This is a genomic window from Lysinibacillus sp. NPDC097195, from assembly GCF_044762075.1.
Classification (GTDB): domain Bacteria; phylum Bacillota; class Bacilli; order Bacillales_A; family Planococcaceae; genus Lysinibacillus.
The window spans coordinates 115,344-230,686 of sequence record NZ_JBIWDP010000001.1 but is presented as its reverse complement, the minus strand read 5'-3'; the positions used below and the strand labels follow the sequence as shown (position 1 = coordinate 230,686).

General features: G+C 37.2%; 129 protein-coding genes and 1 riboswitch (2 of these 130 cut by a window edge). Of the genes, 22 read left to right on the top strand and 107 right to left on the bottom strand.

The features are described 5' to 3' along the window. Positions 1-998: the 5' end (the start) of a putative bifunctional diguanylate cyclase/phosphodiesterase gene (locus ACIQXI_RS01165; RefSeq protein ID WP_402920668.1), read on the bottom strand. It extends 1,153 nt beyond the left edge of the window; the window shows 998 of its 2,151 coding nt (coding positions 1-998); the start codon lies at positions 996-998; its stop codon lies beyond the left edge, outside the window. 211 nt (positions 999-1,209) lie between these two features. Continuing rightward, on the bottom strand, positions 1,210-1,734 hold the full coding sequence (locus tag ACIQXI_RS01160) for an RNA polymerase sigma factor (RefSeq protein WP_402920665.1): 525 nt from the start codon (positions 1,732-1,734) through the stop codon (positions 1,210-1,212). Between the two features lie 236 nt (positions 1,735-1,970). On the opposite strand from ACIQXI_RS01160, the gene sspI reads away from it, so the two are divergent. Both sspI and ACIQXI_RS01150 read left to right on the top strand, forming a co-directional pair. Further along, a complete protein-coding gene (sspI, locus tag ACIQXI_RS01155) occupies positions 1,971-2,180 on the top strand; it encodes a small acid-soluble spore protein SspI (RefSeq protein WP_402920662.1) in 210 nt (69 codons plus the stop codon). 79 nt (positions 2,181-2,259) lie between these two features. Continuing rightward, the gene (locus ACIQXI_RS01150; protein WP_402920658.1) at positions 2,260-3,639 is read left to right on the top strand and encodes an FAD-binding oxidoreductase; all 1,380 of its coding nucleotides are present in this window, start codon (positions 2,260-2,262) and stop codon (positions 3,637-3,639) included. Positions 3,640-3,911: 272 nt separating this feature from the next. On the opposite strand, the gene argF is transcribed toward ACIQXI_RS01150, so the two are convergent. The 5 genes from argF to ACIQXI_RS01125 all read right to left on the bottom strand — a co-directional run bounded on the left by argF (position 3,912) and on the right by ACIQXI_RS01125 (position 7,696). After that, positions 3,912-4,877 (bottom strand): ornithine carbamoyltransferase, encoded by a 966-nt coding sequence (gene argF / locus ACIQXI_RS01145; protein ID WP_402920647.1) that lies wholly within the window; start codon positions 4,875-4,877, stop codon positions 3,912-3,914. Positions 4,878-5,099: 222 nt separating this feature from the next. Next, the gene (locus ACIQXI_RS01140; RefSeq protein ID WP_402920645.1) at positions 5,100-5,321 is read right to left on the bottom strand and encodes a helix-turn-helix domain-containing protein; all 222 of its coding nucleotides are present in this window, start codon (positions 5,319-5,321) and stop codon (positions 5,100-5,102) included. 10 nt (positions 5,322-5,331) lie between these two features. Next, complete coding sequence (locus ACIQXI_RS01135; RefSeq protein ID WP_402920642.1) at positions 5,332-5,814, bottom strand: DUF2975 domain-containing protein; 483 nt, start codon at positions 5,812-5,814, stop codon at positions 5,332-5,334. A 199-nt stretch (positions 5,815-6,013) separates the two neighbouring features. Next, positions 6,014-7,102, bottom strand: a complete 1,089-nt coding sequence (locus tag ACIQXI_RS01130; RefSeq protein ID WP_402920639.1) for a M42 family metallopeptidase — start codon at positions 7,100-7,102, stop codon at positions 6,014-6,016. Positions 7,103-7,210: 108 nt separating this feature from the next. Then, positions 7,211-7,696, bottom strand: coding sequence for a dUTP diphosphatase (locus ACIQXI_RS01125; protein WP_402920636.1), 486 nt, complete (start codon positions 7,694-7,696; stop codon positions 7,211-7,213). A 104-nt stretch (positions 7,697-7,800) separates the two neighbouring features. Between ACIQXI_RS01125 and ACIQXI_RS01120 the strand changes: the two genes are divergently transcribed. After that, a complete protein-coding gene (locus tag ACIQXI_RS01120; protein ID WP_402920633.1) occupies positions 7,801-8,196 on the top strand; it encodes a sigma-w pathway protein ysdB in 396 nt (131 codons plus the stop codon). A gap of 183 nt (positions 8,197-8,379) precedes the next feature. On the opposite strand, the gene ACIQXI_RS01115 is transcribed toward ACIQXI_RS01120, so the two are convergent. From ACIQXI_RS01115 to citZ, 23 genes are all read right to left on the bottom strand, one after another. Beyond that, positions 8,380-8,655, bottom strand: coding sequence for a DUF1294 domain-containing protein (locus ACIQXI_RS01115; protein WP_402920630.1), 276 nt, complete (start codon positions 8,653-8,655; stop codon positions 8,380-8,382). Positions 8,656-8,783: 128 nt separating this feature from the next. Beyond that, a complete protein-coding gene (gene rplT / locus ACIQXI_RS01110; protein WP_024363826.1) occupies positions 8,784-9,143 on the bottom strand; it encodes a 50S ribosomal protein L20 in 360 nt (119 codons plus the stop codon). Positions 9,144-9,201: 58 nt separating this feature from the next. Continuing rightward, positions 9,202-9,402, bottom strand: a complete 201-nt coding sequence (gene rpmI, locus ACIQXI_RS01105) for a 50S ribosomal protein L35 (RefSeq protein WP_024363825.1) — start codon at positions 9,400-9,402, stop codon at positions 9,202-9,204. Positions 9,403-9,434: 32 nt separating this feature from the next. After that, complete coding sequence (infC, locus tag ACIQXI_RS01100; RefSeq protein WP_024363824.1) at positions 9,435-9,938, bottom strand: translation initiation factor IF-3; 504 nt, start codon at positions 9,936-9,938, stop codon at positions 9,435-9,437. 403 nt (positions 9,939-10,341) lie between these two features. Further along, positions 10,342-12,276, bottom strand: coding sequence for a threonine--tRNA ligase (thrS, locus tag ACIQXI_RS01095; RefSeq protein ID WP_402920627.1), 1,935 nt, complete (start codon positions 12,274-12,276; stop codon positions 10,342-10,344). A gap of 373 nt (positions 12,277-12,649) precedes the next feature. Further along, positions 12,650-13,588 carry a primosomal protein DnaI gene (gene dnaI, locus ACIQXI_RS01090; protein ID WP_402925603.1) on the bottom strand — a complete coding sequence of 313 codons (939 nt, stop codon included), beginning with the start codon at positions 13,586-13,588 and terminating at the stop codon, positions 12,650-12,652. Between the two features lie 15 nt (positions 13,589-13,603). Then, complete coding sequence (locus ACIQXI_RS01085; RefSeq protein ID WP_402920624.1) at positions 13,604-14,971, bottom strand: replication initiation and membrane attachment family protein; 1,368 nt, start codon at positions 14,969-14,971, stop codon at positions 13,604-13,606. Between the two features lie 22 nt (positions 14,972-14,993). Then, positions 14,994-15,464: a transcriptional regulator NrdR gene (gene nrdR, locus ACIQXI_RS01080; protein ID WP_402920621.1), complete on the bottom strand. Its 471-nt coding sequence runs from the start codon at positions 15,462-15,464 to the stop codon at positions 14,994-14,996. Positions 15,465-15,663: 199 nt separating this feature from the next. Then, positions 15,664-16,686, bottom strand: coding sequence for a glyceraldehyde-3-phosphate dehydrogenase (locus ACIQXI_RS01075; protein WP_402920618.1), 1,023 nt, complete (start codon positions 16,684-16,686; stop codon positions 15,664-15,666). Between the two features lie 365 nt (positions 16,687-17,051). Next, complete coding sequence (coaE, locus tag ACIQXI_RS01070; RefSeq protein WP_402920615.1) at positions 17,052-17,645, bottom strand: dephospho-CoA kinase; 594 nt, start codon at positions 17,643-17,645, stop codon at positions 17,052-17,054. 14 nt (positions 17,646-17,659) lie between these two features. After that, positions 17,660-18,532 carry a bifunctional DNA-formamidopyrimidine glycosylase/DNA-(apurinic or apyrimidinic site) lyase gene (mutM, locus tag ACIQXI_RS01065; RefSeq protein WP_402920612.1) on the bottom strand — a complete coding sequence of 291 codons (873 nt, stop codon included), beginning with the start codon at positions 18,530-18,532 and terminating at the stop codon, positions 17,660-17,662. 11 nt (positions 18,533-18,543) lie between these two features. Then, complete coding sequence (polA, locus tag ACIQXI_RS01060) at positions 18,544-21,171, bottom strand: DNA polymerase I (protein ID WP_402920609.1); 2,628 nt, start codon at positions 21,169-21,171, stop codon at positions 18,544-18,546. 206 nt (positions 21,172-21,377) lie between these two features. Continuing rightward, positions 21,378-21,818, bottom strand: coding sequence for a DNA polymerase I (locus ACIQXI_RS01055; protein ID WP_402920606.1), 441 nt, complete (start codon positions 21,816-21,818; stop codon positions 21,378-21,380). Between the two features lie 298 nt (positions 21,819-22,116). After that, positions 22,117-23,133 (bottom strand): protease modulator HflC, encoded by a 1,017-nt coding sequence (gene hflC, locus ACIQXI_RS01050; RefSeq protein ID WP_402920603.1) that lies wholly within the window; start codon positions 23,131-23,133, stop codon positions 22,117-22,119. After that, complete coding sequence (hflK, locus tag ACIQXI_RS01045; protein WP_402920600.1) at positions 23,133-24,119, bottom strand: FtsH protease activity modulator HflK; 987 nt, start codon at positions 24,117-24,119, stop codon at positions 23,133-23,135. The genes hflC and hflK overlap by 1 nt, the downstream gene beginning before the upstream one ends. A gap of 306 nt (positions 24,120-24,425) precedes the next feature. Beyond that, positions 24,426-25,139, bottom strand: coding sequence for an LrgB family protein (locus ACIQXI_RS01040; protein WP_402920597.1), 714 nt, complete (start codon positions 25,137-25,139; stop codon positions 24,426-24,428). Then, on the bottom strand, positions 25,136-25,501 hold the full coding sequence (locus tag ACIQXI_RS01035; protein ID WP_402920594.1) for a CidA/LrgA family holin-like protein: 366 nt from the start codon (positions 25,499-25,501) through the stop codon (positions 25,136-25,138). The genes ACIQXI_RS01040 and ACIQXI_RS01035 overlap by 4 nt, the downstream gene beginning before the upstream one ends. Before the next feature lie 249 nt (positions 25,502-25,750). Then, on the bottom strand, positions 25,751-27,304 hold the full coding sequence (gene pnpS / locus ACIQXI_RS01030; protein ID WP_402920591.1) for a two-component system histidine kinase PnpS: 1,554 nt from the start codon (positions 27,302-27,304) through the stop codon (positions 25,751-25,753). Further along, positions 27,301-28,017, bottom strand: coding sequence for a response regulator transcription factor (locus tag ACIQXI_RS01025; RefSeq protein WP_402920588.1), 717 nt, complete (start codon positions 28,015-28,017; stop codon positions 27,301-27,303). Before ACIQXI_RS01025 ends, pnpS begins: the two co-directional genes overlap by 4 nt. A gap of 55 nt (positions 28,018-28,072) precedes the next feature. Next, positions 28,073-28,513 (bottom strand): MaoC/PaaZ C-terminal domain-containing protein, encoded by a 441-nt coding sequence (locus ACIQXI_RS01020; RefSeq protein WP_402920585.1) that lies wholly within the window; start codon positions 28,511-28,513, stop codon positions 28,073-28,075. A 191-nt stretch (positions 28,514-28,704) separates the two neighbouring features. After that, on the bottom strand, positions 28,705-29,643 hold the full coding sequence (gene mdh, locus ACIQXI_RS01015) for a malate dehydrogenase (RefSeq protein WP_402920582.1): 939 nt from the start codon (positions 29,641-29,643) through the stop codon (positions 28,705-28,707). Positions 29,644-29,821: 178 nt separating this feature from the next. Then, positions 29,822-31,084: an NADP-dependent isocitrate dehydrogenase gene (icd, locus tag ACIQXI_RS01010; RefSeq protein ID WP_402920579.1), complete on the bottom strand. Its 1,263-nt coding sequence runs from the start codon at positions 31,082-31,084 to the stop codon at positions 29,822-29,824. Between the two features lie 80 nt (positions 31,085-31,164). Continuing rightward, a complete protein-coding gene (gene citZ / locus ACIQXI_RS01005; protein WP_402920576.1) occupies positions 31,165-32,280 on the bottom strand; it encodes a citrate synthase in 1,116 nt (371 codons plus the stop codon). A gap of 250 nt (positions 32,281-32,530) precedes the next feature. Here citZ and ACIQXI_RS01000 point away from each other — a divergent pair, with 250 nt between their 5' ends. Next, the gene (locus tag ACIQXI_RS01000; RefSeq protein WP_402920573.1) at positions 32,531-33,496 is read left to right on the top strand and encodes an AI-2E family transporter; all 966 of its coding nucleotides are present in this window, start codon (positions 32,531-32,533) and stop codon (positions 33,494-33,496) included. Here ACIQXI_RS01000 and ACIQXI_RS00995 read toward each other — a convergent pair. The 8 genes from ACIQXI_RS00995 to ACIQXI_RS00960 all read right to left on the bottom strand — a co-directional run bounded on the left by ACIQXI_RS00995 (position 33,480) and on the right by ACIQXI_RS00960 (position 43,652). Then, the gene (locus ACIQXI_RS00995) at positions 33,480-33,869 is read right to left on the bottom strand and encodes an FxsA family protein (protein WP_402920571.1); all 390 of its coding nucleotides are present in this window, start codon (positions 33,867-33,869) and stop codon (positions 33,480-33,482) included. The genes ACIQXI_RS01000 and ACIQXI_RS00995 overlap by 17 nt on opposite strands. 155 nt (positions 33,870-34,024) lie before the next feature. Further along, on the bottom strand, positions 34,025-35,785 hold the full coding sequence (gene pyk / locus ACIQXI_RS00990; RefSeq protein WP_402920568.1) for a pyruvate kinase: 1,761 nt from the start codon (positions 35,783-35,785) through the stop codon (positions 34,025-34,027). Positions 35,786-35,812: 27 nt separating this feature from the next. Continuing rightward, entirely contained in the window at positions 35,813-36,772 is a 960-nt protein-coding gene (gene pfkA / locus ACIQXI_RS00985) for a 6-phosphofructokinase (RefSeq protein ID WP_402920565.1), read from the bottom strand. 229 nt (positions 36,773-37,001) lie between these two features. Further along, positions 37,002-37,958, bottom strand: a complete 957-nt coding sequence (locus ACIQXI_RS00980) for an acetyl-CoA carboxylase carboxyltransferase subunit alpha (RefSeq protein ID WP_402920562.1) — start codon at positions 37,956-37,958, stop codon at positions 37,002-37,004. Continuing rightward, on the bottom strand, positions 37,951-38,808 hold the full coding sequence (gene accD, locus ACIQXI_RS00975) for an acetyl-CoA carboxylase, carboxyltransferase subunit beta (protein WP_402920559.1): 858 nt from the start codon (positions 38,806-38,808) through the stop codon (positions 37,951-37,953). The genes ACIQXI_RS00980 and accD overlap by 8 nt, the downstream gene beginning before the upstream one ends. 21 nt (positions 38,809-38,829) lie before the next feature. Beyond that, positions 38,830-39,471 carry a FadR/GntR family transcriptional regulator gene (locus ACIQXI_RS00970; protein ID WP_402920557.1) on the bottom strand — a complete coding sequence of 214 codons (642 nt, stop codon included), beginning with the start codon at positions 39,469-39,471 and terminating at the stop codon, positions 38,830-38,832. Between the two features lie 131 nt (positions 39,472-39,602). Then, complete coding sequence (gene dnaE, locus ACIQXI_RS00965; RefSeq protein WP_402920554.1) at positions 39,603-42,686, bottom strand: DNA polymerase III subunit alpha; 3,084 nt, start codon at positions 42,684-42,686, stop codon at positions 39,603-39,605. 21 nt (positions 42,687-42,707) lie between these two features. Then, positions 42,708-43,652, bottom strand: coding sequence for a DHH family phosphoesterase (locus tag ACIQXI_RS00960; protein ID WP_402920551.1), 945 nt, complete (start codon positions 43,650-43,652; stop codon positions 42,708-42,710). 90 nt (positions 43,653-43,742) lie between these two features. Here ACIQXI_RS00960 and ACIQXI_RS00955 point away from each other — a divergent pair, with 90 nt between their 5' ends. Beyond that, a complete protein-coding gene (locus ACIQXI_RS00955; RefSeq protein ID WP_402920548.1) occupies positions 43,743-44,048 on the top strand; it encodes a YtpI family protein in 306 nt (101 codons plus the stop codon). 78 nt (positions 44,049-44,126) lie between these two features. On the opposite strand, the gene ACIQXI_RS00950 is transcribed toward ACIQXI_RS00955, so the two are convergent. Both ACIQXI_RS00950 and ACIQXI_RS00945 read right to left on the bottom strand, forming a co-directional pair. Continuing rightward, positions 44,127-45,434 carry a DRTGG domain-containing protein gene (locus ACIQXI_RS00950; RefSeq protein ID WP_402920545.1) on the bottom strand — a complete coding sequence of 436 codons (1,308 nt, stop codon included), beginning with the start codon at positions 45,432-45,434 and terminating at the stop codon, positions 44,127-44,129. Positions 45,435-45,585: 151 nt separating this feature from the next. Beyond that, positions 45,586-46,269: a metal-dependent hydrolase gene (locus ACIQXI_RS00945; RefSeq protein WP_402920542.1), complete on the bottom strand. Its 684-nt coding sequence runs from the start codon at positions 46,267-46,269 to the stop codon at positions 45,586-45,588. 258 nt (positions 46,270-46,527) lie between these two features. Here ACIQXI_RS00945 and ACIQXI_RS00940 point away from each other — a divergent pair, with 258 nt between their 5' ends. Beyond that, entirely contained in the window at positions 46,528-47,616 is a 1,089-nt protein-coding gene (locus ACIQXI_RS00940) for a M24 family metallopeptidase (RefSeq protein ID WP_402920539.1), read from the top strand. Positions 47,617-47,995: 379 nt separating this feature from the next. Here the strand turns inward: ACIQXI_RS00940 and ald are convergent, their stop codons facing one another. After that, complete coding sequence (gene ald / locus ACIQXI_RS00935; RefSeq protein ID WP_402920536.1) at positions 47,996-49,111, bottom strand: alanine dehydrogenase; 1,116 nt, start codon at positions 49,109-49,111, stop codon at positions 47,996-47,998. A 301-nt stretch (positions 49,112-49,412) separates the two neighbouring features. On the opposite strand from ald, the gene ACIQXI_RS00930 reads away from it, so the two are divergent. After that, positions 49,413-49,862: a universal stress protein gene (locus tag ACIQXI_RS00930; protein WP_024363791.1), complete on the top strand. Its 450-nt coding sequence runs from the start codon at positions 49,413-49,415 to the stop codon at positions 49,860-49,862. Between the two features lie 43 nt (positions 49,863-49,905). Here the strand turns inward: ACIQXI_RS00930 and ACIQXI_RS00925 are convergent, their stop codons facing one another. From ACIQXI_RS00925 to mbcS, 5 genes are all read right to left on the bottom strand, one after another. Further along, complete coding sequence (locus tag ACIQXI_RS00925; RefSeq protein WP_402920533.1) at positions 49,906-50,835, bottom strand: class I SAM-dependent methyltransferase; 930 nt, start codon at positions 50,833-50,835, stop codon at positions 49,906-49,908. Positions 50,836-50,923: 88 nt separating this feature from the next. Continuing rightward, on the bottom strand, positions 50,924-51,427 hold the full coding sequence (tpx, locus tag ACIQXI_RS00920) for a thiol peroxidase (RefSeq protein ID WP_402920530.1): 504 nt from the start codon (positions 51,425-51,427) through the stop codon (positions 50,924-50,926). A gap of 407 nt (positions 51,428-51,834) precedes the next feature. Continuing rightward, positions 51,835-52,446, bottom strand: coding sequence for an RDD family protein (locus ACIQXI_RS00915; protein ID WP_402920527.1), 612 nt, complete (start codon positions 52,444-52,446; stop codon positions 51,835-51,837). 12 nt (positions 52,447-52,458) lie between these two features. Next, positions 52,459-53,472, bottom strand: a complete 1,014-nt coding sequence (gene sppA / locus ACIQXI_RS00910) for a signal peptide peptidase SppA (protein WP_402920524.1) — start codon at positions 53,470-53,472, stop codon at positions 52,459-52,461. A 183-nt stretch (positions 53,473-53,655) separates the two neighbouring features. After that, a complete protein-coding gene (gene mbcS, locus ACIQXI_RS00905) occupies positions 53,656-55,242 on the bottom strand; it encodes an acyl-CoA synthetase MbcS (protein WP_402920521.1) in 1,587 nt (528 codons plus the stop codon). 193 nt (positions 55,243-55,435) lie between these two features. Continuing rightward, positions 55,436-55,534: riboswitch (TPP riboswitch) on the top strand. 86 nt (positions 55,535-55,620) lie between these two features. On the opposite strand from mbcS, the gene thiM reads away from it, so the two are divergent. The 3 genes from thiM to thiE are packed head-to-tail and all read left to right on the top strand — an operon-like array spanning position 55,621 to position 57,825. Continuing rightward, positions 55,621-56,376 (top strand): hydroxyethylthiazole kinase, encoded by a 756-nt coding sequence (thiM, locus tag ACIQXI_RS00900; protein WP_402920518.1) that lies wholly within the window; start codon positions 55,621-55,623, stop codon positions 56,374-56,376. Next, a complete protein-coding gene (gene thiD, locus ACIQXI_RS00895) occupies positions 56,376-57,200 on the top strand; it encodes a bifunctional hydroxymethylpyrimidine kinase/phosphomethylpyrimidine kinase (protein WP_402920515.1) in 825 nt (274 codons plus the stop codon). The genes thiM and thiD overlap by 1 nt, the downstream gene beginning before the upstream one ends. Further along, a complete protein-coding gene (gene thiE, locus ACIQXI_RS00890; RefSeq protein ID WP_402920512.1) occupies positions 57,190-57,825 on the top strand; it encodes a thiamine phosphate synthase in 636 nt (211 codons plus the stop codon). The genes thiD and thiE overlap by 11 nt, the downstream gene beginning before the upstream one ends. A gap of 79 nt (positions 57,826-57,904) precedes the next feature. On the opposite strand, the gene ACIQXI_RS00885 is transcribed toward thiE, so the two are convergent. The 4 genes from ACIQXI_RS00885 to ezrA form a co-directional block, all read right to left on the bottom strand. Then, positions 57,905-58,120, bottom strand: coding sequence for an alpha/beta-type small acid-soluble spore protein (locus ACIQXI_RS00885; protein WP_402920509.1), 216 nt, complete (start codon positions 58,118-58,120; stop codon positions 57,905-57,907). 215 nt (positions 58,121-58,335) lie between these two features. Then, positions 58,336-59,544 (bottom strand): tRNA uracil 4-sulfurtransferase ThiI, encoded by a 1,209-nt coding sequence (gene thiI / locus ACIQXI_RS00880; RefSeq protein ID WP_402920507.1) that lies wholly within the window; start codon positions 59,542-59,544, stop codon positions 58,336-58,338. Beyond that, the gene (locus tag ACIQXI_RS00875) at positions 59,541-60,701 is read right to left on the bottom strand and encodes a cysteine desulfurase family protein (RefSeq protein WP_402920504.1); all 1,161 of its coding nucleotides are present in this window, start codon (positions 60,699-60,701) and stop codon (positions 59,541-59,543) included. Before ACIQXI_RS00875 ends, thiI begins: the two co-directional genes overlap by 4 nt. 213 nt (positions 60,702-60,914) lie before the next feature. Further along, positions 60,915-62,618 (bottom strand): septation ring formation regulator EzrA, encoded by a 1,704-nt coding sequence (ezrA, locus tag ACIQXI_RS00870; protein ID WP_402920502.1) that lies wholly within the window; start codon positions 62,616-62,618, stop codon positions 60,915-60,917. Positions 62,619-62,817: 199 nt separating this feature from the next. Here ezrA and hisJ point away from each other — a divergent pair, with 199 nt between their 5' ends. Both hisJ and ACIQXI_RS00860 read left to right on the top strand, forming a co-directional pair. Further along, positions 62,818-63,615 carry a histidinol-phosphatase HisJ gene (hisJ, locus tag ACIQXI_RS00865; protein ID WP_402920500.1) on the top strand — a complete coding sequence of 266 codons (798 nt, stop codon included), beginning with the start codon at positions 62,818-62,820 and terminating at the stop codon, positions 63,613-63,615. 21 nt (positions 63,616-63,636) lie between these two features. Beyond that, a complete protein-coding gene (locus tag ACIQXI_RS00860) occupies positions 63,637-64,116 on the top strand; it encodes a GAF domain-containing protein (protein WP_402920497.1) in 480 nt (159 codons plus the stop codon). An 87-nt stretch (positions 64,117-64,203) separates the two neighbouring features. Here the strand turns inward: ACIQXI_RS00860 and ACIQXI_RS00855 are convergent, their stop codons facing one another. Next, a complete protein-coding gene (locus ACIQXI_RS00855; RefSeq protein WP_402920494.1) occupies positions 64,204-65,958 on the bottom strand; it encodes a sensor domain-containing diguanylate cyclase in 1,755 nt (584 codons plus the stop codon). Positions 65,959-66,539: 581 nt separating this feature from the next. Between ACIQXI_RS00855 and rpsD the strand changes: the two genes are divergently transcribed. Both rpsD and ACIQXI_RS00845 read left to right on the top strand, forming a co-directional pair. Next, positions 66,540-67,142 carry a 30S ribosomal protein S4 gene (gene rpsD, locus ACIQXI_RS00850; RefSeq protein WP_402920491.1) on the top strand — a complete coding sequence of 201 codons (603 nt, stop codon included), beginning with the start codon at positions 66,540-66,542 and terminating at the stop codon, positions 67,140-67,142. Positions 67,143-67,462: 320 nt separating this feature from the next. Next, positions 67,463-68,422, top strand: a complete 960-nt coding sequence (locus ACIQXI_RS00845; RefSeq protein WP_402920488.1) for an SHOCT domain-containing protein — start codon at positions 67,463-67,465, stop codon at positions 68,420-68,422. 42 nt (positions 68,423-68,464) lie between these two features. Here the strand turns inward: ACIQXI_RS00845 and ACIQXI_RS00840 are convergent, their stop codons facing one another. From ACIQXI_RS00840 to ACIQXI_RS00815, 6 genes are all read right to left on the bottom strand, one after another. Then, positions 68,465-68,791, bottom strand: a complete 327-nt coding sequence (locus tag ACIQXI_RS00840) for a hypothetical protein (protein ID WP_402920485.1) — start codon at positions 68,789-68,791, stop codon at positions 68,465-68,467. After that, positions 68,788-69,138, bottom strand: coding sequence for a YhjD family protein (locus tag ACIQXI_RS00835; protein ID WP_402920482.1), 351 nt, complete (start codon positions 69,136-69,138; stop codon positions 68,788-68,790). The genes ACIQXI_RS00840 and ACIQXI_RS00835 overlap by 4 nt, the downstream gene beginning before the upstream one ends. After that, entirely contained in the window at positions 69,131-69,469 is a 339-nt protein-coding gene (locus ACIQXI_RS00830; RefSeq protein ID WP_402920480.1) for a YolD-like family protein, read from the bottom strand. Before ACIQXI_RS00830 ends, ACIQXI_RS00835 begins: the two co-directional genes overlap by 8 nt. An 18-nt stretch (positions 69,470-69,487) precedes the next feature. Then, on the bottom strand, positions 69,488-69,808 hold the full coding sequence (locus ACIQXI_RS00825; protein WP_402920477.1) for a YolD-like family protein: 321 nt from the start codon (positions 69,806-69,808) through the stop codon (positions 69,488-69,490). Between the two features lie 124 nt (positions 69,809-69,932). Then, positions 69,933-71,786, bottom strand: coding sequence for a hypothetical protein (locus ACIQXI_RS00820; protein WP_402920474.1), 1,854 nt, complete (start codon positions 71,784-71,786; stop codon positions 69,933-69,935). Between the two features lie 45 nt (positions 71,787-71,831). Further along, complete coding sequence (locus tag ACIQXI_RS00815) at positions 71,832-72,275, bottom strand: Panacea domain-containing protein (RefSeq protein ID WP_402920471.1); 444 nt, start codon at positions 72,273-72,275, stop codon at positions 71,832-71,834. A gap of 339 nt (positions 72,276-72,614) precedes the next feature. Here ACIQXI_RS00815 and ACIQXI_RS00810 point away from each other — a divergent pair, with 339 nt between their 5' ends. Further along, positions 72,615-73,085 carry a hypothetical protein gene (locus tag ACIQXI_RS00810; protein WP_402920468.1) on the top strand — a complete coding sequence of 157 codons (471 nt, stop codon included), beginning with the start codon at positions 72,615-72,617 and terminating at the stop codon, positions 73,083-73,085. 49 nt (positions 73,086-73,134) lie between these two features. Here the strand turns inward: ACIQXI_RS00810 and ACIQXI_RS00805 are convergent, their stop codons facing one another. The 26 genes from ACIQXI_RS00805 to ACIQXI_RS00680 all read right to left on the bottom strand — a co-directional run bounded on the left by ACIQXI_RS00805 (position 73,135) and on the right by ACIQXI_RS00680 (position 96,235). After that, positions 73,135-73,872 carry an N-acetylmuramoyl-L-alanine amidase gene (locus tag ACIQXI_RS00805; RefSeq protein ID WP_402920465.1) on the bottom strand — a complete coding sequence of 246 codons (738 nt, stop codon included), beginning with the start codon at positions 73,870-73,872 and terminating at the stop codon, positions 73,135-73,137. Continuing rightward, positions 73,869-74,273 (bottom strand): phage holin family protein, encoded by a 405-nt coding sequence (locus ACIQXI_RS00800; RefSeq protein ID WP_402920462.1) that lies wholly within the window; start codon positions 74,271-74,273, stop codon positions 73,869-73,871. Before ACIQXI_RS00800 ends, ACIQXI_RS00805 begins: the two co-directional genes overlap by 4 nt. Positions 74,274-74,403: 130 nt before the next feature. Continuing rightward, complete coding sequence (locus ACIQXI_RS00795; protein WP_402920459.1) at positions 74,404-74,592, bottom strand: hypothetical protein; 189 nt, start codon at positions 74,590-74,592, stop codon at positions 74,404-74,406. Positions 74,593-74,608: 16 nt separating this feature from the next. Next, positions 74,609-76,414 carry a phage tail protein gene (locus ACIQXI_RS00790; RefSeq protein WP_402920457.1) on the bottom strand — a complete coding sequence of 602 codons (1,806 nt, stop codon included), beginning with the start codon at positions 76,412-76,414 and terminating at the stop codon, positions 74,609-74,611. 161 nt (positions 76,415-76,575) lie between these two features. Next, positions 76,576-77,106 (bottom strand): hypothetical protein, encoded by a 531-nt coding sequence (locus ACIQXI_RS00785; protein ID WP_402920454.1) that lies wholly within the window; start codon positions 77,104-77,106, stop codon positions 76,576-76,578. A gap of 110 nt (positions 77,107-77,216) precedes the next feature. Beyond that, on the bottom strand, positions 77,217-77,375 hold the full coding sequence (locus ACIQXI_RS00780) for a hypothetical protein (protein WP_402920451.1): 159 nt from the start codon (positions 77,373-77,375) through the stop codon (positions 77,217-77,219). Beyond that, a complete protein-coding gene (locus ACIQXI_RS00775; RefSeq protein WP_402920448.1) occupies positions 77,375-77,695 on the bottom strand; it encodes a hypothetical protein in 321 nt (106 codons plus the stop codon). Before ACIQXI_RS00775 ends, ACIQXI_RS00780 begins: the two co-directional genes overlap by 1 nt. Positions 77,696-77,710: 15 nt before the next feature. Beyond that, positions 77,711-79,606 carry a hypothetical protein gene (locus tag ACIQXI_RS00770; RefSeq protein WP_402920445.1) on the bottom strand — a complete coding sequence of 632 codons (1,896 nt, stop codon included), beginning with the start codon at positions 79,604-79,606 and terminating at the stop codon, positions 77,711-77,713. A 16-nt stretch (positions 79,607-79,622) separates the two neighbouring features. Next, positions 79,623-80,531, bottom strand: coding sequence for a phage tail domain-containing protein (locus ACIQXI_RS00765; RefSeq protein WP_402920442.1), 909 nt, complete (start codon positions 80,529-80,531; stop codon positions 79,623-79,625). Positions 80,532-80,537: 6 nt separating this feature from the next. Continuing rightward, positions 80,538-85,175 carry a phage tail protein gene (locus ACIQXI_RS00760; protein WP_402920439.1) on the bottom strand — a complete coding sequence of 1,546 codons (4,638 nt, stop codon included), beginning with the start codon at positions 85,173-85,175 and terminating at the stop codon, positions 80,538-80,540. A 5-nt stretch (positions 85,176-85,180) separates the two neighbouring features. Next, a complete protein-coding gene (locus tag ACIQXI_RS00755) occupies positions 85,181-85,474 on the bottom strand; it encodes a hypothetical protein (RefSeq protein WP_402920436.1) in 294 nt (97 codons plus the stop codon). Positions 85,475-85,524: 50 nt separating this feature from the next. Continuing rightward, complete coding sequence (locus ACIQXI_RS00750) at positions 85,525-85,995, bottom strand: tail assembly chaperone (RefSeq protein ID WP_402920433.1); 471 nt, start codon at positions 85,993-85,995, stop codon at positions 85,525-85,527. A 60-nt stretch (positions 85,996-86,055) separates the two neighbouring features. Then, positions 86,056-86,835: a phage major tail protein, TP901-1 family gene (locus tag ACIQXI_RS00745; RefSeq protein ID WP_402920430.1), complete on the bottom strand. Its 780-nt coding sequence runs from the start codon at positions 86,833-86,835 to the stop codon at positions 86,056-86,058. Between the two features lie 42 nt (positions 86,836-86,877). Continuing rightward, on the bottom strand, positions 86,878-87,321 hold the full coding sequence (locus ACIQXI_RS00740) for a DUF3168 domain-containing protein (RefSeq protein ID WP_402920427.1): 444 nt from the start codon (positions 87,319-87,321) through the stop codon (positions 86,878-86,880). Beyond that, positions 87,318-87,734: an HK97-gp10 family putative phage morphogenesis protein gene (locus tag ACIQXI_RS00735; RefSeq protein WP_402920424.1), complete on the bottom strand. Its 417-nt coding sequence runs from the start codon at positions 87,732-87,734 to the stop codon at positions 87,318-87,320. The genes ACIQXI_RS00740 and ACIQXI_RS00735 overlap by 4 nt, the downstream gene beginning before the upstream one ends. Beyond that, the gene (locus ACIQXI_RS00730) at positions 87,734-88,066 is read right to left on the bottom strand and encodes a phage head closure protein (RefSeq protein ID WP_402920421.1); all 333 of its coding nucleotides are present in this window, start codon (positions 88,064-88,066) and stop codon (positions 87,734-87,736) included. The genes ACIQXI_RS00735 and ACIQXI_RS00730 overlap by 1 nt, the downstream gene beginning before the upstream one ends. Next, positions 88,044-88,394, bottom strand: coding sequence for a head-tail connector protein (locus tag ACIQXI_RS00725; RefSeq protein WP_402920418.1), 351 nt, complete (start codon positions 88,392-88,394; stop codon positions 88,044-88,046). Before ACIQXI_RS00725 ends, ACIQXI_RS00730 begins: the two co-directional genes overlap by 23 nt. A gap of 9 nt (positions 88,395-88,403) precedes the next feature. Next, on the bottom strand, positions 88,404-88,619 hold the full coding sequence (locus tag ACIQXI_RS00720) for a hypothetical protein (RefSeq protein WP_402920415.1): 216 nt from the start codon (positions 88,617-88,619) through the stop codon (positions 88,404-88,406). Between the two features lie 47 nt (positions 88,620-88,666). Further along, positions 88,667-89,716, bottom strand: coding sequence for a major capsid protein (locus ACIQXI_RS00715; protein WP_402920412.1), 1,050 nt, complete (start codon positions 89,714-89,716; stop codon positions 88,667-88,669). Between the two features lie 20 nt (positions 89,717-89,736). Then, on the bottom strand, positions 89,737-90,096 hold the full coding sequence (locus tag ACIQXI_RS00710) for a hypothetical protein (protein WP_402920409.1): 360 nt from the start codon (positions 90,094-90,096) through the stop codon (positions 89,737-89,739). A gap of 15 nt (positions 90,097-90,111) precedes the next feature. Next, positions 90,112-90,735, bottom strand: a complete 624-nt coding sequence (locus ACIQXI_RS00705; RefSeq protein ID WP_402920406.1) for a DUF4355 domain-containing protein — start codon at positions 90,733-90,735, stop codon at positions 90,112-90,114. Positions 90,736-90,847: 112 nt separating this feature from the next. Beyond that, a complete protein-coding gene (locus tag ACIQXI_RS00700; protein WP_402920403.1) occupies positions 90,848-91,864 on the bottom strand; it encodes a phage head morphogenesis protein in 1,017 nt (338 codons plus the stop codon). Further along, positions 91,861-93,333 (bottom strand): phage portal protein, encoded by a 1,473-nt coding sequence (locus ACIQXI_RS00695; protein ID WP_402920400.1) that lies wholly within the window; start codon positions 93,331-93,333, stop codon positions 91,861-91,863. The genes ACIQXI_RS00700 and ACIQXI_RS00695 overlap by 4 nt, the downstream gene beginning before the upstream one ends. Before the next feature lie 6 nt (positions 93,334-93,339). Further along, positions 93,340-94,641 carry a PBSX family phage terminase large subunit gene (locus tag ACIQXI_RS00690; RefSeq protein WP_402920397.1) on the bottom strand — a complete coding sequence of 434 codons (1,302 nt, stop codon included), beginning with the start codon at positions 94,639-94,641 and terminating at the stop codon, positions 93,340-93,342. After that, on the bottom strand, positions 94,628-95,419 hold the full coding sequence (gene terS, locus ACIQXI_RS00685; protein ID WP_402920395.1) for a phage terminase small subunit: 792 nt from the start codon (positions 95,417-95,419) through the stop codon (positions 94,628-94,630). The genes ACIQXI_RS00690 and terS overlap by 14 nt, the downstream gene beginning before the upstream one ends. A gap of 96 nt (positions 95,420-95,515) precedes the next feature. Continuing rightward, positions 95,516-96,235, bottom strand: coding sequence for a membrane-associated sensor domain-containing protein (locus ACIQXI_RS00680; protein ID WP_402920393.1), 720 nt, complete (start codon positions 96,233-96,235; stop codon positions 95,516-95,518). An 854-nt stretch (positions 96,236-97,089) separates the two neighbouring features. Here ACIQXI_RS00680 and ACIQXI_RS00675 point away from each other — a divergent pair. Next, the gene (locus ACIQXI_RS00675; RefSeq protein WP_402920390.1) at positions 97,090-97,707 is read left to right on the top strand and encodes a hypothetical protein; all 618 of its coding nucleotides are present in this window, start codon (positions 97,090-97,092) and stop codon (positions 97,705-97,707) included. A 705-nt stretch (positions 97,708-98,412) separates the two neighbouring features. On the opposite strand, the gene ACIQXI_RS00670 is transcribed toward ACIQXI_RS00675, so the two are convergent. Beyond that, positions 98,413-98,826 carry a LuxR C-terminal-related transcriptional regulator gene (locus tag ACIQXI_RS00670; protein ID WP_402920387.1) on the bottom strand — a complete coding sequence of 138 codons (414 nt, stop codon included), beginning with the start codon at positions 98,824-98,826 and terminating at the stop codon, positions 98,413-98,415. A 633-nt stretch (positions 98,827-99,459) separates the two neighbouring features. Here ACIQXI_RS00670 and ACIQXI_RS00665 point away from each other — a divergent pair. Together ACIQXI_RS00665 and ACIQXI_RS00660 are read left to right on the top strand one after the other, a co-directional pair. Beyond that, the gene (locus ACIQXI_RS00665; protein ID WP_402920384.1) at positions 99,460-99,729 is read left to right on the top strand and encodes a translation initiation factor 2; all 270 of its coding nucleotides are present in this window, start codon (positions 99,460-99,462) and stop codon (positions 99,727-99,729) included. Between the two features lie 530 nt (positions 99,730-100,259). Then, positions 100,260-100,712, top strand: coding sequence for an HNH endonuclease (locus ACIQXI_RS00660; protein WP_402920381.1), 453 nt, complete (start codon positions 100,260-100,262; stop codon positions 100,710-100,712). Here ACIQXI_RS00660 and ACIQXI_RS00655 read toward each other — a convergent pair. From ACIQXI_RS00655 to ACIQXI_RS00545, 23 genes are all read right to left on the bottom strand, one after another. Next, entirely contained in the window at positions 100,702-101,130 is a 429-nt protein-coding gene (locus ACIQXI_RS00655) for a DUF1064 domain-containing protein (protein ID WP_402920378.1), read from the bottom strand. The genes ACIQXI_RS00660 and ACIQXI_RS00655 overlap by 11 nt on opposite strands. Before the next feature lie 9 nt (positions 101,131-101,139). Continuing rightward, complete coding sequence (locus tag ACIQXI_RS00650) at positions 101,140-101,892, bottom strand: DNA adenine methylase (RefSeq protein ID WP_402920375.1); 753 nt, start codon at positions 101,890-101,892, stop codon at positions 101,140-101,142. Positions 101,893-101,926: 34 nt separating this feature from the next. Further along, positions 101,927-102,238 carry a hypothetical protein gene (locus ACIQXI_RS00645; protein WP_402920372.1) on the bottom strand — a complete coding sequence of 104 codons (312 nt, stop codon included), beginning with the start codon at positions 102,236-102,238 and terminating at the stop codon, positions 101,927-101,929. A gap of 25 nt (positions 102,239-102,263) precedes the next feature. Next, positions 102,264-102,773, bottom strand: a complete 510-nt coding sequence (gene ssb / locus ACIQXI_RS00640; RefSeq protein ID WP_402920369.1) for a single-stranded DNA-binding protein — start codon at positions 102,771-102,773, stop codon at positions 102,264-102,266. Further along, a complete protein-coding gene (locus ACIQXI_RS00635; RefSeq protein WP_402920366.1) occupies positions 102,773-103,273 on the bottom strand; it encodes an NUMOD3 domain-containing DNA-binding protein in 501 nt (166 codons plus the stop codon). Before ACIQXI_RS00635 ends, ssb begins: the two co-directional genes overlap by 1 nt. A 33-nt stretch (positions 103,274-103,306) precedes the next feature. Further along, on the bottom strand, positions 103,307-103,582 hold the full coding sequence (locus ACIQXI_RS00630) for a hypothetical protein (protein WP_402920363.1): 276 nt from the start codon (positions 103,580-103,582) through the stop codon (positions 103,307-103,309). Then, positions 103,579-103,785, bottom strand: a complete 207-nt coding sequence (locus ACIQXI_RS00625) for a hypothetical protein (RefSeq protein WP_402920360.1) — start codon at positions 103,783-103,785, stop codon at positions 103,579-103,581. The genes ACIQXI_RS00630 and ACIQXI_RS00625 overlap by 4 nt, the downstream gene beginning before the upstream one ends. Further along, positions 103,782-104,342: a hypothetical protein gene (locus ACIQXI_RS00620; RefSeq protein ID WP_402920357.1), complete on the bottom strand. Its 561-nt coding sequence runs from the start codon at positions 104,340-104,342 to the stop codon at positions 103,782-103,784. The genes ACIQXI_RS00625 and ACIQXI_RS00620 overlap by 4 nt, the downstream gene beginning before the upstream one ends. Next, positions 104,339-104,488 carry a hypothetical protein gene (locus tag ACIQXI_RS00615; protein ID WP_402920354.1) on the bottom strand — a complete coding sequence of 50 codons (150 nt, stop codon included), beginning with the start codon at positions 104,486-104,488 and terminating at the stop codon, positions 104,339-104,341. Before ACIQXI_RS00615 ends, ACIQXI_RS00620 begins: the two co-directional genes overlap by 4 nt. Positions 104,489-104,525: 37 nt before the next feature. Next, positions 104,526-105,425: a DnaA ATPase domain-containing protein gene (locus ACIQXI_RS00610; protein ID WP_402920351.1), complete on the bottom strand. Its 900-nt coding sequence runs from the start codon at positions 105,423-105,425 to the stop codon at positions 104,526-104,528. Then, a complete protein-coding gene (locus tag ACIQXI_RS00605; RefSeq protein ID WP_402920348.1) occupies positions 105,331-106,131 on the bottom strand; it encodes a DnaD domain-containing protein in 801 nt (266 codons plus the stop codon). Before ACIQXI_RS00605 ends, ACIQXI_RS00610 begins: the two co-directional genes overlap by 95 nt. A 15-nt stretch (positions 106,132-106,146) precedes the next feature. Further along, positions 106,147-106,794, bottom strand: coding sequence for a hypothetical protein (locus ACIQXI_RS00600; RefSeq protein ID WP_402920345.1), 648 nt, complete (start codon positions 106,792-106,794; stop codon positions 106,147-106,149). A 231-nt stretch (positions 106,795-107,025) separates the two neighbouring features. Beyond that, positions 107,026-107,829 carry a recombination protein RecT gene (recT, locus tag ACIQXI_RS00595; protein WP_402920342.1) on the bottom strand — a complete coding sequence of 268 codons (804 nt, stop codon included), beginning with the start codon at positions 107,827-107,829 and terminating at the stop codon, positions 107,026-107,028. 1 nt (position 107,830) lies between these two features. Further along, a complete protein-coding gene (locus tag ACIQXI_RS00590) occupies positions 107,831-108,007 on the bottom strand; it encodes a hypothetical protein (protein ID WP_402920339.1) in 177 nt (58 codons plus the stop codon). Position 108,008: 1 nt separating this feature from the next. Beyond that, positions 108,009-108,938 (bottom strand): YqaJ viral recombinase family nuclease, encoded by a 930-nt coding sequence (locus ACIQXI_RS00585; protein ID WP_402920336.1) that lies wholly within the window; start codon positions 108,936-108,938, stop codon positions 108,009-108,011. Between the two features lie 68 nt (positions 108,939-109,006). Next, on the bottom strand, positions 109,007-109,231 hold the full coding sequence (locus tag ACIQXI_RS00580; RefSeq protein ID WP_402920333.1) for a YqaI family protein: 225 nt from the start codon (positions 109,229-109,231) through the stop codon (positions 109,007-109,009). A 307-nt stretch (positions 109,232-109,538) separates the two neighbouring features. Beyond that, positions 109,539-109,784 (bottom strand): hypothetical protein, encoded by a 246-nt coding sequence (locus tag ACIQXI_RS00575; RefSeq protein ID WP_402920330.1) that lies wholly within the window; start codon positions 109,782-109,784, stop codon positions 109,539-109,541. Continuing rightward, positions 109,781-110,299, bottom strand: a complete 519-nt coding sequence (locus ACIQXI_RS00570; protein ID WP_402920327.1) for a helix-turn-helix domain-containing protein — start codon at positions 110,297-110,299, stop codon at positions 109,781-109,783. Before ACIQXI_RS00570 ends, ACIQXI_RS00575 begins: the two co-directional genes overlap by 4 nt. A 210-nt stretch (positions 110,300-110,509) precedes the next feature. Next, positions 110,510-110,791, bottom strand: coding sequence for a hypothetical protein (locus ACIQXI_RS00565; RefSeq protein WP_402920324.1), 282 nt, complete (start codon positions 110,789-110,791; stop codon positions 110,510-110,512). 17 nt (positions 110,792-110,808) lie between these two features. Continuing rightward, positions 110,809-111,045: a hypothetical protein gene (locus ACIQXI_RS00560; protein WP_402920321.1), complete on the bottom strand. Its 237-nt coding sequence runs from the start codon at positions 111,043-111,045 to the stop codon at positions 110,809-110,811. Beyond that, positions 111,045-111,860 carry a Rha family transcriptional regulator gene (locus ACIQXI_RS00555; RefSeq protein ID WP_402920319.1) on the bottom strand — a complete coding sequence of 272 codons (816 nt, stop codon included), beginning with the start codon at positions 111,858-111,860 and terminating at the stop codon, positions 111,045-111,047. The genes ACIQXI_RS00560 and ACIQXI_RS00555 overlap by 1 nt, the downstream gene beginning before the upstream one ends. 188 nt (positions 111,861-112,048) lie before the next feature. Beyond that, the gene (locus tag ACIQXI_RS00550; protein ID WP_402920316.1) at positions 112,049-112,327 is read right to left on the bottom strand and encodes a helix-turn-helix transcriptional regulator; all 279 of its coding nucleotides are present in this window, start codon (positions 112,325-112,327) and stop codon (positions 112,049-112,051) included. A 22-nt stretch (positions 112,328-112,349) separates the two neighbouring features. Beyond that, positions 112,350-112,580, bottom strand: a complete 231-nt coding sequence (locus tag ACIQXI_RS00545) for a helix-turn-helix transcriptional regulator (protein ID WP_402920314.1) — start codon at positions 112,578-112,580, stop codon at positions 112,350-112,352. Positions 112,581-112,746: 166 nt separating this feature from the next. On the opposite strand from ACIQXI_RS00545, the gene ACIQXI_RS00540 reads away from it, so the two are divergent. The 4 genes from ACIQXI_RS00540 to ACIQXI_RS00525 form a co-directional block, all read left to right on the top strand. Further along, a complete protein-coding gene (locus ACIQXI_RS00540; protein ID WP_402920312.1) occupies positions 112,747-113,205 on the top strand; it encodes a helix-turn-helix domain-containing protein in 459 nt (152 codons plus the stop codon). A gap of 20 nt (positions 113,206-113,225) precedes the next feature. After that, entirely contained in the window at positions 113,226-113,666 is a 441-nt protein-coding gene (locus tag ACIQXI_RS00535) for an ImmA/IrrE family metallo-endopeptidase (RefSeq protein WP_402920309.1), read from the top strand. A 95-nt stretch (positions 113,667-113,761) separates the two neighbouring features. Continuing rightward, complete coding sequence (locus ACIQXI_RS00530) at positions 113,762-114,115, top strand: YjgN family protein (RefSeq protein WP_402920306.1); 354 nt, start codon at positions 113,762-113,764, stop codon at positions 114,113-114,115. 145 nt (positions 114,116-114,260) lie between these two features. Beyond that, on the top strand, positions 114,261-115,343 hold the 5' portion of the coding sequence (locus ACIQXI_RS00525) for a tyrosine-type recombinase/integrase (RefSeq protein WP_402920303.1). The gene runs 78 nt beyond the window's last position; 1,083 of the gene's 1,161 nt are visible here — the first part of the coding sequence; the start codon lies at positions 114,261-114,263; its stop codon lies off the right edge, out of view.

The window sequence follows — 115,343 nt, the reverse complement described above, 5'->3', positions numbered from 1 at the left end:
ATCATCTTATTGGAATTACTTATACCTAAGGAATCACTGATGGCGGCAAGACGGTCTATTTCAATCGAGATAATTGCCTGATTCTTCCCATCCTTACGCAATCCTTCCTTCAATGTTTTTAATAACAGTCGCTCGTTTGGGAGTTGTGTAATATCATCGTGATAAGCTTGAAATGTCAGTTCTTGTTGCGATTGTTCTAAATCTTGTTTAATTTTTAATAATTGTTGATAGGGCTTCTCCACAGATGTATAGTAGATAGCCTTTAAGAAAATATAATACGCAAAAAATTGGTGAAAAAGAGCCGTAAATACCCAGATGGCGTTGAGGTCCTTGCTAATGACCAATAATACATCACTCAAAATTAAATAAACGGAGCCGCTTATGAGCCATATAACCTGTTTTGGCGCTTTCTTATAATGCTTGCTCAAAAAATAGATTGATACCCCTTGTAAAGCCGCAGTCCCTAATTGCACAATGCTTAATATTGTTTGGTGATTATCTTCCAACAATAGCTGTGCTTTATGTAATAGAAAGAGCATAATGGCAACACAAACTAATGCGATGCTATAAGCAACCCTCCGATGGGCTAATGTTAACTTTTTTCTTGGCTTCATGATAATCAACAACACACCTACTACTAAAGCAACGCGCATAAGTATTTGTATCCCGCTACTCGTTAATGCTGTGTCAATATTTTGCGAGACTGTCATCACGATATGAGCAATCTCTAACAAAGCAATAAGAAAAAAAACACTGCCTATGTATAATGTTTGATTTAATAATAACTGCGAAAATATTAACCAAGAATGAATGGCTATTGTCATCGTAAAAACGACAATTAAAATTTTCATAATTAAACTTAAATACAAGAAACTTTCTTCTATATATAAAGTTATAAGCTGATTATTAAACACTAAAAGCGGAATAAAAAGTAACAATGGTATTGTCATATACCATAGTTCCTTTTTATCTATTAAATAATTGCGCGCGTTTTCCAATACCAACCCTCCATACTAGTCTATACTCAAATAATCTGATAGGTAAATATATCTAATTATTATTATTTACTACTTTAAAATTGTATATTTCTTTGACTTCTTACAAATCATAGCACTTTCATTGGACTTTGTATGCAATAAGTAAAGTATGCTAATATTCAATTTATTTTGATATTAGCATACTCTTACTATCTTTTAGTAGTAATTTTGTTTAAGGACTAAGCATTCTGCGCAGTTTACTTATGAGTCTAGTGCGTCTTTTTTTAACTGCAGCTATAGATAGTTGCAGTTCTTCAGCTATTTCTTCATACCTATATCCTTCAACGTACAAAAGTTGCAGCAGCCTTCTTTCTTCTTCTTTTAATAGATGCATTATTTTTTCATATAAAGGACATGTTTCTAGTTGATTCAACTGTTCTTCACGGTGTCGAATACTATTCAATGTATCATCTGCCATCACTGTCACATTGTCCTGAAATTGTCTTTCCTTCGTTAGTTCCTTCAAAATTTCTCCCTTCACCGTTGTATAAATATAGGCAGTAAATTGCCCTTTGGATGGATCTGCCTTACGGTAAGCTTGCCATACAGCGATGGCTGCAATATGGCGATAATACGCAAAGTCTTTGTAAATATGGCATTTAGACATTATTGAAGTAATCATCGGCTGTACTTGTTCTAATATTTCCTCAAATGGCTGTTCTGGCGAAAGAATTTGTTTATGTTTTTCTACTGACACTGTTACTTTCCTAACGACTTGTGCACAGTCCATTATTCCTAGGTATTATTAACTTAGCGCGCTTTGGTAATGATTGCGAATACCGCTTTGCCACAAATTCCTTCACAAATTGCATGAATAGCTGGCGATAAAAAAAAGAAAAGTCGTGGGAAATTATAAAAATCCTATGTTTTACTTATATTCTTATACATATTTCTAGTATCACTGGACAAATTATCACTAAGGAGGCGAAATAGATGAATTTTCAAATAAGAGATGCCATTACGGCAAATGTCCATGGTCAATCAGCAGCAGAATTTAAGGATATTGTCCAAGACGCTATTTCACGTGGAGAAGAGCATTTACTTCCAGGGCTCGGTGTATTTTTCGAAAAATGGTGGCAACAATCGACGGCAGCGGAACAAGATGCATTCGTGCAAAAGCTAGAAAAAGTTTTCGCACACTGAGTTTTTTAGGTACAGAACATTCCAATTCCTTAAAACGCATGATAAATTAGATTTATCAGAAAGTTTGGGAGGGATTGGAATGGCTGTTGCTGTAGAACTAATAGTAAATAAACTTAGAGAGGTTTTATCAGATGAACAAGTGTCGACAAACGACACTGTACGAGAACTACATGGCAAAGATGAATCTCATCATGCGATGAACTTACCAGATATCGTCGTATTCCCACGTTCTACTGGAGATGTCAGTGCAATTATGAAAATTGCACATGCAAATCATATACCTGTCGTACCATTTGGTGTTGGCTCTAGTTTAGAAGGAAATGCTATTCCGATTGCGCAAGGTATTTCTATTGATTTTTGTGAAATGAATGCCATTTTAGAAATTCGACCTGAAGATTTATTAGTAAAAGTACAACCAGGTGTAACACGTGCACAATTAAATAAAGAATTAAAAAAATATGGACTACAATTTACGGTCGATCCAGGAGCAGATGCAACACTTGGTGGCATGGCAGCAACGAACGCCAGTGGTACGACAGCTGTCCGTTATGGTGTGATGCGCGATCAAGTACGAGATTTAGAAGTGGTACTTGCGGACGGTACTGTAATTCATACTGGCAGTTTAGCAGCTAAATCTTCATCAGGTTATCATTTGAATGGTTTATTTGTAGGTTCAGAAGGTACATTAGGCTGTTTTACTGAGCTGACATTGCAAGTTTACGGCATTCCAGAATATGTTACTGCAGGCCGCGCTGTCTTTGATACAGTTGGCGATGCCGTCAGTGCAGTTGCGGCATTATTGCAGGCTGGTATTGTTATAGGTCGTGTAGAACTTGTCGATGAAGCATCGATTACCCAAGTAAATAGTTATAATGAAACGACTTATGAGGAAAAGCCGACATTGTTTTTAGAATTCCACGGTAATGACGCAGGTATGCACGCTGACATTGTATTTGCTACAGAAATTTTTGAAGATTTCGGCTGTATAACGCTCGAGTTTGAACAAGATAATGCCGCACGCAATAAGCTATGGCAAGCACGACATTCTTTAGCCTACGCATATATTCATGCGTACCCTGGTAAAAAATTAATGTCGACAGACGTCTGTGTACCGATTTCGAAACTGGCAGAAACGATTCTTTATGCACGTGATCAGCTTAATACTATCGGTCTAGTTGGTGGTATTGTAGGCCATGTCGGTGACGGCAATTTCCACGCCTTGTTAATGTTGGACCCTGCGGATGCACAGGAACAGGCACTAGCTGATCGCTTCAACGAGCAAATTGTGCAGTATGCATTGCTGCGCGGAGGAACATGTACGGGTGAACATGGCGTAGGTATTGGTAAAATGAAATATCAATCGCTGGAACACGGAACCTCTTTACTCGTTATGAAAAGTATTAAAGCTGCACTGGATCCGCTTAATATTATGAATCCAGGAAAGATTTTCACTTTGTAAATTATAAAAACACAGCCTTCCCCTTTTTACGGAAAGGCTGTGTTTTTTTATTTTGTAATGTGAGGCAATAAAAAAAAAGTAACCCAGCGTCTCCCAGGTTACTTTCACTATGTAGCGATGAGGTCATCCATCTTGACAACGTACATCGCGCGCAGCTAACATCCCTCTGTCTGTTTGCTACTATATTGCTATCCACAATTGACACCCTCTGTTGCCAATATGAACTTTATCTATAAGAATCTCGTAAAGAGCTTCATATATTCTATCTTTTGTTAAGCCATTATTGAAGCTAGCACGGCTTTTTGCGCATGAAGTCGATTTTCTGCTTGCTCAAAAATATAGGAGTTCGGACCATCGATAACAGATGTAGCCACTTCCTCTTCACGATGTGCTGGTAAGCAATGTAAGAACATATAATCAGGCTTAGCATGTGCAACAAGTTCGTCATTAATTTGATAACCAGCAAAATCTTGTAGACGTTGCGCCGCTTCCTCTTCTTGACCCATAGATGTCCAAACATCTGCATATACTACATCAGCCTCTTGTACTGCTGCTATAGGATCATGAGTAATAGTGATTGTACTACCATTTGATGCGGCAATTGCTTGTGCTTTAGCAATGACCTCTGCATCACATTCGTAGCCAACAGGTGTTGCGACTGCTACATTCATGCCTACATGTGCAGAAGCGACTACTAACGAGTGCGCTACATTGTTGCCATCTCCAACGTAAGCTATTTTCAAACCTTGTAATTCACCTTTATGTTCAAAGATTGTTTCTAAATCAGCTAATGCTTGGCAAGGATGATAAATATCCGTTAAGCCATTAATAACCGGAATTGTAGCATGCTCGGCTAGCTCTTTGACCATGGCATGCGAATTTGCACGAATCATAATACCATCTAAATAACCTGATAACACGTGTGCTGTATCATAAATGGATTCACCACGTCCAATTTGTAAATCACGCGCATGCATAAACATACCTTTACCGCCTAATTGTTCCATGCCTACTTCGAATGAAATACGAGTACGCGTTGAATGTTTTTCGAAAATCATGCCGAGTGTTTTACCTTCAAGCAATTTCGGACATTTGCCTTCTTTTGTAATTATTTTCAGTTGAGACGATAGCGCAACTAACTGCTGTACTTCTTCACTTGTATAGTCTAATAAGGTTAATAAGTCCTTTCCTTTTAAGCTAGACACTAACTTCAACTGTACTTCTTCTAGTAATTTCATAGCATTCGCTCCTTGCTTTCGTAACTGTTGAGTTTAGTATACACATGCATAAATATAAAATCAACTGAATTTTTATGTTTATTTTCAAAAGTTAGAATTCATATGTGGTTTGTGACAAAAATACGTACAATTGAATATTTATGCATTTTATTATAATTACAAGCATAATGCCACTATACAAAAAATGAGCCTACCCGAAGGCAAGCTCACCAAATACCGTAGTTAATCTTGGGTAAATTCATCCAGACGGTATTCTATAATATCTCCCGGCTGACATTCTAATGCCTTACAAATCGCCTCTAAAGTCGATAAACGAATCGCCTTTGCTTTTCCGTTTTTTAAGATTGAAAGATTAGCCATTGTTATGCCAACCTTTTCTGAAAGTTCCGTTACGCTCATTTTTCGTTTAGCTAACATCACATCGATGTTTATAATAATTGCCATATCCTCATCCTCACACGACTAAGTCATTTTCTGATTTAATATCTACCGCTTCTTGTAAAAGGCGTTGCAGAACCGCTGCAAATACAGCAATCACCATTGATGCAAATGGTACAAGCAATCCAACGAATATTACACCAGGTGCATCGTCCATCTCTGCAAAAAGGTAGAAGAGTGGTAAAGCAAGCACATGTAAACTACTAATTAAAATGGCACAGTATTTAATGTTCTTTAAAGATTTTACAGACAACGCCGAGAATGCTTTATTTTGATCAATGTAACGTAACAGTTGAAAAGCTTGATACAAAGCAAAGTAAAATGGAATGGAAGATGCGTAAAAAATAATGAACACGATATATTTTAAAGACGGAAACGATGGAACTAGCTCTACTGAAACCTTTCCTAATTCAGGCACAAGAAAAATACATAATGCTAAAACTGGGATGGCCATAAAAATGACCGCAATTTTTAAAAACAATGTTGTTGCTATTTTCATCAAAACACCTCATTGGTTTATTTTCAATTTGATTGTAAACGATAATTTATCGTTTTACAATAAATAAACATTGTTTTTCACTAAAACATTATTGTTTTTTACCTATAATTTCATCATTTTCCCTTTTTCACTCAAAATTTGCACTGTAAAAACAAAAAAGCCTTCTAACATGTCGTTAGAAGACTTTTGATTATAACGATTAATCAAATGTAATTTTGTTTACTGCATCACGGTCTAATTTTTTAATAACTTCAACCATTAGCTTCACAGCGTTATCATAGTCATCGCGGTGTAAAATACCTGCGTGTGAGTGGATATAGCGTGTGGCAATACCGATTGATAAGGCAGGTACACCATTTGCTGTTACGTGGATTGAGCCCGCGTCTGTACCGCCACCAGCCATTGCTTCAAATTGATATGGAATGTTATTTTCATCTGCCACATCTAAAACAAATTCACGTAAACCACGGTGTGATACCATCGATGCATCATAGACAACGATTTGTGGACCTGCACCCATTTTACTTGTTGATTCTTTCGGTGTTACTCCTGGCGTATCTCCTGCAACACCTACATCCACAGCAAAGCCGATATCCGGTTGAATTTTATGTGTCGCTGTTTTCGCACCACGAAGACCAACTTCCTCTTGTACGTTCCCTACAGAATATAGGATGTTTGGATGTTTTTCATCTTTCAATGCTTTCATGACATCAATTGCAATTGCACAACCAATACGGTTATCCCATGCTTTTGCTAATAAATATTTATCATTTTTCATTACATTGAATTCGAAATAAGGTGTTACCATATCACCTGGACGAACGCCCCAATCAAGTACTTCTTCTTTTGAAGCTGCACCTACATCGATAAACATATCTTTAATGTCTACAACCTTGTTACGTACATCCGCTGGTAAAATATGAGGTGGTTTTGAACCGATTACCCCAATAATTTCTTCACCTTTGCGTGTTGTAATTGTTACGCGTTGCGCTAGCATTACTTGGCTCCACCAGCCACCAACTGTTTGGAATTTAATAAATCCTTTATCATCGATTTGCGTCACCATAAAGCCGACTTCATCTAAGTGACCTGCCACGACGATTTTAGGGCCATTTTCATCGCCCACTTTTTTAGCAATTACGCTACCTAAATTGTCTGTTTCTACAGTATCAGCGTATGGTGCGATGTATTTTTTCATGACCTCACGTGGTGCACGTTCATTACCTGCAATACCATTCGCATCTGTTAAATCTTTAAACATTTGCAAAGTTGAATCTAGTTGTGTCATCCTTTTGCCTCCTACATCTTGTATCTTCTCTATTATACTTCGTTTACCGAAATATTCCTAGTGAATCGTCTGAATATTGGTGTTTTTTTTACTCTTTTGTCTAGTAAATTAATAGCCGCTGCGTTGGCGATTATAATTTTCTTCATTCTTTGCAATATATGCGGACACAACATCCTCAAATGAGAACCCTAGATTATAAGCAATTAACCCATAGCATTGCCATATTGCAGAATAACTATGCTCAGCTGGATTACTAATAAACGTTAAAATATAGTTTTGGGTCGTTAAAAATATTTCCGTTAAGTCACGTTTTTCCTCTATTACTGGCCATTTCTCTATCGATGTATACCCTTTTAAAATGCCTAACGATAATATAAAGTGAATGGAGTCAACATACTCTTCTAAAATCACTTCACGTGCTGATGGCCCCTTCGTACTCCAAAATTTAAAGCAACGCGTTTCATTGGCAAGCTCTGCTAGCTCCACCATCAATGCCAAGCCTTTCTCTTTAAAAACATCGCGTTCGATTTTTTGCGTTTTTTCAATAAACTGATCTAGTTCTTTTTGCATTGTAAATAATTGTTGTAAGTTCATTTTTTTCTCCTACATTTTTTAAAATTTTTTTGTTTAAAGTGAAACTAAATGTCTCCCCCAATCGTATAGGAAGGAATAACCTTTCTTCAAGGGGGAATTTTATCATGTTACCGTTACTTATTCGACTTGCTGTGATTGCGCTTATAATCTATGTATTCTATAAAGCGATTCGATATATAACCGATCCTAAACGAAAACTCGATGAGGCATACGAAAAAGGCCACTATTACTTTTACGATGACGTAAAAAATGTTCGAAAGAATTTCTTTATTTCTTTTAAGGGTGCACTTTTTGAGGGCGAAAAATACTTAGGTACAACCGAAGATGCATTTGAGGTCGTTACGATTTTCGTTGGCGCTCGCGATGCCGCTACGCTACAAGGATTTACAAGGAGTGACTTCGAGTATCTACAGCAAGAAATTTTATTTAACTATCCTAACGCTAAAATTAACTGGAAGCAACCGATTGAACAACTTATGCGCAACACATCCTCTACATGAGGATGTGTTTTTCTATTTAAGTGCCAGGCACCCACACAATTTACGATTTTTACGAGAACGCTCGCTTCCTGAGATTTATCGGCGTTTTTTGTGATTATATCGGCGATTTCAATGGATTTATCGGCGAAATTTGAAGGGTTATCGGCGATTTTTCTGGTTCTATCGGCGATTGCCCTTTTGCTATCATTTAAAAGAGCTGCCCCATAATTGCACAAGTATAAAAATTTGAATAGCAGCAAGCAATGGGAAACCAAATGCAAAACTATTATGACGTGTTTTATGACGGAATAAATACATACCTAATACGCCTCCAACAGCACCACCCGCTATCGCTAAAGTAAATAATGTCCGCTCGGCAATGCGCCATTCGTGCTTTTTGGCACGTGATTTATCCATGCCCATCATGACGAGCAGTACGACGGACACAATGGCCATGTAGGCAAGTAATGCTTGGACCATTAAAACAACCTCCTATGTAAAAAGACTGATGACACTATCCCATCAGTCTTAACTATACACTATTTTATTAGCCCCTGTCGCTTCGCTTTCGGGGCAGAAATAAAAAAGAGCGACTATGTCGCTCTTTTTTATTTTGCTACTGCTTTTTTAGCAGCTTCTGCTAATTGTGTGAATGCTGCAGCATCTGTTACAGCTAAGTCAGCTAACATTTTACGGTTAACTTCGATACCAGCAACTTTTAAACCGTGCATTAAACGGCTGTATGAAAGACCGTTCATACGAGCAGCTGCGTTGATACGAGTGATCCATAATTTACGGAAATCACGTTTTTTCTGACGACGGTCACGGTATGCATATTGACCTGATTTCATTACTGCTTGGTTAGCAACTTTATATAATGTATGTTTTGAACCATAGTAACCTTTAGCTAATTTCAATACTTTTTTACGACGTTTGCGCGTCACTGTTCCGCCTTTTACGCGTGGCATATGAATTACCTCCTGCTTTTCATTAAAAAATGAATATTAGTTTATTTTGTGTAGTCAATCATTTCATGTAAACAAGTAATGATTTGATGCGTTTGAAGTCACCAGATGATACAACTTTACCTTTACGTAGGTGACGTTTTTGTTTCGTAGATTTGTTTGCGAATAAGTGGCTTCCGTAAGCACGGTCATATTTTAATTTACCTGAACCCGTTTTTTTGAAACGTTTCGCAGCTCCACGGTGAGTTTTCATTTTTGGCATGTCGAATTCCTCCTAAACTGTTTCGTCTAATACTATTTCTCGTTCTTTGGTTGAAGAACTAAGAACATGCTTCGGCCTTCCATCTTCGGTTTTTGTTCAACCGTAGATACTTCAGCACAAGCTTCAGCAAAACGATCTAACACACGTTGACCAATATCTTTGTGTGTAATCGCACGACCTTTGAAACGTAAGCTACATTTAACTTTATCGCCTTTTTCAAGGAATTTAATCGCATTACGTAGCTTCGTTTGGAAATCATGTTCATCGATTGTTGGGCTCAAGCGAACCTCTTTCATTACGATGACTTTTTGATTTTTACGAATTTCGCGGTCTTTCTTTTGCTGTTCAAACTTAAATTTACCATAGTCCATGATACGAGCGACTGGCGGCTTGGCTTGAGGGGCCACAAGGACAAGATCCAAGTTCACACGAGTGGCGATTTCTAACGCTTCGTTACGTGTCTTTACACCAAGCTGGTCACCATTGTGATCGATTAATCGAAGTTCACGTGCGCGAATGCCTTCGTTTACATACATGTCTTTGCTAATAGTAATCCACCTCCAAGTAGTTGTCGCGAATACATGGTTTGGGCAAAGCCTTGCCCGGTTGAACGGTACATCCTCTTGTCATGTCCATAAAAAAAGGACGGACATTTTGAAGATGTCCGCCCGCTATATGTGCATGCGTAAGTACGCAAAACAATTCAACGTGTCATACCTGTTCACAGCCTAAGCGTTGTATCAGGTGAGAAGCGGGCAGCCTCTACTTCAACCACAAACTTTGTATTCATTAACCTTCACTATATTAGCATGTACAATTTAGATTGTCAAATATATTTTTTGCAATCTCCTAATTAGTATGTGCAATACATTTACATTTTATACGTCATTATAGTACAAATAATTAAAGATAATCAAGTACTATTATGCAATTGTTCAATTAGAAACGTGCAACTTCTGCTTTAATATTTGCTAGGAAGTCTTCAAAAGAAATAGTTTCGGAATCTTTTGAGCCGTAGCGACGTACGTTTACTCCGTTCGCCTCAACCTCTTTATCCCCAATAACAAGCATATACGGAATCTTTTTCATTTGTGCTTCACGGATTTTATAACCCAGTTTTTCTTCACGGTCATCCATTTCAACACGTAAACCTGCAGCAGTCAGCTGTTCTTCGATTTGTTTTGCATAGTCGAAGTGCGCTTCGTTCGATACCGGAATAACTTCTACTTGTACTGGTGCTAACCAAGTCGGGAATGCACCTTTGTATTCTTCAATTAAGAACGCAACAAAACGTTCCATTGTTGATACAACACCACGGTGAATAACGACTGGACGATGTGGTTTACCATCTTCACCTACATATGTTAAGTCAAAGCGTTCTGGTAATAAGAAGTCTAACTGTACAGTTGATAAAGTTTCTTCTTTACCAATTGCTGTTTTTACTTGTACGTCAAGTTTAGGACCGTAGAACGCAGCCTCACCCTCAGCTTCGAAGTAGTCTAAACCAAGTTCATCCATTGCTTCTTTTAACATACTTTGTGCTTTTTCCCACATAGCATCATCATCGAAGTACTTTTCAGTATCTGCTGGGTCACGGTAAGATAGACGGAATGAGTAATCTTTTAAATCAAAGTCTTTATATACTTCTAAAATTAATTGTACAACTTTTTGGAACTCTACTTTAATTTGGTCTGGTCGAACGAAGATGTGTGCATCGTTTAACGTCATCCCACGTACACGTTGTAATCCTGAAACTGCACCTGACATTTCATAACGGTGCATTGTACCAAGCTCAGCAATACGTAATGGTAAGCTACGGTATGAGTGCATGCTATTTTTGTAAACCATCATATGGTGTGGACAGTTCATTGGACGCATAATTAAAGTTTCATTGTCCATCTCCATTGGTGGGAAAATAGAATCTTGGTAATGATCCCAGTGACCAGAAGTTTGGTAAAGCTCTTTTGAACCAAGAACTGGTGTGTATACATGTTTATAACCAAGAGATAATTCTTTATCCACAATATAACGTTCAATGACACGACGGATTGTAGCACCATTTGGTAACCATAGTGGTAAACCTTGACCTACTTTTTGAGAAGTAGTGAATAATTCTAATTCTTTACCAATTTTACGATGGTCACGTTCTTTTGCCTCTTCTAACATTTGAAGGTGGTGCTTTAAATCTTCTTTTTTGAAGAAAGCCGTACCGTAAATACGTTGAAGCATTTTGTTATCAGAGTTTCCTCTCCAATAAGCACCTGCTAATGATAATAATTTAAACTCGCGTAGTTTACCTGTTGATGGTACGTGAATACCTCGGCATAGGTCGAAGAATTCACCTTGGTAGTAAATTGACACTTGCTCATCCGCTGGAATCGCTTCAAGTAATTCTAATTTGTATTCATCGCCGACTTCTTCATAAATAGCTTGTGCTTCTGCACGGCTTACGTTTTTACGCTCTACCTCTAAGTTTTCAGCAATAATTTTTTTCATTTCTTTTTCGATTGTTGGAAGGTCTTCAGCAGTAATAGGTGTTGGTGCATCAATATCATAGTAGAACCCACCCTCAATAACAGGACCAATGCCAAGCTTCACTTCTGGGAATAAACGTTTAATCGCTTGTGCTGTCAAATGGGCAGTTGAGTGACGAAGAATTTCTAATGCTTCCGCATCATCTTGCGTAATAATCGCAATTGTTGCATCTTCTTCAATTGGTGTTTTTAAATCTACCAATTCTCCATTGACTTTCCCTGCATATGCTTTTTTACGAAGCCCTGGGCTAATAGATAATGCTACATCATCAGTAGATGTTCCTTTTGCAAATTCCTTTACAGCGCCATCTGGGAACGTTAATTTAATCATGTCTGACATTTTTTTGCACTCCTTATGTGGTTGTTTGTGTGATGCATGATGGGCATGCCGTTGAGCTAAATAGCCGCGAAAAACAAAAAAGCCCCGTCCCTAACAAAAGGGACGAAGCGTATGCTCGTGGTTCCACCCTTCTTCCTCCCGACAAAATCGTCAGACGAAGCTCAAGGCTAGCTAACGGGCTAGGGACCGGCGAAAGATTTTCCCTTTCGCTGCTCAGTAGGTAGTAAAAATTGTGCCCAAACTAGGAAGTTTACAGCCGATGACTTCCCTCTCTATAAGCCGTTACACAAATTTCATGTCCTCATCATTGCATTAAGATATATAGTATATGTGACAGTATACGCTCGATTGTCGTAAAATGCAACTATCAATATTATAAACGTCGATTTTTGCCACGCATTTCAATTGGCTCTGTTAAAGCCTTTACACGTTCCATAATTCGTCCAGCTTTTACAACTTCAATATCCCCTTTTTGAGACTGTGCTAAATGGTGTTCTAATTCATCATAATTAAAATTAGAAGTAATGAATGTTGGTAATTGCTCTGCCATACGATAATGGAAGATTGTCCCTAAAATTTCATCTCGCGTCCATGCTGACATCGTTTCTGCTCCTAAATCATCGAGCATCAATACAGGTGCTTTTTTCACATAATCTATTTTTTCATTTAATGTGTTATCACCGATGGCATTTTTCATTTCGCGCAAAAATTCTGGTACGAAAACTACTACTGAACGTATTTTCTTAGAAGCTAATTCATTCGCAAGCGCACCAAGTACAAAGGATTTCCCTACACCGAACTTGCCATACAAATAAAAACCTTTTGATGGAAGCTGACCTGTTTCCTCCGTTTTCTTAACAAATTGTGCTGCACGTTGCGCGATAAGCACACGTGATTCATCATCAATCATCAAGTCTTGGATAGTTGCTTGCAGCACGTCTTTCGGCATATGCATACTGGCAATCATATTCGCAACATCACGACGATCGTCTTCACGTACTTTTTGTTCACAGCGCACGTAATCAATTTCAACTGTATTACGCACTACGCGTAATGTTGGAATAAAACCTTTTAAATAATTGGTACAATGAGCTGTATGATCGCAGCCACAACAAACTGTTGATTGACTAATAAATTCATGGAGCTTTGGTAAATTGCGCTCCACTGCATCATAGCTTAACTCCTCTGCATTTTCTGCTAAAAACGCTTGTACTCTAGGGTGTTCTAAAATTTCTCTACGCATCGCTTCATATCGCTCTTGAAATGATGGTACTTTTATCGTTCTGTTTAATGGCTTGTTAATTGGTTCGATTGCCATTCACCTACCTTACTTATCGCTTTTCCCTAGCATGGCTAATATTTTTTGACGCTCTTTTTCAAAATCCATCGTGCTAGAAGCAGACGCACTTTCCTCTGGTTGCTCATTGCGTTTGTAAAACCACTCAGGCACCTTTTCCTTATGCTGATTGTTGTTCCGCCCTTTTACAAACTGCGTATTTTTAGTTGGCGTCTGCGGTTTATTTTTCCATGTTGTATATTTATCATGTTCTTGGCGTGCAAGTTCCATTGCTTCCTTCGCCGTTTTAATATTTTTACGTACCCAATGGTCAGCAATTGTTTCTACATATTTCTTCGGAAGCTTCATATCCGTTGACAGCATGACGTACTCAAGCAAAGCATTGACCACGCCTACCGGCATTCCATGCTGAACAATTAAACTCTCAGCTAATTGGACAGATGTTTGCAATGGTTCCTTCCCATTATTAATATCTCGAAGCACTTGTACAGGAGGCGTTGACTCTAAATAATGTTGCAACTCCTGATCTTTCGTTTTTTGAACAGCGTCTTCCTCGGCAGGCGTCGTATATACTTTCGCTAGCTTTGGTGGCTCTTTTGATACTGTAAGTTTATAAAAATCAGCTGCCGCTTTGCGCAAGCGTTCTAATGAAATGCCTAAATCATCATCAAGCGCTAAAATAACGACCTTTTGCATATCTAACGCTGTTAAATGATATAAAAATGCTAACTTTGCAATAGTTTCACGTACTTCAAGCGTCAGTAAGCTTGCTGGTACTAACTGGTCAGATAAGCCTGCCTGTAGCAGGTCAAAGTCGAACTGCTCAAAATAAAACGGATAGACCTTTTGCGCATTTTCTTTGCTTTCAATTCCTCCTTGCAAATCGGTAGGAATTTTCGTACTAACCGGTTTAAAGACATCCATAAAGGCACGTGATACTTCCTTAAATTCTGTACCCTTTACAGGCTGAATAAAACGTTGACGCAACTTGCGGTATGCCTGTTCTCCGATTTTACTAAACAAAAACATGGACAATAGTGGATCTTTCATAAAGCTATCTGCATCAAGAGGGCGCATGAGCTCGTATACAAAGCTTCGCTGATCTGCCTCTTCTTTTTTCCAAGTTCGCAATAAACCGATTGCTTCAAGCGCTATACGCGCTTCAAACACTTTACCTATCGGCAGTCCAAGCACATTCATTAAATAATAATGGTTCATTTGTTGACTTGGCGTTTGTTCTGCCTCAGCCCATAACGTTAAATAGAGACTGATTGGTTCAGCACCGGTTAAAGGTTGATAAAATAACGTTACTAACTGACGTTCCATTGTGGAAAGCGCATGAGGTAGACGAATGTCAAAAGTATCAGCCGGCTGCAATTCTTTATACAAATGAATCAACGTCCGTCACCCTCTCTGTTTCCTATGATTTTTTTTCTGTTTGACGTTGAATAATTTCTTTGATTTCCTCAATAAAAACATTGATATCTTTAAACTGGCGATAAACAGAAGCAAAACGAACATAGGCCACTTCATCGATTTTTGCCAAACGGTCCATCACCATTTCCCCAACATCTTCTGAGCGCACTTCAGCATTTCCAATACGGCGAAGGTCTTTTTCAATGGACATTACAAGCCCCTCTAATACATCTAGGGCGACAGGGCGTTTCTCACAAGCACGAATAAGACCGCGCAAAACCTTCTCGCGGCTAAACTCCTCACGCGAGCCTTCCTTTTTCACAACGACTAACGGTGTCTCTTCAATTTTTTCAAACGTTGTAAAACGAAAGCCACATGACTCACATTCACGACGTCTACGAATTTCTTTATTATCATCTACTGGCCTCGAATCCACTACACGTGTTCCGTTAAATTGGCAAGAAGGACATCTCATATTTTTACTCTCCTGATTCCACAACAATTTGATATTTATATTATAACAAATTTCCTACAAGTAAGAAAAGCTCATTCACCTTAGTGCCTGGCACTCAAACAATTCTGAATATTTTGATTACATAGTTTTGTCTATTTTAAATAGAAAAGCACATTGAAACCATTACCGTTTCAATGTGCTTAAAAGTAGTAAAACTTTATTATGCTTTAACTGTTTCTAAAGCATTGGCAACTTTTTTCACTAAGTCTACTACACGTGCAGAATAGCCCCACTCGTTATCGTACCAAGCAAGAACTTTTACTTTACGATTGCCCATTACCATAGTTGATAGACCATCAACTGTTGATGAGAAAGTTGTTGTGTTGTAGTCAACAGATACTAGTGGCTCGATTGAGAAGTTTAAGATGCCTTTCATCGGTCCTTCAGTCGCTGCCTTAACAAAAGCAGCATTCACAGAATCAACTGTCACATCTGTATTTAAATCTACAACAAGATCTACTAATGAGACGTTTGGTGTAGGAACACGAAGTGCCATACCGTGAATTTTACCTTCCAATTCTGGTAACACTAGTTTCAGTGCTTTCGCAGCACCTGTAGAAGTTGGAATAATTGATTGTGCACAACCGCGCGCACGACGTAAATCTTTATGTGGATTATCTAAGTTTTTTTGGTCATTTGTATAAGCGTGAACTGTAGTCATTAAACCGCTTTCGATGCCGAATGTATCATTCAACACTTTTGCAACTGGTGCTAAGCAGTTTGTCGTACATGAAGCATTTGAAATGACATCATGTTTTTCAACATCTAGTTTTTCATCATTTACACCTAAAACAATTGTAACGTCTTCGTTTTTACCTGGTGCTGTTAAGATAACCTTTTTTGCGCCAGCTTCTAGATGCATTGCTGCTTTCTCACGATCATTGAATTTACCAGTTGCTTCAATTACAATATCCACGCCCATTGTAGCCCATGGTAATTTTAATGGATCACGTTCACTAATAATTTGGACACGTTTACCATTGACAATTAAAGCATCGCCTGCAGGTTCAATCGTACCTTCGAATGTTCCGTGATTTGTGTCATACTTAATCAAATGTGCTAACGTTTCTGCTGGATAGCTTGCGTTAATCGCAACGATATTTAATTCATCCTGCATGATCGCTTGGCGGAAAACCATACGTCCGATACGTCCGAAACCATTAATAGCAACTGATACTGTCATTATAAAATCCTCCTGTGAGTGCATACTCATAATCATTATATACTTACTTTACGGTAATTAGTATAACACAATTTTAAAAAAGATGAACATTATATATTGATAATAAAAAAGTTCTTATTTTCTGAAAAATAGCACCTTTTTAGAAATGAAAAAATACAGTGCTTTACGCTTATTATTACGCATAAAAACAATAAAATGCGCAACGATGAACGCTGCGTATTGAATGAATATTTGCACTACCATCGATCTTTGCGAGTAACAATATTCCATTTTATGTATAAAATTAATAAAGCAAAGGCATCAAGAATACGTCTCATGATGCCTTTGCCATTACACTGCATATACGATTAACCCACACATTTCAACTAAAGTACGCCCCAATGCGTAAGAATCTTCAATAATTGCTCTTCTGTTTGCTGTAAATTTTCATTGTTGTAGATGACAGCATGGGCACTTTTTTCTTTCACGGACATCGGTAATTGTGAATGCATACGAGCAAGCGCATCTTCTTTTGATAATTGATTGCGCTCCATTAATCGGCGAAGTTGCACCTCTTCACTAACGGAAACCACTAGAATACGCTCAACAAAATGTTGTAATTTACTTTCAAAAAGTAATGGGATATCCATCACGACATGTTTTTGCCCAGCCTCTAAATAAGCATCACGTTGACGCAGCATTTCCTGACGAATTGCAGGGTGCATAATATCATTTAAAATTTTGCGTTTCGCAGGCTCATGGAAAATAATATCCCCTAGTTTCGAACGATTCAATGTGCCATCTTGCTGCAAAATATCATTTCCAAAATTTTCAACAATGAGAGCCAACGTCTCTGTTCCTGGTTCAACAACATCACGCGCGACAATATCTGCATCGACAATCGGTAACCCTAGTGCTGTCATCATTTTTGCGACTGTACTTTTACCACTCGCAATACTTCCTGTTAGTCCGATAATCATAGTTTATTCCCCTTTTAATGTTGACAATTCGGACAAAACACGGATGTTCGTCCACCAATTGTCATTTGACTCGTCCCTGTACCACATGCAGGGCATATTTTCTTTCCGTACATTTTTAAGCGATTTTGCATGCTCCCTGCCTCACCGTTAATATTGCGATAATCTGAAATTGTCGAGCCTCCTGCATCAATACTTTGGCGCAAGACCTCTACAATCGCAGCAAACAATTCACGTTTACGCTTTTCACTTATCCTGTTCATTTTGCGGGCCGGGTGAATTTTTTGTGCAAACAACGCTTCTGTGGCATAAATATTGCCACAGCCTGAGATTACTTGCCCATCCATAATGACTTCTTTCACAGCTTTTTTCTCGTATTTCGGTAGCAATGATTTCGCTATAAAATAATCACATGCCACTTCATCAAACGGTTCAGGTGCCATTTTTGTTAATGGGGCATGATCTTCAATTTTCGTTAAAAATCGTAATTCTCCAAAGCGACGAATATCTGAATAAATTAAATAGCCGCCATCTGCCATTTGAAATGTCGCATGAATATGCTTTTTAAATTTCTCTTCGTTTATTTCTTCAGGTGTATTGACGATAAACCATGCACCAGTCATACCTAAATGACTAACTAACACATAGGACCTATCCTCTTTTTGCAAATGAAAAAATATATATTTTGCGCGGCGCTCAATCTTCGTAATCGTCATTTGAGACAATGCCATCTCAAATGCATCTGGCTCAGCTTGCTTGACGATACATTGCTTTCCTTCATCATAAGAAAAGCGGATAATCTCTGAAAGCTGAACTTGCTTAATTGTGCGCCCTTCAATTTCTGGCTTTAATGCCTGTACGACACCTTCAACCTCTGGTAATTCAGGCATGATACCCCTCCTTACTTCGCTTCGTACCAAGTTGCCCCATAGTTGAAGTCCACTTTCAATGGAACTATCAATTCAATGGCATTTTCCATAACCTCTGGTACAATTTTTTCCAACAAGGCAATTTCTTCTCTAGGTGCTTCAAAAATCAATTCATCGTGCACCTGTAGAAGAAGTTTCGCTTGCATATTTTCCTTTTTCAAGCGAGCATCCATATCAATCATTGCTTTTTTAATGATATCTGCAGCACTTCCTTGAATTGGTGTATTCATAGCAGTTCTTTCCGCAAAGCTTCGTAGATTGAAATTCGAGCTCGTGATATCTGGTAAATAACGACGGCGATTTAATAGCGTTGTGACAAAGCCATTAAATTTAGCATCTTGGACAATGTCATCCATATATTTTTTTACGCCTGGGAAGCTGGCAAAGTATTTGTCAATAAAGATAGCAGCTTCCTTGCGCGTAATATCTAAGTTTTGTGATAAACCGTAGTCACTAATACCATAAACAATACCGAAGTTAACGGCTTTAGCAGCACGACGCATATTGCTATCAACTTCTTCTGCTGTAACATGGAAAACATCCATCGCTGTACGAGTATGAACATCCATGCCTTCTTGGAAAGCTTCCACTAAATTTTTATCTTCAGACATATGTGCAAGAACACGCAATTCGATTTGCGAGTAATCGGCAGAAAAAAGAATCCAATCTTTTTGTGATGGCACAAACGCCTGACGTATTTTACGACCTTCCTCTAAGCGAATCGGAATATTTTGTAGGTTAGGGTCTGTTGAACTTAGACGACCAGTTGACGTTAGTGCCTGCTGGAAGCGTGTATGCACTTTGCCGTCCTTTTCGTGTATTTCTTTAAGCAAGCCTTCAATGTAAGTTGATTGTAGCTTTCCAAGTTGTCGGTACAATAAAATATGCTCAATAATGGCATGTTCGGGCTTTAATTTTTCCAACACATCTGCGGCTGTAGAATAACCTGTTTTCGTTTTTTTAATGACTGATAATCCAAGCTTATCAAAAAGAATTACACCTAATTGTTTCGGTGAATTGATATTAAATGCTTCTCCCGCTTCCGCATAAATTGCCTGTTCAATAATGACTAATTTATTACTTAGCTCTTGTCCCATCGCTTCAAGTGTTGCACGGTTCACTGTAATCCCTTCACTTTCCATCTCGCTTAAAATCGAAGCCAATGGTAGTTCTAGGTTTTTATACAAGTCAAACTGTTCATTTTCTTTGAGCAATTGCTCTAATTTAGGTTGTAATGTCCACACAGCAAACGCTTTACGGCTTACATGTTCAGCTAAGACATCGCTAGCTGGTATTGCACGTTTTGCGCCTTTTCCATAGACTGCCTCATTTGCTTGCACATCACGGTACCCTAGGTCTTTTGCTAAAGTTGCTACATCATCCCCACTAAGTGCAGGATTATTAATATACGACGCTAACAGTAAATCAAATTCCACACCTACTAAACGAATACCTACCCGTTGCAATGCTGCCTGCGCTGCTTTGGAATCTGAAATATATTTGATTTTCGTTGCATCTTCCAACCAACGACGCAGTACATCGGATTTAGAAGCCGCCTCAAATGGCACATAAAACGTACTCGTTCCATCCGTTAATGCCATACCTAACTGCTGACAAGTATGATAGTGCTCGTCCTCTAACTCTAGATGCAAAGCCATCACATCTTTTAAGTGTTCAGGCTTCACTTCTTGGACAAAATCAAAGGCAAATGGTGCACGTTGTTCTTCTTCAACAGCAAATTCACTTTTTTCTAACAATGATTTGAAACCTAGCTCCTGCCATACACTAATAAGCTGTTCTTCGTTTGGGCCATTGTAAGCAAGATCATTAAACGTAATGTCGATTGGGGCTTCTGTAAAAATTGTAGCTAGCTTTTTACTCATAAGCGCTTGTTCCTCATTGGCAACAAGCTTTTCTTTCATTTTCGAAGCTTTTAACGTATCTATTGCTTCATATAATGCCTCAACTGAACCGTGTTCTTTTAACAATTTAACAGCTGTTTTTTCGCCAACCCCAGGTACTCCAGGAATATTATCCGAGGCATCCCCCATGAGACCCTTCATATCGATAATTTGAAGTGGCGTTAGGCCATACTTTTCTTCAATAAAGGCAGGTGTATTTTTTTCGATTTCTGTAATACCTTTTTTCGTAATGTACACAGTTACTTTATCTGTTGCGAGCTGTGTAAGATCGCGGTCACCTGACACAATAATGACGTCCATATCTTGTCCTGCTGCTTCTTTGGCCAATGTTCCGATAATATCGTCGGCTTCGTACATTTCTAGTTCATAGCGCTTAATCCCATAGGCATCGATCAGTTTACGAATATAAGGAAACTGCTCTGAGAGTTCTGGTGGCGTTTTTTGACGGCCACCTTTATATTCTGTAAAGGTATCGTGACGGAACGTTGTTTTACCTGCATCGAAAGCTACGAGCATCTTCGTCGGTTGTTCTTCCTCTAAAATTCGTTGTAACATCGTGGTAAAACCGTATACTGCATTCGTATGAATGCCACTATCATTCGTTAGCAATGGCAATGCAAAAAATGCACGATAAGCTAAACTATTACCGTCGAGTAATAGTAATTTTTCCTTAGTCATTTTAATGTCCTCCTGAAGTCGTCGTTCTTTTCATTGTAAAACGAAAACGTATGTTTGAAAATGCCTCTTTCCTCTACTTTATCGGGAAAGCTAACTTTTTACCAATCATAGGGACGGATATTAGTTGAAAAATTCACTTGAAGTTTATTTTCACGTACTTTTTAAGCCAAAACCATAAAAAAAGTCAATTGCTCCTAGCAATCGACCTACTTACTATTATTAACTGACGTCTTCGCTCTTTCTTTACGGAAGAAAATCTCCTCATAAATAACTGTCAGAATGAAAGCATTCATAAAAGCAACAACGAAAACTAAAGGCATGCCACCTAGTTTTAAATGTGTTAGTCCTTCACTAAATACCATTACGATGCCAATTTGCGCGAGGAAGAAAATAAAGCCAATGCCCACTTGCCAAATAGGGCGTTGTTCTTTGCGTTTGTCATACCAGAACATTTTTTTAAAAGCTTTTCGTACATCCTCTGCAATAACCAATCCTAATAAAAACAATACTACAAAAAATACCGGAATATAATAAACACTTTTGGTCACCCAAGCAAAATCAGTTATACGAAAGAAAAGTGTAAAAAACGATGCGATGCTACAAGCAATCCCTAAGTTTTGGAGCCACGTGCTAATGGTTAATTTCACAGCTATTACCCCCATTTATCATCTTTAAACATCATCATTTTATCAGAAAATAGCAGTCTATGACACAACCAATTACTTGTTAGAATTAATTTCATAGTTTGGACACTTATTTGGCTGCGAGGACAAATGTGAAAAAGTGTTAGATTGACGATAATCAATCTAACACTTTATAGTCATTGATATCCCTACGGACGGCTTTATGTGCGGCCTAAGCTGAACTCACAGCTTCTTCTATCAACAACAAATGTCTTCTATTTAATTAAGCTATGCTCTATTAACCCCTGCAAGGATTACACTATTACTCTATATAGCCTGATAACACTTTTGCATACGGTGACGTTGAAGGCAAGATAATAACCGTATCTTCCCCAACTGTTTTCTTATAAGATTCTAATGTCCGGTAGAGTGAATAAAACTCTGGGTCTTTTGAAAAGGAGCTATTGTAAATTTTCGCTGCCTCCGCTTCCCCCTCTGCTTGTATTAATGCAGCTGCTTTGTTGGCCGTTGCTAGCATCTCTTGCACTTCTCTATCTGTTTGGGCTTCAATACGGCGTTTATCCGCATCCCCTTCTGATAAATATAGTTGTGCGGTAGATTGACGTTCCGAAACCATGCGTGTAAAGACAGATTGCTCATTTTCTACTGGCAAATCTGTGCGACGAATGCGCACATCGACTACTTCAATGCCATATTTATCGTTTAGCAATAGTTCATTCACCTGAGCTGTGACACGGTCATTTAAACTACCTCGAGAAGTTTTTTCATCACCGAAGTTTTCATCATTTATGATTTGCTCGTATTTTAGTTGCCCAAGCTCTGTACGTATAACAGAATAAATAAACTCCGCCATCCTTGATTCTGCCTTCGTTAGCGTTCCCGCATTGGAGATTAACGCTTTTGGATCTGTTATACGCCATACTGCATAGTTATCGATAATAATACGCTTTTTATCTTTTGTATTAATTTCTTCTTCAGAAATATTATAGGTTAATTGATTTTTCGGCAATGTCGTCACACTCTGAATAAAGGGCACTTTTATTTTCAAGCCTGGATTTCGTTCAAATTTGACCACTTCCCCAAACTGTCGAACAACTGCATACTCAGACTCTTTCACAATATACACATTGGCAAAGAGAATGACGGCAACAGCGAAGACAACTGTTAATGTGACAATGAAAGAAATATACTTTTTAGGATTTAAAGGACCCTTTTTGGACATTTTAATCACATTGTCTCCATCACTTGGAGCAGTACTTTTTGATTTTCCCGATAAAAATTTTAGAAATTTATCTAAATCTTTATTTTTTTGGTCCATTAATTACCGCTCCCTTCTTTTTTCTCTGTTGTTGTCTGTTGCTCTGTCGGTGCTTGTTGAGTCGTTGGTTGTAGCGCTTGTAATGGTAAATACTTCATTGTACTTCCATCATCATTCATAATATAAATTTGTGCTTTCGGTAACACATTTTCAAGCGTTTCTAAAATTAAACGCTCGCGTGTAATTTGTTGATTGCCTTTGTATTGTTCATACATTTTATTAAAGACTGCTACATCCCCGTGAGCTTGCTCAATACGTGCTGTTTTCGCGCCATTCGCTTTTGAAATAATCGCATCTTTTTCACCAGTCGCTTCACTTATGCGTTGGTTTTTATATTTTTGCGCTTCATTTGTTTTTGTATTTTTCATCTCGCGTGCATCTGTTACAGCTGTAAATGCTGCACGTACTTCTGCATTCGGTAATTCCACATCCTGCAATTTGACACCTAATACACCAATGCCAATATCATATTTATCAATAAGTGAAACAAGCAAGTCTCTTGTTTTTGCTTCTATATCTGCTTTTCCATCTGTTAACGCAGCATCAATTGTCGAGCTTCCTATTATAGAGCGAATCGCGCTTGAAGTAGCGCTATGTAATATTTCTTCTGGATTCTGTGCATTAAATAAGTACTTACGAGGGTCGGTAATTTTCCATTGAACAACAAGATCTGTTAAAACGATATAGGAGTCTCCTGTTATCATTTTTGTTTCAGCATCATACGTGACCAATTCACCTTCTTTATCTTGCTTGTAGCCAAACTGTAAACTAAATGTTTCTCTCGATAAAACCTCAACGGTTTGTATTGGCCAAGGCATTTTCAAATGTAAGCCCGGATTTGTTACGGTTTCATCGGCACGACCAAATGTTATCACTACGGCTTGCTCTGATTCATCGACTGTGTACCACGAAGTAAATACCGCGATAAGTGCCACGATTCCAAATATACCAATTCCGACCATCATTAGTGTCCTTTTCACACTCATGTCTGTTCCTCCCTTTTACTTAGTACTATTGTATACGGTATAGCCTTTAAAAAGATTCAAAATAATTTCATAAAGTAAACTCAATCGTAAGTCAAATACATAAGGAGAGCTCCTAAATTGTAAAAATCCACTTCGCTTTCCGCGGGCACGATGTAAGCTAGAATCGTCGCTTGACGCGCCGCCTGTTGTAGTTTACATTACGTGCGTTCCCACACGACTCTACGTGGATTTTTACTTGGTAGTTGTTTGAGTGACTGGCACTCAAACAATTCGCACAACTCACACAATAAAAAAATCCTGTTACCATTAAGGTAACAGGATATTCATCACAACATGTTCTAATACCGGAAACAATGTAGTGGATAAAACAATACTAATGAGAGCAGCTACAATCATCGCAAGACTAGCAAAGGTTCCTTCTAGTTCTCCCAACTCAAATGCTTTTGAAGTACCAGTGCCATGTGCACCCATACCAAGCATTAAGCCTCTAGCAGACGGCTTGCGGAAATGACATATCCGCATAACGATTGGTGCCAGCAAGCTAGCCAAAATACCAGTTGTCATAACGAACACCGCAGTTAGCGTAGGTGAACCACCTATCATATTGGAAATATCCATGGCTATAGGTGTTGTGACAGAACGCGGTACTAGACTATGAACTAGCTCGTTATTTAATCCAATAACTAGTGCGATAATGTATGACGAGGCAATTGCAACAGCTGAGCCAACGGCAATACTAAAAATAATTTCAAAAGCGTGCTTTTTTAAAAGCTGAACATTTTTATAAATCGGCACTGCAAAGGCAACGGTTGCAGGTCCTAATAAATTAGACAAAATATTTGCCCCTGCATTATACGATGCATAAGAAGTACCGGTTACTAGCAATATGATAATAATCACGAATGGCGTAATTAATATCGGTGTTAGCCATTCCTTCTGAAACTTTTGATAAAGTGCTTTGCAAGCATAAAAAATAGCTATGGTTCCTAATAAACTGATGACAGCAATAACGATACTCATGCAGCGTCACCTTTCTTTCTCCCTAACCACTGGGCAGTATAGCCCGTCGTTAGCATGACAACAAATGCACTTATTAAAATAACAACGACGACTTTCATACCTTGTAAACCGATTAACGCATCATAATCAATGACACCAATCGCCGAAGGAATGAAAAACAATAACAATTCACTAAGTAATAATCCTGCGCCTAACTCGATCCATTCTAGCTTAATAAGATGAAACTGTAACATTAAAAATAACAAAACCAGTCCAATTATACTACCGGGAATCGGCAAGTGAAGTAAACGCGCAATACTATTTCCTATAAATAAAATTATATAAAGATAGCCGATTTGCACGCAACTTTTGACGATTTTCATGGTCAACCTTCTTTCAATTCATTATGCTACTATACTTTACACCTAATTCATTCAAGTGTAAAACAGAAAAGAATCTATCTCCAAAAAAAATTTGGAAATAGATTCTTTTGTTGTGAATACTAAAGTAGCAACCATCGAAATCTTCAAATACATAATTAAAATCTTTGGACGGTTATTTTCATCTTTTTAATACAAAATAGGGGGTTTCTATAAAATAGTATACCCCTCTACTTTGAATGTTACGTATAATTATTGTAAAGAATTTGTTAATTTTTTCGGAATCATCACTATCATTTTCGTGCCAACGCCTACTTTGCTTTCTACTTGAATTCGTCCATGATGCGCCTCGACAAGGTGCTTCACTATGGCCAATCCTAAACCGGTTCCACCAGAATTTCTGCTGCGGGCACGATCCACACGATAAAAACGTTCAAAGACACGTGCAATTTCATGTTTTTCAATGCCGATCCCCTCGTCTTCTATTTCAATTATTCCATAAGTGTCATCTTCCTTTAAGCGGATCGTTACGGTTGTATTTTCAGGTGAATACGTTATAGCATTTGTGATTAGATTCGTAACAATTTGAATGACGCGATTAGCGTCCCCCATTACTTCTACATCACGCGCAATATCCACATGAAAGCTCATATTTTTTTCATCAAGTCGCGGACCTGTTAATTCCGCACCCCGTATCAATACATCTTGCAGACCCATTGGCATAATATTAACGGTGAAACCATGTTGTTCAATTTTAGATAGCTCTAATAAATCTTGAATAAGCATTTGCAGACGATTACTCTCTTTATGCATTATCTCCAAAAATGATAGAAGCATTTTTTCATCCTTATACGCACCATCTAATAATGTTTCAGAAAAGCCTTTAATCGACGTGATGGGTGTTCGAAGTTCATGTGATACATTGGCTACAAAATCTTTACGGATTTGCTCCAAGCGGACAAGCTCCGTTATATCATGCATAACGATAACGACCCCTAGCCATCGTCCGTGGTCGCCAATTACGGGTGCTCCATAAACTTCCTTATTGTATAGCTCTTGTTGTACTTCCATTTTAATTTGTTGTCGATAGGGCATTTCTGTTAAAAAGACATGGTCTATAAATTGCTCAAGCGTTTTCGGTAAACCAATCGTTCGAAAGACTTTCCCTTGCACATGCTCTATTTGCATGCCAAAACGTTCTAAAAATACACGGTTGACGATAGATATATTGCCTTCGCGTCCAATCATCATCAGGGAGCTTCCCATATTTTCAATTAACGTTTTTAGCCTTTCTTCTTCTACCTCTCTAATCGTCGTAATATCCTGTAAATTGCGCGCTAAAATATTTATAGAATGGCTAAGTGGCATCATGCGTTCATGCTCATTTTCATGTGCACGCGCACGGTAATTTCCTTTTGCCAATTCAAGCGCTGTTTCAGTCACATTATCAATTGGAGCGGTGAAATTGCGAATCATATAGCGACTGACAATCGCTATTAAAATAAGTGTAATTGTAAATAAAATCGCTAATACGCCGTACAACCGAGCACGAACATAGGACAGCAGTGAGTCCTTCATGTCGATTGTTTGCGCACTAAATAAAGCGTCTCTATCTTCATCAGATAAAGAGATTTGCCGTTCATTAAGTACTTTTTCCATTGCTTCTTGACTAAATGCGCTCGACTGCTCGTTATATTGCTCAACATAAACAGGAAAAAGCTGACCTATCACAATCATTAGGACAGCAAGAATTGTTCCGAGCGATAGCATGAATGTCAAAAATAAGCGATTGCTCATTGATTTCATGAAGTTTTCGGCTCCTCAAATTTATAGCCAAGACCTCGAATGGTTTTAATAAACATCGGCTTACGACTATTTTCTTCTATTTTATCGCGGAGATGACTAATGTGCACATCCACAATACGAGTATCGCCTGCAAAATCATATTTCCAAACAGCACTTAATAGCTGATCACGCGTTAATACACGGTTTTTGTTTTCTAATAAATATATAAGTAGTTCAAATTCCTTCGGTGTAAATTCAAGTGCTTCTTCTTGTAAAAACACTTCAAAACGCTCTGGATAGACACGCAGTTGGCCAAATTCATACATTTTTTCTTGAGGCTCATCTTTATCCTCTAAAACAACATTTTGTGTAAATCGTCTTAGAACAGCTTTAACACGTGCTAATACTTCCCGCGGGCTAAATGGCTTGGTCATATAATCATCAGCACCTAGCTCCAAACCAAGCACTTTATCGAATTCATCATCTTTTGCTGTTAGCATAATGATAGGTGTATTCATTCGTTGCTGACGAATTTGCTTACAAACTTCCATGCCATCAAGCTTCGGAAGCATTAAATCTAGAAGAATTAAATCTGGCTGAATTTCCATAGCCTTATTCAACCCTTCTAAACCATCCGCCGCCGTTTCAACGGAATAACCAGCCTGCTCTAAATTATATTTTAATAAGGTCGCAATTGAAAATTCATCTTCTACAACTAAAATAGTCTTTGTCATGTTTATTGCCTCCGATAGTGATTTGAAACCCCCATTTCAAATCTCAAGACGCTCGCTATAATGCCAGTGGTGGTGTCACCAGCAAAGTTCCTTCAATTACTAACTGCTTTTGTTCATTATAGGAGAGCACAGTTACGGTAATCGTATTCTGTACTTTATTCACTTCTGTTACCTCTAAAAGCGTATCAAATAATTCATAATGATAGAGAGGTTCTAAATACGTTAAATGCTGTTCAATAATACGTGCACCTGGTCCAGGAATATACTTTGATACCGCTGACGTAATTATGCCATTTAACATAATTGTTGGTACAATCGGCTTTTTAAAAGGCGTCATCGCTGCATAATCGTGTTGAATATAAAGCGGATTATTATCATTTGTCAATCCTAAATAAAGCAATAAATCCTTATCTTCTATTTTTTCAGTAATATGAATCTTCTCGCCAACTGTAATTTCATCAATAGTGAGACCAAGTTTACTGTTCTTTTGAAGCAAAGATATGCCAACCCCTTTTCTATCATACTACCTTCATAGTATCAATTTTATTCTAAAAGTACAATGAAAAGCAGAATAACCATTTTATGTTTATGCATAGTATGAAGTACAAATGAGGCTGTTTCTTACAGTAACTTTATGTATAAAAAAATCGAGTAAGAATGAATCCTACTCGATTACATAAACTTTTATTAACTCAACACTTTCATAACTGCTTTGACAGCTTCAGCAGAATGATCCAATGCTGCCTTTTCTTCATCAGTTAATTCTAGTTCAAAGATTTTTTCAATACCATCCGCACCAAGTAATGTTGGTACGCCTAAATAAATATCGTTATAACCATATTCGCCTTCTAAGTAAGCAATTGAAGGCAATATACGCTTTTGGTCTTTAATGATGGCTTCAGCCATTTCAACCAGCGCAGCTGCTGGAGCATAATAGGCAGAACCATTCCCAAGCAAATTAACGATTTCCGCACCACCGTTACGTGTACGGTCAACAATTGCCGCTAAACGATCTGGGGCGATTAATGTTTCCAGTGGTATGCCACCCGCAAAAGAATACCGAGTAAGTGGAACCATTGTATCCCCATGGCCACCTAGTACAAAACCAGTAATGTCTTTTACAGAAATGTTTAGCTCTTCTGCAACAAAAGCACAGAATCGAGCAGTATCCAATACTCCTGATTGACCGATTACTCGGTTTTTCGGGAAACCAGTTTCTTTAAATACTGTGTAAGTCATCGCATCAACAGGGTTAGTCAATACGATAATGGTTGCGTTTGGTGAATGAGCGGCAATTTCTTGTGAAACAGTTTTCATAACGCCTTGGTTGATTTGAACTAAGTCGTCACGGCTCATGCCAGGTTTTCGCGCGACACCAGCAGTAATGATGACAACATCAGAATCTGCAGTATCTGCATAGTTAGAAGTACCTTTAACAAAAGAATCAAAACCTTGTATTGGAGCAGCTTCCCACATATCTAAAGCTTTACCCTTAGTTGGCTTTTCAGCTTGAGGGATATCTACTAATACAACATCACCAAGTTCTTTTTGTGCTGCTAAAAAAGCTGCAGTAGCGCCGGTGAATCCGCCACCGATTACTGAGATTTTTTTACGTTTCAAAGACATTTGAATACGCTCCTTTTGTATTAGATTATATGCTAAAAAAGGGAGGAGAATAAATTCTCTCTCCCTCGATTAAACCAGGTACTTATATTACTGTAGCAAACCAATTTTACATTAAACAGCTATCTGTTGAAAGGTTAAGGATCGTTACAGTTATTATTTTTACGTTATGCCGTAAAAATTATAAGTTTTTAATTAGTTCGTTAGCGAATTCTGAACATTTCACTTCTGTAGCGCCGTCCATTAAACGAGCGAAGTCATAAGTTACAACTTTTGAAGAGATTGTATTCTCTACAGATTTAGTGATCATGTCAGCTGCTTCTTGCCATCCTAAGTGTTCAAGCATTAATACACCTGAAAGTAATACTGAAGATGGGTTTACTTTATCTAAACCAGCATATTTAGGTGCTGTACCGTGAGTAGCTTCGAAGATCGCATGTCCAGTTACGTAGTTAATGTTTGCACCTGGAGCGATACCGATACCACCAACTTGTGCAGCTAATGCATCAGAAATATAGTCACCATTTAAGTTCATTGTAGCTACTACATCGAACTCAGTTGGACGAGTTAAAATTTGTTGTAAGAAGATATCAGCGATAGAATCTTTTACTAAGATTTTACCAGCTGCTAAAGCTTCAGCTTGAGCTTTGTTTGCTGCTTCTTCACCTTGGTCAGCTTTAATTGCATCGTATTGGTTCCAAGTGAAAGTTTGATCAGCAAATTCAGTTTCAGCTAATTCATAACCCCATTTTTTGAATCCACCTTCAGTGAATTTCATGATGTTCCCTTTGTGAACTAGCGTCACAGATGGGCGGTTATGTTTAATAGCATACTCGATAGCAGAACGTACTAAACGCTCAGTACCTTCTTTAGATACAGGTTTTACACCGATACCTGAAGTTTCTGGGAAACGGATTTGATTTACACCAAATTCAGTTTGTAGGAAGTTGATGATTTTTTTAGCTTGTTCAGAGCCTGATTCGAATTCGATACCAGCGTAGATGTCTTCTGTGTTTTCGCGGAAGATAACCATATCAACGTCTTCTGGACGTTTAACTGGAGAAGGTACTCCATCAAAGTGACGTACTGGACGTAAGCAAACATATAAATCAAGTTGTTGACGTAAAGCTACGTTTAGAGAGCGGATACCACCACCGATTGGCGTAGTAAGAGGACCTTTGATTGCAATTAGGTATTCGTTAATTTTATCTAAAGTTTCTTGTGGTAACCATTCACCAGTTTGGTTAAATGCTTTTTCACCAGCTAGAACTTCTAACCATTCAATTTTCTTTTCACCGTTGTAAGCTTTTTCTACTGCTGCGTCAATTACGCGTGATGCTGCTGCCCAAATATCTGGACCGATTCCATCACCTTCGATGAATGGGATTACTGGGTTATTTGGTACATTAAGTACGCCGTTTTCAACTACAATTTTGTTTGACATTTTTGTTGCCTCCTAAATTCATAATCATAGGACTGTGTTATAGGTAACACAGTCCCAAATATTCTAGCATATTTTCCAAATCAGCGCTCACTGATTGGAACATATTTCTGCATGCCTGGTCCAACATATTCTGCACGTGGACGGATTAGGCGGTTGTTAGCATATTGCTCAAGAATATGTGCTACCCAACCAGAAGTACGTGAAACTGCGAAAATTGGTGTGAATAAGTCATGATCGATACCTAAAGAATCGTATACTGACGCAGAGAAGAAGTCTACGTTAGCTGGTAATTTCTTTTGTTCAACAATCATGTCATGGATTTTAACTGACATATCATAAAGCTCTGGTTTACCAGTTAGTTCAGTTAATTTTTGTGACATTACACGTAAGTGTGGTGCACGTGGGTCGCCTTTGCGGTATACGCGGTGACCGAAGCCCATGATTTTTTCTTTGTTATCTAATTTATTTTGAATATAAGATTCAACATTATCAAGAGAACCAATTTCAGTTAACATTTTCATTACTTGCTCATTTGCTCCACCATGAAGTGGTCCTTTTAAAGCACCGATAGCTGCAGTTACACCAGAGTATACATCTGATAAAGTAGCTACACATACACGTGCAGTAAATGTAGAAGCATTTAATTCATGGTCAGCGTGTAATACTAACGCTTTGTCGAACGCTTCCACTTCGATTGGTGCTGGCTCTTCGCCTTTTAACATATATAGGAAGTTCGCTGCATAGCTAAGCTCTGCTTTTGGTTGAATTGGCTCTAAACCTTTACGCACACGCGCAAATGCCGTAACAACAGTTGCAATTTTAGCTTGTAGACGAATTGCTTTACGATAGTTAGCTTCTGGATCCATAACATCCGCTTCTTCATCGAATACACCAAGTAAAGATACTGCCGTACGAAGTGCAGCCATTGGATGTACAGTTGAAAGTGGGTACGTTTTGAATTGGTCTACAATTGCTTGTGGAATAGACATGTTGTCTGCTAATTGTTGTTTTAACTCAGCAAGCTCGTCTGCTTTAGGTAAACGAGTATGCCAAAGTAGGTAAATTACCTCTTCAAATGATGCGTTGTCTGCTAAATCATCAATGTTGTAACCAACATATGTAAGTGTGTCATCGATAATTGAACTGATTTTAGATTCCGCTGCTACGATACCTTCTAAACCTTTTGTTGCTGACATAAATTATCGCTCCCTCATACTAATAATTTTGTTGTAAACGCTTTTTCAACCTTAGCATTTACGTTTTTGCTCACATGAACCATTAAGTAAATCGCTTACATTGTTATTATAATCATTTTTGACAGCTTTGTGAATGAAAATCCTTCAAATAAAGAAAAAGTAGGACGAGCGACTAGAAAAACGTACTAAAGAGGTTTTTTTGTATATTTTGACAATATTTTTTCTTTTGAATTGGGGTGAATTTGTTAAAATGAGGAATATTAAATATTTTTCATACGAAAGAACTATTAATGTTTTGTTATTTATCTTTTACTTAGTGATTCTATGGTTCGTATTACCTGTATCACTTGCTATATTTTTGTCTTTTACAACGTACCCTATCATAAATTTCTTGCATAAATACTGTAAGATCAATTATTGGATTGCTGCGATGATTGTTGAAATACTGATACTTTCTTGTATTGCGCTCCTCATCGTCATCTCGATAAACAGTATTATACTCATCTTTCCAGAAATACGTGATACACTGCAAAACTTCCCATTGTTCACTGAATACGAGTCTATATTCATTCAGTTTTTACAAGAAAAATCGTTATCTATTTTCGATTCTATCGTAGTGTATACTGCGAATTTATTTCAAATATTTATGAAACACGTTATTGAAGTTTTTATTTTTCTTGTGGCCTATTATTTTGCGTTAATCGAAACACGTAAATCTCGTTATTGGTTTTTTCAATACGTTCCAAAAAAATATAGAATCCAATGGCAATCGCATTTTTCTAAAGTTATGCAACTCTTTCATTACTTTGTATTTGTGGAATTTCAATTATTTACAATAACATTGCTTATATTGTGTGGGGGCTTTTTACTATTACAATTTGAACAAGCCATTATTAAAGCTTTTATAGTTGCGTTCGCAGATGTTCTACCGTTCTTTGGCATCGGGGTCTTTCTCGTCCCAATGAGTATTTACTTTTATTTTAATGGCGATACCTTTTTATGTGTAGCCATTTTACTGTTGTATTTGTTTGTGCAACTAACAAGGCAGCTAGCTGAATCGATGCTTTGGTCGAATACCCTGCAATTACGTACGTTTCATACGTTTTTCATCAGCGCTGCCTCCATCTTATTATTCGGTTTTTATGGTATTTTACTCAGCCCGATATTTTTATTTTTAGCTGTAAAAATAAAAGATAAAGCTATTTTTGAACGATAATAAATTGTCCTTTTTTCATTTTTTTACGCATCCAGTAAAATACAAGTGGTTGGAACAATTTTCGTGTTATCGGCAACAGCAATAGCAAACCAATGATGTCTGTGATAAAACCGGGTAATGCTAAAAGGACACCACCACTAAAATTTAACATCGCATCCACTAGGGCAGGTCCAGGGGCTTCCCCTCGCGCTACCATATGTTTTACGTTTTTCACTGAATTGATACCTTTATTTTTCGCTATATAAATGCCAATGATTGTCGTCGCGACAACAAGTAATAATGTATTGAAAACACCAATATTTTGACCAATAACTATTAATAACGCCAATTCGGCTAATGCATATACAACAAAACTAAGAAAAACTTTTTTCATATTTTTCTCCTTTCTATTGAAAAAGCTATACCTTTTATACGTTATTATAGCCCAATAAGTTTCAACTAAAAATAAATAGGCCTTAAAAATATGTATCCTTATTATTTAAAAAGCTCTAGTACGGTTACCCCATACTAGAGCCTTTTCACTAACTATTAAAGAACACTTGCATGTCCTTTGTATATAACACCTGTTTCAGCATCCATTGTTATTTCCTGACCGTGGCGAATTAAAGTTGTTGCTTCTTTTACGCCGACGATTACAGGGATACCAAGACTTAGCCCTACTACAGCAGCATGACTTGTCAAACCGCCCTCTTCTGTAATAAGTCCGATACATTTTTCAATCGCTGGCATCATCTCACGATCTGAACCTACCGTTACTAAAATACAGCCTTCCGTATCATACGCTAATGCTTCAGCAGCATTTTTTGCTACAACCGTATGGCCTATTACAGATGCTTTACCTATACCTTGTCCACGAGCGAGTAAATCACCGATGATGTGGACTTTCATTAAGTTCGTAGTACCCGCTTCACCAACAGGAACACCTGCCGTAATTACTACTGCATCCCCATGCGTTACAAAGCCATGTTTTAAGCTTTCATCGACTGCAAGTTCTAAAATTTCGTCAGTCGTTGTAACACGTTGACATACTACAGGATATACACCCCATACAAGTGTTAGTGCACTAGCAGTGTTTGCTGCACCAGTTACAGCGACAATTGGCACACCAGGACGATATTTAGCAATCATGCGTGCTGTGTTACCACTCTCAGTTGGTGCTAGTACGGCTTTTACGCCTAAGTTAATCGAAGTATATGCAACTGCTTGAGAAATTGCCTCTGTCATATTCGCTTCTTTTTCACGACTGCGTGTTGAAACGATTGCTTTATAGTCTAACGAATTTTCTGTACGCTGTGCAATTTTGTTCATTGTTTGTACAGATTCAACTGGATAAATCCCTGCTGCTGTTTCACCAGATAGCATGATTGCATCCGTTCCATCAATAATGGCATTTGCAACGTCACTTGCTTCCGCTCGTGTTGGACGAGGATTACGTTGCATTGAGTCTAACATTTGAGTTGCTGTAATAACTGGTTTACCAACTTGGTTACATTTTAAAATTAATTTCTTTTGAACTAAAGGCACTTCTTCAGCAGGAATTTCTACACCTAGGTCACCACGAGCAACCATTAATCCGTCTGATACTAAGATGATTTCGTCGATATTATCGACACCTTCTTGGTTCTCGATTTTCGGGATAATTTGAATGTGGCTTCCGCCATTTTGCTCAAGTAATTCACGAATTTCTAAGACATCTTTAGCTCGTCGAACAAATGAAGCGGCAATGAAATCTACACCTTGTTTAATACCAAATAGTATATCTTGCGCATCTTTTTCAGTAATTCCAGGTAGTTGTACTGAAACACCAGGGACATTAACACCCTTTTTATTTTTTAAGACTCCGGCATTTTCCACGATTGTATGGATAAGTCCTTTTTCCGTATCTGTCGCTAATACTCGTAATTGAATTAAGCCATCATCCAATAAAATAATTGAATTTTGCTCTACATCTTCAATCAGTCGATCATACGTAACAGAGAAACTTGCCTCTGTTCCTTCTACCTCCGACATTGAAATATCTATTACTTGACCAGCTGTTAAATGCAGCTCGCCATTTTTCATATTATGTGTGCGAATTTCAGGTCCTTTTGTGTCGAGCAAAATACCAACCGGTTTCCCACACTTTTCTGCAACTTCACGAATTAAATTAATGCGCACTTCATGTTCTTCATGTGAACCATGTGAAAAATTCAAGCGAGCTACATTCATACCTGCTTCAATTAGTTTTTCTAAAATTTCTGGTGACTCACTTGCTGGACCAATTGTACATACGATTTTTGTTTTTCTCATTTTCTGCCCACTCCGTTTTACGCCAAATTATATTGATAGTTCTTTCATTAAAGTATATAAGCTTACATCTGACTCATGGTGCCTTTCGAAAGCTTCCGGCATATCATAGTCAATAACTGTATGGTTGCGTATACCAACAGCTCGACCAGATTTACCTTGCATTAACAATTCTACTGCATGTGCACCAAATTGACTTGCGAGGACACGATCACGTGCTGTTGGAGAACCACCGCGTTGAATATGACCAAGTACAGAAACACGCGTTTCTTTACCTGTTTTGTCTTTTAGTAGTTTTGCCAACTCGCTACCTGACATTACACCCTCTGCTACAATAATGATACTATGCTTTTTCCCTCGTGCTTCACCACGCTCTAAACGTGATACGATATCATCTAAATCAAAATCTTCTTCGGGAATTAAAACTGTTTCAGCCCCTGCTGCAAGCCCTGCCCATAATGCAATATCGCCTGCATCGCGCCCCATTACTTCAACAATAAAAGAATTTTCATGGGAAGTCGCTGTATCACGAATTTTATCGATTGATTCTACGACTGTATTCAGGGCAGTATCAAAGCCAATTGTGTATTCTGTGCCAGGAACATCGTTATCAATTGTGCCAGGCACCCCAACAACTGGGAAACCTTTTTTCACAAGATCCATTGCTCCTCGGTAAGAACCATCACCCCCGATAACAACTAGCCCTTCGATACCTGCTTCTTGCATTTTTGCAATACCTTGCAGTTGGACAGCATCTTCTTTAAATTCAGGGCACCGTGCTGAAAATAAATTGGTACCTCCTCTTTGAATGATGCCACCTACAGAGCCCAAATCAAGTAGCTCAAAAGATCCTTTAATTAAACCTTCATAGCCATGCTTAATTCCGACAACATCTATTCCATGATAAGCTGCCTTACGAACGACCGCTCGAATCGCTGCGTTCATGCCCGGGGCATCTCCACCACTTGTTAATACGGCAATTTTTTTCATTGTCGAACAACCTCCTGCAGTGTTATCTAATATTATTCACATTAACACGAAAAAACAAACTATGTAAGGGTTCTGGGGCTAGAAAAACATAACTTTTACATAAAAAATGAAAAGAATGCGCTTTCACACACTCTTTCCATTCCGAAGTATCCAAAATTTAACATTTTTTATAAATTCTTCGCTTTATTTTCACGAATTAGACCTTCAGAGCTTTGCCATGCGATTTTGTCTATTCTTCTATATATTTTCCGATTTTTTTAAATTTTTCATATCGGTCTTCGATTAATTGTTCACCATTTAAAGAATTTAATACATTAAGTGTGTCACTAATACATTCCTTAATATTAATTGCCTGCTTTGCCACATTACGATGGGCACCGCCAATAATTTCAGGGATAATCCCGTCAATGACACCAAGCTCTTTTAAATCAGGTGCAGTAATGCGCATCGCTTCTGCCGCCTGCTTCGCAAGACTACCATCACGCCATAATATTGAAGCTGCACCTTCTGGAGAAATAACTGAATAAGTTGAGTTCTCTAACATAAATACACGGTTTGCAACGCCTAACGCTAAAGCGCCACCACTACCGCCTTCTCCAATAACAATACTAATAACAGGTACTGATAGGCCCGCCATTTCTACTAAATTACGAGCAATTGCCTCACTTTGACCACGCTCTTCCGCAGCTTTCCCAGGGTAAGCACCTTTCGTATCAATAAAACAAATAATCGGACGTTTAAATTTCTCTGCTTGTTTCATTAAGCGTAATGCCTTACGATAACCTTCTGGATGTGGCATCCCAAAGTTACGACGAATATTTTCTTTTGTGGATTTACCACGTTGGTGGCCAATAATTGTGACAGGTTGACCTTCAAATAGGGCTATCCCACCAAGAATCGCCGCATCATCTCCAAATGTACGATCTCCATGTAATTCAATAAAGTTTTCACACATAGCTTCAATATACTGCAACGTTGTTGGACGTTCTGGATGTCGTGCTACTTGCACGCGATCCCACGGTTTCATGTTGGAGTAGATTGATTGCTCCAGTTGTGTTAAACGAGTTTCTAACTTTTCAATCTCGCCTGTCATATCTACATCTGCTTCAGCAGCTATCGTTTTTAATTCATCAATTTTCTCACGTAATTGTACTACTGGTTCTTCGAAAGCTAAATTTTTAGACATGTTGCACGCCACCCTTCGTATGCATTTTTACAAGCACAGCTACTTGTTTTCGTAAATCTTTACGATGGAAAATGGCATCTAGTTGACCATGCTCTAATAAAAATTCTGCTGTTTGGAAATCACTCGGTAGTTTTTCTCTTACCGTTTCTTCAATTACACGTCTACCTGCAAAGCCGATTAATGCTTGAGGTTCCGCAATATTAATATCTCCAACTGAGGCAAAGCTTGCAGAAACACCACCAGTAGTTGGATGCGTTAAGATTGAAATAAATAATAAGCCTTCATTGCTATGACGTTTTAATGCAACACTTGTCTTCGCCATTTGCATTAACGATAATACGCCCTCTTGCATACGCGCCCCACCACTTGCAGTGAAAATAATAAATGGCACACGTAATTCTGTTGCTTTTTCTATCGCACGTGTTATCTTTTCTCCAACAACAGAACCCATTGAACCCATACGGAAATGAGAATCCATTATGGCAACAACAATATCTTCACCTTCAAGTGTCCCTAAACCCGTCAAAACAGCTTCATTTAAGCCTGTTTTTTGTTGATCGGCATTAATTTTCTCTACATAGGCAGGGAAATTAAGTGGGTTACTTGATTGTAAGTGATCGTCCATTGAAACGAATGAACCTTCATCTAAGAAGTCTGCTACACGCTCCTGTGCAGTCATTTTAAAATGATGGCCACATTTCGTGCATACTTTATGGTGCTTTTCTAATTCTTTTGTTAACTGAATGTGACGGCATTCTGGACATTTTGTCATGAGTCCTTCTGGAAATGCCTTTTCTTGTCCATCCTGTTTCTTTTTTCGATTTGTGTTAAATATGTCGCGTATTGCCATGATTGACTCCCCCTTTGTTGTTTAAAAAGTTTGACTAGTGGCCATCCACTGCTCGTAAGATCGCAATGCTTCTCTTTCGTAGCCAAGCTGCATGGATTTTAACATCGTTTGAAGGATTAGTTTTTCATCTTCCGTTGAGTTTCGATTTAAACGGTCACCGTCATAAGCCGTCAGTTGAAACCAAATTTTCAGCGAAAGGCGATTGCCGGATGTAATGATTATTTCTCGCAGGACATCACGACAATTTACTGTTCCTTCAATTTCCAGCCTCACAAAAAAACTATCCCACACTGGTAGTGTACGAAGAATCTCTGTACAACTTATTACGCGAATTGCTTCCTTTTCATGAATTTGTCGCGTTAATTCGACATCCTTTTTTGATTTTTCATCTTCTAATATAAACATCGACAGTACTTCTACAAGCTGATGCTTGTGTGTTGAGGCAAGAAATGTCCCGCCACCGTGTCGCGTTTCAATGAGTCCAAGTAACTCTAAACTGCGCAGTGCCTCCCTCACAGAGGAACGCCCAACACCTAACCTTTCTGATAAAACACGTTCAGAAGGAAGCTTCTCTCCAGCTTGAATTTTTTCCATTCGAATAAGTTGACGCAATTGCTGAACGATTTCTAAAAATACTTTTTTTTGTTCGGTTTGTTTATCCATATGATTAACTCCCGTTATCAAAAGTGGTCTGACCACTTTTTTCGCATTGACTACATCTTACAAAATAACTGTTAAAAAGTAAAGAAAAAACTGCATATAAATCTATGCAGTTTCCAAATTCTTGTTTAATATCATATTTTTTTAGTCGATTGTGCATGTTTTGCTTTCACTTGTGGTTTGCCAAAACGTTTTTCAAGTGTACCCTCAATATATAGCAATTCATCTTCTATCAAAAGATCCTGTACGAGTTGGAAAACCTGAGGGAATAAGGTAACTGACACTGTACCATATTCATCTTGAAGTTGGACAAAGGCCATTTGCTCACCTTTTTTTGTCCTAATTTTTTTCACTTCTTCAACCAAACCTAACATTTTTACATAGGTTCCTTCGCGTGTATGCTTCAGTTCTGCACATGTTATCGTGGCTGCCCCCCACATTGTTCTTTCAACGGCAACAGGATGTGCTGATATATAGAAGCCTAGCGCTTCTTTCTCATGTTGCAATTTTTCCTTTTGAGGCATATTTTCAGCATCCATATACTTTGGTTTTCCAAAACTATAGGCAGTAGCTGTTTCAATATCTACATCTTCTGTCGGGCGTACAAGTTCTGCCTGTTTGTGAGCCGCCTCTAAAGTAGCAATAAGGACAGCACGGTCCTTCTCTAAATAATCCAGCACCCCCGCATAAATAAGAGGCTCCATTATTTTCGGTTTAAAATGTTGTGCACTTAATGCCACAGCCAAATCAAATAAATTATGAAATGCGTTAGGGTTAGTTTTACGTAAAGCGACAACTTTATCTAAAAACGTCTGTGGTACGCCTTTAATACCGGCTAAACTATAGCGAATGCCGTCTTTTTCAACCGAAAAGAATTTAGTACTTTGTAATAACGATGGCGGATAAAAAGCAATTCCTTTTTCTCTTGCCTCTGCAATAAGCTGCTGAATTTTTTCTACATTGCCTGTGGCGTTCGTTAATAATGCAGCATAGAAGCTTTGCGGGTAATGCGCTTTTAAATATGCCATATGATACGAAATAACACTATAGGCAACAGCATGACTTTTCGGAAAGCCATAGTCTGCAAAACGCACAATAAGCGCATACACGTCCTCTGCGACCATGCGATCAAAACCTTGTTGCAATGCCCCATTGACAAAAGCAATTCGTTGTTCTTCTAATATATCCCGATTTTTTTTACTAACCGCTCGACGCAATAAATCTGCCTGCCCTATCGTAAAGCCAGCCATTGTAGCGGCTATTTGCATTATTTGCTCCTGGTATACGATAACACCAAATGTTTCGCGTAAAATTGGCTCCAGCAACGGATGGGGCATCGTTACATGTTCCTTGCCAGCCTTTCTTCTTGCATAAACGGGAATAAAGTCCATTGGTCCTGGACGATAAAGTGCGTTAATTGCCACTATATCCGAAAAATGCGTTGGATAAATATCACGTAATGCTTGTTTCATACCATCTGATTCTAATTGAAAAATCCCTACTGTATCACCTTGTTGTAATAACTGAAACGTGCGCTCATCATGCATAGGAATACGATCAAATTCTATCCATGGTCCGCCAGTTTTATAGATAGACCAGCGTACTTGCTCTAAAATTGATAAATTGCGCAAGCCTAAAAAATCCATTTTGACGAGCCCAGATGCTTCTACATCCCCCATCGGCCACTGTGTACAATAAATCCCATCATGTCCATCTTCAATTGGCACTGTATCCACTAAAGGCGTCGGTGCTAAAACAACACCAGCAGCATGGGTAGAAGAATTTCTCGGCAAACCTTCTAATTTTAAAGCTACATCAAACCAACGCTGATGAGTTTCATCTTCAGCTAACCAACTTTGAAAGTTGGGGGATTCCGCCACAGCTCTTTGTAATGTCATGCCCGGTTTATTCGGAATCAGTTTCGAGATTTTTTCCATCAATTCCCCGTCAAAACCAAATACGCGCGCCACATCTCTCGCTACTGCTTTTGCTGACAATGTACCAAATGTAATAATTTGTGCTACATTCGCCTTGCCATATTTTTGTGCGACGTATTGTATCACTTGTTGTCTTTTACTGTCGACAAAGTCAATATCAATATCCGGTAATGTAACACGTTCAGGATTTAAAAACCGTTCAAACAGTAATCCATAAGCAAGTGGATCTACCTGCGTAATAGAAAGACTATATGCAACAAGCGAACTTGCTGAGGAACCACGACCAGGGCCAGTTAAAATACGCTGTTCTTTAGCGAAGCGCATAAAATCTGCCACAATTAAAAAATAATCTGCATAGCCCATTGAACTAATAATTTCTAGTTCATAGTGTAATCGTTCTCGATAAGCTGCCGGTATCTCAGAAAGATGTAAGCGCGCAGCTAAACCTGAAGTTGCTTCTTTTACAAGCAAACTTTCGGCTGTTTCCCCCTCTAGTACCGGAAACTTCGGCATTTGAACATGCATTTCGGGGATTTTGGCTACACAGCTAGCGAGCATACTTGCGCTTGCTTCTAACCATTCAGGGCGATCGTTAAACCACCCTTTCCACTGTTCCGCCGTCGGCACATAAAAATGCGCTAAATGAGCGGTCAACATCGTATCCTGAAGCTTTTCCCCTGTATCAATGGCTCTAGCAACCTCAAAAGCAAAATGATCTTCCGGTCGTAAAAAAGTACAATGCTGTGTTGCTACAATTGCAATATGCTCAGTCTCACAGTATTGTGAAATCATGGCTTCATGTTCTGCAATCATACCTCCAGGTCTTGCGATTCCTACATAGAGTCGTTTTCCAAACAGTTGTTGAAGCGCACTAGTCATCGCTATCCATTGTGAAGTATCCGCTAAATTTGTTGTCGAAAGTAACGCTATACAGCCTGCTGCATACCCTTCAAGCCATCGCCAAGGTAATACTTCATCTTCTCTTATAGAAACAGCACTACTAATCTTTAATAAATGCTGATATCCTTCCTGTGTTTGCGCATACAGCACAAGCGGTATTGTTGTTGTATCCCATTGCACCTTTATTGAAAGCCCTATAACAGCATGAATGTTTGCTTGCTGCATTGCTGTACAAAAAGGCAAAAGCCCGTACAATTTTGAATTAACAATTGCACAGGCCTGCGTATTTTGTTCTTGTAAAAAAGGGATCAATTGTTCAAGCCGAATCGTGCTTTTTAATAAATCCGCGCTCGTATGCATTTGTGTATATACATGTGTCAAAAGAATCCCTGCCTTTCAAATTTATTGATATGCTTTACAAATTTCTTGCAGACGTGATATTACACGTTCCGCTTCTTGCCAAGAATAGGCTGTGGCACCTGAAGCTAACGGATGTCCACCACCATTGAATTCTTTCGCTAATGTATTAATAACAGGACCTTTAGAGCGAAGACGCACTCGAATTTGGTCTTCCTCCTCTATAAAGATGACCCATGCACAAATTCCTTTTACGCTCCCTAGACAGCCTACTAAAAGCGATGCTTCAGAAGGCACTGCATTATATTCCGCAAGCAATTCTTTTGTTAGCTTCACATAGGCCGCTCCATGTTCGTCCATTTTAAAGTTCTGATAAATATAACCTTGAAGAGTTAACAGCTTTGGCTCCATTTCATACATTCCATCGAAAATTTCATTTCGATCAAAATTATATGTAATGAGTTCAGCTGCCACTTTAAATGTTTTGACAGTCGTGCTTGGGAATTGGAAGCGGCCAGTATCACCTACTATTCCAGCAAATAATAATCTAGCAGAGGCATCTGAAAGTTGCCAGTCCGCGATTTCTCTTCCTGTTTCAAAAAGCTCATAAATCATTTCACTACAAGAACTAGCTGTTGTTTCAACCCATAATAAGTCTCCATATTGGTCGTCATTAGGATGATGATCAATTTTGATAAGCATTTTGCCTTTTGTATAGCGCTGATCGTCAATGCGCTCAGTATTAGCTGTATCCGTGACAATCACCAATGCATTTTCATACACATCATCCGTTATTTGATCAGGCTGTGCTAAAAACGACAACGATGTATCGTGCTCACCAACAGCATAAACCTTTTTATTTGGATAATTGGCTAATATCAATTCTTTCAACCCTAATTGTGATCCATAAGCATCCGGATCCGGACGCACGTGTCGATGAATAACGATTGTCTCATATGAAGCAATTGTGTCGATGATTTGTCTTTTCAAATTGATTTCCTCCATCATGATAGTAATAACCGTTAGCATTTTTCCTCAAATATCGTTACAATAATGACTAGTTATGCTAGGAGGTTTACTATGCTCAATTTAATTTTTGTCTTTGCAATTATCATATCATTTGTCTTTTATTTTTATTTTAAAACAAAACAGTTCCGTTCTCCATTACCTATTGCTAAAAATTGGTACAAAAGTAAGGCGAATATAGGATTCGGTTCTTTTATTCTTGCATTTTCTTTAAACCAAGCTTACTTATTCCCCGGAACGTTTACATTTATTATTGTAGCAATTCTTGTCGCATTAGGCATCTTTGTTATTATTGAAAATGTAAAAAAAGCTCGTCACTATGGTCAATTTGTTGATGAAGAATACCGTATTAACCGCTAATAGCGCATGGCATTACATATTATAGCTAAGTGAAAGGGATGACCTAGAATTCGCTCTAGGCCATCCCTTTTTGTATGCTTAACGCTCTAATAGTTGGAACATCATCATGGCCTTTCCGACCAATGTTTGCTCATTAAATACTTCAAAGTCCATTTTCACAAATTTACGACTCATATCTAATATGCGAGGTTTGACCGTAAGCGTACTCTCCATCTGAACAGGCTTGATGAAATAAATGGTCATATTTTCAGCCACTGCATCGCCTCGTTTACGACGCTTCAATGCGAATGATCCAACTTCAGCTAATAATGTAGTAAAAGCTCCATATGAAATAGCTCCATATTGGTTGGTCATTTGCGGTGTGACTTTAAATTCCACCATTAACTCTTCGTCGCCGAGTACTTTCATCTCATTTTTTACTAAATCATCAATCGTCTCGCCATGCTGTGGTTGTCTTTGTGCAAGCTGCAATGCCTTTAACACATCTTGTCGACTAATAACCCCTTGCAAAACATTATCATCATTGACAACAGGCAATAAATCAATACCTTCCCAAATCATACGATGCCCCGCTGATGCAACACTCATTTTCATGGAACCAGCAATTGGATTTTTCGTCATGACCTTTTCAATCAACTCATCTTCTTCCCTACCAATTACGTCTTTTACTGTAATCATGCCGACAAGTTTATTGTTTGCCGTAACAACTGGGAATGCACCATGTGTTGTGCGCTCATTCAACTTCTGGAAATGATGAATTGTTTCATCATTGTGAAGTACTGCGGTCTCGGTCATCGGTACAAAAATATCCTCAATAAATAAAATATCTTTTTTAATTAGCTGGTCATAAATTGCGCGGTTAATCATCGTAGCTACGGTAAACGTATCATAACTAGTAGAAATAATCGGTAAATCTAATGAATCAGCAAGCTGTTTGTTATCTTCCGTCGTGTCAAATCCGCCTGTAATCAACACGGCAGCTCCAGCACGTAGCGCATTTTCATGTGCTTTAAATCGGTTCCCAACAATTAATAAGCTTCCCGCATCTGTATAACGCATCATATCTTCTAATTGCATCGCACCGATTACAAATTTTGTTAACGTTTTATGGAGGCCCGTTTTTCCACCTAGTACTTGGCCATCGATAATATTAACAATTTCAGCAAATGTTAAGCGTTCGATATTTTCTTTCTTTTTCTTCTCAATACGAATTGTTCCGACACGCTCAATCGAACTTACGAGACGACGATTTTCCGCTTCTTTTATGGCACGGTATGCCGTCCCCTCACTTACTTGCATTTCTTTTGCAATTTGTCGTACTGAAATTTTATCGCCCACGGGTAGTGATTCGATGTATTGTAAAATCTTCTCATGTTTTGTTGACAAAATATCACCTATTTCTCAAGCAATGAATTCTGTTATTAGTGTATCATATTTTTCACAAAAATATTGAGTATAAAGGTGTAAAATGTTTCACGTTCCCTATTATTTCAACTACGCGCGGGTGTCAATCATTATAGTACAGCACCTTAAATGCTTAGGAACAGTTTACTTTTTCACCAGCATTTAATATTTGAACTGCAGCATCTTGCACTAAATTTGCAAAAATTTGCGGATCCTGCTCGATTGGTGGGAACGTATTGTAATGGATGGGTACGACTATTTTTGGCTGTAAAAATGACACTGCACATGCGGCATCTTCCGGACCCATTGTAAAATTATCACCAATTGGTAAAAATGCGACATCAATAGGATGACGTTCACCGATTAATTTCATATCACTAAATAGTGCTGTATCTCCAGCATGATAAATTGTTAATCCTTCGATAAATAGTAAAACACCCGCTGGCATGCCCATATAAATAATCTCTTTATTTTCCGTTACATAAGATGAGCCATGGAATGCCTGTGTAAATTTCACCTTACCGAAATCAAACTGTTTCGCACCGCCAATATGCATTGGATGCGCTTTCACACCCTGCCATGAAATCCAGTTTGCCAATTCGTTCGGTGCAATAACGAGGGCATCTTTTTTCTTAGCAAGTTCTACTGTATCCCCTACATGGTCATTATGCCCATGTGTAAGAATAATAATATCCGGTGCTTCCTCAGCTACATGTAAATCGGTTTGGCTATTTCCATTAATAAAAGGGTCAATTAAAATTGTCTTGCCGTTTGTTTGAATTTTAACGACAGAATGTCCATGATAACTAATATCCATAAAGCGTTCCTCCTGACAACTATAATATTTGCTCCATCTTTTTAATTCGCTATCCATGCGCTTTTTCCCTTTTTTTGATATGCTTGTACAGTATATAAAGTGTATAATTTGCAACTTTATTCGACATACAGATACCGAGAAAAAGCCACGTCTTTAAAAAGATTTTAGCTGTTGCTTTACTAGTTAAATAATAAAGTTATTGAGTGGCGTGCGGCTAATATTCGCAATACTAGGTGTAACATGAGGAGGAAATGGATGATGTCAAAAGTACAAGAAATCCAAAACTATTTACAAAAAAATCAAATCGATGCTGCTTTCGTAACGACTCCCGATAATGTCTTTTACGTTTCAGGCTTTAAAAGTAATCCACATGAGCGATTACTTGGTGTGATGATTTTTAAAGAAGCAGAGCCTTTTTTAATTTGTCCACAAATGGAAATTCCAGATGCTAAAGCTGCAGGCTGGTCTTATGAAGTCATCGGTCACCAAGATACAGATAATTCTATGGATGTCCTTGCGCAAGCTATCATTGCTCGTAATGTAAATCCACAAACGTTTGCGATTGAAAAAGCCCAGCTTATTGTTGAGCGTTTAGAAGCTTTACAGCAATCATTTCCACAGGCCAATTTTGTGCGCCTAGATGAAAAAATTAATGCTATGCGTGTGATTAAAGATGAAAATGAGTTAAATAAGCTTCGCAAAGCCGCACAACTTGCAGATTATGCAATTGAAGTAGGTTATAAAGAAATTGCTGAAGGTAAAACGGAAATGGAAATTTTAACAGCAATTGAAAGTGCTATTCAAGAAAAAGGCTGCAAAATGTCCTTTGAAACAATGGTGCTAAGCGGACCGAAATCAGCTTCACCACACGGTAAACCAGGCGCACGTAAAATCCAAAAAGGCGATATGGTGTTATTTGATTTAGGTGTAATTTACGATGGCTACTGCTCAGATATCACTCGTACAGTTGCATTTGGCGAGCCTTCCGAAGCACAAAAAGCAATCTATAATGCCGTATTAGCGGCTAATACAAATGCCATTGCTGCAGTGAAGCCAGGCGTACGTGCAATGGATTTAGATAAAATTGCTCGCGATACAATTACGGATGCAGGTTACGGAGAATATTTCACACATCGTCTAGGCCATGGTCTTGGTATTTCAGTACATGAATTCCCATCTGTTACAGGTGCAAATGAAATGGTAATGGAAGAAGGCATGGTATTCACGATTGAGCCGGGCGTTTACAAATCTGATGTTACTGGTGTGCGTATTGAGGACGATGTCGTTGTTACAAAAGATGGAGTGGAAGTATTAACAAAATTCCCTAAAGACTTAATCGTACTGTGATTAACAAGGTATTTATAGTTAGTAATTCTAGGTAAGATGGAAGCTCCTCTTTTCATGGTACTTCTTAAAATAATAGACAAAGGCATCAAGCTGTTGTGACCTTGATGCCTTTTGTTATTTTTTATCCTTTTATAAAGTACCAAAATGGACTGCCAACGTGTTCAGTTGATTGCAGCGAAGGGTGGCGACTCCTGCGGGAACAGCACATAATGTAAGACGCAACAAGTCCGCGCGCTAGCGAGGGTTGCGGCTTACGATGTGCCCGCGGAAAGCGCCGCACGTAGCGGAAATCAACGACATAGAAAAAAGAGTTAGATTGAAAATCAATCTAACTCTTTTATATAACCGTACACAATGTATCTGCACGTAACGGTTATTTTTATTGTATTAATTCATCAACATTCACATATGGCAAGCCTTGATCTTCTGCAACCGCTTTATAAGTAATTTGCCCATCTAATGTATTAACACCTTTTTTCAATGCAGGATTGTCCATGCATGCTTGCTTGTAGCCTTTATTAGCAATTTGCAGCGCATATGGAATTGTATTATTTGTTAAAGCAATCGTAGACGTACGTGGTACAGCACCTGGCATATTAGCAACAGCATAATGAACAACTCCATGCTTCACATACGTTGGGTCATCGTGTGTTGTAACACGATCCGATGTCGCAAAAATACCACCTTGGTCAATTGCAATATCCACGACAACAGAGCCAGGTTGCATTGATTGAATCATTTCCTCTGATACTAGCTTCGGTGCTTTTGCTCCAGGAATTAACACAGCGCCTACTACTAAATCTGAGCTTTTTACTGATTCTGCAATATTATATGGGTTCGACATTAGCGTTTGCACATCGCGACCAAATAAATCTTCAATTTGACGCAGACGTTCTGGGCTTAAATCAATAACTGTTACATCTGCCCCCATACCAACGGCGATTTTCGCAGCATTTGTTCCAGCGATACCCCCACCGATAATTGTTACTTTACCGCGTTGTACACCTGAAACGCCACCTAGTAAAATACCTTTTCCGCCATGATTTTTTTCTAAATATTGCGCGCCAATTTGAGTCGCCATTTTACCAGCCACTTCACTCATTGGTGTTAATAATGGCAAAGAGCCATTTGCAAGTTGTACTGTTTCATAGGCAATACCTACTACTTTTTTATCGATTAGTGCCTGTGTAAGTTCACGTTCTGGTGCTAAATGTAAGTAGGTGAATAAGATTTGTCCTTCATAAAAGTAATCGTATTCCGTTGCTACGGGTTCTTTTACTTTCAGTATCATTTCTTGAGCCCATGCTTCTTTAGCCGATGCAACAATATGTGCACCTGCTGCTGCGTAATCTTCATCTGTAAAGCTTGAACCTAAACCAGCTCCTGCTTCAATATACACTTCATGACCAGCATGCGTTAATGAAACAACTCCTGCTGGTGTCATTGCTACGCGATTTTCGTTGTTTTTAATTTCTTTTGGAATACCAATCTTCATATTTCCAATCCCCTTTCAATACCCTATGAAATAAGCAATATTTCATCAATATACAATTTTTCGTATATGATGCACCCCTTGCATTTCCATCTTACCAAACATGTGAAAAAAATGCTTCAATTAAAGCAAATACTATTTAAATTTACAATATTTTTAAAATATTAAACATTTAGACTACTTTTAGAATAGCAAACAAGTCCCCATAAAATGCCTTTACTTTTTCACAAATTTTCTCGGGAAAGTATTTCCTTTAGAGAATCATTTGATATAATTAAATTATACAAATAGGGAGGTAATACAAATGGCTAATCATTATAAAAGCATTGTAGTTGCAGTAGACGGTTCTAAAGAAGCGGAGTACGCTTTCCGAAAATCAATCGACGTTGCTAAACGAAACGAAGGTGCCGTATTAAACCTAGTAAATGTTATTGATACGCGTTCATTCGCTGCGATTGAAGCATATGACCGTTCAATTGCAGAACGTGCCCAAGCTTTCTCTGAAGAATTATTAAATGGTTACAAAAAACAAGCTGAAGAAGAAGGCTTAACTAACGTAAACCTTGTAATTGAGTATGGATCTCCTAAAAATATTATTACAAAAGAACTTTCTAAAATCGTTGATGCAGACTTAATTATCTGTGGTGCTACTGGTTTAAATGCAGTAGAACGCTTCCTAATTGGGTCAGTATCTGAAGCAATCGTTCGCTCTGCAAATTGCGACGTCCTTGTTATCCGTACACCAGAAGCTTAATAAGCAATACATAAAAAGGTATCCAATATGGATACCTTTTTTATTATTTCCCTTCTTGCCACATCTTCACTTTTTCAAAGAACATCGCAAGAGCTTGTTTATTTTGCATATTTGGTACTTTTGCCAGCAAAACTTCTTTCGGTGCTTTAAAAGCTTCCCCTTGTTTTTGCAAAATAACGATACTTTTTTCAAGTGCTTTATTGGCAAACATCGTATCTGGCAATTGAATAATTGCTTGAATCCAAGCATGTTTTTGGATGTACTTATGCAGTTGCTTAGACTGCTCAGATTCAAAAAGATGTGTTGGCGCTAAGAAAAATAAATAGCCACCATCTTTTGTATAATTGACGGACTGCTCAATAAATAAATGATGCGAGTAGCTCATTCCCTCCGATGCACAAAGTTCATAATCTAATGCCACTTCTTCATTTGGATAATAACCGACAGGTAAATCACAAACAATGGCGTCTACAGGATCGACTAATAAGTCTTGCAATGCATCTTGACGGTATAAGGAAATTGGTTGTTCCGTTAAATCTGCAGTAGCCGCAGCTAAACGAATCAGTAACTCATCCACTTCCACACCCGATGCTTCCACTTTGCCCTCAAGTAGATTCATAATAGTTATTAGTAAGTTACCTGTACCCACTGCTGGATCTAATATTGTCAGCTTTTCCTTTGCTAATCGCTCAGCAAAAATTTGTTCTACGAAATAGCCAACTAATAGACCAAGCGTATCAGGTGTCATTTGATGATTTGGCTGAGAACCTTTACGCATGCCTTTTAAAATTGCAATTTGAATGGATTTACGCACATCTTCTTTCGTTGCACCTTGTTGTGAGAAATCAACATCTCCATCGAGCCAAGCCTCTAATCCATCCAGCACGCCTTCTAACAACGTCGTATTCTGTTCTTTCTCTATTTTTTCCGCATGCTCATTGAGCATCCCAAATAATTTTTCAATCTTTTCCATACATAACTTCCTTTCACGCAGAAAAGAGCCGTAACAAAAACTGTCACAGCCCTTTTGTCTAGTATTATCTTAGCCTAAAACAAGCAAATTATGCTAGTGCTTTCACTGCTGCAATTGCTGCTTCATAGTCTGGATGATCTGTAGCCTCAGGTACATACTCGACATAAGTCACTTTTCCAGTCGCATCTACTACAAAAACTGCACGTGCTAAAAGACGTAACTCTTTAATATATACGCCATATGCTTCGCCAAATGAAAGGTCACGATGATCTGAAACTGTTTGAACAGCATCAATTCCTGCAGCCCCGCACCAACGTTTTTGTGCAAATGGAAGGTCAACAGATACTGTATAAATTACTACATTATCTCCTAAATTTCCAGCTTCCTCATTAAAACGACGAGTTTGTGCATCACAAACACCTGTATCTAATGATGGTACAACACTGAACAAACGAATTTTACCTTCTGAATCCTTTAACGTAACAGGTGATAAGTCATTTGCTAATACTGTGAAATCCGGTGCTTGATCTCCAACTTTTACTTCGTTACCGATTAATGTTACTGGGCCTTTTTTAAATGTAATTTGTGCCATGTAAACGCCTCCTAATCATCATATGTACATAATCTTACTAAATGTAGGGAATTAATTGCAACTAGGACAACTTATCATTACACATTAATTGAGATTGCTTATTGGCTAGAGCCTCTATTTATATTGTTCAAGCCCATTTTCACGGGAAATAACATGGTTGGTACAAATAGAAAAAGTGTTAGCTGATCGCAAATCACTCTAACACTTTTCTATACCGTTGTTGTACGCTACGGCAGCGCTTTTTAAGCCGCAACACTCTTCTTAACCCGCAATACAAGCTTTCTAACAATGACCAGTTGCGCTTCCATTAGCTATTGTTCAAAACCTATAGATTTAATTTGCATAGCTAACATTAATTTCTAAACTACTTTGGCTCTTTTAATAATTCAAAGTAATGTTTTTCCTAGTCAGGATTCTTCAGGTTTTTCCTCTACCTTTTCAGGCTCTTGTACGGTTTCCTGAATAGATGTTGTTGGTGCAGGTTGTGCTATTACTTGCGCATTCTCTTTTGCTACAAATACTTTTTCATGAACAACGATTGTATCAGCAAAAAAGTCATGGAGGCCTTGGTTATCAGGTAATATAGCAACAAAAATATAAAGTGGCATAACAATGTTGCTAATTAGACGACCAATCCATTCACGGAACAACACATCTGACCATTTGAGTTTGTCATTCTTCAATGAAACTACGCGTAATCCAAACGCCATTTTCCCCAACGTTTGCCCCCAAAACTTCGTCATCAACACAAAGTAACTATAATAGAAAATAGCTGAAATAATGGACATAGGTGCATACCATACTGATTCTGACATAGACCAGTCCATTAAGTAAAATATTGGATTAATTGCGATTCCAATAACTGCTGAAATAATTATTCCATCTAAGACAAATGCCCAAAAACGCACCCAAAATCCTGCTGTTTTTAATTGATAATTTGTCGTTACAATGGGTGTCTTATCTAGTAATTCCTGGCTAATAGAAGGTGTCCCTTGCAAAACGAATTCATTGTTTGTCATGGTTTACCCTCCTTAGTATTCACCATATAAGTACATCATTTTTGGTGCCTTGTATTCTGTCATAATTTTCATAAGCATTTTTTCTTCAGCTGATGGCCCAAACAGAGAACTTACTTTCATACCAATAATTGAAGGTAAGCCACCTTGGTCATAACTGTATTCAAATAACATCGCATCTTCTAAACCATAATCTTGACGTAAAGCTTCAATCGCCGCTTGCTCATCGCCAATTTCATCGATTAAGCCTGCTTCAAGAGCCTTTGTACCACCAAGAATACGACCATCCGCCACTTTTTTCACATCTGCCTCAGACATATTACGTCCTTTTTCAACAATATCAACGAACTCTTCATATGATTCATTAATCATATCTTGCATCATCTCACGTTCTTCTGCTGTAATTTCACGTGTAGGACTTAGCATATCTTTATGTTGCCCAGATTTAAACGTTTCAAATTTCACGCCAACTTTTTCAGCAAGTTCTTGATAATTGATGGATTGCATAATAACACCAATCGATCCTGTTATCGTATCTCGATGTGCATAAATCTTATCTGCAGGCGCTGAAATATAGTAACCACCAGAAGCTGCCATCGAATCCATTGACACATAAATCGGAATTTGACGCTCTTCTTTTATTTGTAATAATTTTTTATAAATCTCTGCGGATTCCTTGACGCCACCACCTGGTGAATTAACACTAAGAACAATACCTTGTACAGAATCATCATATAAAATATTATCCAATTGATTTAAGAAAAATTGGTGATCATAAGCAACAGTTTGCCATAATGAGCTTGATCCAACATCTTGAATCGTGCCATCCACTTTTAAATAGGCAATTCGCTTATCATAATTTTCACCATCAATCACCGTTTCATATACATTTAAATTATCGCCAGCCAATAGGCTATCAAAATTACTAAAGAAATCTGCTTTAATTATTGCAAAAATCGTGTTAATCCCTAATGAAAACACTAATAACACAGCCGCAATAGCTAAAGCTATCCACCTTTTTACATTCATATTTTCGCCTCCTCAACACGTTATACGTCTAAATGTCTAAATCGTTTCACTTTTAAGCAATTTTATGCAAAAATTTTCTCTTAATTATTATTTTGAAATAAATAAAATGAGGGATAACAAAAAATCAAAAGTTCACAATAAAACATGAACTTTGATTTTTCGACATTATTTCCTAGGAAATATTTATTTTTGTGTATAGTGGGCTTGTTCTTGTTGTCGTAATTCGACGCGGCGGATTTTTCCCGATGCAGTCTTTGGCAACACTTCGACAAACTCAATCGCCCGTGGATATTTGTAAGGTGCTGTCATCGATTTTACGTGGTTTTGTAACTTTTTAATAAGCGTACTATCCCCAACTTCTCCTTGGTGAAGAACAATAAACGCTTTTACAATATTTCCTCTTACTTCATCAGGACTTGCCACGACAGCAACTTCCTTCACTGTAGGATGCTTCATTAAGGCATCTTCTACTTCAAATGGCCCGATTGTATAGCCCGATGAAATAATAACATCATCTCCTCGACCTTCAAACCAGAAATAACCTTGTGCATCTTTAGATGCTCGGTCTCCAGTTATATACCAGTCACCTCGGAATTGTAAACTTGTGCGTTCACGATCTTGGAAGTACTCTTTAAAGAGCGCAGGTGTTTCTCGATGCACAGCAATATCTCCCACAACACCTTCAGACACTGGATTTCCTAGATCATCAATTATTTCTACTGTATTGCCTGGCGTCGGTTTTCCCATAGAGCCAGCGCGTGCTTCCATGCCGACCATTGTGCCAACTAGTAATGTATTTTCTGTTTGTCCGTAGCCATCTCGAACTTGAATATTAAAGGCCTCTGCAAACACTTTTACTACTTCACTATTCAATGGCTCACCTGCCGATACAGCTTGGCGAACCTCGTTCAAATTATAATCCTGTAGGTTGTTAAGTGCTGCCATAAAGCGATACTCGGTTGGCGTACAGCATAATACATTTATTTTAAATTTTTCAAGCAACGATAAATAAGTCGATGCATCAAATTTCCCTTTATAGACAAAGGCTGTAGCTCCACTACCTAACGTTGCTAGGAACGGGCTCCAAATCCACTTTTGCCATCCCGGCGCTGCTGTAGCCCAAACGATATCATTTTCTTGAACACCTAACCAATTTGGTGCTGTTGTGCGTAAATGAGCATAACCCCAGCTATGTGTATGAACAGCCGCTTTCGGATTGCCTGTTGTACCGCTCGTATAGGCTAAAAAAGCATTGTCCGTACTTTTTGTCGGTGTCGGATTCGTATAAGTTGTAGGTTGCTCCTTCATTTTTTCAAGTAATGGTTGCCATGGTGCATGCGCTTGGCCTACTACAAATTGCAAAATACCGTTTAAGTTTTGTACTTGATCAAATTGTTCAATATATGGCTCGTAGGCAATAATACCTTTCGCATTTGCATGTGTAATGCGATATTCAATATCTTTTGTACGTAACATTTCTGAGCTAGGGATAATTGTTAACCCTGCCTTCAATGCCGCTATGTAAACAATATAAGCCTCTACAGATCTCGGAACCATAACTAAAAGGACATCGCCCTTGGTTAATCCTTGTGAAGTAAATACATGGGCTGCCTGATTCGCCTTTTCTAGTAATGTCGCATATGTAATGTATTGAATTTCTTGCTGCTCATTATATACAATTAATGCATTTTTAGATGGCTGCTGTGCATACTTTTCAATTTCCTCCACAATGTTATACCATTCTGGTGCGATTAAATCCTGTCTTTTCATAATAACTTCCTCCTTATTGCTAGGTTTATTATAAAACTCATTTTTTAATTATTTCAATGGAAGGGACTTATTTTAAGAAAGTCATGACAATTATCATGGTTTATTCTATGGCATCAGTCACTAATTTCCAAATTATGATAAAAAGCTATTGAATACTCTGATAAGATATGTTACATTTTGGGCAACTAAAAATTCTTGATTGCAGGGGGACTCATAACGAGTTGAGAAGGTAAAACCTGACCCTTTGAACCTGTTAGTTAATACTGACGTAGGGAGCAATATCCATCTTCTTTATTGATGACAAGCTCTTTTACGTGTACATTTTGCACGAAAAAGAGCTTTTTTGCATGCTTACGTCCATCCAAAAGGAGGACTATGATGATTTTTCAAACTATTCGTAATAAACAACCACTCATTCACTGCATAACAAACTATGTTGTGGCAAATTTTCAAGCAAACGGCTTATTAGCAATTGGTGCTTCTCCTGTAATGGCTGATGAAACACTAGAAGTCGAAGAAATGGTAGCTATTTCCTCAGCCTTACTCATTAATATCGGCACGCTCACTAGCCGGACAAAAGAATCGATGTTGCTTGCTGGAAAAAAGGCCAATGCTCTTGGTATTCCAGTACTGTTAGACCCAGTTGGTGTGGGAGCCACAGCTTTTCGCAAACAAACAGTACAACAATTATTAAAAGAACTTCGCTTCGCTGTTATTCGCTGTAATATTGGAGAACTTGCTACTATCGCCAACGTCCAGTGGCAACAGAAAGGTGTTGATAGTGGAGTCGGTTCCATCTCCGTAGAAGAAAAAGCAAAAGAAATAGCCAAAAAATATCAATGCATCGTTATTGTAACTGGTGAAGAAGATTTTATAACAGATGGCCATCAAGCCCAATGGATTATTGGTGGGCATTTGCGCATGACAGAAGTTACTGGCACTGGTTGTTTGTTAAGCGCAATTTGTTGTGCTGCTTATAGTGTTGGTACAGCGCCATTTTCCCAGCTGTGCGATACATTAACCGCCTATAAACAAGTGGCGAAACATGCTGCTTCTACTACACCATTTAACGGTGATTTTACTGTTTCCATCTTAAATGAATTACATCGTTTATCGAAGGATGGTGATCACTAATGCACATTGTTACGACAATTGCTGGCTCTGATAGTGGTGGCGGAGCAGGTATCCAGGCTGATTTAAAAACATTTCAAGAATTAGGCGTTTTCGGAACTTCTGTTCTTACCGCTTTGACTGCACAGAATACATTAGGTGTAATGGATGTATTACCAATCGACCAAGGCTTTGTCAATAAACAACTTCAAGTTTTACTCGATGATTTTTCAATTTCTGCCATTAAGACAGGAATGCTTTTTTCTTCTGACATTATTCGTACCGTTGCACAGACTTTCTGCCATTCAGCGATTCCCCTTATTGTTGATCCAGTAATGATTGCTAAAGGTGGCGAAAGCTTATTACAGCAACAAGCGATAGCGGCATTAAAGGAAGAACTTTTACCACTTGCCACAATCGTCACACCTAATGTTCCTGAAGCAGAGACTCTTATAGGGCGTAAAATCGAAACTTTATTAGAAATTCAGCAAGCAGCACAAGCATTATTACAGCTTGGTGTGCAATGTGTCATTATAAAAGGTGGACATTTAGCTAACGAAGATTTTGCAGTGGACTATGTATTTTTTAACAATGGTACAACATTTTCAATGCAGACTCCTCGTATTGCTACAAAGAACACTCACGGTACAGGATGTACATTTTCAGCTGCATTAACAGCTTTTATTGGACAAAAACTGCCTCTAAAACAGGCGATTATTGAGGCGAAAAAGTTTATACAGCTAGCAATTCTTCATAATTTATCAATTGGCAATGGCAATGGACCGACGAATCATTTTGCTTACAAAAAATTTCAAGCTAGTTGCGAGGTGATTATCCATGAAACGTAGGGATTTGCAGCTTTATTTTATTATGGGTACAACGAATGTAAAAAATGGACAACCTTTAGCAGTACTTGAGGCAGCTTTGCAAGCAGGCATTACGATGTTTCAATTTCGTGAAAAAGGACTCGGTGCATTGACAGATGAGCACTATGAAAACTTTGCGCGTCAATGTCAAAGTTTATGCAAGCAATACGCAGTCCCCTTTATCGTGAATGACGATATTGAACTTGCTTTAAAGTTAGATGCTGATGGTATTCATATTGGGCAAGAAGATCTTCCCGTATCGCTCGTCCGTCAAAAAATAGGTCAAAAAATTCTTGGCGTATCTGTCCACTGTGCTGATGAATTACAAGTCGCTTTACAATATGGAGCAGATTATGTAGGTATAGGGCCGATATATGCGACAACTTCAAAAAATGATGCTCAACCGCCTAGTGGAACTGAATTTTTATCATATGCTCGAAAATTGTCTCCACAGCTGCCTATCGTCGCAATCGGTGGCATCGACTTACACAATGCCTATGCTGTATTGCAAGCAGGTGCAGACGGTGTGGCTGTTATTTCCGCTATTTGTGAAAGTAATGATATAAATAAAACCGTTACCGTTTTCAAAGCACTGCATTTAGCATAAAAACAGTCATTTTAAACAAACTAAAACCAGTGCCTTTTACGGTCACTGGTTTTAAGTTCAATAACTGCTTATTCTGCAATTATTGGTTGTTGTTTGGCATACCTTTTAATTGAGATTCTGCCATTTGTACAAGACGTTTAGTGATTTCACCACCAACGGAACCGTTGGCACGAGCTGAAGCGTCAGCTCCTAATTGAACACCAAATTCTTGTGCAATTTCGTATTTCATTTGATCTAGTGCTTGTTGTACACCAGGTACTGCAAGCTGATTTGAACTGCGGTTGTTGTTCGCCATGTCTGTCTCACCTCCTTGTGAATATAGAATGTGCGATATTCGATTTTTAATACGAAAAAATAAAAGGTAAAATGTAACTCTAAAGGAAAAAGCCTAGGAAATATAAAAAAGAACCGTCCCAAATTCAATTTTGAGACGGTTTCCTTCTTATTATAATAGCGTAATTAATTTTTAAATAACGCTGACGATATTTTTTTATAAAAACTTTAATTTTTTTATAAAAGATCTGCAAATTTATCTTTTGGCTGCTCTTTTTTCGGGAAAATGTACACTTCACGATTTTTTACTGCACGGTCAATTAGTTCATCGAAGTCAGAAAAGCTCTCGTAATGCTCCACTTTTTCAAGCTTCGGCTTCGTTTTCGGACTTGCAGGCGTGAAAATTGTACAGCAGTCCTCAAATGGTTGAATCGACGTTTCATATGTGCCGATTTTCTCCGCAATATCAATAATTTCTAATTTATCATTTGAAATAAGCGGACGTAAAATTGGTGTATTCGTTACCGCATTAATTGCAGTTAAACTTTCAAGCGTCTGACTTGCAACTTGTCCAAGACTCTCACCTGTTACAATAGCAAGCGCCCCAATTTCTTCACGAACTTTATCAGCAACTTTTAACATCATACGACGTGTTGTTGTCATCGAGACATTTGACGGTACTTTTTCTTTAATAAGAACTTGGATTTCAGTAAACGGTATAACATGTAATCGAATATTTGCGCCAAATTTTGTTAGTTCATTTGCTAACACTTTTACTTTCTCTAATGAATTTTGACTTGTATACGGTGGGCTAAAGAAATGGATGGCTTCTAGACGTACACCACGCTTCATCATTAAATAACCTGCTACAGGACTATCAATCCCTCCTGACAACATTAATAATGATTTTCCGTTGGAGCCCACTGGCATCCCACCCGCACCAGGAATAACTTGTGCCATCATATATGTTGCATCGTGGCGCACTTCCACTCGTAACTCAACATCAGGATGTTTCACTTTTACAGATAAATTTTGATATTGCGGTAAAACATAACCACCAATTTCGCGTTGAATGCTGTGTGACTCTAATGGGAATGTTTTATCTGTACGTTTCACTTCAACTTTAAAAGTCAGTTGTTCCTCTTTAAACGTATCCATAATCGTAATAGCCAGCTGTTTCATAGCGTCCATATCTTTTTCACATGCAGCTACAGGACTAAATGATTGAATGCCGAAGATTTTCGGTAAGCCTGCTAATAAGACATCCATTTGATCCTTATCTTCAATAGCAATAAACATGCGATCACGTTCCGTACGAATGTGTAAATGGCCTAAATCTGCAAATGCATGGCGAATATTTTCACGTAAACGACGGATAAAATCCATTTTATTACGTCCCTTTGTTGACAGTTCGCCGTAACGAATTAGAATTTCTTTCCAAATCATAATAGTAATTCTCCTTTAAGTTCCATCAATACTTTTTTGAGCACTTGTATAAACTGTGTTATATCTTCAGATGTTACGTATGCACCAAAACTAACGCGGATAACACCTTTTTTAAAATGTTCATCTATATTTAATGCTTCAACAACATGGCTTGTCTTTGTTTGTTTGGAAGAGCAGGCACTTGATGTCGAAACAATGACACCTTGTTTTTGCATGGCATTAATAATCACTTCACCTTTTACATCACGAACACTGAATGATAAAATATGAGCCGCACAAGCGGAGCTAGATAAAATATGGACAACATCTCCAAATTGCGCTAGTTCCGCGCGAATTTCTTGTTGCCATGCGCGATATTTTTGCGCACGTTCATGCATCGTTTCAACAGCGATACGGGCCGCTTTTGCCAATGCAACCGCTTGAGGTACTGCGACAGTGCCACTACGTAAGCCAAATTCCTGCCCACCACCTAATGCATAAGGTTGCCATTGCATTTGCTTGCGAAAAGCTAAAACACCTGAACCTTTAAAGCCATGTATTTTATGTCCAGAAATTGTAATGCAATCAGGGCCATCCTCGCCTTTAAAAATTAATGGCAGTTTTCCGAAGCTTTGGACAGCATCTACATGGAATGCTGCTCTACTTTCAGCATGAATAATTGTAGCTGCTTCGAAAATAGGTTGAATGGCACCCATTTCGTTATTCACATGCATCATACTAACTAAAACAGTATCTTTACGAATTTTCGCTTTAAGCTCATCTAATGAAATAACGCCTTGTTCGTTGACACGTAAATATTCCACTTCAAAGCCTTCATTTTCGAGATGCTTAACTGCTTCTAAGACAGACGGATGTTCAATTTCTGTCGTTAAGATATGTTTCCCTTTATGTGTGTTACCACGTGCTAAACCAAAAATTGCTGTGTTATTCGATTCGGTACCACCTGAAGTAAATAGCACATTTTTTGCTTCCGTCTTCAAAATATCTGCTACTTGCTCACGTGCACGCATTAATAATTCATTTGATTCTACACCCATGGCATGGATTGATGCAGGGTTTGCGTAATACTGTTCATTTACTGCCATAAAAGTTTGCATTACTTCTTTATAAGGCTTTGTTGTAGCACTATTATCAAGATAAATTGTCTTTACATTCATTTTTTCACACACTTTCAAAACGTTGATTTAACGGTATTTATCATAACGCAATCTGTGTCGATTGACTACTAATTATTCTAATTTAGTCATTTGTCTCATGGAGAGGATGACTAAATTAACATTAAGAGCTAGTTTTTGTAAAAAAAATAGCTACCTAAAAAGTTTTGTACACACTTTTTAGGCAGCTGTCTCTTTTTCTCTTTATGGATTATTTTAAGACCGAGTTAACATGTCCTCTGCAACAATGGCCTCGATGCGCTTTAATGCACCTGGCTCCATTTCCTCCACTGCTGTTCCAGCTTCTTCTAAAGCCTTTGCATAGCGGAATTGATGGAATGCTTCTTCCGCTTCTTTTAAGCGAGCATTTAATTTTGCATTTGTTGCACGGTGACGATTGCCATATTGAATAATGCGTTCAATTAGCATCACATTCTCAATCAATTCATGGGCCTTTGCATGTACTTCCTCAACACAAAGCGTGGCTGCATTTAAATTGTTATGAACAGTTCCCATGTTGAGTGGTACTTCTTGCAGACTTTGCATCACAACATAAATATGCTCGGCCGCCTCATCTAAGCGGGCGTCCATCTCTTCAGGAATTCCTGGGATATTCGCTTTATTTAATAGACGATCTGTTTCCTGAAGGATTTTTTTCAAGTTGTCTACTTGCGTACGCGCTTTATTTTCATCAATACGCAGCTTTTTCATTGTATTTGATAAATGCCCTTGCTCTTCGTGAATGCGCTCCAGTTCTTCACTAATTTCAATTAATTCCTCTTGGAGACTAGAATAGGCTGATTTTTCCTCAGCAACACGCATTGCCAATAGATCATATCGGCGTTGTAATGCTTCTAATTGCTTTAAAGCTGCCTTAGGAATTTCGGCATCTTTTTCATTTAAATGATAACTTTGCTGGACAAAAGATGCTTCATCACTTACTGAACGTGTTGAATTGATCACGTTGTTAATAGATCCTAATAATCGCTCACAATTTTGATCCACATAATTTTTCGCAATTACTTCTTTTTCAAGCAAATCATAAAAATGATCAATTTCTTCGTTTATTTCGGCAACACGCGGTTTGACAACTGTTAGTTTCAGCTCCGCTAATTCGTTTTTCAACGTAGCAAATTCAACCTCTAGCTTGTCCAACGCTTCTGTTAACTCTAAATGATGTAAGTAGTAAGATTGTTCTTCCATTTCCCGTTTACCGTTGCGCAATTCTTGAATTGCACCTGGTAATTTCACTTGTAGTTCGGTTAAAATCGTTGGCACATCATTAATATATTCAAAAGTCTGCTGTGATTCATGATTTAAGCTAATAACAATTTCACGCGCTTGCAAATAATTGCCTTCACTTGTGAGTACATCAAATTCTTCAAATTTTTGCACAAACAATTCTAATTTTTCTTCAAGTGCTGGTAATGCTACACCAAATGAATGCTGGTGTGCTAGCAATGTTTTACGTGCTGATCGATAATATTCTTTGAGCTGTTCAATTTCAATACGGTTTTTTTCCTCGCTGCCAATTAATTCATTAAGTTCTTCTAAGATTTTATTCTTATCTTTTTCACACTTAAGAATATAGTCTTCAATTTCACGCTCAATTAACGTTGCTTTTTTAAAACGAAGACGATTGATTTGATCCTCAGCATCAAATAGGAGTGAATCAATTTTTGTCATATGTACGTCGATGACTTCATCCCAACTATTACGCCACCGTTCAAACATCTCCTCTGTTTCACCATTCATGTTTAATGATTTAACTTTGGAAATTTCTTCATTTATGGGATTGTTTTGTATTTGTAATTTTTCATTTTCAAGTTGTGCAATAATTGTTGTATGTTTTTTTCGCATCATTAATCCTACTATTGCTAAAATTAATAGTAGGATAATTGGAATGATGATATACTCCATCGTAAGCCTCCTATTCTACAATAAACGAATTGGCTAGTTGTATTTATTATATACTATGTTTTCGCCTTTTGTACTAAAATTTAAGTGATTTTCATAAAAGTGTATTCACGACCTACATATTGATAGCTGTACATGTGTCAATGAACATAGAGCGGAAATATGTAATTATTATTTTAATCGTAAAAGGAGTGTAAAATGTATGAAAAGAGACGGCCATATCCATAGCCCCTATTGCCCACATGGGACATCTGATTCATTTACACAATATATTGAAAAAGCTATTGCTGAAAAATTTACGGATATTACATTTACAGAACATGCACCGCTGCCTTCCCATTTTATAGACCCTACACCTCAACAAGATAGCGGTATGCATCCAGATTTTTTAATGCGTTATTTTGAAGACTTACAGCAACTGCAAAAGCAATATGCACAAGATATTCGCATTCGTATCGGTTTAGAGATAGACTATATTCAAGGTTTTGTACAGGAAACGCGTCACTTCCTTGATACGTATGGCTCGTTTTTAGATGACGCCATCTTATCGGTGCATTTTTTGCAATGGCAAGATACATATGAGTGCATTGATTATTCTGCTAATAATTTTATCGCTTTTGCTAAAAAAGTAGGCTCTATTGAACAAGTCTACCATTTATACTATGATACTGTCCTACAATCGATAGAAGCAGATTTAGGACACTACAAACCGAAGCGCATCGGTCATCCTACTCTAGTTCATAAGTTTCAACTAGCCCATCAAACAAAAATTGATGACAGCGTCCGTATTCGGGAAGTATTAACTACTATGCAGCAAAAAGGATATGAGTTAGATTTAAATAGTGCTGGTTTAAGTAAAACACATTGTCAAGAACCTTATCCACCATTTGCCTTCATCGATTATAGTAAAACAATTGGATTACCTATTGTTTTCGGTTCAGATGCACATGCTGCTGTCGATTTACATCAGCATTACAAATCTATATTTCCAAATAACTAAATTTTTAAACGAGGTGCTGTTATGTTTACACAAATTAATTATGAAGGTTCCATTGTCGATCAATACAAGTCAGTAGCAAAGCAATTAGACGCCTTGCTGACAGGAGAATCAGATCGTATTGCTAATTTAAGTAACGCTTCTGCTTTGCTTAATCAATTTTTACCCAATATTAACTGGGTTGGCTTTTACTTATTACAACAAGATGAGCTCGTTTTAGGCCCATTCCAAGGCCTACCTGCATGTGTAAGAATTCCAGTAGGCCGCGGTGTTTGTGGAACAGCAGTGTCACAAAAAGAAACACTAGTCGTAAAAGATGTACACGCATTCCCAGGACATATTGCTTGTGATGCTGCTTCTCAATCTGAAATTGTCATTCCTCTTGTTCAACAAAATCAAGTGATTGGCGTACTAGATATTGATAGCCCAATGAAGGATCGCTTTTCGGCGGAAGATCAAGTAGGCTTAGAACATTTCGTTCAAACATTAATGCTCCATATTTAGAAAAAATACCCACATATAATCACTAAAAAATGCCCTGAAATGGATTGTAAATATATCATTTCGGGGCAATTCTATAGTAAAGCAGGTTTATGCATTTGTTTGTAAATTTCGATCATGGATGCAATATCTATTTTTCCCACTGTTCTTTGCTTCGTATAAAGCAGTATCCGCATGGAGAAAAACAGATTGAAAGGCTGGTCGATAGTTTTGATCCCATGTGATAAGCCCTGCAGAAATCGTTACTTGCGGGTCAGTGGCATTTGGAATGACTTCAACGATTGTCGAAGCTAATTTAATCGCTTCTTGCTCATCTACATTTGGTACATATACCGCCATTTCCTCTCCACCCCAGCGAGCACAAATTCCTCTGGCACCTATTGTTTCCTCTAGTTTCCCAGCAATTTGCACAAGAATTTTATCACCTATTTGATGTCCATAGGTATCATTAATGCGTTTAAAATTATCAATATCTATAAGTAGAAACATTCCTGATTGATCTTTTTTTAATGACGTTTCTACATATTGGTCTAAATAACTTCGTGCATAGAGTTTTGTTAAATGATCGCGATCGACCATTTCTTGCAGCTGATTTCGTAAAATAGAGTTCGCAATCGCTAACGACGAATGATGGATTAAAGATTGCATTAGCTTAAAGCTGTCAAACGAAAAGAAATATGGCTCTTTGTGTAATACGATACTAAAGCCATTAATTTTTTCCTCCATTAAGATAGGAATCGCCATAATTGAACGATATTCTATTTGATTTGGGGTTAATCGGCTAAAATCTGCTATAAAAAGTGGATCATTTGTAAGTTCAAAATGTTGTTCAACATGTCTAATATAAGTCTTACCTTCGTCTGATTTAAATAAGGATGTACTAGCATCAGCCACTACATAGGTAGTATTATCTTTAAAAGCGAAACAAACTTCCATTGGTTGGAAAGACTTCATTAATTGTTTTTGTAGGAAAAGTAACATTTCATTAATATCAATTCGCATATTTAATCGATGCGATGTTTCATTGATAAGTTGTAAGTCACTTACGAGGCGATGCGATTGATGATATAATTTAGCATTTTCTAGTGCATTACCAGATGCTTGTGCTAGCATGCGGACAAAGTCTTTTTCTGTCGACGAAAAAAGGTATGTCGTTGGTGCACTAACTTGTAAAATGCCATAAATGGCTTGTCTTCCTTTAATAGGAGCATTTAATATGCGATAATTCAAGTCTCCCGCTAATTCAGTTGTTAACTCTCCTGATACAAAGGCTTCAATAGTAGCAGGTCTTTCTGATAAGTAATCAAAAAGCTTTATATCGATAGTCGTATGGCGGTCTTGGTCATTCGATAATATAAGTTCCACATTAAATTCCGGAAAATTATCTCGAATATTTTTTAAAACGTTTTCTAAAATTAAATCTATATCCATTGTTGAATGAAATAAATCTGTCATATTGTAAAGTTTTCTATATTGGTCTTCATTTAATTTTACTTCTAAATTTTCACTTAATATTTGTAAAACTTTTGTAAGCGTTTCTACACATTCTTCACCGTAATCCGAAGTCATGAAGTCCGTCCAAGTATCAGTGGCTTCTACAAGCAGAACACCAATTGGGTCCTTGCCCTCCGCCTGGAAAAGCACCATATCTGTCATCATATTATAGGCTGTTTTTTCTTTTAGTATATAAGGAAGCTTCACCAGTTTTTGTTGGTAAAAGCTAGCTTCTATCATTAGCCATGACACAGCATTTAGTTTTGTTTCGATTGTCAAATTAGCTAATTCTTCAACAGGTATTAAACTATTACCTTCAAAACTAAGAAAAGCCGCATTTTCAATTTTCAAGTGCTTCTTTAGACACTGTTTTAATGAATAAAAATACTCGTTAAAACTGTTTAGTCCTCCATTCGAACTCACCCAAATGCTCAAAACATCAGATTTTATATATTTCAGCGTTTGTAAATGGTCTGTCATGAAATCACCTTTTCTATATAACGTACAAATCAATTACTATTAACTTATAATGTATTATACATAATTTGTGTCATTTTGACTATGTAATTCTACCTTACTTTTACATTTTACATTTACTACCGCATCCATGACCATTTCGTAATAGTGTAAAATGCCTCTGAAGGAAATTCATACTATAGAGGCTTTTTGAAAATAATAGTGTTAACAATTGACGTCTACGCTTGAAGCAGTTACAATGGAGTTTGTGTAAAATAAACGCAGCAGTGGTATAAGCTTATGACTGTATTTTATTCCTCTATTTTACTGAGTACACTCCGTTAAATAGATGGTGTATTGTGTAACCTAATGGCTGCATAGGCGAAAATACATGAAAATAAAATGCGTATAAGATTGGGTACTACTGGTTTTTGTTTTACAACAAAAAAACCAAATTTAAAGGAGGAGACAACAATATGTCTCGTTATACAGGTCCATCTTGGAAATTATCTCGTCGTCTTGGTATCTCACTAAGCGGTACTGGTAAAGAAATCGAAAAACGCCCTTACGCACCAGGTCAACACGGCCCGAACCAACGTAAAAAATTATCAGAATACGGTTTACAACTTCAAGAGAAGCAAAAACTTCGTCATACGTATGGTATGACTGAACGTCAATTCCGTACTCTATTCGACCGCGCTGGTAAAATGAAAGGTGTTCACGGTGAAAACTTCATGATCCTTCTTGAAACTCGCCTTGACAACTTAGTTTACCGTTTAGGTTTAGCTCGCACTCGTCGTGGTTCTCGTCAATTAGTAAACCACGGTCATATCTTAGTAGACGGCAAACGCGTTGATATTCCATCATTCAGCGTTAAACCAGGTCAAACGATTTCTCTTCGTGAAAAATCTCAAAACCTTGCTGTAGTTACAGAAGCTATCGAAGTAAACAACTTCGTACCTGACTACTTAACTTTTGATGCAGACAAAAAAGAAGGTACATTCACTCGCCTTCCAGAGCGTTCTGAACTATCTGCTGAAATCAACGAAGCATTCATCGTAGAGTACTACTCTCGTTAATTTTTTAACGTTAGAATGTTTGCGTTTCTTAAACCCCGCAACCTTGTTCATTCAAGTGTTTGCGGGGTTTTTGTTTATATTATACCCTTCGTTTATTTAGGATTATTTTGTTTTGTTTTGGGGGAGCGATTGGGGGAGCGATTGGGGGAGCGATTTTTTCACTATAACTATTAACTACAAACAACTAACGGACAGGTGTACATTAATTAAAAATCACTCCCAAGGTATTTAGTCCTATTTCCATTACATACTGACAAGACCTACCATTATTGATACAATTTTAGTGTATTACCATTATACATATGGAAGGAGGAAATAAATTGTACGCATTAGAACAAATAAAAGAATATCTAAAACCCGAAGGATCTCTTGTTATCAATAATTTCAAGAAAGATATTAATTTAATTGCTGAGCAAATAAATGACCAGGAAATAATTGAACAAGCAGGTATTGTTTCTGGGGGATTATTTAAACAACGTTTAGCTGTTTTAACTTCTAGTCGAATCCTTACTACAGATAAACATAAGAAAATTGTTACTTATGACTTAAACAAAATTCTTAAAGTTTCCTTTAATAAGAAAATGACTATAACTGAAATGATTTTTGCTTACAACGAAGAAGAACAGATTATTAGTTTTAATAACGTTGAGACCAGTTTATCTTTTCTATCAGAGATAAAAAATGTTCTCGGCATTGTCCCTGAAGAAAAGGAAGAAGTAACTGATAAACGACAAATCGTTCGAGTAATGAAGCCAATTAAGATGAACATTGAAATTCTAAACGGCAAAGAGCAGTTAAAGGAACAAGGAAACAGTTTCAAACTTACTCAAACAAAGCCTGGTATTGTAGGGATTTCAGTCAATTATAATGAAGCTGAGACATTTCAGTTAATTAAATGGGACCGTGTCGAAAATATTCAGAAGAGTGCTCTTGATATAGCTGGTTGGAGTATGATTGGCAGTACTTTCGGTAATGCAGGGGCTATTGCTGGGGCTATGGGAGCTAATGTAGGTAAAGATAAATCAGTAGCGACTCTGTTTTTAAAGCGAGATAACGGTGAAAAAGTTCCTTTAGTAATAAAATGTGATAAGAAAGATCTTGAAAAACTTTCATTATTAATTGTTGCCGAAGAGGAAGAAAAAGTTCAAGCAGCCGTTACTCCTCCTAGTACATCAACAATACCTACTGATGAATTAATTAAATTAAAAGAACTATTAGATGCTGGCATTCTTACACAAGATGAGTTTGATGCCAAGAAAAAACAATTGTTGGGAATTTAAGTCACTCAATCGAGTGACTTTTTAATGTTTTTCATGATTTTTCTAGTTTATCAGTACGTTACTTCCCTTAACACATATATGAATTATCCCATTTCCTTTCACAAACACTCGTACATTTTCATTTGTTTCTTTTAATATGTGTTTAATTGCATAAACAATTTCCCAATCTTGAATATGTTCATAACCTTTAGCGTGAGATAAACTAGCGTGGTTTGTTGTATCATTTTTACTATGAATAATTATAGTATCTTTACACTCGTATATTTTTATAATTACATCATTAGGCATGTTTCGAGTCATTACTTGTAATGCATCTGTTTTTTTCTTTGTTACATCTTTAAATGTTTTAGTTAGATATTTTACAGTCATATTCTCTCTCTCCCTAAGTATCTAAATATTAATGCTTCCACATTTGTTTTTAGAGCTTGTTTAGCATATCTCAGTACTACATCTTCTCCAGGCGTTTTAATAACAACGTCACTAAAGTATTGGTCTATATTAATCCACTTCACTACTTCGATTTTTTGTTTAGCTAACATTCGCTTTTGGTTGAAAAAATCGCTTCTTATATCTTTCAATAGGTCGTCCACTATTCTGATATATACCTCTGACATTTTTAGATTTCCTAGTTTATCATAATCATTCTGCAAAGATTTTACGGCCATATCCAAAAGAATAAATTGATGTACATTTCTGCGCTCATCAGGCTTAATCATCAAAGTCTACCAATGACGCTTTTTGTATCATATCAAAGGTAATATGCTTGATTGACAAGTCTGTATCTAAAAGTAACTCCTTTTTATAAATATCTGTCCCAGTAATCATTCCAATTTCATCAAATATTTTTTGATTTTTCCAAAGTGTGAGCTTAATTAGCTTTTGCATTTTGAAAGCTTGCTGAATTGTTTGTTCTATCTCATCAAGCTCCCATTCAGTCAACTCGCGTTTTTTATCGTAAAACTGTTTTCTTTTCCACTCCTTTAACTGAACCAAGTGTTCAGGTAGCATCAATGATGTCCATTTCATATTTCCGCGGTCATTTATCATTACAATCACTCTCCACAATTATTCAACGTCAGATACTTTTAAAATGTCTAAAAAATGTATCTTATGGATGCCCATATATCTGTCTTTTATGTGGATTAATTTAGTGTTTGCATCCATTTTTACGACCGTACCTTCCAATAGCTCATCATGTTTATAAATTATGTATGTATAAATTTTATTTTCTTGCATTGATTCTGATAATACATAGGCTATTTCTTCAAGGTCAAATTCATCTCGTGCTAAATGCTTTGGTTCTTTTACTAGCCTAGATTGAGCTCTTTGTTCTTCTAATTTCTTCATCTTTGAATTTTTTGTTGGTTTTGTAACTGCTGCCGACACTGTAAACTCTCCTCACATAAGAACATTTGTTTGTTTTTAATTCATTATAGAACATTAGTTTTTATTTTAGCAATAAAAAACCAAGAAAGTTATTTACCCTTCTTGGTTTTTACTAAAGTTAGTTTTATTTACTAAATAATTTTAAGATTAATTGCTCTAAAATATCTGTTAACAATATTTCGCTTTTTACCTTTTCTTGAGAATAATTAATTCTCAAAGCTTTGTAAATCACTTTCATTATTTCTTTATCATTAAAGAAATTAAGACCGTATTTAGAAGAAGCTTCTTCTATTTTTTTTATCATGTATTCTTTGTATTCGTCATCTATAAACTCGTCAGTTATATTTATTTCTGTCCCTATTTCGTTTCGATCTTTAGCATACCATAATTTTTCTTTTATTGAATACATATGTTGTGCATATAATAATATGAATGCTTTTTTTATACAATAATCATATGTTTCTTCATTGATTTTGCTTGAATATACAATATTTTCTGAGACACCTTCAATTTTTTCGCCAGCTTCTAATATTGTAGTAAATAAAAATTTATTTTTCTTCAAACGTATTAAACCCATATTGATTTCCTTACCAGTATTATTTGTAATTAAATACTTGACCAAAAAACCAGTAATTTGGTAATTAGAGATTTCAATACTTTTAACTAAATTTTGTATCAATATAGTTAATAATGATTTCTTATTGAATTTTTTCACTACATTAAAATCATATACCACATTTGTTATGTTTTTTAGTTGATTATTACTAACTAATTTCATTAATAAATTTCTATAAGCTGTCAATGTTTGTTCTTCTGGAACTTCTTTCAATCCATCTAAAAAGATTTTTATTTGTTTCTCTTCTTTAGTATCCAGTATATCCAACAAGTCATTTAAACTTATTCTAAATATTTTAGTTAAAGTTTCATCAGTCTCTATATACATATTAAAATAGAGTTCAACTGCTTTTGTTGCTTTGTTATATTGTTGATTTTTAAATAAAGAACTAATAAGTGCCAAATTACTTCTTATTGCAGATTGATATAATTTAATAAATTCTTTTTCTTCATTTTTCAAAAGTTCAGTTGAGACATGAATAACAATTCCTTCTGAAGTCTCCTTGAAAGGATTTTTGAACTTATTAAACACTTCTTTAAATTCATTAATATTCTCTTCAAACTCTTTATTCATATTATTGTCTGCTACAAATTTAAGATTTTGAAATACACTTTCTATACTAAAGTGAAATATCCTATATCTGTCTTTTATAAGAAGTTTAAAGAGTTTAAACCTATTCATATTAATTAAAGAGTCACATAAAATATTCGAATGTTTAACAGAATCTACAAGCATACTGTCTAAACTCATTGTTCTAAATAAATATTTAACAAGTACAATTATATAATATATTAAGAAAATTAATGACAAAAATAATGTTATTACTCTTAGTAATAATAATTTTGTTATATCCAAAGTATGCTTAATATCATTATCCAAAAACCAATTATAAGCACCGTTAACTAAGCTTCCGAAGATAATATTAAAAATCATTAACTTTATTACCCTTAATAAAAGTTTATTTTTAAATTTATCAGTAGATGCAGATGGAGAAACACTTTTTTGCTCACGATAAGTAAATACATAAATAGCAGATAATAAGGAGATGATTATTGTTAGGGAACTTATAATAGTGAAGATCATATTTTTTACAATATGATCATCTATATGGTTAAACCCAAAAAAACTCTTTAAAACAATTGAATTTCCTATTAGCCAATTAGGTACTTTTATTTGAGAAACAAAATAATACAAAACAAATGTAATCATAATAATTGGTATAAAAGTAAAAACAACAGACAAGAAATCATTTTTTTTAGATTTATCGACTTTATATTTTACCCAATCTATTAACGTTCTAATAAAATAATATATGTATTTAGCCTTATTGGCCCACCAATCCCATTTTTGTATACGAGCCACCTCTTTTTATATAAATTAAATAAAAAGAGCGACATAATCGCTCTTTTATGCTTCTGTATATTCGTACTGATCTCTGAAGTATTCACTAATCAGTTTGATGCTGATAACATCATCTTTATCAGTGAATAACCAAGGATCTTCTTGATGAGTTAGTTCCTCCAAAGTCTTTCCGTCTAATTCTCCAAATTCATGCCATGCGTCTTCAATAGCTTCGATTTCCTTGCTATTTAACTTACCTTCAACATCAAATGGCTCGCTAGGAATCGTGTGATACCTATATTTTCTATACATATCATAAATCTCATAGTTGACTGGTCCATGATCCCAAGCCAATAAATCTTCTTCAAACAACGGCTTTTTATTATCCATTAAAAAGAACCCTTGTGCGTAATATAAAAGCTTTTGCAATTTCAACGGAGTAATAGCATACGGAGAACTTTCTTTGCTCAGGCTAATAAAGTATTTTGCTACATCTTTTACATTTGCCATACCTATCCCCTCCTAATGACTTAAGTATAATTCAAAAATAAACAATTGTGAAACATTTATTTTTTTCGAACAATTCAATCAAATCAGCATATGTAGTTTTGCGCGATATTATTTTCACTTATTTGTTTCCTAATGGCTCAGAAAATATACATAAAATTTAATTGCTTCGTATTCAATGTCAGCAAAACCTTGCATACTTAGAAAAGCCCTAGATTAGGGTAACGTGAAGCCTGGCTTGCTTTCAACTCATTCAAATAAAAATTATAGTGACATAACTTGGGTATTTTGTTATAGTTTAATAGAACAATTTAATCATTATATGATAAGGAGAATTTTACTATGAAACAAATCAGTTTTTCAATCAGTCTGTTATTTTTCTGGGTAAAAGGTTCTGTGGAAGTTGATAATAGATTTGTTAAAACAAATTTATCAAACACAATCTTAGGATTTATTCCAGCAGGGAAAGATGAGCAAAGTATTCCTTTAAAAAACATTTCGGGATCTATGTTATCTTCGAAATACAATATTAAAGCCATACTTATTGGTCTATTCCTTATTTTCACTTCATTAGGTTATATAGGAGCAAGCTTTATTGCAGGTTTAATTTTGTTAATTATCGGAATTGGAATAGCTGGTAGTGGTTTAAAAACCATATTAACAATTGAAAAATCAGGCTCGCCATACTACATAAATGTACCATTTTTTGAAAAAGCAAAGATGGTAGAGTTAAACAAACATATTAATACAGCTTTAGCTGCTGACACAGATAAAACAGATTTAAATTTATTCTTTGAAAAAAAAAGCAATTAATTAAAAAAAGACCAAGACAGCTCATTAGCTATCTTGGTCTTATCCTTTATTATAAAGTCCGTTTTACAACCGAAATTAGCAATCCTAAGGCTTCACCATCAGTCATAGAACCTACTTTCTCGCTATGGTCTACCTTTAATATACCACGCTGATACGTTTCTTTTAACAATCCTTTTAAATCCTCTTTAGCTGTTGATGTTAATGTGTTTACCACTGGTGTTTCCTCCTTCTGAATCTGTTCATTTTGTATTTTTGTCAAACCTAAATGTTCTGCTAGAACTTCTGCAATAGCCTTACAAATAGCATTAAAGTTTTTACGATACAGCTCAACATCTGCTTTACTATCGACAAAACAGATTTCTAGTAAAATAGCCGGTTTAGTAGTACTATTCAAGAAATAAAGTTCTTTACGCTGTTTTGCTCCTCGGTCTTTTAAACCAGAAGCTTTTGCTATAGCAGAACTTAATTTAGCAGCTAAATCTTTAGCATCATAATAAAGAACCTCAACGCCTCGCGGTGCATCGGTGATACTCGCTGCGTTAAAGTGAATGCTCCAGTCCAGGTCACGAATTTGTTTGTTATGATAATTTACGATTGTTTGTAGATTTTGATTTTGTGTTGTCGATGTGTTGTCGTGAAATACAGAACCGATGCCGTTGTATTGAGTTGATAAAATACGATGTACTTCATTAGTTACTTTTCGAGCTTCGTCCACTTCATCAATAAAATGTTTAGCGCCTCTGATTTTTAAACCGTGGCCACTCGAACCTACATACTTCTTAGTCATTTGCTTTCACCCTCTTTTTCATGATTATTAAAGATTTCTAAAGCACGTTTGACTGGTCCAGGCATGTCCAAACCCAACTTGGCACTATTTTCACCTAGACTTACAATTTCATTCAGGATAAATAGGATTGCCACTGCATCAGGAATAATTTGTCCCACTGTGAATCCTTGGTCTAACAACACTAAATAAATTAAATTTGCCACTACAATCCAAACCCACATCATGCCTTTTTTAATGATGCCTTGATAGCCTCGTTTGCTGTTAATAGCTCCCCAATTGGCTGCCATACCCGTTAAAAAATCAAGTATGTTGAATACCAAAAGCACTGTAAGTAATAACCCCCAACCACCAATCAAAAATGATAAAGCTCCTCCGAATACTGACACAAAAAATCTTTCCATTTATACACCGTCCTTTGCCCTTTTTATATAAAACAAGCGCCATGAGAAGCATCGAGAATCAGTAGCCTATACCGTTGCCCATCTCGATTGCTCTCATAGCATTAAAAAAACATAAAAAATAACGCTAAGCCTATGCTTGCGTCTCTTCTTGTGGTACCGGTATGACACTGGCAATAAGATGCTTATTGATAACAGCACCGCCTAAATTCACAAAAGTAATTTTTTGTTCATTTAAATTGGCTGTAAATTCTACTGGTTCAATTTCTGCATTCTTTAAATCAATGACCTGTCCGTTGTTTAGCTGTACTTGATAATTCATATTTTCATTCTCCTTCTTAATTTAACGTAATTGTGCCAATATCTATGCCGTATTTTTTGAATACTATTGTTTTTGAGTTGTTGGAACTCTGTGTTATTTCTAATCCTGGGGTATTCGTTGAAACTGTATTACCTCCGCCACCCATTCCAACAACATTCGCATTACTAAAATCAACTGTGCCATTAAATGAGTGACGCGATCCGCTGTATACGATGTCATTCCAAGCACTTAATTGAATGGTTCCATTTGCACCGCCAACAGAAGTCATGTCACTAAAGTAAAGTCTATTACCCATGCGAATATCCTGTGAAATATTAATGTTACCTGAAGAAATTGTTCCCAGATTTCCACTAATATCTGAAAGTACACTTACTGCACCTTGTAACTCAATGTTCTGCGCTCGAATTTTTACAGATGTAGCTGTTTGATTTATCAGTGAAGATATTGTGTTTCCATTAAAATCAGTTACCGATACTTTCTGTGTAATTTGGTGCGCTTGTTGGGTAATGGAAGATTCAGCATTCGCTACACGCGTATCCATTCCATGTAATTGCGTTGCTTGCGCTGATACTGTTGATTGAATCTGGTCTGCTTTAATGTTTATAGAAGCCATCTCATTCGTGATACGGTTATTCACTGTTAAGCTGATGCTGTCTGCTTTTAAATTAATAGCAGCCATTTCCTGCGTTATTCGATTATTGACGGATAGGCTGATACTATCAGCTTTCACATCGATCGTAGCAATTGATTTATTTAGCTCTTCCACCTCAATGGTTATCCGGTTATCCGTTTGAGTTATAGCCGACCTAAATTCCTTTTTATTTTCTTCAATTACTTCTTCCAACTCTTCTTTTGTTTCTTCAATAAGCTCTTCAGTATCAACTTCATTATCTGACATTGTGCGCGGTAATGAATTACCTAGCGTGACTTCAACTGTCTTTAATTCATCGGAAAGCTCATCTACAATACAAATACGTTTAAGTATTCGCGTCTGTAGCTCTAACCCCTCAATTGGCTCGTAAATCAGCCATACCTTCTCACCTAATTGCTTGTTTAGTAATTCAAGTGTATCAAGCTCAAACGACACTTCTGGATAGTCAATAAGCGAATCTTTAGCCTTTTTCACTAGGTTTTCTGAATTGGTAAAACGCTCATCACTAATTGGATCAGCAACACGTATACCCCATAACGTGTGATTAGGTGATGTATACGTAACGGTTAAACCTTCTTTACCAGTGGCCGTAATTTTTGTTCTAAGATTAGTTGTATCAATCTTTCGGCTAAGTGCTTTAATGTTATGACCGTATCGATACTGTGCGCCGTTGTCCGGCCCAAGTGAATTACTGAAATGCACTCGGTTGTTAGGCAATATCTCAAATTCACAATTGAAGGCATCACAAATTTGATTGACACACTGAATGATGTTCTTTGAACCAAATTTATTAATTGTTTCAGTTTCTGTGAAATCACAAGTTGCTGTCCATCCTGTGTCAGCTAACAAATAGGCTACAAATTCTTTACTGGTGTGAGTACCACCAAAGGTTTCATCCTTAAACTGATATGCTAAATCAAAGAAAGTTGAGATGGCAAGTATTGTTTTGCGTCCAGGCTTATCATCAATTAACTGTTTAACTCGAAACTCATAATCAGCAGCAGTGACAACCGATTCTTCTTGAAGCAGATTAAATCCAGCCTCGTTATTTGTTTTATTGACTGTAAACTCAAGCGTTAGATTGCCTAGTGTATCTTGTTCAAATACCGGTGCAGATGTTGTGAAAAACGGCTCTGTTTGAGTACCTGCGAAGTTTGTAACGATTAGCATTCCTTATCACCTACTAACGTGTATTTCATAAGCTCACATCCTTTCAGGCAAAAGAAAAAGCATCCTCATAAGAGGACACTTTTGTAAATTTTGATATTAAAAATTTTCAATGCTTACTGAACAATACTACATAGATTATTCGCATGTAGAAAAAAGTATTTTTACGTTGATAAGGGACTATAACAACCTTTAACTTTATGATCAACTTCATCATAAGCATCTTTCACGTAAGACATAAAACCATTAATCGTAAAAGGATTCTCCACCTTCTTTGCATGTTCTAGCCCATGTAAATCTTCAATGTCTAGCACTCCACACCAACTATACCATCTATCCAAATCCTTATCTATTATACCTAAATAACTATGCTCTTTACGTATTTCTTGTATAATATTAAAAACATCATCTTTACTTAAATTTTTTGCTGGATTAGTTAAAATATGTTCATAACTCCCTATACCACTTTGTATACAAGTAAAGTCAACACAAATATTATCACTTTTTGACCAGCCATGAAATGTTGCACCGTTCCGAAAAGTACGGTGTACAAAAGAGTTATCAAAATGGACCGATAGATAAGAAGAAATTACATTTGCGGACGTATGGCAATTAAATGGAAATAGCCGTTTACCTTTGTACATAAAATAATAATATTCTTTTTCAATTAATTCACAAAATTCTTCAACAGTCATCACTATTTTCACCACTCTCATTAGTGTTATATCATATGATAGTTGACGATTGCATTTTTGTCATTATATTCATATTATTAAAGTTGTAATACTTTAAAGTTTAATTTTACCTAAATACCTTTTGTTGAAGTTAATATATAATCTTCCACAGCAATACGATATGCTTCGTTCGTAATGTCATCTAAAACATATACTGTATTTGTTTTTGGGTTAAGACCACCGTTTATGATGCGTTCTGCTGCTATCCTTACAACGATTGGATTTACCATTATAAAATCCCTCCTACTTGACTGTCTGTTTTTAACAATAAGATATCCTCTTCTAATTTTTTTATCTTCGCTTGCTCTTCTGTTAGTTCTGGTTCAGGGTACATTTTGAAAATAGGTTTTTTAGTTTCTGGGTTAATACTATCTATATATTGCTTTGTGACATCATATGAATTGAACTCCAAATCAACGTATGCTATCTCCCCCACTACTGGTTCATGCTTCACTGGGAAATTGGCTTCTTGTACCTCACCGGATTGAAACAATAAACGTCCAGATTCATCATAAAACACTCTGTTACCCCTTGAATAAATTTGAGTCATTAAAATCCTCCTAATCTACTTTTCGTATGCTACGAAGAAATAGTTTTGATTCGCACGTAGCACAGGTATGGAATAGTTACCGTTACCCAAATCAAGAATATTAAATTGAAATGTTTGATAACTGCCTGTTTGTCCGTTATATGTCGCTAACTTAACAGTGTTAGGATAGTACTGTTGATATGTGTTGTAAGTAGATTCGTACTGTGTTGAACCGTTACTTCCAAATACAACTATAGTCTCTGCTTGAAATCCTAAATTTAGGTCAACGAAGTATTGTGTCGATCCAGCACTTGTTGCAGGAACTAAAAAGGATCTCATACTAGCATTAGAGGCAACATTACTTTTCATTACACGTTTTCCTGTTTGAATGGCACTGATATTACTTGCCATTGTTGCGAACTCCGCTGTCGGGCTAGTAGACACGCCCTTACCGGTAATGGCGTTCGCAACTAAAGCCTTACCACTACTTACAGAGGACTTTAAATCTTCTATTTTGTCATTCAATAGTTTTGCAGCTTTAGATGAGGCGACTGAAGTTGTGGAAGTGCTGTCTAGTGCGCTACTTACTACAGGCTCAGAAACCACCCAACTCTCAAAATAGCCGTCAACACTAGATGCTGTTGCAGTCCATGTAAATGGAACATCTACATTAGCTCGTTTACCATTTCTTTTAACGACTATAGCCTGATTTGTACCTGCCCCTATTATAGTTCTTGCATACTGCCATGCTGTTTTTCCATCTGCAGAAAGTTTAACTTCGACAAGTAGTTCATAGTTTGCCCATGGCTTGTTAGTGCTTTCTTTTGTAACAAGATACAGACCCGTTAAGATTAAATCATTCAAATCTCCGGTAAACCGTTTTGCTGAAACTATAGCCTTAGCTACGCCAGTTACAGGGTCTACAAGGATAGTTTCTCCATCAGGCTTAATATGCCCTGGTTTTTCAGTTGTTGCTATTCCACTTGTATGTTCAGCAAATGCAGTTTTAAATTCTCCGACTTGTTGATTGATTTCTGTTAAATCCGCTGGAGGTCCAGGTGGCCCCACTGGTCCTTGAGGTCCTTGAATACCTTTTAAGGATTCAATCCATTCTTCCATTGTTCCTATAAAACCATTTTCAACAGCTAGATCGTATGCTGATTTACCTTGAGGCCCTCTAATTGGCCCTACGTTTTTCCAACCACTCGTGTTTTCTTGCCATACATACAAGTCACCAGCAATCATGTACGCATCACCTGGTGAGCCGGTTGGTGGTAAGTTATCTTCACTCATCAATTCACCAATGATATTTACGCCGGTTCCATCCTTACCGTCTTTCCCTGGTAACCCTTGAAGTCCTTGCGGCCCTCGAGCACCTTGTTCAGCAAACAACGACCAATAGGCATTAGATTGAGTAGGAAGTGTAGGTGGCGTCTTTCCTAGGTTATCTTGCATTGCAATAAAAGTTGAACCATTAAAAACAGCCATATTATTTTTGTAATACTGTGTATCTACATTCCAAACGCCTTTTGAACCTAAGTTAGTAATGAGCGATTGCATTGATGTAAGAGCTGTTTGTGCTTGTGCTGTTGCATCTAAAGCACCTTGTTTGGCTGCATTTGCTTCAGTGGTTGCTGTACTTGCATCACCAATCGCCTTATTAACATCTACTAATGTTTGTGCAACCGTAGTAAGTGCTTCTTGTAATGCTACGTCATTGGCCTCAATTGCCTCTAGCACAGCAATATTAGCGCTGTCTACAGCTTCATTTAAACGTTGAATTAACTCGTCAACTTCTGCCCCACCTGCTAGTACTTTGATTTGCTGTTGAAGGTATGAGTAACCGGTCATGATTCGTTGCCAGTTCTCATTAAGCTTCAAGCGTTCAGCATTGCTAAGTGGGTTTTCGGTATTATGCAATTCTAAAGTCAATTCCCGCACATCCTTTCTATTTGTATAGGAATCTAAAGTCAAATTCGATTGACTGTATAGTTCCGCCTGACACCGAAAAAACATTGTTTCCAGGTGCAACCGTCAATAACTTTTTATTGGTATTCAAAATGGCATTCGCACCGTTTTTATAAGTGTGAATGCCATTCAAAACTAATGTATCTGTAGCTGTTAAAGTGCCATTAAACCTAAACACTTCGCCAGTTGACACATTCTTTATTTCAAAGTAGCTTGTTGCTGTTGCCTTAACAGTTATTTTTAGTTCACTTTCTCGTGGATCAATTTTTACATTACCAAGGTTTTTCACAGTGAAATCATTGGTTGTAAACTTATACTGTAAATCCTCGTCCCACGTTAACCCTTGATTCCATTCCCACTTATTAGCGTCCCACAGCTTTAGCTCTTTTAATGTTGCCGCGCTTTCACCGTATGGAAGCAAATAAGTTTCAATTTCAACAGTGAACAGCCCTGTAAGCCCTTTTTGTTCAATCTGTGTCATATCGCTATTAATAACGAAATACCGTTTGCCATGTAAAAAAGCAACCTCACTAGGCTTAAAATCGAGCTCTTTGCCCCAGTCCTTACCTGGCAGCTCAAACTCGTACATAGTGGATTGCTTTGTTGGTATAGCTTTATATAGATAGTACGGCTCTAAATCCGTAAACAAATCAAACGCCCTATCTTGGAGTGTTTCAAAGTCTGAATGGTCTTTTGCAACAAACATCAGATGGAGCTGTATTCTGCGCGTGCCGTGTTTGATTAACTCATTCACAGCGCCGGCGCGTCTTTCAACATCGGCTACATCTCGTTTAATTTCAATTGGCGAAACAACAATGTCCTTTGTAATGAATCGTTCATCAGACAAGATAATTTCAAGCCCACTACTTTTAACTAATTTCGTGTCCATTCAGTCTCACCCTCTCATAGAGCGTTTTAAATCTACTGTTCTAGCAGTTCGCTCGTCTACATAATTCGTTAAAATTTTTCCATCTACAATAAGAGACGGATCTTTATCCGCAATGATTCGTAAGAGCTGTAAAATACTATCGAACATCGATGAATCAAGAACAGATTCGCTTGTAATACTTGTGTTTTGAGCACTGCTGATAGCACTCTTCACTGAAAGTCCGTCTGTAATGACGCTCAAGTCAGCTCTTGCTGCTTCGGCTAATTGTGATGCTGCCAGTTTAATTTCTGCTTTGGTAGCAGCCAATGTCGAACTAATATCAGGCACAGCATTAGCAGCCATAACAGATGCTGCCTTCGTTACCACTTTTGCGCTACTCTTAATCCCTTTTGCAAGTCCTGGTGGAATCCACTTGCCGACTGCCATCATGATCCGTGAAGGCGATTTAATTCCTAAAGCTTTTCGTGTTGTTTTTTCAATCTCGGTTGCCATCGCTTTAACTTCGGCCATCATATCTGGTATTTGTGCTTTCATACCGTTACGCAAGCCTTGAATAACGTTTTCACCAATTTGCTTCATAGATGCAGTCATCGCATTAAATTCACCAGTAGTACCTGTTTTGATTGATTTAATTTGCTTTAACCATTCATCTTTGTAGGTTTCAAGCTGTTTCTTCGTATCATTTTTAAGCCCTTCAACCTGTTTGTTCGTATCTTCTCTCAAACCAACTAACTCAGCCTCTGCTTGGCTTCTAGCAAGAGCTGTTTTCGTTTTCCACAAGTCATTATAGTAAGACAACTCTGTTGCCGTCATACTATTTAAAGCTTCAATCTGCGCGTATGCGTTAGGCCCCATTGCTTGTAACTCTGCAAGTAAACCTTTATCGATACCTTTACCAGCGAGTGCTTGGATGTCTCTTGCCCAAGTACTCATCACAGCCACTTGATCTTGTAGACTTTTAGTGAGTTGTTGGCTTGTAATTTGAGCTTTCTCACCAATCTCATCAAACAGATTCATTGCCGAATAAATATCTTTAGCGCGACTACTCACTGCATCTTCATAAGCTTTTTCAAGCTCTTTAATACCGTCTATTTCTTTTTGCTTTGCCTCGCTAAATTTAGTGATGTACTCATCATTAAGAGTCGTTAGTTTTTCATGAATGGCCTGTTTCGTTTCAGCAATTTTATCTTCGTAGTAAATACGTTCTTCACTACCAGCTTTGTATTGCTTCAAGTATTTTTGGTAAGCCGCAAGCTCTTGTGTTAGAGACAATTGATTATATTTCTTCTGACGATCAATATAATCTTTCTCTTGGTCAAACTTCTCTTTAGTCAGTTCAGACATTGCTTTATTGTAGTTAATTTGCGCTTCAATACGCTCGTCTGTACCTTCCTTAAAAGCTGTCGCTGCATACTGCCAATACTCGGCCAGTTGCTTAGTTGTCCATTTCTCTAACCCTACTTGCTTATCAGCAAAATTCTTTAGTGCATCGTAGGTTTCTTTTTGAGACTTCGATTTCACTTTTGAAATAGCTTCTGCCTCTGCTTTAGCAAGCTTTTCTCTGCTCACTTTCGCGTCCTCTTGAATCTTAGTGATCTGACGCTCTTGTGCTGCAGTAAGCTTCTTCCCTTTATCAGCGGCTTTCGCTTTAATTTCTTTAATTTGCGCATCTGCCTTTTTAGTTGCTTCAGCACGTTTTGCTTCATAGTCCTTCTGAATAGCTAGTACATCTTTATTTGACTCTTTCAATGAGTTGCTGACTATCTTCTGCGTTTGTTGCACCATGTCTTTTGTGATGGATAACGACTTACTGAAGTCAGGAATTGCCTTAGCCGTCATTTTGTTAATTGCTGTTTTTACTACGCTAGTTGTACTCTCAATTCCTTTAGCAACACCAATTGGAATCCATTTAGCAATAGCAATCATGACACGCGATGGCGAGTGAATACCTAATTTATTTCGTAGCCACGCTGGTAACAACTCTGCTAACTCCATAACTTTAGCTTTCACTTTACCAAACCAGTTGTTAATCCCCGTAACTAAACCAGCTACAATATATTCACCGATTTTCACTAGACTAATGCTTTCTAAGAATGACTTTGCAGCGTTCCAACCATTTACGACAGCAGTCTTTACATTCGACATTGCTGTTGAAACAATGGTTTTAAATCCATTCCAAATAGTTTCAATGACTGTTTTTATACCATTCAGTATTGAAGAGATAGTCGACTTAATGCCGTTCCAAAGACTCTTAATAATGTTTGCAATGGCATTTAATACACTTGAGAAAAAGCCCTTAATTCCATTCCAAACGGATCGGATAGTGTTTGATAAACCTGTAAAGAAATTATCTAGGAATGAAGCAATACTACGCCAAATACTCATAAAGATAGACTTGATACCTGTAAGAATGGTGTCAAAGAATGATTTTAACCCTTTCCATACAGCTTCAATGGATGACTTCATGCCTTTGAAAATTACATCTACAGTGCTCTTTATCGTATTTAATGTATTTGTGAAGATACCTTTAATAGCTGTCCAGATGCCTTGTAAGAGCGTTTTTGCAGTTGAGCCAAAGGCTTTTAATGGGCCAAGTAATTTCCCTACAAAATAAAGGTTGATTGCCCCCCAAACGGCCTGTAATGCCCCACCAAGAATTTGCTTAATACCATCCCAGACACCTTGCCAATTGCCTTTAAACAGCGAACTGAACGTTTTAACAATTCCTAAAATGACATTAATAGCACCTTGGATAACATTTTTAATCGCTTCCCATGTTGATACAATTAAAGCTTTTACAACAGGCCATATAAACTGCATAATTGCCCCGATTGCAGACATCACAGTTGTAACAACATTCCCTATTACAGTCCAAACAGCAGATGCAGTAGCCATAATACTTACTTGGTTTTCAGCCCAGAATGAAGTGATTTGAGTCCAGACTGACATAATCAAATCTTTAACCGCTGTTACTGCCACGGAAATTCCTGTTTTAATGGCTTCCCAAACAGTTTGAACTTGGCTACGGAAGGTTTCGTTTGTTTGATACAACTTAACTAAAACTGCAACAAATCCAATTACTGCTGCAACAGCTAAGCCGACTGGTGTGAATATCGGAGCGAATGTTCTTCCTAAAGTAGCGCCTATTACATTGAGCTTTGTACCAACTTTTGCAATCGTTCCACCGAAGTCTTTAAATAAACCGCCAATAAACTTAATGGGCTTACCTAAAGCTCCCGTTAGTACTTTCGCTAACCCCTTCGTTAAAGTTCTCAATGCAATAATGTTAGGAAGTAAAGCAAGCATGATCCCACCAAAAGAAATAAGTCCTGCTATGATGACCCCAATAGATCGATTGTTTTCCATCAAATTATTTGTAAACTCTAAGAATTTGTTAGCCAGTATGATAATGGCCGCACCAAGTGGAGCCATACCAATACCTAAGTTCACTAGGAAAGTTGTTAAGTTACCGATTAGCTTTATTACACTAGGCGCTGATTGATGTACATAATCAATAAATTGTTGGAATCCTTGATTTTGACTTAATGTAGCTGACCACTCTTTGAATCGAGCCATCATTGACACTAGCCCATCCATCATGCCTGATGATGATCCTGCAAAAGCACTAAAGAAATATACAACACCAGCTATCGCGTCTCGGAAAATGGCACGAATCTTTGGCATGTTTGTGTTAACATAGTCCATGAACGCTTGGAATTTCGCACTTCCACTTAACCCATTCGACCACTCAGCGAAACGAGCTGTCATTTCCTCGAAGCCCCTGGCCGTACTAATACTTAATGGTGCGAAGGCTGTAAACATTGATAATAAGCCTTTAAATACATTCCCAAATGAGCGACTAAATGACTCTAGCATTGGAGCTCCACTAGTATTCAGGTATTCTAAAAACTTTTGAATAGGTGGAGTACTTATAGCTTTATTTAACTGCTCCATTAAGTTAGCAACTGCTTGAGCACTAGTTAAAAATAACGGCTTTAATTTATTCAGAATCGTATCTGACGCTTGCATTGCGCTTGTAAAAGCTTGTAAGACTGGTTTTTCAGTCTCTTTCACAAGAGAACGATATGTTTTCTTTACGCTTTCAAATGAGTTCCAAGCTTTCTTTTGTAAAGCTGTGAATGGTGGACCTGTCTCATTAAATAATTCTTTGATAGTTGGTATTGCTACAGCACCAAAAGCAACGGCTGCGGCACCTGCTGCTGCAAATGCACCGGCTAATGCAAATGTAGAGCCAGCGACAGTACCAATCATTGGACCTAAATTCGCAATAGCCACAGCAATATTAGCTAATATAGGTGATATTGCCGGAAATACAGCCATCAACGTACCCATTAAAGTGTGTTGTGCCAACTCACCAAATGCTCTGATATTAGTAGCTATCCGTTGTATTTTTCTTTGGAAATCTTCTATTCGAGCCTCAACTTTGATGACGACCCGTTCACGAACTAAAGAAGCAATGCGGGCGCGAATTTCAGCCATTCTACGACGAAACTGACTAATGTCTGCATCAACATCTACATGCACGTCGTTAGCAGTAGTACGTATAGTATTTTGCACCTGTCGCATACGTGCCATAAACTCTGTAATACGAGCACCAATCCGTGCAGTAAAGTTAGCGTTCATATGCATCATCCTTTCATGTTAATTTTTTCTGCCCAAGCCTTCATATCAGCCTGCGCTTTCTTATAAAGTGTAGTGTCCATTTTCTTTGATTCCTTCCAGCCTTTATCACCTTCAAGGATTCGTTTTCTAGCTTTATCAGCATCGAGGAGATCCGTTAACTTCAATCGCTTCTCGTTATCTGCTTTTCGGATATACATTGCTTGAATCGCTAGATTTTCATAGTCACTCACCATTTTCATTTGAGCACCTTTTAAAAAGGCTTTGTATTCATTTGGTGTCCACGACATAATTAAATCCACATCATGAACACCTAAGTATTCAGCAGCGTTTGATAAGACATCGAGCCATTCTAGTCCGTCAACTCGGTTTCCTCGTCCAATAGCTCTGCTTTCGCATCCAGCATGATCTGCACGCCCTTCGCGTTCTCTACTTGCTCTGCCTCTGTTTTGCCCATCGTTTTGAATAACTCTAAGTTCTTCCAAAACGTCTTCGCATCTTTTTTGAAAAAACCCGATTCGTTAATCACACGAAACGCTTCTTTAAATAGCGGTATAGTGTCTCCATCCTCTTCAATTCGTGCCTCTAAAGCCGCCTCAATATCAGCGATAGCAGGACGTTTTTTGTTGTGTGCAAGTGCGCAATCCCAAAATGCTTTTAATGCATCTAAATCAAACTGCAACAATCCAGTATAGATAGCACTAAATCCACCTAATTCATTTCCTTCTGTATCCGTTTGATTGTAGTTTTTATCAGCTAAGTTTTTAAATGCGAAGCCAAATTTCGCTTCTTCCTGTTTGTTTTTAATTGTTAATGTAGCCATGTAAATAGCCCTCCCGTTAATTTAGTCAAAAAGAAAAGAGCGCATGTAGCGCCCTATTAATTAAGCTGTTACTGTTACCGCAACTGTTGCTGTTTTAGCTCCACTTACTGTGGTTACTGTTATTGTTGATGACCCTGCTACTAAACCAGTTACAAGTCCAGTAGGTGATACCTTAGCAACTGTAGTGTCACCAGATGTAAATGTTACGTTTTGGTTTGATGCATTTTCCGGAGCTACAACCACGCTTAATTGTTTGGTAGCATTAACAGCGATTGAAGTTGTAGCTGGTGTCACTGTCACACTTGCTACAGCAATAGAATCGTCTTGCCCTTTACCAAATTCACCTGTTTTTTCACCTGGTGTTTCAAATCCATATTTCGCAAACTCAATAACTGAATCAGGTAACTTTGGCAACTGTCCTTTTTTGGATTCACCTATTACCTGCAATGTGCCGGATATTTCTTGGAAGTTGTCTCCTGGATTCGATTTTTCAACAGATTCAACTAACGTGTAAGCGAAAATAGCATCATGAACATCTTCATTTGCTTCGTTTTTCACAGTATTTAAATCAACTTCCCATACTTTTAACTGCACTTTATTACGGATAGCATTTAAGAGCGCTTTTTGACCAGGATCTGTTTTGTCACCAAACATCGTCACTTCAAATGATTCACTTGATTGACCGTAAGCTAAAATACGTCCGAATTTCGTTTGTTCATCTACTAATTCATTTTCCATTGAGTGGCTATTTTCTGTTAGATTCCCAAGTAGGTAGCCATCTTCACCTAATGCATTTGTAGCAAGTTGTACAAGCAAAACTGTATCTTTACCGTTTTCCATGTGTGTGTTCCCTCCTAAATAAAAACAGCCCAATAAGGACTGTTAAATGTTTTGAACTTTATATTGAATTGTTAAAATGCCGTGCTTTACACCAGGGCTGTTGTCGTCAATAACACGAGATTCACGCCTTGTGATACTTAACACCTTTGCTCCTGGTATCATGTAGTTCCGCGCCATAAGCGCTTGCTGTGAAGCTGACAGCATTTCGTATACCTTGCGTTTACCACTATACTCATTGTTATCCTTCCACCAAGCATGAATTGTAAAAGTGATTGTTTCGATATTACTTGTCTTGGTATCAAACGGGCTTGTATAGGGTTCTGAAATAGTGACATAAGGATAAGGAGTGTTTTCATCTACTGCATCGTAAACACCTAAATCTTCATCACTTTTCTTTGTGATAGTTGTTAATGTTTCACAAGCAGTTAACTTCTGAAAAATGACTTTTTGCAAATCAAACAAAGGCAAGGCATAATAATTACTCATAAGCCCAATCGCCTCATTTCTGTTTTAAAATACTCTTGACCAGCATCAACAGCAGGCCCCCAGAATGGTTGAGCTCTCATACCATCAGTGGTTACATAACGCCCTAGCTTTGTACTGAAATACGTCCAAGGAGTTCTTCGACCATTTCCCTCAATACTATAGATACCTGTGCCGTGCTCCACATATACAGCATAATTGGCTCCCACCGTAACAACAGCATTATATTTTCCTAGCATCTTCATTTCGATTGAGTCACGTAAGCTACCGTCATCCACAGGCGCTAAAGCCTTAGCTTGCGTTTGTATAAGCCTTGCTGTTTCGTGAACAATGTCTGATACCTTATCTAGTATTCCTTCTTCATAGCGTTGTGCAGCTCTTAATAGTTGACGACCACTGAATGTAATTCTGGCCATTATGCAGTCACCAACTTTAAAGCCACACGCATAATTTCGTGTTGACCACCTTGATCTTCTGGACGACCAGCAAATTCATATATTTCACCCTCATACCGTAAACGCATACTAGAAGTTAAATCAGTTCTGTAAGGGTAGTACATGTAACGTTGTAATGGATTACCTAGCTGTTGAGCATAATACTGCTCTTTGCTTGTTGGTGTATCTACAAATGACTCTATGGTATCAATAGGATGCCAATCTGTTTTATGGCCGCCCGCACCATCAGGAATGCGTTTTTTCTCCACTACTTCGACTGTGTGAGGATATTCATCGTACGGGCTGAAACACATGGAATTTCGCCTTTCTACATGCATCATAAGGTTTTAACAAATCTGTTAAAGAGCTAGGTAAAGTTCCAAAGTCGAATGAGTACGAAACTGTACCCATTGACCTGCCTTTCAATGCTCCATTTCCTGAGTAAAAGTTTGTAGCTTTTGCTAGAAAAATCTTTAATGCACTTGGTAATGTGGACGGTGTGAACTTTTGGCACAACTGATTGTTAAGCATGTCAAACACTAGTGGCAGCATGACTTTATAAAATTCGTCGTTTGTAGATAATTTATCGCCACAAATAACTTTGTAATATTTTATTTCTTCATCTGTAGGTGTCCAATCCATTGTAATCACCTACTCTACATCTTCTGATTGTGCCGTTAGTTTTGTTTGGCGCTTTGGTTTAGCATCTTCTTTTACTTCCTCAAGTACCTCTTCGAAGCTTGCAATAAGTTCTTTTAATTGTAGTTCCTCAAATAGTTCCTCGGAAACATTTACTGCAATTTCTCCAGCTTTGAGATGCTCACCTTTTACCTTCGCGTTTTCAGCTAATGTCACGTTATAAAACATGAAATTTCCCCTCCTTAAAATAAAAAGAGATAGCTCTTTGCTATCCCTTAAATAGTTGCTACTTTTGCAATAAATACTTTATCAGCTTGCTCAAATGATGGTAAAGCGATTTGAGATACGATAGTTTGTACGTTTACTGGGTGCGCGATTTTGTTCGTTGTTACAGCAACGCCAGTGTTGACGATTGATACATCTGCATCTGTTACACCAGTCATTAGATCGCTTTCCTCCGGTGTTGTTCCGTACATTGTCTTACCAAGCGCACCAGGAGGCAGTAATGTTACAACACCATCTGGGAAGTAAGACTTTGTAATGCCATGCTCATCTACAAACATATCATCGTAAATAGCAAACTGCATATTTGTTTTACGAGATAAGTAATTTAATACATCATCATCAGTTAAGATAATGTTTTGCGCCCCTAACGGGTTCATATCCTTCTTAATAGATTCATGATTAGCAATTAATGCAAACGTTGCACTTGTTAGGATGGCACGTGTAGGTTCTGTACCTGTACGTTTTCGTATAGCTTTCTTCCAAGTTAAAATATCTTGGATTGGTGTAGACGTTGCTTGATCCCAACTATCTGTTCCTGTTAACGTCTCGAATTGATCTCCTACTAGTTTGTAATCGTAGGTATGATAAGCACCTTCCGCAGCAATTTGGATTTTACCTTCTGATAACAATTGCATACGCATACGTTCAATCGTTGCATCAGCACCATCAACAAGTGTTTTCATGTCATCAAATACGAATTTAATGACTGCATCAGCCATTTTTGTTTGCCCACCTTGTAATAGTGTGTTGATTTGCTGACGTTCTTTTTCCTTAACCACCATACGTTCACGGAAGAATGGCATTTCAGTTTGGATAGCTGAAACTCCAATTCGATCACGGACAGGTGCTTGTGCATCAAATGCAGACGCTTTTAATGCAACCGGTAATCCGCCACGACCTTTTAGGTATGATAAATCAAGTCCTAACTGTTTATCAGCGGGGAATAAAGCTGCACCTAACGCAGGCTTTTTGTTTAAATTCGTTGTTACGATAAAATCAGAAATGTTACCAGCTGTAACTAAGTCATAAATTGATGGCATCTTCTTTCACTCTCCTATTTTTATTTCATAAATGTAATTTGTTTTAATGCAGTCATTGCCTCTGGTGTTGGTTGTGCTGGAAGCTTTGTTAAATCAACAAAACCGTGGATTACTACAGCACCCACGGCTGAACCATAGGTAACATCTACATCATATCGACATACACCTTCTGCTGTAGCATCATTAGCAGCCTTCGCTTTCACTGAACGATCTGCTAACATTCCTCCGCCAACAATCGTTCCTGCTGGAACAATCTTTTTACCATCAGCATTCGCTAAAATACCTGTATCATCAAATGTAGCTGTCATCGAGACATGATGATCAGGGTATTTCAAAATCTCCTTACCACTTGCGTAATCTGTAACTACAAATTTCCCCATTATCACTCACTCCTTTTATTTGAAATAATGTCCTTGTGCTTCTTCTGCTTGCTGCGTTACCTCACTACCTTGAGCTAATTTTGAACCGTAAGAAGGTTCACTACCTCCCGTATGACTGCCTACATTAGGATTGCGAGCAGAACCTTTCATACGCTCTTCAACACTTGTTTGGACAAATGCATCGAAGTCTGTTTTAAACTCATCTAAAAACATATTAGTAGCTGTTTCATCGGTTGCTAAAAACTTGTCTGCGTACTTAGTAGCAAAATTTGCATCATAACCCTTTTCAGTCATGTACTTGATAGCACTTTCACGCAATGCAGATCGTTGTTCTTTCTGTTCGTTTTGCTGTAGCTTTTCTTCAAGTTCACGAATACGTTTTTGTTCAGGCGTTTCTTGTGGATTTCTCTTTGAAACTTCCTCATCAATCATTGCTTGTAGGTGGTTAGACTTCCATGTTTCTAAAGCTGTATTGTGGTGTTTATCCTTCTCAGAATCCAACTCACTTTTAACCGCTACGTTCGCTGTTGCTGCCGTTAATACGTCACCTTTCTCCAACGATTTTAAAATATGTTGAACGAAAGCCGACTTGTCACCAGCCTCAACGAGTGTTTTTAATTCATCAAAATTAACTTGCATGTTTTCCTCCTGTCCTTCGCACGCTCATGCCCACGAAACACTTAGTCATTTGTTCTTTATAGCGTCTGCAAATGCTAAAAAGACATAATAAAAAGCCGTATCTCTACGACTATCATTCGCCACTAAATTTATTCTTCCAATCTTCATAACTCATAAATGGAACTGTTACGCTTGGCGGCTTTACCTGTTTGTATGCTTTGTTGAATGCTTGCTTGTAAGTCAATCCTAAATCAGACATGTAAGCATCAATACGTGCTGCTAACTGCTTTTGATACGTATCATCCATATAATCTCTACCACGTCGATATTCTGGTAACTTGTCATTTACCATGTAAATCGTATGGCAACGGCACTGAATATCCATTGAAGCAATGCCCCATAACCTAGGAGCTTTTGATTTCCAGGCACCATAATGATAATAACCATCCTCATCGGCCTTCTGACCATCTAGCTTTCTATGAGACTTCCTAACCCTTGTATCAAGCGATGACATCCATACCTTAGTTAATCGTGCTGTTTTGCTAGCCTGTTCTTCAATAGCTAGATCAGCTTGAGAACGTACACGACCACCTTCAGTACGGGCAACTAGAATAGCTTTCTTTCTACTCCATCCCATAGCATTTTCAATCCTTATTGCCATGTCTGTGTAGCTTTCACCGATTTGCAGACTTTGAGCAAGCTCGATGTTCAAACGTCTGATAATATCATTTCTGTGCGCTTCGAATATCTTCGGTAATGTCAAAAATTCAACTGGATTAGCAAGTGCTGCTTGAATTATTTCAACAGATGGTATCGTAAAACCCATTTCCGTAGCCGTAGACTGCTCTAAGAGATATGCCATCATAAAGTATCTTTCGATGTATAATACTTCCTCTGATGCTCGTAGTAGCTCGATAATCTCTTTATAATCAGCATTAAGTTGTTGTGCTATAAACTTCATTTCCCGATTGAATCGATTGTATTTGTTAACATCAGTCCAGGTTGCTTGACCATTTCTACCAAACTTACGATTCATCTCTAACATTTGAGTAAGAATTGACTTTAAACGCTTGTTAAAGACTACCTCAATGTCCTTCTCAGCCATTAATTCCAAATCATCTAAGATACGATTGATCTCCTGTTGATTCATGTATCATCATCTTCTTTAGATTCATCTTCATTCAAGGTACCTAAATCACTACCGTAAATTTTAAGGTCTTCTTCCATCGCTATGCGTTCTGCTGCTACATCATCAACAAATGGTAATAGAGATAAACGCGTATCTTCACTTACAAAACCTTTTAAAGCTTGTGATGTTTGAGCTGCTTCAAGTAGGTTCTTCGGAAGGTTTCTCTTAAACTCAAACCATATTTTTAAATAATCCTCTGGCTGACAATAACCAAGCCTAGCCCATCCACTACACAACACTTTGAATTGATATTGTAGAGTTGAGCGATTCTTTTGTTCGGCTGTACCCGATTTATGTTCTAATGCCATAGTTTTCATCAAGATTGCAATACCTGAAAGGTTAGAAGCAAATTCTTCACTAGTGAAATCCACACTCTTACCAATACGCATGATATTCTTTTCAAGCCGTTCTAACAGATGTTCAATCATGTTGTCATTAACGTTTTTGGTTAAGAATGAAACCTTAGCATCAGGACCCCAAATTTCTAATGCTCCTGATTTCTGCATCTGCTGTATTTCCTCTGGTTGTAACCCGATGTTGTGAAGAATCAGTAATGCCAAACGCATCGATTCCACTTCACTACTAGCATCTGACAACGCACGGTCATACGCATCAATTAGGTTCATTATACGCATAGCAGCACCTTGCATTTCATCATTGTTCTCCATGCCAAACAAAGGATTATACATAAAGCCATGCTCCTGATAACCCGTTAACTCGAATGTGCCGTTAAGGTTATCGAAGTACCAGATAGTATTTGCATCATAAAATTCAACTTTAGTTACATTTTGCTTGTTAGCATGTTGGTCCAAGATGAATGTGTCAAAGTAACGGATGCTGTATTTTGGTTCAGAAATCGTTTCTTCAAATAAAAAAATAACCTCGTCTGTATTAACATTCATAATACGTAAGACGGGTTTATTGTTTTCTAAGGCCACATAAGCTAATCGAGCTCCATAGCCAGCTATATCAGTTTGTTTTCCTAATGATGCATCCTTATCAGCCACAGCATTTCTAACCCTAAAGTTGTCTATTTCTGTTGCTAAGGGCTGCAATCTCGGTTCATTACGCACACCTTCAACCGTGTAGTTAACAGGAATGCCATACATATATCCAATTTTGGTATCAACTATGTCTGCATCAAAGGCTGTGTTTACCTTGTTATTTACCAGTGCATCTAACCTACGCACCTTGTCATTCTCTAGCTCAAGAGGAACAGGACTTCTCGTTAATATTGGCACTCCATCAGTACTCACTTCATAACGTTTTTGAAGCAACTGCACATCCTGTTTAATCGACTTATGATCAGCAATCAATTTAGGAATTAGAGTCTCGTTAAAACCAAACTGATTAATGTATTCGATGTAAGGTTGGAAAACTCGCATACGTTCAGCTATGGTTTCTTTTCGATTAAGTTGATCTACATTCATATATTCTCACCTACCTTTATAACCTGCATTCATACCCTTAACGTTCGTTACTTCGTAATCGTCTAATCCATACCACATAGCGCTAAATGTATGTGGGTCAATATTAAACTCTCCAGGTATTGCTTTGCCATTTCTGTCCTTCTTCTGTGTTAGATTTTTCAACTCTCTAATTGTATTAGGGCAGTCCTTGGATACAATAATCTTTTTAAATCGTTTCATTTTCTTAGTGTTCTCAACCCTTGTTAACTTGTAACATGGTAAAATGCGAAAACCGCGTTGTTGTAAATAAACGATTGTTTTAGCTTCCGCGTTATCGCCTTTTATCAAAACTCTTTGCAATCCTGCAGTTATCATATCCTCTGCAATCTCCGGATCGGTTTTACCTTTCGTATAATACTCCCAGAAGATATATAGCCATTTCTCTTCAATATCCACGGCCATGCGCACGATAGCGTTATATGAATCAGAAAAACCGAAGTCCATGCCGTTTTTGTATACCTTGTCAGAAGTTAGTTGGGCTTGTACATCAGCACTGTCCCATACCTCCAACTGTGGTAAAATCTTTTCGCCATTAGCTCCAAACTTTCCCTCTCTGGCTACTCTGTGTAAATCAGGGTCATAGTTCTTCATGTCGTCCAACTCATCAATATATGACTGTGGAAGAAACATGTTATCGTCAGCTTTTGAATGATGGTAATACGTTGTATCTGTTTTTATTTCTCTCAACTTATACAGTTCTTCATCATTCAGCGTTACTTTTTCATTTTCTTCATCCACAAAGAAATGAGTGTATATCCAGTTTGTTTCATCAACAGGATTTGAAGAAAGAATCATGTGCAACGATAAATTACGATGACGTAAACGACCAACAAGCTCTTTAAACCCTTCATACTTAACTTCTGAGGCTTCTTCCACCCAAATGATACTAATATCATGAATAGACTTTAACTTCGCTGGCTTATCCATCCCTTTAAAAATGATTCTTGAACCATTACTGAAAACTATTTCGTACGGACTCTCTTTAGCTCTTGCTTTGCCCTTTGCAATACGTTTTCGACTTGTATCATCTAATCTATCCAACGACTCTAAAATATCCTTAAACAAAGCGAATGTACTATCTTTGTGAGTGTCGTATACTTCACGAATTACTAAGATTTTTCGCTTTTCTTGTAAACACTTCAAAACAAGCTTTAAGGCTACATGATAGGATTTCGATGAACCGTAGCCACCAATTAGGAATTGAAACTTTTTGTTCCAATCCATAATAAAGTTGCCGAAATGAGGGTTTATCTCCTTATTCACTTGCATTAGAATCCCTCTCAGTCTTATGTGTAATAACGATTTCTAAGGTATCATCATCACCCGTTGGCTCTGTTAGTTTCTCTACTTCAGCCTTTGTTTTATTAATGTTCAACTGCATCTGTTCAAGTTTAAGCCTACGTTCATCGTCCTGGTCTGCCATTTCAACAAACTGACGAATAGAAGAACGCAACTCCCCGATTGCTCTTGATTGAGCAGTGAGTAGTTGCGCTTGTCGTTCCCATGCAAATTGGAAATTGTATTCTTCTTCGGTTATAGATTTCTCTACCCCTCCGCCATCTTCTTTAGGGCGCGGGTAGTATTCATATTTTGCTTTCTTGAGCTCCTTTATCATTTCGTCTTTAGACTCAACATGCATGATGCGTTGAGCACGAATTATAGCTGCGTATTGAATCTGTATTTGATCCCAAATTAAATCGGCTGGAGAACGTTCATTCATTGCCTCCATGATTTCTAGAGTTTCTTCAGGTAGAAACTTAGCAAAGAAACCGTGAGTTGTTGCATTCTGATTTTGCTTTGGTGCACCATGGCCTTTTGCGTTACTGTTACCAGCAGGAGCCCCTCGACTTCGTTTAGTAACGTTACCATTGGATTTAGTAACGTTACCTTTCAAATGGTCATCCCATTTATCTAGGTTCTTCCATTTTCGGATTTGAGTATCGGATAATTCTAATTGCTCCGCAATATCCTTTAATAACATTTGCCCTTTGCTTTCAAGCCACATTTGAAACGCTTCATCACGTTTCGGATTTCTTGGTCTAGCCATATCTCATAACCACCACCTCCAATGTCATTTGTTTGTTTTGTAATCACCCCATTATGCTAGTTGCTTTGCAAAATAAAAAGCACCCCATAAGGATGCCTAATAATAATGGTCAATCGAAGCTATCTTGTATTTATATTTCATAGCTAAAGTACTCACTCTTTTTTTATCTAATGGTGCAGTTGTACTAAACTCTACTTTAAGTCTTTTATTACCAATCAAATCTACTTTCATAAGCCCTGTATCAACTAAATCTAGTAGTTCATCTGTAAATGTATTTTTGTCTGCATTTTCACTTAAAGTTTCAAAAGTTAGTATATATTTATGAGTGTCGTCGTTTATAGAATTTTCTTTTGTTTTCTGGTCATAATAGTTCTTTAACTTTAAATCCATTTCATAAAATTTTTCATTAATTTTTCTAGTTACATCATCAATTAACTGCTCATCTGCTATGTTTTCTTCTACATCTTTACTTTGCAATATTTCTACAACATCTTTAATCAATTGATCTTTTTCAGGTCTAGTAACTTTATGTGGATCCAACTTATCAATTTTAGTATCCATTCCATCAACTTTCGCTCTTATAGAAGATAATAAATTCGTAGTGTGTCTAGTTACTGCTTGATTATCACTATCTTGTTTCCATGCGAAAAATATCGCAACCAATGCTAGTGCTATTGATACTGCACTTGAAATAATACCAAAATTCACTTCTATGTTTTCGTTTTTAGCAAATATTGTTGCTATTAAAAGCACTATTATACCAATCAATACTCCTAATAACCAAAACCAATCTCGATTTGTCCAATTTTTAAACATATAAAAAACCTCCAAAATCAATCATACTTTGAAAGGCATTAAATTGGAACAATTTTCTACAAATTCCACTTTCAAAACCACACCAAACTCTACCCTCTCGACACAAAGCGTTTTGGCTGTTTGATGCAGTTTTCAAAGCATAATAAAAACCCCTCGAATCCGCTCAAGGGGTCTTGCATTCGTCTATTATTCTATTGTGGTAAAACTGTCGATTTAGCTCACTTGTAGCAACCGTGGCAGAGCTTCTTCTCCACGTTAATTATTGTATCGAATTGTTTTAGTGCATTTCCGTGCACTTTTAGTAAGTTTGACTGAGTAAAATGGAAAGTGGACGAAGTTCACATGATAACCACTCCTTATTCCGTTTTTAGCCCTTTATATTAATTAAGATACCTAATCTCTTAAAAAATATGGGCCGGCCATGTATGTCGCGCTCCGAACTAGTCTGACAAGCGCAGGTCGGTCGTCGGTCTGTCTTTCCCTAATAATTAGTATTTTATAAATACCAAGGGAAGAAACATTTACCTGTCCGACCTCCCCTTTAGTTTACCAAGATGTCTTTTTAATTACCTAATGTTTAACGAATGTAACGTTTGTAACATCTATCACATATATAACATGTAAAATCCTCATATTGTTCAGCATTTTTATATGTTATTCTCTTTTAAAGTTTTGATATTTCAGAATTAAACAAACAACTTAATACCTATTGAATTTCCCTTTTACTAAAATTACCATTTGGTAAACCCTTTACTATTTTACCGTTTTTTAATTATTTTATTGATAAATTAACTGCTTAGTGTATATAATTCATTTGTAACATTATCCCAATATAGAGAGAAGAGGTATTTTTTATGTACAAAAAAACACTTAGCATTGCAATGTCTACAGCTTTACTTTCAACTAGTTTTTTAGCTTTCTCAACACAACAAGCAAGCGCAGCAGAAATTGACTCAAACTCGTTAGAAAATGTTCAAACAAATGAAATCGTGGATTTTACAACAATTAATGACTTTAACTATACAATTGATCCATTAACAGTTGACCAGGGAGCAGGTGGAGGTGTCGGGACTCCTGATAATGGGAAATACACAGGTTTTTATGCTACGCCTGCACAAGCTGAGAAAAATGGAAAAACGTTTCACATCACAAAATCCATTCCTCGTTCTGAAGTAGTAAAAGTCAAAGATTTCGCAACAGGGAAAGAAACTAATGCATCTGTTGTACTTTCAGGAACAGCAGGCTTAATGGCTAGTGCAATCCCAATTCCGGTTGTAGGTATGGTAACTGGAGCAGCAATTACAGCTATAACTTATGGTTTAACAACTCTCCTTCCAACACAAGGAAAAGCGATTGATAAACTTCTTGACAACAGTACAGCTAAATATTTCACTATAGATGCAACTTATGAATATAAAAGACATGGAAGCAATGACGGAATGTATGTAATGACTGTTGTAACTGTGAAATAATAAATAAAAAAGGACGACACAATGTTCAAAAGACTATTGTGTCGTCATTTTATCTTATAAGATTATATATATTACTCAACTGACTTTTCATATTTAAGTTTAATTCTAATTAGATGAATAATAGTATGAGATACAACAACAAAAATAAATAAATATTTCAACGTTCTATCAAAATCAAATATTATATTTAATATAATTAAAATAAGAACTGCGCAAAATACTTGAATCCAAAGTTTTTTTTGTTCTGCCTTCATGAAATCCCCATCTCTCTCTCTTAATATAATAATCTCCTATGTATAAAGCCTTTTAACAAGAAAACTACAAAATCACGAATATTCCCTTATTAAACGAGTTATACCTTAACCTTACAACTTAGGAAAAAAAGAGGCAAGCTTTTTTTATATAATATTTAATACTGCTTGTATTTTCACATTTATGTTGTTTGCTAGTCAATAATGAAAAAATATCTACTGCTTATATACCAGGTAATAATTAAAATAATCCAATACACGACCAATATCACTAATACTAAAACAATTCTTTTTAAAATAACCCTAATAACCATAACAAAAATAAAGTAAGTAACGTTAATGGAAAATCAATATTTTAAAAAACTTTTTGGCACCACAATGTTGAAATATATTAGTAATTCCCTCAACTTCTCTACCGAACAATTTCTTTAGAAAGGGGCGCAAGGCCCCTACATCAAGCAATCATCTGTTTAACAATGTTATCTTTAATACGTTTAATACTAGTTGCTGATAATGCCATGTGTTGACCTATCCAACGTTGTGATTTGCCGTCTAACATCCAATTAAGAACTTGCATTTCCCTGTCACCAGCAACTCTTTCAATTAACTTTTGAACCTCTAATAATTTCTTCTCGTAATCTGCAACACGTTTAATATTTTTTGACCGTCTAATTGCTTCTTGCATAATTGGATCACCTACACCGCCTGCTGCCTTTGGTAGTGTAGCCTCGATTCCATACTGTGCCGTTTTTGCCCCTATAACCATTTCTGCACGCATTTCTTTGATGGCGTTAACCATCCAGTGGTAGTCTGTAATCATTGAATCTAAAGCGTCTGGTGTAATAATTAATGTTCTCTCTTTTAACATAGTTTTGCCCCCTATGATATAATGCTTATATGACTAGCCATTAAAGGGCATAAACCAATTCGAGCTGTAGCGTGTGCAAACGCTGCGGCTTTTTCTTTTTATGAATAATTTTTAAATTTACGCAAATGCTATCCTTAATTTATTTAAGGAGATACATTTTCAATATGTCTATTGTTGGTTGGTGCAGACTTCTAAATACCATTAAATTATTAAAAAATACGAAGAATTAAATTACCTCGAAGGTTTTTGTAATCCACACGGATTAGATTATCGCTTTTATAAACGATTCTTGGAAACTAATTTAGCAATTATTTCAGACCAGTCAGATTTACTCAAAGCAATATAAGATGATAAAAAACCTTGCCAAACGGTTGAATGATATTTTCGGCTTTATAGAACCTACATGATCTTGGTTGACATCTGCAAAATTAATAACTTGCAGATGTCATTTTTTTTAATTCCCTCAAAATGTTCAGTTAATCTTTATACAGCCTTTTTTATTATCTTTAGTATACAAATGATTTATATCATGAAAAAAAATATCCATTAAAAATCATATTTTCTTCTATTAAATTCATAAACTGAAACTAATTAATTAAATTTTTCACTTTACATTGTAGGGAGGATTTAATAATGACTGATAATAAAATAAAAATAAATTCTGATTCACAAGATCTTCAAATTGCTAAACTTGCATATATTGGGTCCGCCATCTCTGCACTAGGAGGAGGCATACAATTGATTGCTGCTGGACTTGCCATAGATGTACTAGAGAACTCAAATAAGCAAAGTTCTCAAAGTTCTCAAAAACAAAATGAGCAATCCAAACAAGCAGAAAACATGCAAAAGCAGATCGATAGTATAATTAAAGAGTTAAAACAAATCAAAAGGATGATGAAATAAAAATGTTCCCCCTAAGCCTCAATCCAATAGCAACATTTCGTGTTCTGGTTGTGAGAATAAAATGTATCTTCCCTTTACTTTTCGCCCCATTCAATCGTCACCTCTGCCCTTGAGTTATTCGAATACCGTACAATCACACCTTTTTATAACGTCTCATCCAACTTTCAACAAATTACCAATTGTTGTATAATTCAAGTGAGGTGAAATTATGAAAACATATGACGATAAAAACTGCATTTCTTGCAATGTTTTATTCTTACCTACTTCAGCTGTACAAAAATATTGTGTTAATTGTTCTAAAAAACGTGACATAGCTCGCAAAAGAGAATGGTATATAAAAAAACAATCCTAATGCATATAAAGTTAAAACAACTCCAGAAAAATGTTCTGTTTGTGATAGTCCGTTTTCAGCAACTTTCGAATCTATTCCTTACTGCAACAAACATTACTTGAGAATGTATGCCAACGGCTCTTTGGAGCTGAAAGGCAAAAAGAAAAATCCTTACTTAATTGATGGGGATGTCGTCAGGATGACAACCCATAAAGGTGAAGATTTTATATTTGACTTAGAAGATCTAGAAAGAGTATCTAAATCTTCATGGTGTATCAGTAAAACTGGTTACTTGGTAGCACGTATCAATAAAAAGAATACTAAGCTACATCGTTACATTCTAGATTTGGATAACCCTAAAGAAGTTGTTGATCATATCAATGGGAACCCTATGGATAACCGGAAAGAAAATTTACGAATATGCAGCAATGTCCAAAATACCCGAAATAACAAAATTTCTAAAAACAACTCAACTGGTTATCCAGGTATTAGAGTTATGCCTAGTGGTCGGTTTCGTGCGAGAATAATGGTAGATAGAAAAGAAATTAGTCTCGGAACTTACGACACTTTCGAAGAAGCTAAACAAGCTCGAATAAAAGGTGAATTAAAATATTTTGGTGAATTCGCACCTTCGTTGAACGTCATTGAATAGTGACGTTCTTTTTCATATCATTACGTGATTTTCTAGCCTTTTTTAAATCATCATGAGTTATCCAACCACCATCAATTTTTGAATACGTTAGAAGCTTTAATTCATGCGGATAACGATATTCAAATAACTTCTTCCTCAATTCAAATTGCTGTGTAACCATCCCCTTGATGTCAATTACTTCTGTATGACCATCTGCATAATGAACAGTAAAATCCGCATTATAACCTATCTCACGATACTTCTTTCCGTTCTTTTCGAACTTTGGCAATAACACAAACCTTGGCTGTAATTCAAAAGCTTTCACAATGCCTTGTGCTTGTAGGTGTTTCAAGTGATCGTAATACCTTGCTTCTATCGCTGAATCGAATGTAATTCCGTCATGTACGACTTTTTTGTTTCCGTATTTTGCTTTGCCCATACTTTCCTCCTACACAATTCCAAAAAGTGTTTCTTGTATATATCCACGCTCAATTATTTGAGGATTGAGCCACAGACTTTCGCATTTTTCTTTCGCAGCTTCGGTTGTGGCCATCTTTGAAATTCTTTTCCAACCTCGTAAGATGTCATTGTACATATCGCTGTCGTATCCACTTATCATGGCAAATCCTCGATGTTGATTTAGAGCCAGTAATAATGTTTCGTGTTGTTCGTTTGTCATTTCATGAGCATAGTGTCGTTTTGTACGTGTGCTCAATAAATACGGTGGATCACTGTATATCAAACAATCCTCTTTGTTGTAACGGCCTATCAATGTTGCAGCATCTAAATTTTCAATTTGTACATTTTGTAATCGTTCCGTTGCTTCTAAAACGACAGCTGGTAGCTTGCGCCAATCAGGTAATGCACTAAATGTTGTTGAGTCTACATTGTGACGCCACCCTGTACGGTCACTTGTTTTACCTCCTCGGGCCATCCAACAACGAACAAGGAACACTCTAGCTCTCTCTAAGTCACTTAATTGACCTTGTAAAGCCTCAAAAGATAAAATGTATTCTTGTCTTGAATATGGAGTGAGTTGAATATGTTTAGCCAGCTGTTCCGGTTGTTCTCGAATGACTTTGAATAGATTCACGATATTGCCGTCAATGTCGTTCACTGTCTCGATTTTTGAGGGTTGCTTGTTGAATAACACGGCACCACTACCAAAATGAGTTTCGAGATAAATGTTGTGCTCTGGCATCTGGCTTACTATCCATTCTGCTAAGTTCCACTTGCTACCCACGTAATTTAGAATTCTTTTCATGCTCATTCACCTTCCTCGTAATCAAACTCTCTGCATACTTCCTACAAGCTTTATATTTCAGTCTTATATCAGGTCCGCATCCGGTACCAGTCCTTTGCAGCGAACATTTATACCAATGTGTTTTAAGGTCACGTTCATGTTGTTTTTTCAGCAAGTAATAACATGTTTTGCATGTAGCATCCTCTGGTCCATAACCATATTTACGACACATACCATTGGGTTCAATTTGTTTATTCTGTGGTGGTTCCTCCGGTAATCCTAGGTCAAATTCGATTTGCTCCATTAGCTCACCTCATTTTCGATATTCCTCAAAATGGTAAATCGTCCTCACTAACCTCAATCGGCCCCTTACTATTAGCAAATGGATCTTCATCGACTCTCGTATAACTTGGCTGGTTATTATTACCGCTATAATTGCCCTGTGGTGGGTTTAGATTCGTTCCACCTGTATTTGTACTAGATTCGTAGTTCGACGTACTCTTTGAGCTTCCTGCGCTGTTTCTTGGCTCTAAGAACTGAATGCTGTCTGTAACAACGTCAGTCGTATATACACGCTTGCCATCCTGCCCCTCATAGCTGCCTGTTTGGATACGTCCTTCAACTCCAATTAAATTACCTTTCTTCATGAAGTTTGCTAGATTCTCGGCTTGTTTACGCCAAGCTACACAACTAATGAAGTCAGCTTCCGGTTCACCATTCTGCCCTTTGAATGTACGGTTAACTGCCACTGTAAAGCGACATGATGCTATGCCTGACTGAGTGTACGAAAGTTGTGGATCTTTAGTTAATCTTCCGACTAACACTGTACGATTTATCATTAAGCTAATTTTCCTTTCTTCTTCAAATGCGTATAATGTCCAACACATTTCAAACTACAACATTTAGCTTTACTAACATGTGAAGGTTTCCTGTAAAATTCTTTTGAACAAACAATACATTTTAGATATTCACCTTTCCTGCGTTCTTTAGCATGGAGTCTAGAATGCTCTGCAATATCAACAACTTGTAAATTTTCTATCCTGTTATCAGTTTTAATTTTGTTTACATGGTGAACTTGTTCATTAGGTTTGAGATGTCTTTTAAGCCATAATTCAACAACTAAAATGTGTTCAAATACATAACCGTTCTTTCTGGATCTATGATGCTCCGGTAGAAAAATTTCAACATAACCGTTGCTAGAAATTCGTTTTCCACCTTTCCAAGATGAGCTTTTTTCTCTTTTGTATTTTTTTCGAGACTCAGCTATTTTCCTTTTGGTTTCTTCGCTGTGTTTCTTACCAAACATCGGATTATTTTCACCCTTGTTGTTTACTGGCATTATTGTCACCTCCAACTAATACGACTCTGTTTATCATGCTGTTTCCTCCTGAATAAATTTCAATAAATCTTGTTTCATCACTTCAAAAGCATTTGTATATCCAACAACTTGAAAGGCTGGTTCACCATCTAACATGTTGTTCATGTCACTTTTGTAATACTGACACTTTTTAATGCCTTTACCTTCTCGTAGTTCAAGGCCGTTTACGTATTTACCAGAAACACCTGAGTAGATAAAATATTTGATTGATGGATGGCCTGCATATCGATTGTGTATGATGTCGCCTTTACGAAACTTAGTCTCACTCATGCAATCATTTCCTTTCTCTGTTCTGGATAGTAAACCTTCGGCTCGAATTTGTGATAAAAGCCATTAGGATTATCATGCATTGCCAGCCCTTCTTGTAATTCGATTTCATCAAAGCAAATTGTTTTCGACTTAGCCTCATCCCCATCACGCCATATGATTACTGCGTAAGGTGTTGCTCCAAAGCCTAAAAATACTGGATTCATTTCGTTACACTCTCCTTCACCTGAACTGATTCCCAATCAAACGACATTAGAATATTGAGTAATCTCTCTACCTTTGGTGCTCGCCAAGCTGTCATTGCGTAGGTGTGAGCTTCATCTGTATAAATCGCTACATCTTTTGTGTAATGATAATGATTCATTTTGATATGTTGCTGAGCCTCAGCCTTTGTGATGAACATTCTATCTGGCACTATAAAGCTTTCTTTCTTCTCATAGACAATGTAGGCTTCATCATCATAAAAGCATTTTATCCATGCTAAGAAATCCTCATCATTAGATGCATCTGTAGAATGTAAGTCCTCTAATGCCTCGTCAGAAACTTCAATTTCACCATCGATGAAATCGTCATACAGCGCTGTTGGCTCCCACGCTTCACCGCATCTTGGTAGATAAATTGACGTTCTGTCCTCAAACCCCTCTGCTGTAGGAGTCCACTTGTAATCCATCAAGCCCCAAAAATTAGGTGCTGCATTTCCATCGTTTGGTTGTGTATTTAACTCTTCTTGCAATTCCTTCAAAAATTGAATATCTACGTTCATTTATAATCCCCCTTTTCAAAATCAACTTGGCTCCAATCAAAAGGTGAAGAACTTCCTAAAAGTAAATTGTTGCAACAATCCTCACATACATCATCGCCTAGTGGGAATGACTCTTTTTCTTGATCGCAACGTTCACACTTCTTCATACCTTCCCCCTCCAATCAAGGGGCTGTGCGCCCCTCGTTATAATCCCATCACCTTACGTAAGCGGTAGTTATTACTCATATCCTTATCAACGGTTACTGTGTAATCCGCAGCCATTTCAAACACACGGCTCATAGTTGCCTCATCAATCAGCAATAATTCTTCTAAGGTTAATTCTGTTGAAACAAGCATCGGTAACTTATTTAAATATCGATAATTGAACACTTCATAAATCACTTCAGCTTGGAATTTTATTATTTTGGGCTTACCTTCCTTGTCAAATTCAAGTCGTCCGCCAATAGGTTTAAACAAATCATCGATAAATAACACGTCCACATCTTTCATTCGTTGAATAATCTTGTGTTTATTTTCGAAGTCATTTTCTGAAATAGAATTCATCCCATCTTTGAACGGAAAATATAAGACCGGTATCTGGTGCTCATACATTAAGCAATTAGCTATTGCTGTTAAAAGATGCGTTTTACCACAGCCTGGTTGACCAATAAAAACAACGCTGTTTACTCTTTCATTCCGTACAGTGTGAAAATTTCTGTAATAGAGTTTAGCTAGTTCTTTCATTCGCTTGATTGCTTCTGGCCGATCTTCTACGTGAAAATTCTTAAAGCCCATCTTCTGAAACTCTTCTGTGATAGTGCTAGATTTAATTAAATTGTTAACACGACGGATTTTTATACACTCGCAATCTTGCCAATCATCCATATCGTAGGCTAAAGTTTTTTCTATTTGTTGTCCTTGAAACATGGAAACTGTTGTTTCTCCAGCCTTTCTCCGAACTATAAAGCCGCCTTGATCTTTGCATTTCGAACAAAGATAATCCTTATCCTCAACTGCTGTAGGTTCTGAGTTTTGCGAGAATGTCTGCATCTTTGCCTGTAGCTTGTCCATGAACTCCTGTAGGTCGTTGCTTATCGCTTGCAAGTTGCTGTGCCTCCTTTTTAGCTAATAGCTCGATAGTTGTCGTACCTTCGTGTTTCCAGTTACGTAATGTGCCATTAGCGTATTTTTCTTTGTTTGTAACTCGGCCATTTATAAGCGCTCGTTCAAATGCTTCGATAATTAGATCAACATCATGGTAAGTTGCTAGATAGTAGTCAATGTCATCTCGTAACTTATCACTAGGGAACTTTTGCAGACGACTGACAAAAAACTCATATAGCCTTTGAGCTTGCTGCATGTCTGTAGTCAGTACTTGGTTATTATCAGTATTTGGTTTATTCAATACTTGGTTATTATCAATACTTAGTAGTGTTCGATTTTCTACTTCTTGAAAACCTACTTCTTGGTTTTCTATTTCTTGCTTTTCTACTTCTTGAAAATCGGTAAGTAGAGAATGAATAGGTACTTCATGAACGATTGTTTCCCATTCTTTAATTCTTTGCCCTTCGCGAATAGGTTTTCGTTCAATGTAACCACACGTCTTTAACTCATTGAACCCGGCTCTAAATGACGCTTTGCCATCTGTTGAATGTGTCATTAATTCGTCCATGTAAAACACCCAATCATCTGGCATTGAAAGCATATATGCCATTATGCCTTTAGCTTTCCAAGATAGCCGGTTGTCGTTTAATGCTGTTCGATTCATCACTACATAGTTGCTGTTCTTAGCCACTCGGATGATGCCCATTTGCCCTCACCTCTCCTAAAAAACTCTGCGCGGTAAAACCCCTATAGTCATTTCTTCATTTTCTAAAATAAAAATTCTTAATGCCCCTTGGTTATAAACAGTGATATTTTCATCTGAAGAAAATTTTATAAATGCTTCAAAAGCATCTAATAAGTACGATGGTGTGAAAGAGAGTGTATTATCAGTATCTTTGTGCTGATTAATATCAAATTCAAAACCATCTAATTTTAAGTGAATGCCAGGTACTGAAAGTTCAATCGATTCGTTTGTAAACGTAAATTTCATAGTTGAAAACTTGTTTGCCTTTATAAATTTAATTGCAGGTAAAAGTTGCATTGCATTTTCTTTAGATAACTGGAACGAAGATTGAGGAGGCTCTCCAACTTTTAATAACCCACCCAGTTCTGGATAGTTGTAACCTTTCATCAAATCCAATGTTTTATGATTCAACAATAATTCTTCTTTGTAAGAATGAATGTTTTTCAAGATAATTGCTCGATGACTATCCGTTGCATGGATCTCACCGTTTTTTCGTATAGCTACATAAGTTAATGCCGGTCTTGCTTGTGATGTAGATACAAACTTTTTTGCTACATCTATTGCTGGCGTCAATCTTTCACGCCCCACTAATTCCAGTTCATTATTTTTTAATGCTATTGCCATGTTTTTCGCCCTCCATATTTTCAATATTCTAAAATTAAGGAATAAAAATCATCTTGCCTGTTGTCCTATAAAAGCCCTTGCTCCCTCTCACAAACTGCGAAACTACCACTAACCTTCATCACCCTGTAATTTGGGTATCTACGCATGTAATCGAGCACAAGGTGCTTTATTTCATCGTTATCCTTCGCCTGTTGGAATATCTAAGCAGGCAATAACACTTTTGACGGTACGTTATTCATTAACTACTTCTACTTCAATTTCAGGTGCATCAACAAAAAACTCTGTATCTGGAGTGATGTCCTTAATTTCACGCTTTGGTGCTGTGCCCTCGTCATAAGCTACTTGTTGTTGCATTTCCACACTAATAGGTAGGTACTTCCACATGTGTCGTACAACGGTCTTTTTCGCCATTTCTTCGTAGTCTGTAGCCCAAGGTGAATAGTTTGAGTTGGCAGCCTTTGAACGACCTTTACGCTTCTCGATTTCGGCTTTTGACATGAACTCAAATTGATATCCCTTATCCTTAAAGTGAGCTACAGCATAGGCACCTACAAAATTCCCTTTCTCTTCATCCATACAAGGTTTATGCTTTAACTTTGGATCAAGGCCTAGCTCATACTCGAACTCGTCTTTTTCGTATACAGCATGGGCATAAATTGATTGAATATGACCACTTCGTCTTGCAAGATCGATCATCCCTTTATAGCCGATAATAAATTGAACCTCTGTGATGCCCTTTTTGTTATTTTTGAAAGGTAGTAAATAGCAGTGACCCATTAAACCAGGTTCCAAACCTAGTTGTGCAGCTTGCATTACCGCACCTAGTAAACTAGAAACATCTGCATCTTTAAGCGCTGGCGTTGTTCGAATCGTAGTCATTGCCAAGCGCATCAAACGGTCAACATCCATGTGTTTTGGTAACGCTTGTGCCATTGCTGGTGCCATTTGTTTTAGGTAATCATCAATTGTTTTTGGTTTTTGTTGTGTAGCTGGTGCTTGTTGCATTTGAGCTTTTAAATCTGTTGTAGTTGCCATCTTAAATACCTCCTGTAGGTTGAATTACTGTTGTTTTGTTTTCTGTAATTACCGCTGGGCAATCGTTAATACCTCGACTATAGAAATGCAAGGCTTCTTTTTCGTTTTTGCCATATACAACCGTTGTTGTCTCCGTAGTTATTATTTCTCTAACGACGAATTTTTTTAAATTAGACATGTTAATTAGCCTCCTTAATTGATAAGCGTCTTGATTGAGATTCTTTAACGTACTTGTCATAAATAGCTGGCTGTTCTTCTTTTAAACGCTTGCTATCTAATCGATTAGTGACAACTGTTTTGTGTGTCACCTTAAAGCAATTAGAGTGACCTTCTGCAGCCTCACCTAGCGTCATTTTGAGTTGATTTTCATACTCTTTACGTTGCTTTTCGAGTTGCTTTTCCTCGGCCTTTAATGATTCAATCGCTTCAATTAATGTGTTTGATTGCTCGTCCAACATAATTGCAGAGCCATCATCCTGTGGGTACATCTTGGCTAACAATTCAGAAGCTGATTCACTACCATCAATCGCGGGCGGTACGTTTGCAAGCACATTGTTTTGCCAGAAGTTTTTTTCTCGTTCAATCATCAGCTCAATAAATTCATCATCACGAGCAACTTCTTTCCAAACGAACGTATTACCACCTATCAAAACAGCGATATACGCCTTTTCAAATCCTGTGACAGCTAGATAATGTTGCAACTGACAAATGTACGCTGCTGGCACTTCGTCACCTTCCCACGCATCCTTGTTGTAGGTTGATGTTGTTTTACATTCGAGAATTGCTTTCTCGCCAACGATTCGACGATCTAAGTTAGCGGTCATGAATGGGTAATCAGGATGTCGTAACATTCGATTCACACGTTGTACTTTTTTACCTGTGCGCCTTGCAAACTCTTGCGCAACGATGTCCTCTAGCACATTGCCCCAATACACAAATTCATTATCGATTTCTTCAACCATTTCAGATGTTTTTTCAATGTATAACTGAAACGCTGACTTCCAGCGATTAAAACCAAGAATTGCTGACGCATCAGAACCACCGATACCACTTTTTCGTAGTTGGAGCCATTCAATGCGATTCATTTCTAAAGTAGATACTGCTTCCATTCTCTTAACCTCCTGTGTTAAAATACCGTTAATTAATGTTTTCTTAAGCCACTATTACGAGTAGTGGTTTATTTTTTTGTGCAAAATGACGCTTTGAAGTGATCTTCTAAGTACGTGTGAATGTTATCCATGTGGACGATATCACCGTTCCGAAACTCCATGTAATCGTCATTACTTACAATTAAACTGCCGTAAAAATCACGAAATTCTTTTTCTACAAACCGAAATGTCGGTACTCTATCAACTCTTTGAATCGTTCCTAACACCATAGGATTTTCAATCAGAAGATTCATGTTCTCACCTTCTTTCTGATGGCATTTCCCATCAAGCAGCTTGTAAATTCCAAAGAGGAAACGGCTAACCAACCATTTACAAGCTGCTTGACGAGAGCGAGTTTCGACTCGCAAACGTCTGATTTTGTGTTATAATGTGGGTAGACTATAACCGCACTGCTGTTTAATCGTTCCAGCGATTAAGCAGCTTTTTTATTGCCAACAAGCAATAATTACTGGTACACCAATGACTAACATAGTAATTGCAGCACCAACACAAAACTTCCTGTGTGACTCCGGCACTTCATCCTCTGGCAAGTAAAAATAGTTATCTAGCCATTTCCACAACCTTCTTCACCACTTTCGCGTTTTTCCCTTGAAGTTTTAAGTCTGCAGCTGTCGACCATAATTTACTGCGTCTATGATGTTTTTCTAGTTGATCCAATGAATTATGTAGGTCAAGTTCTCGTTGTTTCGCTAAGTTGATTTGACCCTTTCGAGCAAGCATTCTGATTTCATCTGCTAAATCTTCAATGCATCTAATTTCTCGTTCTATTTGTTCATCCAAATTCATTTAATAAACCCTGCCTTTTGAAGATACTTATAATGATCCATCCATACTCCCGAGTAGCTAATACCAAGATGCTCCGTAGTAACTGCAATGAAGTTCGCCAGGGCAGTAGCAGCTTCTACTGCTTCCTCTATCATGTCCATAATGTTTTTTCTTTCGAAGTGTTCTATAGCATCGCTTGGTTTAGCAAGACTCGTACTAGTTATTGATTCCAAAGCTTCTTGGAGTTCTTCTATTGTTTTTTCACGTACACTACACCTATGAAGGTCTACATTTGGACCGTTCAAATAAATAGGGCCAGTGCCTGTATACTCATGTTGTACCGTTAATGCGAACTTAGGATTATCATATTTGCCAACTATGCTTCGGCTAATATCTGTGGGCACTTTCGTTCGACCGTTTTCATACTTTGAAATTGCTTCTCTTCCTACTCCAACTTCAAAGCCAAATTGCATTTGTGTTTCACTGCCCCTTAGTTCTTTCATAACTTCACCAACTAAATTTCCAGTCACAGTCATATTTCCATTCCTTACCGGTTGATTTAAGTCACATTTCACTTTAAAGTTAACTTCTATGAGACCGCCATTTATATAAAATGTCTGTATAATAAAGGTTAAGAGGTAGATTTGCCCCTACCTCTTACTAGATTGGTAGTTTGACAGAGGCCATTTGCCCTGGCCTCTCCTGTTCTTAAATCGAATGTTTGTACACCTGTCCGTGTATTATTTTTATTGCCATTCGAATTCAATGATTTCGTCCATAATAGGGATTACTTTTTCTGCAATCCAGAAGCGTTTGCCTTTTCCTCTGCGACGCTCGTATAGTTTAATTCGAGGATCTGTAAAAAACGCATCTTCTAGTGCATCACGTTCCATGCTGTACATAGCAGCAAGTTGTTTGACAGTTACTAATTTCTTTCTTATTACAATGTGTTTTTCAAATATTTCGTCGTATTTTGCATCTAATGCCTCGTTGTCTACTTTGACTTCAACCTGTGCAATTGCGTTCATACGATACCTCCGTCCATTTAAATATTTTCTGAACGTTTAAGAGCATTGCTAGCTTCATGTAAAATAAAAATCATTTCGTCAATTTGTTCACGATCAAGACTTAATGTAATTCCAGTTGTTTCTGTAAAACCTTTTTCAGCGTTACCCTCCACTGGATTAATAGAGATAACGGACATAGCATTGTCAACATCTGTATCAGTTTCTATTGAGAATGCATCTGTTAGTAAAGTGTTCTTTCGGATTAGTTCTAACATTAAGCTCCCAGCCCTTCAGTTGATTTATTTTCGATTAGCGTTAATTTCATTTGTTCCATAGTTGGTAAAATTCCCTTTGTTTTTAGTGTTTCATATAAGAACAAACGACCTTTTTGTGTCCATTTAGTGTGAAGATTAACACCTATAGAACCATCAGGTTTTCGAAACTCTTTTGTTTCAGATTTCGTGTATCCTAATCCTTTATACTTGCTGTATAGCAACCATTGTTTATTTAAGTTGTATTGAATACCGTGTTTGTGTAACAGTTTGTTAAATGCTATTGCACTCATTCCGTAATCTTCTGCTATTTGTGTTGTTAATAGTAAATCTGTACAACGTAAGACTTCATCAATGTAAGTAAGTTTTGGTTTTGCATCGGCAATTTGTTGTTTGTACATTCTATTTTCTAGTTCCAATTGTTCACGTTCTTCTTCTTTTTCTATTAAAGCCATTAAAGCTTCTTTATAATTTGAAGGCAATTTAGGATTTGTTGCTTTTAGTTGTTCTTCCATTTCTTCAAAACGTGTGACATATGCTGCTGTGAAAAGTACACCTTTTTCACCAGTCATTTTATTCGCTACCATGTCACAACCTTTTCTTGTTAATAAGAAACAAGGTAATCCTTTGTTTTGTAACGATTTGTATGTGTGGTTAATGAAGAACTCTTGAGAACGGAATTTTCCGTTGTCCAAAGTTTGTTTATAACTACTAATACTTTCTAATAAATCCGCATGACGTTTGCCTACCATTTTTGCAACCTGGCGACTATCAGTAACTAATTGACCGTTGAATGAAACTACATTTAATTGATTCATAATAAACCTCCTTTTAGTGTTAATACTTATTATAGAAATTGAGCTTTTACCATATTTGGTATTTTTTAACTATATGTTCTTTAAGATTCTTTAAGTTTTTCATGGGATTTTTAGAATCACCTTCCGATTAGTTAGGGTTCAAAACGTAAAATTGGTAAAAAACGTATTTTGGATGTCAAGTACTTTTTTTATAAATCAGGAAATAATTCAAAATATGGTGTTTGCAAAACTACTTCCAACTGAAGTGCAACTTCTAAACTTGGATTTAACCTACCCGATTCAAGAGAACTGATCATCGAACCTGAACAACCTACAAGTGCACCTAATTGCGCTTGTGTATAACCTTTAGTTTTTCTTTCAGCAATCAGGCGTACACGTTTAGAACCTTTAAGGTTTTGAAATTCCCATGATGGAGAAGATTCATTACGTTTCTTTTTGCGCTTTGGTTTGGTCATGCTCCAGTTCATATTTACCATTCCTTTCATTTGTTCATGATATAAGACACATTTCGTGTCCTATGTTTGTAAAAAAAATTTCATCAACAGTTTTACCGTAGTAATCTGCAATCTTTTTTGCCAAATTTAATGAAGGTGTTCTATCCCCTCTTTCAATTGCGCCTAGCATTTGACGGGTGATATCTAGATCCAAGGCAACCTCTGTTCTAGTTTTATCACCGCGAAGTCTTATTAAAGTTTTTCTATCCTTAATTACAGTTTCCATATCTTCAAACCTCCTTTTAGGAAACACTTTGTTTCTTTATATACACATATTAAAGGAAACATATCGTTTCTGTCAACCTTTTCTAGAAACTTTTTGTTTCTTAATTATACCTTTTATAGAAACAATGAGTTTCTACTTATATAATGTTAATAAAGAGGTGATATAAATGTTTGGGAAGATTTTAGCTGGCTTACGAAAAGAAAGGAAATTAAGTCAATATGATCTTGCGGAAAAAATGAATTTATCAAGAGGTCAAATTGCTAATTATGAACAAGGTAAAAGACAACCAGACTTCGATACACTTGAAAAATTTGCAGATTTTTTCGGGGTTTCTACAGATTTATTATTAGGTAGGTTTAAAGATATTACAGAACAAAATTTATCAGGTTTTAAATCAAATTCCGTTGATATTGAAAAATTAGATAAAGATGAGAGAGATGTAGCAAAGCGCATGGCTGAACTACGTGAAGATTTATCATCTGCAACTGGTCTACTTTTCGATGGTGAACCAATGAGTGATGAAGCAAAAGAATCCTTATTAGAAGCAATGGAATTTGGTGTACGACTAGCGAAGAAAAACAACAAAAAGTACATTCCTAATAAATATAGAGATAAAGAAGATTAAAACGATTCGAGGGGATGCGGATGGAGTGGGTTAGACAAAAAGTAGGGGCTTTATATAAAAAGTACGGTACCCGGAATCCATTTTCGTTAGCCAAATATTTAAGGATAGAAATTTTTTATTGGGATCTACCACCTGATATAAAAGGTTTTTATCAATATGAAAAACGTAATCGGTTTATTTTTATTAACAGTAGCTTAAGCAGTGAAGAACAACTTATTGTTTGTGCTCATGAATTAGGTCATGCAATTTTACATACTAAACTAAACACACCTTTCATGAGAACAAATACGTTTTTCTCTGTTGATAAAGTAGAAATTGAAGCAAATACCTTTGCCGCTCATCTTTTAATACCGGATGAAAATTTATTTGATTACGATGAACAAAAAACCATTTACAATATAGCTTCATTACATAACGTACCGCTAGAGCTGGTGAAACTGAAATGTAAGGGGCTATTTTAATACATAATTGTCGGAAAACATAAAAAGTATTACTTTAGGATTTAATTTCAATTAACATAAAAAGTTAAATCACAACACATTGAGGAGGGTTAGAAATGACAACAAACATCATTACTCAAGAAGTACAGCTAGAAAACAGAAGGGGTCAAACATCATACTTTGATGGTGGATTACTTCAATTTATCGGATGGTGCATTTTAGGTACACTTGTAACTGTTTGTACATTAGGTATTTGTTATCCATGGTCAATAACAATGATTTATGGTTGGAAAATCAATCACACTGTTGTTGAAGGACGCCGTTTAAAATTTAGTGGTTCAGCGATTGGTTTATTCGGTCACTGGATTAAATGGTGGTTACTAACTGTGATAACAATAGGTATTTACGGCTTTTGGGTATTTATCAAGTTAGAAGATTGGAAAGCTCGTAACACATCATTTGCAAAGTAAACTTTCTTACATATAGCTTCTTAAATGAAAGAAGCTATTTTATTACACTAAAAAAGAACGTATATTCCCATTTCGAAAGGAGTGATGCCTAGACTATCACCTGTTAATGTACACCTGTCCGTGATATAAGAACGGGGAATGTCAAATGAGTAAAAAACCAAAGATGAATAGAACGAAAAAAGATAATGATTTATATTGGTACATCGATACTGATGGAATTAAAAAATATGCCTACCGCCATCGTTATTACGATGTGTTAGGTAAACGTAAAGAAAAAACAGGCCAAGGTTTTACAACTGAAACTGCTGCATTTCGTAAATTATTAGAAGTAAAGTCTACGTTACTTAGTGGGAACTCGATTCAAGTTGAACACGAGAATATGACTATCGGGGCATGGATGGATATATGGTACGAATCTAATGAACGCGAGTGGGTTATCACTACTCAAAAGCAAAGGAAGAACATCATTAGATACCAGGTGAAACCGTTAATCGGTAAGATGAAACTATCTTCGCTTGATAAAGAAACGTATAAACGAAAATTTATTACACCCTTATTAAAGCAATACAAACCATCTACTGTGCGGCTATTCCATCGTGTATTCAAAGTCGCTGTTAATGCTGCCGTAGATGCTGAAATTATCCCTCGAAACCGATTTACAAAAGTCGTTATTAATGACGAAGAACTTGAAAAGCCAAACGTTTTAAATATCCAGCAACTAAATAAAATGCTAGAAATCGCGGAATTAGATGAGCCAATTACATCTTACGCCATTATTAGAACAATTGCTTTTACTGGAATTCGTCGTGGTGAAGCTTTAGCTTTAAAGTGGAAAAATGTCGATTTAACTAACGGTACTATTACTATAGAAGGAACTCGTGACAGAAATGGTCATAGAACACCTAAAACCAAGAATAGTTACCGTACTATCGCCATTGATGATCCATTAATTAAACTTTTGAAAAAGTACCGATTATGGTGTTTAGAAATTCTGTTAGAGGATGGAGAACAATTAAAGAAAGACGATTATGTTTTTATTTCTTCGCAGACGAGGGAGCCTTATGCTGATAACAGTTTATTTTATGCTTTTAAACGTTTGTCAGAAAAAATGGATACAACGGTTAAACCTCATACACTAAGACATACACATGCATCGATTTTGTTATACAGTGGTGAAGATGTTGCGACTGTTGCTGAACGACTTGGAAATACTCCAAAAGTCATTTGG

Coding starts and splice junctions, on each gene's coding strand:
- sspI (WP_402920662.1), top strand. CDS start 1,971: ATGAATTTTCAAATAAGAGATGCCATTACGGCAAATGTCCATGGTCAA.
- ACIQXI_RS01150 (WP_402920658.1), top strand. CDS start 2,260: ATGGCTGTTGCTGTAGAACTAATAGTAAATAAACTTAGAGAGGTTTTA.
- argF (WP_402920647.1), bottom strand. CDS start 4,877: ATGAAATTACTAGAAGAAGTACAGTTGAAGTTAGTGTCTAGCTTAAAA.
- ACIQXI_RS01140 (WP_402920645.1), bottom strand. CDS start 5,321: ATGGCAATTATTATAAACATCGATGTGATGTTAGCTAAACGAAAAATG.
- ACIQXI_RS01135 (WP_402920642.1), bottom strand. CDS start 5,814: ATGAAAATAGCAACAACATTGTTTTTAAAAATTGCGGTCATTTTTATG.
- ACIQXI_RS01130 (WP_402920639.1), bottom strand. CDS start 7,102: ATGACACAACTAGATTCAACTTTGCAAATGTTTAAAGATTTAACAGAT.
- ACIQXI_RS01125 (WP_402920636.1), bottom strand. CDS start 7,696: ATGAACTTACAACAATTATTTACAATGCAAAAAGAACTAGATCAGTTT.
- ACIQXI_RS01120 (WP_402920633.1), top strand. CDS start 7,801: ATGTTACCGTTACTTATTCGACTTGCTGTGATTGCGCTTATAATCTAT.
- ACIQXI_RS01115 (WP_402920630.1), bottom strand. CDS start 8,655: ATGGTCCAAGCATTACTTGCCTACATGGCCATTGTGTCCGTCGTACTG.
- rplT (WP_024363826.1), bottom strand. CDS start 9,143: ATGCCACGCGTAAAAGGCGGAACAGTGACGCGCAAACGTCGTAAAAAA.
- rpmI (WP_024363825.1), bottom strand. CDS start 9,402: ATGCCAAAAATGAAAACTCACCGTGGAGCTGCGAAACGTTTCAAAAAA.
- infC (WP_024363824.1), bottom strand. CDS start 9,938: ATGTATGTAAACGAAGGCATTCGCGCACGTGAACTTCGATTAATCGAT.
- thrS (WP_402920627.1), bottom strand. CDS start 12,276: ATGTCAGACATGATTAAATTAACGTTCCCAGATGGCGCTGTAAAGGAA.
- nrdR (WP_402920621.1), bottom strand. CDS start 15,464: ATGAGATGTCCTTCTTGCCAATTTAACGGAACACGTGTAGTGGATTCG.
- ACIQXI_RS01075 (WP_402920618.1), bottom strand. CDS start 16,686: ATGACAGTATCAGTTGCTATTAATGGTTTCGGACGTATCGGACGTATG.
- coaE (WP_402920615.1), bottom strand. CDS start 17,645: ATGATTATCGGACTAACAGGAAGTATTGCGAGTGGTAAAAGTACAGTC.
- mutM (WP_402920612.1), bottom strand. CDS start 18,532: ATGCCTGAATTACCAGAGGTTGAAGGTGTCGTACAGGCATTAAAGCCA.
- polA (WP_402920609.1), bottom strand. CDS start 21,171: ATGACTAAGGAAAAATTACTATTACTCGACGGTAATAGTTTAGCTTAT.
- hflC (WP_402920603.1), bottom strand. CDS start 23,133: ATGGACCAAAAAAATAAAGATTTAGATAAATTTCTAAAATTTTTATCG.
- hflK (WP_402920600.1), bottom strand. CDS start 24,119: ATGAGTGTGAAAAGGACACTAATGATGGTCGGAATTGGTATATTTGGA.
- ACIQXI_RS01040 (WP_402920597.1), bottom strand. CDS start 25,139: ATGAGTATCGTTATTGCTGTCATCAGTTTATTAGGAACCATAGCTATT.
- ACIQXI_RS01035 (WP_402920594.1), bottom strand. CDS start 25,501: ATGAAAATCGTCAAAAGTTGCGTGCAAATCGGCTATCTTTATATAATT.
- pnpS (WP_402920591.1), bottom strand. CDS start 27,304: ATGAAATCAATGAGCAATCGCTTATTTTTGACATTCATGCTATCGCTC.
- ACIQXI_RS01025 (WP_402920588.1), bottom strand. CDS start 28,017: ATGACAAAGACTATTTTAGTTGTAGAAGATGAATTTTCAATTGCGACC.
- mdh (WP_402920582.1), bottom strand. CDS start 29,643: ATGTCTTTGAAACGTAAAAAAATCTCAGTAATCGGTGGCGGATTCACC.
- icd (WP_402920579.1), bottom strand. CDS start 31,084: ATGTCAAACAAAATTGTAGTTGAAAACGGCGTACTTAATGTACCAAAT.
- citZ (WP_402920576.1), bottom strand. CDS start 32,280: ATGTCAGCAACAAAAGGTTTAGAAGGTATCGTAGCAGCGGAATCTAAA.
- ACIQXI_RS01000 (WP_402920573.1), top strand. CDS start 32,531: ATGAGGAATATTAAATATTTTTCATACGAAAGAACTATTAATGTTTTG.
- ACIQXI_RS00995 (WP_402920571.1), bottom strand. CDS start 33,869: ATGAAAAAAGTTTTTCTTAGTTTTGTTGTATATGCATTAGCCGAATTG.
- pyk (WP_402920568.1), bottom strand. CDS start 35,785: ATGAGAAAAACAAAAATCGTATGTACAATTGGTCCAGCAAGTGAGTCA.
- pfkA (WP_402920565.1), bottom strand. CDS start 36,772: ATGAAAAAAATTGCCGTATTAACAAGTGGTGGAGATGCCCCGGGCATG.
- ACIQXI_RS00980 (WP_402920562.1), bottom strand. CDS start 37,958: ATGTCTAAAAATTTAGCTTTCGAAGAACCAGTAGTACAATTACGTGAG.
- accD (WP_402920559.1), bottom strand. CDS start 38,808: ATGGCAATACGCGACATATTTAACACAAATCGAAAAAAGAAACAGGAT.
- ACIQXI_RS00970 (WP_402920557.1), bottom strand. CDS start 39,471: ATGGATAAACAAACCGAACAAAAAAAAGTATTTTTAGAAATCGTTCAG.
- ACIQXI_RS00955 (WP_402920548.1), top strand. CDS start 43,743: ATGCTCAATTTAATTTTTGTCTTTGCAATTATCATATCATTTGTCTTT.
- ACIQXI_RS00945 (WP_402920542.1), bottom strand. CDS start 46,269: ATGGATATTAGTTATCATGGACATTCTGTCGTTAAAATTCAAACAAAC.
- ACIQXI_RS00940 (WP_402920539.1), top strand. CDS start 46,528: ATGTCAAAAGTACAAGAAATCCAAAACTATTTACAAAAAAATCAAATC.
- ald (WP_402920536.1), bottom strand. CDS start 49,111: ATGAAGATTGGTATTCCAAAAGAAATTAAAAACAACGAAAATCGCGTA.
- ACIQXI_RS00930 (WP_024363791.1), top strand. CDS start 49,413: ATGGCTAATCATTATAAAAGCATTGTAGTTGCAGTAGACGGTTCTAAA.
- ACIQXI_RS00925 (WP_402920533.1), bottom strand. CDS start 50,835: ATGGAAAAGATTGAAAAATTATTTGGGATGCTCAATGAGCATGCGGAA.
- tpx (WP_402920530.1), bottom strand. CDS start 51,427: ATGGCACAAATTACATTTAAAAAAGGCCCAGTAACATTAATCGGTAAC.
- ACIQXI_RS00915 (WP_402920527.1), bottom strand. CDS start 52,446: ATGACAAACAATGAATTCGTTTTGCAAGGGACACCTTCTATTAGCCAG.
- sppA (WP_402920524.1), bottom strand. CDS start 53,472: ATGAATGTAAAAAGGTGGATAGCTTTAGCTATTGCGGCTGTGTTATTA.
- mbcS (WP_402920521.1), bottom strand. CDS start 55,242: ATGAAAAGACAGGATTTAATCGCACCAGAATGGTATAACATTGTGGAG.
- thiM (WP_402920518.1), top strand. CDS start 55,621: ATGATTTTTCAAACTATTCGTAATAAACAACCACTCATTCACTGCATA.
- thiD (WP_402920515.1), top strand. CDS start 56,376: ATGCACATTGTTACGACAATTGCTGGCTCTGATAGTGGTGGCGGAGCA.
- thiE (WP_402920512.1), top strand. CDS start 57,190: ATGAAACGTAGGGATTTGCAGCTTTATTTTATTATGGGTACAACGAAT.
- ACIQXI_RS00885 (WP_402920509.1), bottom strand. CDS start 58,120: ATGGCGAACAACAACCGCAGTTCAAATCAGCTTGCAGTACCTGGTGTA.
- thiI (WP_402920507.1), bottom strand. CDS start 59,544: ATGATTTGGAAAGAAATTCTAATTCGTTACGGCGAACTGTCAACAAAG.
- ACIQXI_RS00875 (WP_402920504.1), bottom strand. CDS start 60,701: ATGAATGTAAAGACAATTTATCTTGATAATAGTGCTACAACAAAGCCT.
- ezrA (WP_402920502.1), bottom strand. CDS start 62,618: ATGGAGTATATCATCATTCCAATTATCCTACTATTAATTTTAGCAATA.
- hisJ (WP_402920500.1), top strand. CDS start 62,818: ATGAAAAGAGACGGCCATATCCATAGCCCCTATTGCCCACATGGGACA.
- ACIQXI_RS00860 (WP_402920497.1), top strand. CDS start 63,637: ATGTTTACACAAATTAATTATGAAGGTTCCATTGTCGATCAATACAAG.
- rpsD (WP_402920491.1), top strand. CDS start 66,540: ATGTCTCGTTATACAGGTCCATCTTGGAAATTATCTCGTCGTCTTGGT.
- ACIQXI_RS00840 (WP_402920485.1), bottom strand. CDS start 68,791: ATGACTGTAAAATATCTAACTAAAACATTTAAAGATGTAACAAAGAAA.
- ACIQXI_RS00835 (WP_402920482.1), bottom strand. CDS start 69,138: ATGATTAAGCCTGATGAGCGCAGAAATGTACATCAATTTATTCTTTTG.
- ACIQXI_RS00830 (WP_402920480.1), bottom strand. CDS start 69,469: ATGATAAATGACCGCGGAAATATGAAATGGACATCATTGATGCTACCT.
- ACIQXI_RS00815 (WP_402920471.1), bottom strand. CDS start 72,275: ATGGCAAATGTAAAAGATGTAGCAAAATACTTTATTAGCCTGAGCAAA.
- ACIQXI_RS00810 (WP_402920468.1), top strand. CDS start 72,615: ATGAAACAAATCAGTTTTTCAATCAGTCTGTTATTTTTCTGGGTAAAA.
- ACIQXI_RS00805 (WP_402920465.1), bottom strand. CDS start 73,872: ATGACTAAGAAGTATGTAGGTTCGAGTGGCCACGGTTTAAAAATCAGA.
- ACIQXI_RS00800 (WP_402920462.1), bottom strand. CDS start 74,273: ATGGAAAGATTTTTTGTGTCAGTATTCGGAGGAGCTTTATCATTTTTG.
- ACIQXI_RS00795 (WP_402920459.1), bottom strand. CDS start 74,592: ATGAATTATCAAGTACAGCTAAACAACGGACAGGTCATTGATTTAAAG.
- ACIQXI_RS00790 (WP_402920457.1), bottom strand. CDS start 76,414: ATGCTAATCGTTACAAACTTCGCAGGTACTCAAACAGAGCCGTTTTTC.
- ACIQXI_RS00785 (WP_402920454.1), bottom strand. CDS start 77,106: ATGACTGTTGAAGAATTTTGTGAATTAATTGAAAAAGAATATTATTAT.
- ACIQXI_RS00780 (WP_402920451.1), bottom strand. CDS start 77,375: ATGGTAAATCCAATCGTTGTAAGGATAGCAGCAGAACGCATCATAAAC.
- ACIQXI_RS00775 (WP_402920448.1), bottom strand. CDS start 77,695: ATGACTCAAATTTATTCAAGGGGTAACAGAGTGTTTTATGATGAATCT.
- ACIQXI_RS00765 (WP_402920442.1), bottom strand. CDS start 80,531: ATGGACACGAAATTAGTTAAAAGTAGTGGGCTTGAAATTATCTTGTCT.
- ACIQXI_RS00760 (WP_402920439.1), bottom strand. CDS start 85,175: ATGAACGCTAACTTTACTGCACGGATTGGTGCTCGTATTACAGAGTTT.
- ACIQXI_RS00750 (WP_402920433.1), bottom strand. CDS start 85,995: ATGGCTACATTAACAATTAAAAACAAACAGGAAGAAGCGAAATTTGGC.
- ACIQXI_RS00745 (WP_402920430.1), bottom strand. CDS start 86,835: ATGGAAAACGGTAAAGATACAGTTTTGCTTGTACAACTTGCTACAAAT.
- ACIQXI_RS00740 (WP_402920427.1), bottom strand. CDS start 87,321: ATGAGTAATTATTATGCCTTGCCTTTGTTTGATTTGCAAAAAGTCATT.
- ACIQXI_RS00735 (WP_402920424.1), bottom strand. CDS start 87,734: ATGGCCAGAATTACATTCAGTGGTCGTCAACTATTAAGAGCTGCACAA.
- ACIQXI_RS00730 (WP_402920421.1), bottom strand. CDS start 88,066: ATGTGTTTCAGCCCGTACGATGAATATCCTCACACAGTCGAAGTAGTG.
- ACIQXI_RS00725 (WP_402920418.1), bottom strand. CDS start 88,394: ATGGATTGGACACCTACAGATGAAGAAATAAAATATTACAAAGTTATT.
- ACIQXI_RS00720 (WP_402920415.1), bottom strand. CDS start 88,619: ATGTTTTATAACGTGACATTAGCTGAAAACGCGAAGGTAAAAGGTGAG.
- ACIQXI_RS00715 (WP_402920412.1), bottom strand. CDS start 89,716: ATGCCATCAATTTATGACTTAGTTACAGCTGGTAACATTTCTGATTTT.
- ACIQXI_RS00710 (WP_402920409.1), bottom strand. CDS start 90,096: ATGGGGAAATTTGTAGTTACAGATTACGCAAGTGGTAAGGAGATTTTG.
- ACIQXI_RS00705 (WP_402920406.1), bottom strand. CDS start 90,735: ATGCAAGTTAATTTTGATGAATTAAAAACACTCGTTGAGGCTGGTGAC.
- ACIQXI_RS00700 (WP_402920403.1), bottom strand. CDS start 91,864: ATGAATCAACAGGAGATCAATCGTATCTTAGATGATTTGGAATTAATG.
- ACIQXI_RS00695 (WP_402920400.1), bottom strand. CDS start 93,333: ATGAATGTAGATCAACTTAATCGAAAAGAAACCATAGCTGAACGTATG.
- ACIQXI_RS00690 (WP_402920397.1), bottom strand. CDS start 94,641: ATGCAAGTGAATAAGGAGATAAACCCTCATTTCGGCAACTTTATTATG.
- terS (WP_402920395.1), bottom strand. CDS start 95,419: ATGGCTAGACCAAGAAATCCGAAACGTGATGAAGCGTTTCAAATGTGG.
- ACIQXI_RS00680 (WP_402920393.1), bottom strand. CDS start 96,235: ATGTTTAAAAATTGGACAAATCGAGATTGGTTTTGGTTATTAGGAGTA.
- ACIQXI_RS00675 (WP_402920390.1), top strand. CDS start 97,090: ATGTACAAAAAAACACTTAGCATTGCAATGTCTACAGCTTTACTTTCA.
- ACIQXI_RS00670 (WP_402920387.1), bottom strand. CDS start 98,826: ATGTTAAAAGAGAGAACATTAATTATTACACCAGACGCTTTAGATTCA.
- ACIQXI_RS00665 (WP_402920384.1), top strand. CDS start 99,460: ATGACTGATAATAAAATAAAAATAAATTCTGATTCACAAGATCTTCAA.
- ACIQXI_RS00660 (WP_402920381.1), top strand. CDS start 100,260: ATGACAACCCATAAAGGTGAAGATTTTATATTTGACTTAGAAGATCTA.
- ACIQXI_RS00655 (WP_402920378.1), bottom strand. CDS start 101,130: ATGGGCAAAGCAAAATACGGAAACAAAAAAGTCGTACATGACGGAATT.
- ACIQXI_RS00650 (WP_402920375.1), bottom strand. CDS start 101,892: ATGCCAGAGCACAACATTTATCTCGAAACTCATTTTGGTAGTGGTGCC.
- ACIQXI_RS00645 (WP_402920372.1), bottom strand. CDS start 102,238: ATGGAGCAAATCGAATTTGACCTAGGATTACCGGAGGAACCACCACAG.
- ssb (WP_402920369.1), bottom strand. CDS start 102,773: ATGATAAATCGTACAGTGTTAGTCGGAAGATTAACTAAAGATCCACAA.
- ACIQXI_RS00635 (WP_402920366.1), bottom strand. CDS start 103,273: ATGCCAGTAAACAACAAGGGTGAAAATAATCCGATGTTTGGTAAGAAA.
- ACIQXI_RS00630 (WP_402920363.1), bottom strand. CDS start 103,582: ATGAGTGAGACTAAGTTTCGTAAAGGCGACATCATACACAATCGATAT.
- ACIQXI_RS00625 (WP_402920360.1), bottom strand. CDS start 103,785: ATGAATCCAGTATTTTTAGGCTTTGGAGCAACACCTTACGCAGTAATC.
- ACIQXI_RS00620 (WP_402920357.1), bottom strand. CDS start 104,342: ATGAACGTAGATATTCAATTTTTGAAGGAATTGCAAGAAGAGTTAAAT.
- ACIQXI_RS00615 (WP_402920354.1), bottom strand. CDS start 104,488: ATGAAGAAGTGTGAACGTTGCGATCAAGAAAAAGAGTCATTCCCACTA.
- ACIQXI_RS00605 (WP_402920348.1), bottom strand. CDS start 106,131: ATGGGCATCATCCGAGTGGCTAAGAACAGCAACTATGTAGTGATGAAT.
- ACIQXI_RS00600 (WP_402920345.1), bottom strand. CDS start 106,794: ATGGCAATAGCATTAAAAAATAATGAACTGGAATTAGTGGGGCGTGAA.
- recT (WP_402920342.1), bottom strand. CDS start 107,829: ATGGCAACTACAACAGATTTAAAAGCTCAAATGCAACAAGCACCAGCT.
- ACIQXI_RS00590 (WP_402920339.1), bottom strand. CDS start 108,007: ATGTCTAATTTAAAAAAATTCGTCGTTAGAGAAATAATAACTACGGAG.
- ACIQXI_RS00585 (WP_402920336.1), bottom strand. CDS start 108,938: ATGGAAGCAGTATCTACTTTAGAAATGAATCGCATTGAATGGCTCCAA.
- ACIQXI_RS00580 (WP_402920333.1), bottom strand. CDS start 109,231: ATGAATCTTCTGATTGAAAATCCTATGGTGTTAGGAACGATTCAAAGA.
- ACIQXI_RS00575 (WP_402920330.1), bottom strand. CDS start 109,784: ATGAATTTGGATGAACAAATAGAACGAGAAATTAGATGCATTGAAGAT.
- ACIQXI_RS00570 (WP_402920327.1), bottom strand. CDS start 110,299: ATGACTGTGACTGGAAATTTAGTTGGTGAAGTTATGAAAGAACTAAGG.
- ACIQXI_RS00565 (WP_402920324.1), bottom strand. CDS start 110,791: ATGAACGCAATTGCACAGGTTGAAGTCAAAGTAGACAACGAGGCATTA.
- ACIQXI_RS00560 (WP_402920321.1), bottom strand. CDS start 111,045: ATGTTAGAACTAATCCGAAAGAACACTTTACTAACAGATGCATTCTCA.
- ACIQXI_RS00555 (WP_402920319.1), bottom strand. CDS start 111,860: ATGAATCAATTAAATGTAGTTTCATTCAACGGTCAATTAGTTACTGAT.
- ACIQXI_RS00550 (WP_402920316.1), bottom strand. CDS start 112,327: ATGAACTGGAGCATGACCAAACCAAAGCGCAAAAAGAAACGTAATGAA.
- ACIQXI_RS00545 (WP_402920314.1), bottom strand. CDS start 112,580: ATGGAAACTGTAATTAAGGATAGAAAAACTTTAATAAGACTTCGCGGT.
- ACIQXI_RS00540 (WP_402920312.1), top strand. CDS start 112,747: ATGTTTGGGAAGATTTTAGCTGGCTTACGAAAAGAAAGGAAATTAAGT.
- ACIQXI_RS00535 (WP_402920309.1), top strand. CDS start 113,226: ATGGAGTGGGTTAGACAAAAAGTAGGGGCTTTATATAAAAAGTACGGT.
- ACIQXI_RS00530 (WP_402920306.1), top strand. CDS start 113,762: ATGACAACAAACATCATTACTCAAGAAGTACAGCTAGAAAACAGAAGG.